The organism is Parabacteroides sp. MSK.9.14 (genome assembly GCF_019041495.1).
Lineage (GTDB): Bacteria > Bacteroidota > Bacteroidia > Bacteroidales > Tannerellaceae > Parabacteroides > Parabacteroides merdae.
On sequence record NZ_JAHPXO010000008.1, the window covers coordinates 57,672 to 145,452 of the forward strand.

The window sequence follows — 87,781 nt, forward strand, 5'->3', positions numbered from 1 at the left end:
AAACATATATATATAAAGCAGTTGCAGGGGTGTGCTCCCTGATGCTATTGATGAGTAGTTGCGAGTCTTTCTTGTCGGAAGAGCCGAAAGATTTCCTCTCGCCTGAAAACTTACCGAACACGGAGGCTGAATGCAATATGCTGCTGATGGGATCGCTGTCTTATTGGCGTAGCAACAACTTCGAACGTCATATTAACTTTATAGCCGAAGCAACGACTGATGCTGTTGTCAGTGCTACAGCCAATAATGTGGCTCGCGATGAAATGAACTCTTTGACTTGGCAAAGCGATAACGAGAGCCTTTATAAGCCCTGGCAGCAATTTTATGCTTGTATCAATGCTTCTAACATCATGATCGAGAAAGTTCCGAATGCTTCGAAAGTTTCGGATGAGGTCAAGACACGTTATGTCGCAGCTGCCCGTTATATGCGTGCGATGTCCTATTTCTATCTGGTGCGTATCTTTAATGATGTTATTTATCTGGACACGCCGGTGAATGACTTTACCAGTGCGAATAACATGACAAAGACACCGGCTAAAGAAATATATAATAAGATTGTTGAAGATTTGGAATATGCAGAAGCCAATCTTCCCGTAAAATGGGATTCTGGAACGGAACGTCCGACTGTCGCTGCCGCCAAGTCTTTGCTTTCATGGGTTTATATCACGATGGCCGGTGAACAAGTTAAAGACAATACCATGTGGGCGAAGGCGGCTTCCAAAGCGAAGGAAGTCATTGATAATGCCGCTACTTACGGTATTAAGCTGGAAGAAAATTATGCCGATCTTTGGCTGGTCAACAATCGGTATAACAAAGAATCGATCTTTGCCCTGAATTTTGCAGATGGGTTAGGAGATAACCAGTGTGGAGCCGAGTGGCGTCCGACCAGTATCGGGTCCGAATCAGGATGGGGATTCTTTTATACGAAACAATCCTATATCGATAAATTTGATGATAAGGATAAACGGAAAGCCGCTACCTTCTTGACCGAAATTGTCAGTACAGTTGATAATAAAACCTATACGACTGAGAATTTCGGTAGTCCGTATCCACATGGAAAGAAATGGTGTGATGGAGGTCGTGAAAATTTCTCACAGCGTAACAAGCGTACGGATATGTACATTCCTATCATCCGTTATGCCGATGTCTTGCTGATCTTTGCCGAAGCGGAAAACGAAGCCAATGGTCCGACGGCTGCAGCTTATGATGCCGTGAATCAACTGCGTGTACGTGCCGGTTTGGATAACTTGTCCGGTTTGTCTAAAGAGACTTTCCGTCAGGCAATCCAAAAAGAATGGACGTTAGAGACGACACACGAACGGATCTATCGTTTCAATTTGGTTCGCTGGGGCACTTATCTGACGGTAATGAAGGAATATTTCCAGAAAAATTTTCCTGAAAAGGTGAAGAATGTAACGGAAGAACGGTTGTATTTCCCTTGTCCGGAGCATGATTCATTGATCAATCCGAATTTGTAAGAAAATTTTTGAGTAGGTTTAAATAATCTTGGGGTATGGAATGACTGATGATTTCATACCCCTTCTTATAACACAAAATGGACAAAATGAAACTGAAAATTCTTTTTTTTGTTTTTCTGCTTGTCTGTAGTTCCTGTGCTTTGGACAAGAGGGATATTATCAGTTCGAATTTTGATTTTGCCGATATACAGTTGAAACATGCATTCGTGGAAATGGATTCGGTTTATAAAAGTACGGACAAGCTGCTTGCCAATCCTCGCAATATCGATCCGAACGGTTTCCTGCGCATGGTGGCATCCCATGATTGGACAAGCGGTTTTTTCCCAGGCGAACTTTGGTATATGTATGAATATACTAAAGATGATTTTTGGAAGGAGAAGGCCAGGAAACAGACTGAACTGCTTGAACAGGAGAAATGGAATGGGAGTACCCACGATATGGGCTTTAAAATGTATTGTAGCTATGGTAACGGTTATCGGTTAACTCAGGATTCTGGTTATAAGGATATTCTGTTGCAGTCTGCCTACACCCTGATCAGACGTTACAATCCAAAAGTGGGTTGTATCCGTTCCTGGGATCATAACAGGGATAAATGGCAATATCCCGTAATCATCGATAATATGATGAATCTGGAACTACTTTTCTGGGCTTTCCGTACGAATGGTGATTCCACTTTCTACCAGGTTGCAGTCGACCATGCCCGTACTACGATGAAGAATCATTTTCGTAAGGACTACAGTTCCTATCATGTTATCGACTATGATACGTTGACCGGCGCAGTCTTGCATAAAAACACCCACCAGGGGTATTCCGATGCTTCGGCTTGGTCGCGTGGACAAGCGTGGGGATTGTACGGCTATACGATGTGCTATCGAGAAACTGGATTGCCTGAATTTTTAGAACGTGCCAAACAAATTGCCTCTTATATTTTTTCCAATCCTACATTGCCGGACGATTTGATACCTTATTGGGATTATAATGCTCCAGGAATACCGGACGAGCCGCGTGATGTATCGGCGGCCACCGTTACGGCTTCTGCTCTTTACGAGTTGAGTATGTATGATGAAACGAATAGAACCGGATATGTGGATAGGGCTGATAGGATATTGGAAAACCTGACGAACCGTTATCGGGCAAGTGTAGGGAAAGACTGTGGTTTCCTGCTTTTGCATAGTACCGGTTCCAAGACTCATGGTTCGGAAGTGGATGTGCCGATCGTATATGCGGATTATTATTATCTGGAAGCCTTGTTGCGAAAAGCCAAATTGGAAAAAGAAGGAACTGCTCTCTTGTAAAAATAATTGAATTTTAAATTGAATATTAGAATATGAAGTACTTGTTTGTTGCATGCTTATTGTGTTTGTCCGTTCTGTCGGCTGTGGCGAAAGTGCCTGCTATGAATAAGATTCGGCTGACGAACAATTGGGAATATCTGAAAGGTGATTTGGGGGGAATCTGGGAGGCTGTACGTCCTGCCGCACCTGGCAGTTCGGAGGCGGTTCCTATCTGGCAGCCTGTTACGTTGCCTCATTGTTTTAATGCCGAAGATGCTGTTGATCCGGACGTGAATTATTATGAAGGTCCGGGATGGTATAAAACTTTGCTGGCGATAGACAATCCCTATCGGAACGGGCGGATCGTACTCGATTTCGACGGGGCGGGACAGAAGACGGATGTCTATGTCTATACGACTCATGTCGGTAGCCATGTTGGCGGTTATGACAGTTGGAATGTCGATATTACGGATGCGGTAAAAGCATTTCTCGGCAGTAAAGATGCGAAACGTTTCAAAGGGAAAGTACCTTTGTCGATCCGTTGCGATAATTCACGTGATCTGGAAATGATACCATCCGATCTGGCTGATTTCAATATTTATGGTGGTCTGTACCGGTATTTGAACTTGGTGTACCTGCCTGAAGTTTCTTTTGAACAGATTCGCTTGGAATCTTTCCTCTCTTCTAACTTGAAAGAGGGTATATTGAAGGTGAAAACTTCGTTTTATAATCCGGAAGATATAAGGAAGGCGGATGTGACCGTTTCCGTTTACGATGCGGACCGTAAACCAGTCTTCTCGAAAACACTGGAGGGAATACTTCCTTTGGGTGACCAGCTTTTAGCAGAGATGAAGATCAAGAATCCGGTATTATGGGACGTGGATGTGCCACAACTCTATACTTGCGAGTTGACTGTAAAGACACCGGATCAGACTTTCACGACGGAAGAACGCTTCGGTTTCCGCCATACGGAGTTTAAGGACAAAGGTCCATTCTTCCTGAACGGCAAACGTTTGCTGTTGCGAGGTACGCATCGCCATGAGGATCACGCTGGTGTGGCACAAGCCATGACGGAAGATATGATGCGTCGTGAAATGTGGATGATGAAAGATATGGGCGTGAACTTTATCCGTTTAGGACATTACCAACAATCTGAAATCATTCTGGACCTTTGCGACGAATTGGGCATTCTGGTATGGGAAGAAATTCCCTGGTGCCGAGGCGGCCTTGGAGGCGATGTCTACAAGGAACAGGCCCGCCGGATGCTGGCCAATATGATCGTCCAGCATCATAATCATCCGGCTGTCATCATCTGGGGGCTGGGAAATGAGAATGACTGGCCTAACGATTTCGACACGTTCGACAAGAGTGCGATCCGTGCTTTCATGAAAGAGTTGCACGACATGGCGCACCGTTTAGACGACACACGTATGACGGCGATCCGCCGGTGTGAATTTTGTAATGATATTGTTGATGTCTATTCACCTTCTATCTGGGCTGGTTGGTATCGGGGTGTCTTTACCGATTATAAATCGATCTCAGAACAGGAGATGCAGAAGGTAAAACACTTCCTGCATGTAGAGTGGGGAGGTGACAGCCATGCCCGTCGTCATTCGGAAGATGCTTTTTATAATCTGAAGAACATCGAGGCAGGAAAGGGCGGTGATGAACGTGCCGGCGATGCTTCCTTGTATGGTGGCGTTCCACGTGCTTCGCGCGATGGCGATTGGTCGGAAAGTTATGTGGTCCGTCTGATCGACTGGCATCTGAAAGAGCAGGAGACGATGCCGTGGCTGACCGGTACAGCCTACTGGCCTTTTAAAGATTTTTCGACTCCGGTCCGTCCCGACAATCCTGTCCCTTATGTCAATCAGAAGGGGGTGGTTGAACGCGATTTTACTCCGAAAGAAAGCTACTATGTGTTCCAGTCTTACTGGACGGAGAAGCCGATGATCCATATCTACGGTCATACCTGGCCGGTTCGCTGGGGTGGAAAAGATGACCGCAAGGAAATCTTGGTATATTCTAACTGCGACGAAGTGGAGCTTTTTGTCAATGGTGTGAGCCAGGGTGTGAAACGGCGTAATAGTCAGGATTATCCGGCTGCCGGGTTGCGCTGGAATTGTGTTTATCGGGAAGGCATGAACGAAATACGGGCTGTCGGTGTAAAGAAAAAGGAGAAGAAGGAGGTTTCTGATGTCATTCGTCAGGAATACCAGACTGCTAAATGGGATAAAGAAGCCGCTTGCCAAGTGAGCTTGCTTTCCGAAGAGGGAGATACGGCTTTGGTACAGGTACAACTGATCGATAAAAACGGTATCCGTTGTCTCAGCTCCAAAAAGCAGATTACGTTTGAGATTGCCGGAGATGGCAGCCTGATCTGCAATTTAGGAACTTCGACCGGTAGTCGTAAAGTACAGGCGTATAATGGTCGTGCCCTGATCCGTATCAAACGGAACGGGGGGAATAGCCTGGTTGCTGTTAAATCGGAAGGCCTGCCGACTGCATTCCTGGAATTGAAGAGTCCCAAGTAGGGGAAGGTCGTTTTTTGATTGTAAACTGGAAAAAAACGTAGAGACGTCCCGCCGTGTTTTAATTTACGGCGGGACTTTTTATCCGGGTTGCACTAAGTTAAAAGTAAGGGGTGGATTATAAACGGCTGCTTATTATAAAAAATAGGTGAGTGAATTGAATTGCTGGATGTCTGGATTATATTATATTTGCAAAAAGTAAATAAAGAACGAATGGATAATATGAAACCCCTGAACCCCATTCAGAAAACGGTTGTTGGCGTTCAGTTCCTTTTTGTGGCGTTTGGTGCGACTGTTCTCGTTCCTCTGCTGGTTGGCCTTGATCCTTCTACCGCCCTTTTTACTGCTGGTATCGGCACGTTGATCTTTCATTTGGTGACGAAAGGGAAAGTTCCTATTTTTCTGGGAAGCAGTTTCGCTTTTGTGGCGCCTATCATAAAGGCGACGGAATTGTATGGGTTGCCCGGTACGATGTCCGGCCTGGTGGCTGTGGGGACCGTCTATGGGTTGATGAGCTTGTTGGTCCGGTGGAGAGGAATCGGTTTTATCAAGCGGCTTTTTCCGCCGGTGGTGATCGGGCCGGTTATTATTCTGATCGGCCTCTCGCTGGCAGGCTCAGGTGTGAATATGGCAAAAGAGAACTGGCCGTTGGCACTGGTAGCCCTGCTTTCCGCCATTCTCGCCTCTATGTTGGGCCGAGGAATGTTGAGATTGATCCCTATCTTCTGTGGAATCATCGTCGGGTATCTGACTGCGAGTCTGTTCGGCTTGATCGACTTCAAGCCTGTGATAGAAGCTCCTTGGTTTGCATTTCCGCAATTTGTAAAGCCTTCATTGTCGTGGGAAGCGGTTATTTTTATGATTCCGGTGACGATTGCTCCGGTGATCGAACATATAGGCGATGTGTACGCAATCAACGAGGTGACGGGCAAGGATTTCGTAAAAGATCCGGGACTTCACCGCACGATGTTGGGAGACGGCCTGGCATGTATCGTCGCCGGATTGATCGGCGGTCCTCCCGTCACGACCTATTCGGAGGTGACAGGAGCTATTTCGCTGACAAAGATTACAGACCCGGCTGTTATCCGTATTGCTGCCGTAAGCGGTATCGTCTTTTCTGTGTTTGGGAAGGTCAGCGCGTTGCTTAAATCGATTCCTGCCGCCGTGTTGGGGGGCATCATGTTGCTGCTGTTCGGGACGATTGCTGCTGTCGGCATCAACAGCTTGATCCAGAATCGGACCAATCTGGGCGACACTCGCAACCTGATCATCGTCTCATTGATCCTGACTTTCGGGATTGGTGGTGCCGCCATTGAATTTGGTGGTTTCACGATGGCCGGTATCGGGCTTTCGGCTTTACTGGGAGTCTTTTTGAACCTGGTGTTGCCTAAGAGCAAGACTCTACCGTAATTTTCAATTTTCAACTCTCAATTATCAATTAATTGTTACCTTTGTGCCGCTTTTTACATGAAGAAGCGGAAATATGTTTAATCAGTATTGGTAAAGGGGAATCTGTCTATGCAAAAATCTGACTGCATCATTGGTGTGGAGCATGTGTCTAAATTCTTTGGAGACAAGGCCGTATTGAATGATGTGAATTTGTCTGTCCGTAAGGGCGAGTTTGTAACCATTCTGGGGCCGTCCGGTTGCGGGAAGACGACATTGTTGCGTCTGATTGCCGGATTCCAGACTGCTTCTGAGGGTATAATAACCATTGCGGGAAAAGAAATTACGCAAACACCCCCTCATAAACGTCCAGTTAATACTGTATTTCAGAAATACGCTCTTTTCCCTCATCTGAATGTCTTCAATAACATCGCTTTCGGCTTGAAGCTGAAAAAACTTCCGGCTGTCGTGATCGAGAAAAAGGTGAAGCAGGCCCTCAAGATGGTAGGAATGACCGATTATGAGTACCGTGATGTGGATTCCCTTTCCGGCGGACAGCAACAACGTGTCGCGATTGCCAGAGCTATCGTGAACGAACCGGAAGTGCTCCTGCTGGACGAACCGCTGGCGGCTCTTGACCTCAAGATGCGCAAGGATATGCAGATGGAGTTGAAGGAAATGCATAAGTCTCTCGGAATCACCTTTATCTATGTTACTCACGATCAGGAAGAAGCACTCACCCTGAGCGATACGATCGTCGTGATGAGCGAAGGAAAGATCCAGCAGATCGGGACGCCTATTGACATTTATAACGAACCGATCAACTCCTTTGTCGCCGACTTTATCGGCGAAAGCAATATTCTGAACGGACTGATGATCAAAGATAAGTTGGTATCCTTTGCCGGGCATGAGTTCGAATGCGTAGACGAAGGTTTCGGCGAACAGACCCCGGTAGATGTCGTGCTCCGCCCGGAAGACATTTATATTTTCGAGCCGTCTGAAGCCGCCATGCTGACCGGGACGGTTACCTCCTCCATTTTCAAGGGCGTTCACTACGAGATGATGGTGCAGACGCCGGAAGGCTATGAGTTCATGGTACAGGACTACCATTGTTTCGATGCCGGGCAGGAAGTCGGTTTGCTGGTCAAACCATTTGATATCCATGTGATGAAAAAGGAACGTATCTGCAATACGTTCGAAGGAAAGATGGTGGATGCCACGCATGTGGAATTTGTAGGCTGTACGTTCGAATGCCGAGAGGTATCCGGCATTGACTCGGAAGCACCCGTGCAGGTCGAAGTAGATTTTGACCGCGTCATTCTGGAAGACAACGAGGAAGACGGCCGTCTGACCGGCGAAGTGAAATTTATCCTCTACAAAGGCAACCATTATCATCTGACGGTGTTTACCGACTGGGACGAAGATATCTTTGTCGATACGAATGATGTTTGGGACGATGGCGACCGGGTCGGAATCACGATCGCTCCCGAAAATATACGGATTGTTCAATCAACTAAAAAGGAAGGAAGTGATAAGTAAGATTTCAGCTTTTTTTATGCGGCGTAAGAACTGGACGATTCTTTATGCCCTGTTTTTGGCTGTCTTTGTCGTAATGCCCTTGTTGTTGATCGTATTATATGCGTTTACAGATGCCGACGGAGCGTTCACTTTTGCTAATTTCCGTAAGTTCATGGTACATCCCGAAGCAATGAACACGTTCGTCTATTCGATCGGGATTGCTATTATCACCACACTTGCCTGTCTCATCCTTGGCTATCCGGCTGCTTATATTCTGAGCCAGGAGCGTTTTAACACTTCCCGGACGATGGTCGTGCTATTCATCCTGCCGATGTGGGTGAATATCCTGATCCGTACGCTGGCTACGGTAGCATTGTTCGATTTCCTGAACCTGCCGTTGGGAGAGGGGGCGTTGGTTTTCGGTATGGTGTATAACTTTCTCCCGTTCATGATCTATCCGATTTATAATACGTTGCAAAAGATGGACCGCAGCTTGATCGAGGCGGCCCAGGACTTGGGAGCCAATCCGTTTCAGGTCTTTATGAAAACGATTCTGCCTCTTTCGATGCCCGGCGTGATGAGCGGGATCGTCATGGTTTTCATGCCGACGGTTTCCACGTTTGCCATTGCCGAATTACTGACGATGAATAACATCAAACTGTTCGGTACGACCGTGCAAGAAAATATCTATAACGGTATGTGGAATTATGGAGCGGCGCTTTCTCTTATTATGCTGTTGCTGATTGGTGTTACCATCCTCTTTACGAATGAAGAGGACAGTGCTTCGAACGAAGGGGGAGGTGTGATATGATGACGAAATGGATGGCAAAAGGGTATTTGTGGCTACTGTTGGTGCTGCTATATTCCCCGATTCTGATTATTATGATTTTCTCGTTTACTGAAGCGAAAGTCTTGGGAAACTGGACGGGATTTTCAACCAAATTGTATAGTTCGCTGTTTACAGGAGGCGTGCAGCGTTCGTTGGTGAGTGCGTTGTGGAATACGTTCGCCATTGCGATGATCGCGGCGACCGTCTCCACGCTGTTGGGTAGTATTGCGGCTATCGGTATTTTCAACCTGCGATCACGGACCCGCCAGGTAATGAATTTTGCCAATGCGATCCCGATGATGAATGCTGATATTATTACGGGCGTATCCCTTTTCCTGCTGTTCGTGAGTTTTGGCGTTTCACAGGGATTCACGACGGTCGTGCTGGCGCATATCACATTCTGCACGCCCTATGTGGTGCTGAGTGTCATGCCACGCCTGAAAAAGATGAACCAGAATGTCTATGAGGCGGCGCTCGATTTGGGGGCGACTCCTTTCCAGGCGTTGCGCAAGGTGATCCTGCCGGAGATTCGTCCGGGCATGATCAGCGGCTTTATACTGGCTTTTACGCTTTCGATCGATGATTTTGCCGTTACCATCTTTACGATCGGCAACGAGGGACTGGAAACCCTATCGACCTTTATTTATGCGGATGCCCGCAAAGGGGGACTGACACCGGAGTTGCGTCCGCTGTCAACTATCATTTTCGTGACGGTGCTTGTCCTTTTGATTGTGATTAATAAACGGGCGGAGAAGTCCAAAAGCTAATGGAGAAAAGCAGGAAATGAATAAACTGATTACAATAATAGAGAGTTGCCTCTTTCTTTTGACTTTCATGTCTTCATGCAATCGTACGGATGAGGAGCGCAGTCATATTCTGAAAGTCTACAATTGGGCAGACTATATCGACGAGGATGTCTTGGCCGAATTTCCCGCTTGGTACAAGGAGCAGACCGGCGAAGATATCCGGATCATCTACCAGGTGTTCGATATCAATGAGATCATGCTTACCAAGATCGAACGCGGGCATGAAGATTTCGACCTGATCTGTCCGTCCGAATATATAATCGAACGGATGTTGAAGAAAAACCTTCTTGTCCCGATAGACCGCAATTTCGGAAAGACACCGGATTATCTGGATAATGTCTCTCCCTATATCCGTGGGCAACTGAACAAGCTAAGCCAGCCGGGACGGAAAACGACCGACTATGTCGTCCCTTATATGTGGGGAACGGCTGGGATTTTGTATAACAAGCAGTTCGTGGAGGAGAAAGAGGTCGAAAGCTGGGAGTGTCTTTGGGATTCGAAGTTCAGAAACAAGATATTGATGAAAGACAGCTATCGTGACTCCTATGGTACGGCCATTATCTACGCCCATGCGAAGGAACTGGAAGATGGGACCGTGACGGTCGAGCAACTGATGAACGACAATTCTCCCGAAGCGATCGCCATAGCCGAAGAACTTCTGAAAAAGATGAAACCCAACATTGCCGGTTGGGAAGCCGATTTCGGCAAGGAAATGATGACGAAAGGCAAAGCCTGGCTCAATTTTACCTGGAGCGGCGATGCGGTCTGGGCGATGGACGAAGCGGAGGCTGTCGGGGTGGAACTGGACTATGAAGTGCCCCGAGAAGGCAGCAATATCTGGTATGACGGCTGGGCGATCCCTAAATATGCCCGTAATGTAAAGGCGGCCAGTTATTTTATTGATTATCTTTGTCGTCCGGACGTCGCTTTGCGGAATATGGATGCCATCGGTTACGTCAGTGCCATTGCGACTCCCGAAATTATGGAAGCCAAGATCGATTCGACAATCGAGAAAGTTTCCGACTTGAGTTATTTCTTCGGTCCCGATGCGGATAGCATCCGGATCAATCCGGTACAATACCCCGACCGCAAGGTGGTAGAACGTTGTGCCATGATCCGCGATTTCGGAGATCGGACGGAACTGGTTTTGGAAATGTGGAGCCGCGTGAAAGGAGATAACTTGAATACAGGGATCGTCTTGCTGATCTTTGCCGTGTTCGGAGTGTTATTTGTCTGGCTGGTATATCGCAGGATACGTCAATATAAACAGCGGCAACGGCATCACCGACGTCGCCGCCGCTGGTAGTAAATAGTTAGAATCAAAATTGTCGATTATCAATTGTCAATTAAAAGAAGGTCATGGAAGGCATAAAAAATTTGGTTATAGATTTTGGCGGCGTGATTATCAATCTCACCCGTAATCGGTGCATCGAGGCATTCGAGAGTTTGGGGGTCGCGAATATACGCGAGCAGATTGTCAATAACTACCAGCATAAGGATCTGTTCATGAAGATCGAGCTCGGTTCCATTACGGTAGCAGAGTTTCGCGACGGTATCCGTCATCTGACCAGACAGCCTTTGACGGACGAACAGATAGATGCCGCCTGGATCGCCATGCTCGATGATGTTCCGGATTATAAGCTGGATCTTTTGCTCGACCTCCGCAAGCGTTACAATACGATGCTGCTCAGCAATACGAACGAGATTCATTGGGAGTGGTCGGAAAAGACCTGTTTTTCCTATAAAGGCCACCATGCTTCCGACTTTTTCAATCATATTTATCTTTCCTACCGCCTCCATCTGCTGAAACCCGATGCCGAAATTTTCGAATATGTCCTGCAAGATGCCGATATCCGTCCTGAAGAAACACTTTTCATAGATGATGCCGTCCCCAATTGCCGTACGGCGGAATCACTAGGATTCCATACCTATACGCCGCAACCTCGTGAAGACTGGTCGCATTTGTTTGGAATTATGAATCATAAATCATAAATCTCTCACATTTAATATATTGTATGATGTCCCTACGTCATACACATCGTTACCGTCCACCTTCTTGATATAGTTTACAACACGGATGGTAACGGGAAGGATGATTACTTCATAGAGGGATTTCAGAACCGCCTGTGTTCCGATCATAATGAAAAGTTCGCCTATCGGTATCAGTCCGGCGAAAGCGATCGGGAAAAAGATCATCGAATCGGCACTCTCGCCGACCAAAGTGGAGACGATGGCCCGTAAAGAGAAATTCTTTCCGGCTGAAGCAATCTTCATCTTACTCATCACGTAAGCATTCAGGAACGAACCGACAAGAAAAGCCATCAGGCTTGCTATGGCGATGCGCGGTGCCATTCCGAACACGAAGTTGAAACCTTCTTCGCCTTCCCAAAATGGGGCGGCAGGCAACATCACCGCCAATTGCGCAAATCCGATTACAAGGAAATTAGAAATGAACCCGCTCCAGATAATCAGGCGTGCCTTCTTGAATCCCCATACTTCGGCGATACAGTCATTGATGATATATGAGATCGGGAAAACGATCAGTCCGGCAGTCGCTGTGATGCCGAATACCTGGATAACTTTGGTTTCTAACAGGTTTGAAGCTACCAGGCAGATATTGAACAGGATGCCTAACAGCATGAATGGTACGGTTACAGTAGATGTTTTCTGCATATTTCTTGTTTTTAACGAGGTTTATCAAGCACTCGGTGAATAATATAAAGGAACGTTTTTGGATTCCGAGGGCAAAGATAGTGATATTTTTATTTATGCCTATTATATGTGACAGCCGAATGAGGCGATAAGCAGCCTTAAAACCGACAGAAAGAGAATCGCCATTTCTCTGTCACTCTATCACATTTTGTCTTGTATGTGTTGATATCCATGTTGTGCAAGGTGTGATACATACCGGATTCATGTATCACGCCTGTATCACACTGTGTCACACATCCGACTGGGATTTTAGCAATATATATATGATCTTTCTGCTAAGTATGTATCTTAATTACAAAGGATTAGTATGATATGGCTCCGAACACCCGGGTGTACCCTTTTCGGACATCCGGGTGTGGGGGGTGGTAACATCCGGGTGTAGAAAGCCGGAAGATGGGGGTGTTGCCAACCATTTCTGCTTGCTTTCCGCTCTTTTTCTGCTTGTCTTTAGTAAAAAAGTGCCTTAGGACGGTAAAATGGCTTCTGCATAAATGCATATCGGTACGTTTCCTTTCGTTTTGTGGATAGATGTCTTCCTGCCTGAATCAGAACCGGTTGCGCAGTTCCTCCGATGCCTTGTAGCGGACTAACGACATATAGCCGGCTCCCATCCGTAAGTTCGGCAAAATGCGATAATTGATTTCTCCTGTGGTAAGGAACCATCCGGCTTCCCTGAAATCGTCTCGCGGACGGATATTTTTACATAAATACCTGATAATTCTGGATTATAATTCCCCTGAGAGGCTGTTTGGTTTTTGTGTCCAATGATTTGAGATGGCCGGGAGGACGTTTAAAGTTGCCGGTCGGGATATTTTAGTAGATGTTGGCCATGCTAACCAGTGGCTCGTACAGTTTCTCTATATCTTGGGCGTCCAGTTCGATGGTGAGCTGGTCACCGGGGAGTATGGTTTGTCCGGTGGGGGAGATGTCTTTGCGGTCGCGGTGGATATTCATGATTACGCAATGGTTGGGAAGTTCGAGCGTATCGACCTCCTTGCGGTCGAAATAGGCTCCGGCCATCACTTCCACGTCCAAAGTCAGCCGCTTCTGCTCACGGAAGGCCGGTTTGTTGATCATCTCTTCATAGAACATTACGTTGAACGGCTTTATTCCCAACAGTTCCGTGAAATAATAAGTGAGTCCTCCTACGACGATGGAAGGATAGAAAACTTCGAAATGCCCTGTGATCTCCGTAATCAGGATAATGGCTGTGATAGGAGTGCGCACGACGGCGACCAGGAAGGCGCCCATTCCGATCAGCATGACATAGCTCACACTTTCCATCCTGACGATCCCGTGTTGCACCAGGATGAGGGCATAGAGCTTACCGGTCAGTCCGCCTGTCACCAGAGTCGGGATAAAGTTCCCTCCCGGCAATCCGGAGGAGAAGGAAAAAACGGTAAATACCATGTGCAGGAACATCATCCCTGCAATCCAATAGATATTGCTGTTGCCGCCTTCCGCCTGTTGCATCAGGAACTGCTCGCCTCCACCGGTCAGATCAGTGACCGTCAGCGAAATGATGTATGCCATGCCCAGAAGACCTAACAGCTTGATATATTCGGGTTGCCGGATGGCCGGGTACATCCGTTTGGCGTATAGCATCAGCAGTGAATAGAGTTTGCCGAAAACCGATACGATGACGGCAAACAGGATATACAGCTTGATATGCAGTCCCATCGACAGGTCGGGCACGATGGCCTGTATGTCGTGGTACGGGTTGATCGGGAAAATCGTACTGGCGATCGCTCCGGCGACGACACCGGCCAGGATCGTCGTGATAGCCGTTTTCGGAGCATCGAAGCGTTCGATCGATTCGATCACCAGCGTAGCGGCGGCAAGAGGAGCGGCAAAGGCAGCTGCCAGTCCTGCGCCTGCGCCTGCGGCAAGGAGCTGTTTGCGTTCGCCGCTCAGGATATGTCCCCATTTGCTGACCAGGTCACCTATGTAGGAACCCATTTGTACAGAAGGTCCCTCGCGTCCCATCGAGAGACCGCTGCTGAGTGTCAGCACACCACCCGCAAACTTAGCCAGCAGTTGGCGAAAGGAATGTGCATACTCGATGCGTCCATTGATAACGCCCCGTGTCTGCGAAATGCCTCCGCCTCCGATGTAAGGCCACCGTCTGGCCATCCGGGCGACGAAGCAGAGGATACCCCATAGGGCAAGGAATAAGACGATATGGTAATACCAGGGAGGCGAAGACTGGAAGAAGTTCTTCCGCATATTGAAGAATAGTTGCAGCAGATAGTGGTAAGGAACCGCCACCAATCCGGTCAGCAGTCCTACGATCAGACTCACGAAATAGAGTCTGGCATCTACCAGCTTCAGTTTTACTATCCGATTAATCTTCATCTTCCCTTAAACAGGGAGCGAAGGCCGTTGGTTTAGCTTTCAATTCTCAAAAGCATCTGATATATCCCAACGAATAAGTCTCGTACAGGTTATCCTTCATTCCGTGTGTATACCGGAAGGAGATTATGTTTTTCTTGATCTCGTATCTGAGGTTGTTGCGCCAATGTATGGGGCGGTCACCGTTGTTTTCGTATCCGTAAAACCCGGCCAGGTTGGTGGCGAGCGTGAAGCCTCTGTATTTACCGGTGAACCCGACTCCGTATGAGATGGCGTCGTTCTGGCGATGCACCATGTCGTTCGTCATCCAGCAATAGAACCCGGCGAGCGCCTGCATACGGATCGAGGCCTTCCCGTCGGCACTTTTCCACAGGTTACGCCCCACGTTTACGTCGAACCAGTAGGAGGCGGCATCGGTAAAACGGGCGTCGCACAGGCGGCCTCCGCTGGCTGTCTTGATATTGGCGCTAATGGTCGCATCTACCCATTTCTCGCTTTTCAGGACTTGGAAAAAGGAGCTGATAACGATGTCGCCGTTATATTTGATCGGGCTTTCCGTATCCACGGCAAAGCGTTCGTCACGCGTTTCCGGTGTCATCTTATATTTTTCCTTGAAGCACCAGTTCACTTCGATTCCCGCGCGCCCCCTGAAGAAGGGCAGCAGGGCACGCCCCACGATGTCCCAGGTCTTGTCACCCGTATAATAATGGTATTCGCCCCGTACTTCCACTTCGTACCGCTCGCTCACCTGTCCGTCCCTCATTTCCGGGATCGGAAAGGCGTTCGGACCGAAATAGCGCGGAGAATATATGAGCAGTTCTGTTTTGTCGCGCCAACTCTCGGCATGGCTATAAGTGGCTGAAAAAACAAATACGAATGTTATCAATAATATTCGGGATAAATATTTCATCATGGATGTATTTTTTCTTAAGGCCACAAAAGTACATATTTCATATTGATTTAGTACATTTGCCTCAAACAAATCTTTAAACCATAAAGTACCATGAGACATTTACATTTTGGGAAGCTGTTTTTTGTTGTCTTTTCCCTCTTGTTAGCCTGTACGGTTTCGGCGCGTAAACCGATTAAAACATTACTGATCACAGGACAAAACAACCATAACTGGCAGGTGAGCCATGTTGTGCTGAAACAAATCCTGGAAAATTCCGGTCGTTTTGATGTGGACTTTGCCATCTCTCCCGAACAGGGCAAGGATATGTCCGGTTTTGTGCTCGACTTTAGCCCTTACCAGTTGGTAGTGCTGGACTATAACGGAGATTCGTGGCCGGAGGAGACGAACCGCCGCTTCTTGGAATATGTGCAGAACGGCGGTGGTGTTGTCATTTATCATGCAGCCGACAATGCTTTCTCCAAATGGCCGGAGTTCAATAAGATCTGTGCTTTGGGTGGTTGGGAAGGACGTAATGAGAATTCCGGCCCTTATGTGTATTGGAAGGACGGAAAACTGGTCAAGGACAGTTCGGCGGGTCCGGGTGGTTCTCATGGACGCCAGCACGAATATGTGCTGAACGGGCGTGACAAGGTGCATCCGGTTGTGAAGGGCCTGCCTTTGAAATGGCGTCATGCCAAAGATGAACTTTACGACCGTATGCGGGGACCGGGCAATATCCGGGATATTTTGTACACGGCCTATTCGGATAAGGAAACAAACGGTTCCAGTCGTGAAGAACCGCTGGTATTTACGGTCGATTACGGGAATGCTCGCATCTTCCATACGATGCTTGGCCATGCCGGTGCTACTACGGAAGATAATATAGCAATGCAATGTACGGGCTTCCAGGTGCTTTTGCTTCGTGGCGCCGAATGGGCGGCAACCGGAAAAGTAACCCAGAAAGTCCCGAAAGATTTCCCGACGGAGACTACTTGTTCTTATCGGAAAGATTATAAGGAGAATTGACAATTATCAATTGTCAATTCTTAAAGCGGATATTCCTCGAACGCATACAATGCTGTAGACAAATATCTCTCGCCCGTATCTGGTAATAATGCTACAATCGTTTTCCCTTCGTTCTCCGGGAGCCGGGCCAGTTGCATGGCGGCATATACGGCTGCTCCGGAAGAAATGCCGACCAACAGGCCTTCCTTTTGTGCCAGTTCGCGTGATGTGCGGATGGCGTCGTCTCCTTCTACCTGGATGATTTCATCGACCACCGAGCTGTCGTAGGTTTTAGGGATAAAGCCCGCTCCGATCCCCTGTATCTTGTGCGGTCCGGGTTTACCGCCTGAGAGCACAGCCGAGTCGGTCGGTTCTACAGCTACGATTTTGACATCCGGATTGTGCGCTTTCAGTCCTTTGCCAACGCCGCTTACCGTACCGCCCGTTCCGACTCCTGCGACGAAGATATCGACTTTTCCGTCCGTATCGCGCCAGATTTCCTGTGCGGTTGTTTTAGCATGCCGGGCAGGGTTTGCCGGGTTTTCAAACTGTTGCAGGATAATGGAGCCGGGTGTTTCATCACGCAATGCTTCCGCTTTGGCGATGGCACCTTTCATCCCTTCCGTTCCGGGAGTGAGGATCAGGTTGGCTCCTAATGCTTTCAGTAGGTTACGACGTTCCAGGCTCATGGTTTCGGGCATTGTCAGTACCAATTTATAACCTTTGGCGGCCGAGACGAAAGCCAGTCCTACGCCGGTGTTCCCGCTGGTCGGCTCTATGATTGTTGCTCCCGGTTTCAGCAAGCCCTTTTCTTCCGCATCTTCGATCATTGCCAATGCAATGCGGTCTTTTACGCTACCTGCCGGGTTGAAATATTCCAGCTTTCCGATTACTTTCGCTTTCAGCCCTTTACTTGCGTTGAAGTTTGAGAACTCCAACAACGGTGTATTGCCTATGAGGTCAGTTAGTTTTTTTGCTATCATGGGTTATATTATTTATGATTTATGAATTCTCAATTGTCAGTTGAATTAATCAGTCGCTTCATGGTTTGCATTTTTGCTTCCGTTTCAAGCCATTCGCTTTCTATCTCCGAAGAAGCAAGAATGCCTCCACCTGCATATAAAACAAATGATCCGGGCAAGATGTTCATGCAGCGCAAGTTTACATACAGATCACTCTTTCCTTCGGGGGCCAACCAACCGATAAAGCCTGAATAATAACTCCGGTCGTAGCCTTCGTTCTCCCGGATAAAACGATACGTCTCTTCTTTGGGCAGTCCGCAGACGGCAGGCGTGGGATGGAGCCGTTTCAACAGTTCACCGAGTTTTTTATTATCAGGCAGTGGAAAGCTGAAGTCACTTCTCAAATGCGACAATTCGCCGGCGCGTACCGGGATCGGAGGAGTTTCTGTCGGTTTGATACCTAATGCTTGCAGTTGTTTGCGTATGTAAAAGGCTACATATTCCTGTTCTTCCCTGTTTTTGTCGTCCCATTCTATCGGTAGTTCCCCGTTTGGGAGAGGTTGGGTGCCGGCAAGGGCGACCGTATGCCATTTTCCTTTCTCGCCGGAGAGGATGATTTCAGGCGTACATCCGAGCCATGTACCTGTTTCGGGTGTATGGCAGAGATAAACATACGAATATTTGTACCGTCTGATTGCTTTATGGAAAGCGGCGGCAGGGGAGAAGTTGGCTCTGTCTGCCGGAATCGTCTGGCAGCGCGACAGCACGAGTTTCTCGAACTGCTTTCGGCGTAGCGGTTCGATGAAGGCATTGAAACGGCGGCTGTAGTCTTCCTTCGGGTTTTCGAGGAAGGAGACAAGCGTTTCACTATGATGGAATTCCTGTTCCGCAGGCATCAAGTATGAAACTTTTGTTTCCTCATCGGGCGGAAGTTTCTGGATGTCCGGCCGGATCAGTACGATTGGGTGCTGTTTGCTTACATGGAAGGGAGCAATGACGAAACCACTCTGTTCGTCCAGTTCCTCGATATGATAAAGAATACGTGCAGAACCGGAGGTCTGCATGGCGAAACGAGGCGATTCTCCTGGTATCCGCCAGAGTGCAAAACTCCGGTTCTTTCTGATCAATGTGTCGACTACGTTACAAATCCTTAATTCGTCTGGTGTCATTTCTTTTTTAATATGCTGTTGACTACACGGATGGATGATACCAATTTATCTGTGGATGTGAATACATCGACGTTCCAAACGTGCGAAGAGCGTCCTTTGTGAATGATGGTTCCGACGGCGCGAACGGTATCTCCTTCATGGGCAGATGACATATGGTTGCCACTGACTTGCATACCGACCACGATTTCGTCTGGTTTGGCCAGGATCATCGATCCTAACCCGGCAACCGTTTCGGCCAATGCGAGTGTCGCCCCGCCATGTAGGATGCCGAATGGCTGGCGGGTGCGTTCGTCTACCGGCATGGTCGCTTCTACACGGTCTTCGGATGCATATGTATATTGGATGCCGAGGTTTCCCATTAGAGCGTGTCTGGCACGCATATTCAACTGGTCGAGCGGTACTTCCGTCGGACGTATTTCAGCCAGGATTGTCCGTTCGACGGCTACGGCTACGCCTTCTTCTTCGTTGGTGAGTGTCGTCTTGTCCACACAAGCCTTCACCGAATCTTCCGCATTTCCCATCGCGATCCCGACACCGGCAAGTTGCAACATGGTCACGTCGCAAACGCCGTCGCCGATCGCGATCACTTCTTCCGGCGATACGGACAGTTTGGTCATCAGCACGCCCAAAGTGTTTCCCTTGTCGATGAACTGGGGAACGACTTCTAAGAAATAAGGTTCCGACCTGAATGCATCCAGCACACCGTCGAGGCGTTTTTTCCAATGATTCTCCAAACCGATGAGCGCTTCTTCGTCGTCACTTGCCAGCATACATTTGCAGGGCGGGAAGTCGACGGCTTCGGCAAAGTTGTCGACACCGACAATCTGCATCTTGTTCAGGTTGGCTTCTTGGATGACATACTTGTTATCCGGTTTGTCCGTCAGGATGAAGTCTTTGTGATAGGTGAAGATGGCAAAGTCGTTTTTCTTTGCTTTCTTTTCGAAATAGGGGATCCATTCCGGATCGATGCGCTTCTCGAATAATAGTTCACCGGTCTGCACGTTGATGATCTGACCGCCGTTGTAAGAAAGAATGTAACCTCCGTAATGATTCAGTTCTAGCTTTTCAGCGATGGGCATGACTCCATTAGTCGGTCTTCCTGATGCCAATACGATATGTACCCCCATTTGCTGTACCTTCAGAAGGGCAGCCAGGGTACGGGGGCTGATCTCTTTCTGATTGTTGAGCAGCGTCCCGTCTACGTCGAGAACTAATAATTTATACTTCATGGCCTCTCTGTATTTTTTGTTAATGATACAAATATACGGAATTTTTGCTTCCGCTCGCTTGACAGAAAGGACAACCGTGCTAAAAATAACCTTGTCCGCGCTTAGCCAAAGATCAAAAACCTCCTCTTATTTTTTCTTCATCAAGTCAAACCGTTGGAAGCTCCACACGTTTTCGTCATAATCTTCTCGCTTGTAATGGCTGTCGCAGATGTAAAGGCCGTCTTTCAGGACAACGATCGAACGGTTCTGATAGCGGTAGTCCGGCAACAGTGTCTCGCCGATGATGCGGAAGTTTTTGTTCAAAATCACAATCGAACAGGTCCGACGGCCGAAACTCCAAATGTCCTGTTGGTTCTCTTTTGGATCGACCTCCGATTCCGGGTAGGCAAGGCGGTAATAGACTTCGCGGTATTTGTCGTAGTAGATGTAATGATAAAATTGTTGCTGGTTGCTTTCTCTCAAATAATCATTTAAAGCAGCATAATGAGGTTTTGGAATATATTTGGCTGGTTTCAAGTACTTGCTTTTAGCATTATAACCTTTTACGTTTTTATGATCTGCTGTTGCAACATAAATAGAATCATTCTGGCCAAAAACATACACAAAGTTAGCTCCATCAAATAAACAAGACACATATTCATCACCAGCCCGTAATCTTCCTTTATACAAATCATCCATCGTCGGTTTTGAAGGATGATAAAAAGAAAATTGCTTGACAACTTTATGAACGGTATCCAACACCGCAGCCACAGATGTCTTTTCTTCTTGCTGATTATGATTATAATGGTACAATTGTATATGAACCAAAGAATCAATAAAAACAATAGACTCTATGGGCGGCAAAAAATTTCCAGCGTCATCCTTGCTACAATCATAACGTCCTTGAACCACTCCAGCATCATCTACTTTGAATAAACATTGTTGTGCAGAAGGTGGGAGCCAGTAAAACTCACTCCATCCTTTTACATAATATCGGTGAGCTTTTCCTATCGCATTGGGCCCTTCCATTTGAAAAGTGATCTTCCTTACGCATTCCATCTTATCCACGTCATAAAACAGAAGTTGAGGCATTCCACTATTTTTGATAATTATGTATTCTCGCTCGTCTTTTTCTATTACTGTCGGATACCATCCTATGTCCGTATCCTCATCTATCGGAAACTTCAACCATTTATCTGCAGGACGAAGTTCGACGATATCCAAAGGTTCCATATCGGAAGATGAATTCTTCGGGTGATCCGAACAGGACAGGGATATGCCGAATAAGGCTATGAATAATATCCATCTATAAATCATACTCATTGATTCGATAATTAATTAAACAAGGAGGTGTGTCAAAATCTCTTTGTCCCCGCACTTGATGCGGGGTCGCAAAAGGACAGGCCTTATCAATCAGGTTTTTATAGGGCCGGTTTTAATGCAATCCCGCGTCAAGCGCGGGAACAGGATAGTTTCGACACACCTCCTTTACGAATTTTACAAAAATCTTACATTAGTCAACTTCCTGGATTTGGAGGGTATGTTGGAGGAAATGGTCCGGGAGGTAACAAGTCATCACATGGAGCACATCCTATTTGCCCGTATTGAGCACAAGGTGTTTTTGTGCTTGTTAAATCCATCCAACATTGTTTTTTAGGATTCCCAGCAGTCAACGCTTTCAGATTTTCCGAAACGGAGGAGTTCAGTTCATTACCCATACTATCGGCCTTAGTGTCGGTAGTAAGCCCAATGCTCACAAATAGGAACAGGGCGAGCAGAGAAAACAGTTTCTGTTTCATAAGGCATTGTTTTTATAGTTTATAATTCCTGCTGTGCTGGTTTTATTTTCCCTTTCAATATTATTTTGATAGCTTTATTCGTATTACAACGTACAAGGACCGTTTCTGAAAAGAAACCTGAATGTTTCGGCGTGTAAATCAACGTAAAAATCAACTCTTTTCCAGAATCTACAGGTTTTTTATCATATTCGTATTGCATGCAACCGCATGTCGTTGCGACATCAGTGACAATTAAAGGCGATAATCCTGTGTTTCGGATTTTGAACGAGTGTCGGACAGGTTTATTCCCGGTAATTTCACCAACGTCCTTTATGGGATCATCTACTATAGCCGTCGTTTCCAGCTTCACCCAATCGGGCTGCATTCCTAATATATGTTTCAAATATAAATTACGGATTTCAAGGTTTCTCATCGGATCACCGACGACCAGCACGCGGAAGTTACGATCTAATAAAAAAGCATGAAACTGCTCGTCTTCCGGAAATTGGTTCAAATGATCCAATTCGTTTTTCTGGTCCAAACAAACCGGCCAGTCGAAATTTCCACTTCTCAAAATATTTCGTACATACTTTGGACGTTTGTTATGGATGAAAAACAAATACTGTACTTCTCCACCTGACGAATCGACCTCTTGCTTGAACTGTTTCCATTCGTTCAACTTCAATTTGCAATCCACACAACTATTAGAATCGACATAAAACAATATAGTATAGGGAGACGGATGGATATTGAAATCAACGGTATCTTTTCCATATCGTGTAAATACGGGATTCGTGGGAAAACTCACAACTTTGCCTTGCCATGTTTCCAATAACTCAGGCAAACTTTGCTTCTTTTCTGAACAGGAAAATAGCAACAACAATAATATGGCAGCTATCCTTTTCATATGAATGCCATAAATTTAAAAAACTTTTTTGAATAAACAAATCTTTTCTTGAAAAATATCAAATATTTTATTTCCTTTCTTTCTCAAGAAGAGTTTTGTCAAGATGTATTTTGTGCTGTTTTTGAGGATGGAAGAGATGAAGTAGACTTTACACAAAATACAATATCCCCTGAAAATGGCGATTTTGCTTAGTCAATTCATTTTCTGTAGTATATAAAATTAGTAGTTTGTTAAAAAATATTACCCTTGCGTGTAATTTGAATTAAACGGGGTATAAAATCGAAATAGATGCGGTAGTAGTTTCGATTCGGACCAATGGCTTTTTTATGAATATGACAATAAGGGGTCATGGCGGAGGAAGGGGGTGAACGTCAACCACCTGTCCGTTCTCCCGGATATATTCGTATAATTCTTTGTAGAAAACATGTCGTGTCAGTGTCGGTGCGTCTCCTAAAATCATCAATTTCATGCGGGCACGGGTGATGGCGACGTTCATGCGGCGCAGGTCGCCGAGGAAACCGATCCGGCCTTTGTCGTTGGCACGTACGAGGCTGATCATGATCACATCTCGCTCCTGCCCTTGGAAGCCATCTACCGTGTGGACGGTTATCAGACGGCGGAAAGGTTTGAAGGAAACATTGCGCTTGATCAGTCCGCGGATATACTGAACCTGCGATTTGTAAGGCGAAATCAGACCGAAGTCAATGCTTTCGTCCAATACCCGTTCCTTGCCGATCTTTTCGATATATTTCTGCAAGGTCGAGACAAGCAGGGTCGCTTCGTCTTTATTGATACGGCTCATGCTGTCGGTGAGTTGGTCTTCTTCGAAATGGCAATCCGCTGTGTCGAGCCAGACGACAGGGGTATCGAATTCCAAGATGCCGCGATGCTTGACTTCCGGTGCGGATTGCAGCTCATCCCGGTAGAACCAGCGAGAAGGAAAGCGCATGATGCTTTCGTTCATTCGGTACTGCGTTTTCAGAAGTGAGACAGTTTCAGGCTTCCGGTCGGTTATTTTTTGCATCAAGGTGTGGTCTAAGCCGCCGCGTGCCGCTTCTATACATTTGATGGTAGGAGGGAGCTGGTGATGGTCGCCCGCTAAGATGACCCGGTCCGCTTTGCCGATCGCAATCCAGCAGGCGGCTTCAAGTGCCTGGGCGGCTTCGTCGATAAAGAGAGTTGTGAAGTTACGGTTGGTCAATACCCGGTTCGCCGATCCGACCAGCGTGCAGGCTACGACACGCGCCTCGTCGAACAATTCCGTGTCGATCTTCACTTCCAGTTCCGTCGCCCGGAAACGGAGACGGGAGAGACGGTTGCGTGCTGTTTCTTTTTCACCGTGGCTCTTTTTGCGGAGATTGGATTGTATCTCGCGGATCGCCTTGCGGATTCCCCATAGTTCGGCATAGTCGGGATGCGATTCGAAATGCCGTTCATAGGTGAAGGAAAGCATCTTGTCGTTTACGCGTGTCGGGTTGCCGATGCGTAGGACATGAATGCCACGATCGACTAGTTTTTCGGATATCCAGTCTACGGCCGTATTGCTTTGGGCACAGACCATTACCTGATTTTCCCGGTGCAAAGTCTCATAGATCGCTTCAACCAAAGTGGTCGTTTTGCCAGTTCCGGGAGGACCGTGCACGATTGACACATCCTTTGCCGCCAATACATGGTTGACCGCCTCTTCCTGCGACAGGTTCAGCCAGGGAAAACGCATGGGGAAAAGTATGCGCCGGCCGGCGGGTGTTTTGCCTAACAGGACGTCCCGCAGATAAGCTAACCGGTTCCCTTTCGCTTGGATAACGGTGGACAGGGCGTTGAACATCGTCTTGTAGCTGGTCTCGTCGAAATAAAGCTGGACGCCGATTTCACCAGCCTTTTGTATTTCCGTAAGTGCGTTAGGAGAGGGTAATATTACGACCATCCGGTCGTCTTGCACATAACTGATGACAGCCGAGAAGTTCAGGTATTCAGGTTTCCCGCCTCCTTTTGTTGTGAAGAAGCAGACCGGACGGCCATATTCAAAATTGTGTTCGGTCTCTTTGTCCTCCAGCTGCCCTATTTCTACGACAAGTTGGTTCAGGGAGTTATAATAGCTCTTTCCCGGTACGACAGGATACCAGCATAGTCCTTGTTGGATGCGGCGGTGTATGCCGGCCCGTTCGGTTTGTTCCCGATACATCTCTTTTTCATATTCGAATTCTTTCTGCAGAAGATCGTACTGATGTTGCAGGTCTGCGGTCGGAGTCTTGAATTGAGTTGTCATCATTCTTTGTTTAATCGGGCGCAAACTTACATAAAAAAACGCAATCGGATAGGGGTTTTTCTCCTTTCCGATGTCATTAAATCAAATGGATGGTTATCTTTGTTTGTTAATTGGAAGGGTTAAAATAACTGAGTATGAAAAATAAAGTCCTATATGCGATAGTGTCTTTGTTGGCTCTGACAGGATGCGGATCGATGAAGAATATGAGCCGGGAAGACCGGGCTGGCGTAGGGGCCCAGATAGGCGCTTTTGTCGGATGGCTTTTCGGCGGAGCGGTCGGAAATTCCATAGACGATGATATCGGAGGTGACATAGGAGCGTTTGTCGGGACGGCGGTCGGAGGAATCGCCGGTGCGCAGATCGCAGCAAATACAGGTGACGTGGTAAGAGTGGAGAAGAGGAATCCGGGAAATTATACGCCGTCTTCGCATGTTCTCCTTCCCGATTTGCAGATCGAAGACATCTTATTGGAAGAGGACAGTATCACTCGCGACGATAAGATCAATGCGGGTGAGACCTGCCATATCTCCCTTGTGATCGTGAATAACAGCTTTCAGGATGCTTTGGACGTGGAACCAATAGTAAAAGTTGAGAAGGGCAAACATCTGAAACTGTCCGAACCTGTCAAGATCACCAAAATCACCCGCGATGACCGTATCACCTATAATGTCATGGTGCAGGCCTCCCCGAAGTTGTGTACAGGTGAAGCTGTGTTCAGCGTCCGTCTGAAAGAAGGGCGTGGCAACGGCACGGAAGAGGAAATCTTTACGGTCAAAACTGCCGGTGGTGACAAATGAGATCTTATCTGATGAGAGAATAAAACAGCCATACTGAAAGGAGGACGAATAAGACAAATATGGCTAAAAGTAATTTTATTTTGGATAGATGGTTGGCATCTGCTTTTTCTTTCTCTATAGTCTTTTTTCGAATTTCTTTCATTTCTTCAATGGATGTATCGGGTAGTTTGGTACTGCTCCCGATTTTCATGAGCCTGTTTCGGGTTTCCTTTAGGCGTTCTTTGCTTAATTTCCTGAGCTCGCGGTTTTCTTTGTCCCGTTGTAACATATCATTTATGCAGCCTAAAGTTCCCATAATTTATTAATTATTTATTAGATGAAACAAATGTACATTTTTCTGTCGGGTATTCCTTTATTTAATAAAGAAATAGTTCAAATTATCTATGTTCCGCAATCGAAATACCTATGTTTTGAAAAGGATGTCTTATCTTTGCCCCATTAAAGTCAAAGAAGTCTATATTCATGGATAAAACAACTCAAACACAAATCATCAAACTAATACATCAGGAAGTGATTCCCGCTATCGGTTGTACGGAACCGGTTGCGGTCGCATTGGCTGCCGCTAAGGCTGCCGAGGTTTTAGGCTGTAAACCGGAGAAAACGGAAGTATTTCTGAGCGCCAACATCCTGAAGAATGCGATGGGTGTCGGAATTCCTGGAACCGGAATGGTCGGGTTGCCTATAGCGATTGCTTTGGGTACGTTGATCGGCAAGTCTGCTTATGGCCTCGAAGTATTGCGTGACCTGACACCTGAAGCGCTTGCTGAAGGAAAGCAGGTGATCGAAGATAAACGAATTCATATCGCTTTAAAGGATAATGTCGACAAGCTCTATATCGAAGTGATTTGTTCAGCCGGAGATGAAACTTCGCGGGTGATAATCTGCCATGAACATACGAATGTCGTGTATGTGGAGAAGAATGGTGTGGTATTGACAGACCGGAGGAAAGAAGGTGTTTCCTGTGATGCTTCGGGCGATGAAGACGAATTGAGACTCTCTTTCTCTACTGTGTATGAGTTTGCGATGGAAATGCCGCTCGATGAGATCCGCTTTATTCTGGAAACTGCCGATCTGAACCGGAAAGCAGCCGAGGCTTCCCTGAAGGGAAATTTCGGACATACGGTCAGCAAGACCGTTTCCGGTGTATACGGACGTAAATATATGGGCGACTCTGCCTATACCCATATGCTGGCAATGACGGCTGCCGCCTGCGACGCCCGTATGGATGGCGCCATGATCCCGGTGATGAGTAACTCCGGTAGTGGAAACCAGGGGATTGCAGCGACACTTCCCGTCCTTTCTTTTGCCGAAGACATCGAATGTTCGGAAGAACAGTTAATCCGTGCTCTGATGTTAAGCCATCTGATGGTCATCTATATCAAGCAAAGCCTGGGGCGCTTGTCCGCCCTTTGTGGTTGTGTGGTGGCCGCCACGGGAGCCAGTTGCGGCATTACCTATCTGATGGGAGGCGATAAAGTGCAGATTTCCTATGCAATCAAGAATATGATCGGCAATATTACCGGTATGATATGCGACGGAGCAAAGCCCAGTTGTGCCATGAAAGTTTCCAGCGGTGTTTCGACTGCTATGCTGTCTGCGTTGATGGCAATGGAAAACAAGGTGGTGACTCCGGTCGAGGGCATTATTGATGAGAATGTCGACAAGTCGATCATTAACCTGACTTCTATCGGTTCCAAAGGAATGGAAGCCACCGATAAGCTGGTATTGGATATTATGACCGGAAAATCCTGCTAATGGTAAGAATATGTTGACCGATATTCGTCTGTTGAGCCATCAATTGGCAAAGCCCCGGTTTAGGAGTCCGAAGGAATTGGTTGCCTGGATGGGAGCTGTCCAGGCACAGGAATATACGATGGCGAAATGGGCGGTCGGGACTCGCTTGAAGTCTTCTTCGTTGCGGGTGGTGGACGATGCGCTTGCAAAGGGGGAAATCCTGCGTACCCATATATTACGACCGACCTGGCATTTCATCGCAGCAGAGGATATTCGCTGGATGCTGCAATTGTCGGGAGGTCGTATACGGACAGCCTTCGATTCTTATGCAAGAAGCCGGAAGATGGAGATAACCGAAAGCTTCTATACGAAAGGTTGTAGATTGCTGGAACAATTGTTGGGTGGAAACAAGAGTTTGACAAAACAGGAGTTGATGGATGGGTTCGGTCGGGCAGGGGTCGAGACAGACAATCACTTGATACATTATTTTCTGGTCCGTGCTGAAACGGATGGCCTTGTGTGCAGCGGGGTAGATAAAAACAAGAAGCCGACCTATGCTCTGTTGGAAGAACGTGTGCCTCCGATGAAAGAACTCAGCCGCGAAGAGGCGCTCGCCCGATTGGCTACCCTATATTTTCAAAGCCATTCCCCGGCTACATTGTCTGATTTTGTCTGGTGGTCCGGCTTGACGGCAACTGAGGCTCGACATGCGGTTGCATTGATCGAAACCGATCTGCTAACCGAAAAGTTTGATTCGGAAACTTTTTACCTGCATGTTACCTGTGACTTGAAGGCCCGTTGCCGGAAAGTGTTGCATTTGTTACCCTCGTATGATGAATATCTGATCAGCTATAAAGACCGGACGACCGTTATGCTACGCGAACATCATCCTAAGGCATTCAATACTTTCGGTATCTTTTACCCCGTGATCCTGTATGAGGGCCGGATCGTTGGCAATTGGAAAAAAGATTCGAAGAAGAAAGCTCTTGCTGTCGAAACTTCTTTGTTCGATGAATCTTTCGATCTCCCGGAAGATTTGCTGAAAAAGGCAGTCGATTATTATTGCTCTTTCCACGCCCAAAAGTCGGGATTCCACACTTGATTGTGGAAATTTTACACACTTTCCCCAATCCACTCCACACTTCCCCAATTTCTTTTGTATTATATATATTATTTTTATTGGTTTGTATATCAGTGGTTTGTTTTAAAATATATCTTTATTTCTATTTCTGGCACGTCCTTTGCTATTTATTTGTCAGAATTAGATATTATCCTTCCCGAGATATTGTTTTCTGATTAGATATTTGATTAGAAAAAGCTTATCGATTTTAAATCCGCTTCGCCTGTGAAGGTAAAGCGGATTTTTTAATTTAGAACCATTTGATCTTTCTGAAAATGAAAAATGATAAAGCTGATAGTGTGATGGAGATCATGACGATGATGGCAAAGCCATGCGGCATATTTTCTCCGTAGATCGGGACGTTCATACCGTAGAAGCTGGCGATGAGGGTGGGAACCATCAGGATGATGGAGATGGAGGTCATGCGCTTCATGATGGTGTTCACGTTGTTGGAGATGATGGAGGCGAATGCGTCCATCGTGCCGGTCAGGATATCGCTATAAATATTGACTGTGAGGTGCGCCTGCTTTAACTCTGTTTCCACATCTTCCACCAGTTCGTTGTCCATATAAACTGGTTCCTGGAAGATGCTTTGCAGTTTGGTGAGCATCACTTCATTACCACGGATGGATGTGTTGAAGTAAACCATGCTCTTTTCCAGCTTCATCAGACGAAGCAAGTCTTCATTACGGATACTTTTTTCCAGTGCCTTTTCGGCATGCGCCACCTCGTTGTTGATTTGTTTCAGGTATTTCAGGAACCATACGGCGGATGAATGGATCAGACGCAGAATCAGGTCATATTTGTGACGTACGACAACCTCTTTGCGGCGGGTGTACCGGATAAAGTCCGGTATCAGTTCCGTCTTATAATAGCAAACGGATATGATGATTTCATTGTTCGTCATAATCCCCAGGGGGATAGTCGTGAAAGGGATTCCTTGTTCCTGGCTCTGTACCGGGATTCGAATGATGGTCAATAGCCAATTCCCTTCATATTCGATACGCGGGCGTTCGTCTGTATCGGCAATGTCGCTTAAGAAAGATTCGGGAACATTGAATTGGTTTGTCAGGTAATGGATATCTTCCGGTGTAGGGCATTCTACATTGACCCAGCTGTTTGGAAGCCACTGGTCTTTTTCCACAAAGCCGGCTTCACAATAAAGAAAAGTTCTCATTATTGCCTCCTTTCGTTTTTGTCAACGTACAGAGGCCTTGCTGTTTACCCCTGCGCGTTATTTGTTACTTACTGTTTTTATTTCTCGCGGAATACTGTCGTCCATAATTTATCATTACTTTTTACGGCTGCAAAGATAGAAAAATCCGGTAATAAATGTATATCGGAGGCGGATTTTTGTCAAGTCCGTGAGACTGCATATTTGCGATAACGGTAATAGGCAATGCCGGCTAAGTCTGCTAGAAACCAACCGATAGGAATAGACCACCAAATACCGGTGACCCCAATAGTGGGAATGGATGCCAGCCAATAAGAAAGGACGACACGTGTACCTAAAGACAGAATGGTAAGCACGACAGACATTCCCGGCATACGGATGGCCCGGTAATAACCATAAAGGAGGAATAAGATTCCGATGCCTAAATAAAAAGCTCCTTCGATACGCAGGTATTCTGTTCCGATGCGAAGTATCTCAGCCTCATCCGGACGGACGAAAATAAGCATCAACGGCTTGGCAAAAAAGAAAACTAACAGCGAGATGATAAGGGAAAAGACGATCGTTATAAGAAATGCGCTACGTACTCCCCGGCGGATGCGATCCCCTTTCCGCGCTCCGAAATTCTGGGCAATGAAGGTGGAAAAAGCATTCCCGAACTCCTGAACGGGCATATAGGCGAAAGAGTCGATCTTGACTGCTGCGGCGAATGCGGCCATGACAACCGTACCAAAACTATTTACCAACCCTTGCACCATCAATATTCCGAAGTTCATCACAGATTGTTGGACGCAAGTCAGTGTGGAGAAAGAAGTGATTTCTCTCAGGCTGGAACGGTCGAAGCACATATCTTCCCGGTGTAATCGTAGCTCGGGGCGGGTTTTATAGGTATACAGCAAGATACCGGATGCCGCCGTTCCCTGTGCGATGACCGTTGCGACTGCCGCTCCTTCGATGCCTTGATCCAGGACAAGAATAAGAAACAAATCAAGCCCGATATTCAAAACGACCGATACAGCCAGAAACCATAAAGGTGTTACAGAATCGCCTACAGCCCGAAGCAACGCTGCATAAAAATTATACAGGAAAGTGAAGACTATTCCCCAGAAAATGATCCACAGATAGTTACGCATCAACGAATAAATATCATAGGGAACTTGTAACCATCGTAAAATCGGATCGAGCCATAGGAACACGGCAACATTCAGCAAGATGGTTACCGTGCCGATCAGCAGGAGAGAAACGTAGATGCTACGTCGCAGGGCGGACAGGTCTCCGGCTCCGTATTGCAGTGAGAAAACCGTGCCGCTTCCCATCGATAACCCCAGCAGGATAGAGATCAGGAAAACCATCAAGGTATAGGCGGAACCGACCGCTGCCAACGCATTTGCACCGATACATTGTCCTACGATCAGTGTATCGGCTATGTTATAGCATTGTTGTAAAAGCGATCCTGCCAGCATCGGCAATGTGAATTGTAGCAGGGTGGTGATTATACCTCCTTGTGTAAGGTCTCCTTTCCGTAACATTGTCAGCTCTTTTTATTCGTATAGTTTTGTATGAATCTGCAAAAATACGAATTAATCGGATAATCGTTCCTTCGGATCTCCGTAACCTGTCGGAGTGGTGCTGAGCTTTTGTTTTTGGGTAAAATGAACGCTAATCAAGCATCAAACTCATATAAGCTTCCCGGCTCTGATAGTTGAGCAACAAGCGGGTGAGCGATTGGGTGTCCATCTTTTTTAGTTCGCCGATGTTAAGAACGGAGTTTGCGTGGGTGAAGGCCCAGTGATGGATGAGGCGGTCGCGGTCCAAGACACGTGCCATGCCTAAAGGGAAAGTTCCCGGTCCGGTGAAAGGAGTACGGCAGACGGCCTTTTCCACCTTGCTCTGTGTTGTAGCTTCCTGTAAGAGCAGGTTCTTGATGTTGTCGTTGTCATACATCAATTCTTTGACATAGATATAGTCGCCGACAGGATAGAAAAAGATCATTCCGATCGGTTCTTCTTGAATGTTTAAGGCGGTCAGCATTTGTCCTCCGGACATCTGTAATTCGCGCAGGATAGTAACGAAATCGTCATAACCGTGCAGCACATAGCAAATACGTTCTCTCTGCTTCTTATTAAAAAAATTGTAGAGAGACTCCATCGAAGGTACTTCGGGCGGTACAACCAAAACACCCTGTTCCAGTGCTATTTCAGAAGGGCAGATATACGTTTCTTCTGAATAGTCGAAAGCTTCCGTATATCCTAAATCGCGGTAATAGTCGAACAGCCATGGATCGGCCGGGATAATGACTGTTAAGGCCACTTTCCGGCTTTCCATCACTTCGAATGCTTTCTGTATCAGTTGGCGCATAAGTCCCTGACCTCGTTCGGAGGGAAGAGTGCAGGCTCCATATATATAGTTTACGGATATCTCCTTTCCGTAGTAAGTCATGACATACGGAAGCATTTGAAGGGCGGAAACGATTTTTCCGTTTTTCTCTATAAACAGGGCGTTTTCTTTTTTGTAAACCCGATCGAAGAATAGTTTGATAAATTCTTCGCTGTCGTTGAAAGAAGTACGCCACAGGTCGATCAATTGAGATTTGTTGTTATCCATCGTTCAATATTATTTTGCAGGTTTCTTTATTGCCGCGGATTTTTCCAATAGGATGAACGGGTTATACGAAAGTTTAGCCTGGCGCAGACCGGGAATACCCAAGTCTTCCTCTCGGTTCACATAGGTGTATTTTTCCGGAAGGTGAGAGGCGAATTCTTTGTTGATAACAGCATAAGCCCCCTCATAGTTCACATTTGCCTTTTCTACGTGGACGCCGAAAGTATTATGGTTGATCGGGGCACCAAAAGTGAAAGCGACAATCTGATGGTCTACGCAAATGGCTCCTCCAATAAGTCCCAATTCGTCATAATGGTTCAAGGCGTAGATTATAGAACGGCGTTCGTCGTTCAGATCCTCCTCGTCATTATCTTCCCGGTTGGCTTTGTACCATTTACATTCGAGCTGAAGGCATTCGGGAACCAGTTCTGGTGTGATAGGAATATATTCGTAGGCAAACTTCTTATTGAATTTGTTGATATGATTGCGTTTTGCCTGGTATTTTTTCCCTTTTAGGGTTGCCAGGTCTTCACGCAAGTAGATGTAATCGAAATAATTCCGTTCGGGGATGTAGAAAAATCCGCCGGGAATTACCTTTTCGAGTTCTTCTTTGGCATCTGGCGTTACGCCTAACATACAGAGCGGATGACCCTGTTCGAGCGAATCGGCTTCTAACAGATCGATGGCCTGTTTCAGGTCGCCTTGACCTGTAGGAGTCATATAAGCGACTCTCGTTTTGTTTTCGATCCAGAAACGGATCAGCAAGCTGCCGTTGACAATGGCGAACTCGCTATCGTAGAGAAACCGCCAACTGCAGATGTTGGCAAATGAATAATCGCAATTTTTATAATTGCTCGGTATCGTAAAGGATGTTATAATATCTCTATCTTCGATTTCAATTGGTTTAAACGGTATCTTCATCTTTTTCTTTTTTGATGTGCAAATATAAAACTAATAAAAATGGCTGAATGTTTTATCTTTAATAAAAACAATCGATTTTGTTTATTGCGTGATAAACCCTATAAATGCTATTAATAGCAATTTAACTAAATATAAAAATGATAGTGTATATTAAACTAACATCTATCTTTAAATGTTCGAAGTGAAATGGTTTTTATTTAAAAGTGAGAAGGAAATGAATGCTGATAAAATATTACCGATCGACCTCTATCATGCCGTGTCGATTGCAAATTTGACATTGGAAAGTGCTTTAAAGGTCATTCACGTCGAAGCTGGGCAGGATCATGAACTGTTGCCTTTGGAACCGGGAACTCTTGCTGTGATCTGCCGGGGAGGAAAGTTCGAATGCAAAGCACTTGGAAAGGAAATCTCCATAGTTGCCGGACAGGTGTTCCTGGCGTCTGTGGAAGATGTGAGTGAGATATCCCGTTTTTCGGAGACAGGTTTTGAAGGGATCGTGATCTATGCCGGTAGCGATCTGCTGATCAATCGGCAACGTCTGATGTTCCGGACGATTACACCGGACGAACTGAAGGAGTCCGGGCTTTATATCCAGCTGATGCAGTCACAAATCGAGCGAATGAGCGATGTCCGTGTCAAAGTGGTGGAATCGCTTTTGCGCGCCCTTATTTTCTTCCTCCAGCAGGAAGGGCATCTGGCGGACGACCGGGATAGCGAGGTTCCGCCTTTCTTCCACGATTTCGCTTTGCTGATTAGGCGTTATCATCATTATCCGGTTTATTATTTTGCTGAGAAGTTGGGAATGACTTCGGCGGAACTGAATAACAAATGTAAATTGCATTCCGGTATTTCGGCTGCGGAATGGATCAGCCAGTATGTATTGCTTGAGGCGAAAGACTTACTGATTAAAACTCGACTGAGATCTTCCCGCATTGCTATGATGCTTAATTTCTCTAATTATGATACCTTTGCGCGTTGGTTCAGGCGGCATACGGGAGAGTTGCCAGGGAACTGGAGGTAGTGGAATTTGAAAATTGAAAATTAAGATACCATGAAATGGACATTTGAGAATGCGAAAATAAAGGGGCGGATCGTCTTGACCGATTCGCTCCATGAAGACCCGGATCTTCTGAAAGACAAAACGCTGTATAAATTTATATGGGTGGATTCCGGCGAAGTGGAGTTGGATATCGATCATCAGCATGTTGTTTTGAAGAAGGAACAGCTCGTTCCGCTTTCCCATTTGCATCATTTGGAGTTTCTGCGCATCGAAGGCAAATGCTATGCTTTGATGTTCAACGGCAATTTCTACTGTATACATGGCAACGATCATGAGGTCTCGTGCAACGGGTTGCTGTTTCACGGTTCATCGCATGTGCTGACTTTTGTCCTTTCGGAAGATGAACGGCGGAAGATCGACACGCTGACGAGGATCATGCAAGAGGAGTTTCTCAGTACCGATCACCTGCAAGACGAGATGCTCCGGGTATTGTTGAAACGGTTTATCATATTATGTACGCGAATAGCGGAAGATCGGCAGGGAGCTGTTCGGGAGAACAGCCTCCAGTTCGAGACGATCCGCAAATTCTATGTCCTGGTCGATACCTATTTTAAGGAGAAAAAACAGGTGCAGGAATATGCGGACATGCTGAACAAATCCCCGAAGACACTGGCAAATATCCTTTCCGCCTATCAGCAGCCTTCCGCCATCCGTATCATCCATAACCGCATTCAGGCAGAAGCCCGGCGTTTACTGCTTTATACGGCTAAAAGCTCTAAAGAGATCGCTTTGATGCTAGGATTCGAAGACCAGGCTGCGTTCAGCCGTTTCTTTAAGAACGCAGCCGGACTAAGCGCGACCGAATATCGCCACCAATATAAAAAATGATAATAGTGGCGATGACGGGCTGGTCGCTTGTCCGGGTTGTAGTATCCGCTTATTGCCGGTATTTGCAACAACCCGGCAGTTGGTCGTAGACGTTTGATCCGCTTTATAAGTATCTGTGTCGTGCCCCGCTTTGGCAATAGCTTTGCTAATAGCGTCCACAGATGTTTTGGACGGATTGTATTGTAGATGTATCATCTGTTTTTCCTTATCCCAATGAACCGACGAAACGCCGTTTACACTTTTGGCTGCTGTTTCGATGCGTTGTTTACACATGTCGCAGGAACCTTTTACCCCGAACATGGCATGCTCGCCTGCCGGTTCCGGTTGTGCTGCGGATGTACCGTGCGCGGCATGCCCTTCGTGACCGCTCATCGTATGCCCTACATGGCCGCTCATCGGTTGTGCTTCGCCGTCATTGTTCATCATCGACTGTTTCCCTTCCTGTTGGGCACTGGCATCTATCGAGAAAACACCGTTCGTTACGACTTCTTCTCCTTCGGATAATCCTTTTAATATCACGTATGCGTTGCCGAGGGAAGGACCAAGTTCTACTTCACGCATCAGGAAGGTCGGAGTGGAGGTGTCCGGTTGCTTGACATAAACGATGGAACGTTTGCCGGTCCAGAGAACAGCAGTTTGCGGCACGGTGATCCGGTCTTTATATCCTTGAAGCGGGGCGCTGACCTCGGCGGTCGCATACATCTCCGGCTTCAGTTCCATATGGCTGTTGGGGACTTCTACCCGGACACGTGCCGTACGGGTGGACGGGTTGATGATCGGATCGATAAACGCGATCCGGCCCGTATAGGTCTTGCCGGGAAGAGCCTGCAAGGTGAAATGAACCTGGTCGCCTCTGTTCAGGAAAGGCAGGTCAACTTCGAAAGTGTCGAACATCGCCCATACGCTCGACAGGTTCGCTATGTCGAACAGGACAGCTCCGGAGGCGACATAATCGCCCTGGTTTACGCGTTTGGTCATGACGATTCCGCTTACGTTCGCTTTGATCTCGACGAGTGGGGAAACGCTACCGGACTGTTCGATCGCTTCTATCTGGGCGTTCGTCATTTTCCAGAGACGGAGTTTCTCGCGGGCTGCCTGGATCAGGGCGGGCTGCTTCATCTTGATGGCTTCCAACAGTTCCTGCTGGGCGGTGAACAGTTCGGGTGAATAAAGGACGGCAAGTGTTTGTCCGGCTCGTACGCTCTCACCGGTAAAATTGATGTTGAGTTGTTCGATACGTCCGCCTACATGCGCTGTCTGTGACTGTAAGCTTTGTTCGTTCGGGGCGATCTTGCCATACAGGCGGACTGTCTTGACCGGGTTTTTCCTGCTGACCTTTGAAGTCTGCACGTCTGCCAGGGCGGCCGCCTCTTCCGATAACTGGATTGCTTTCGGGTCGGAGTTCTCTCCGCCGCCGCTTCCTTTACGGACCGGGATCAAGTCCATCGCGCAGATCGGGCATTTGCCGGGTTTATCCTGGCGTATCTGGGGGTGCATGGAGCAGGTCCAGACGCCCGTCTCGTCCTGTACGAGGTCGTGACTGTGTCCTTCGTGCATCTCATGCCCCTCATGGGTAGCCGGAGCGGGGCTTTCAGACGAGCTGAACAACAACCTGCCGACTAATAAGCCGGCACAGGCTACTATTATATATTGAACCGATTTGCTTTTTATTATTTCATTTATCTTTTTCATCTTGTTATTCATTTACGGAGGTTGATACTAATTTCTCTAAACTCGCGATCAGCGTGTTGTATCCGGCAACCGCTTCGCTCTTTTTAAGGCTGTAATTCAGTAACTGGCGTTCCAGTTGGATGATGTCCGTGAGGGAAGTCGTCCCTGCCGAAAATTCGCGGATCATCAACTGGTAGGTCGACCGGGACAAGTCTTGCTGTTTGGCGTACAGGTCTATTTTGCGCGAGGCATTGGCCAGTTGTTTCCTCTTTCTTCAGCAGCCCTTCCCGCCACCAGCATTGGAATACGGGGACGACAAACATGGTCATCGACTGGATCAGCATGCCGCCGAAAGTCGGGATTGCCATCGGAACCATAATATCGGCTCCCTTTCCGGTCGAGGTGAGGACGGGGAGCAGGGCGATCAGGGTGGTCGCGGTTGTCATGGCTGCGGGACGTACACGTTTGAGTCCTGCTGTCACGACGGCTTCACGTATGGCGTGCCTGGTCTGCGGGTCCTTTTCCAGGAAGACGTGATGGATGTAAGTTCCCATCAGCACACCGTCGTCTGTCGCCACTCCGAAAAGGGCGATGAAGCCGACCCATACGGCTACGCTCAGGTTAATGGTATGCATCTGGAACAGGTCCCGCATATTGACTCCCGCCAGCGAAAAGTTCATGAACCAGTCCTGACCGTACAGCCAGAGCAGGATAAAGCCGCCGGCAAAAGCCACGAAGACACCGGAGAAATGAATCAACGAGGCCGTAAGGGTCTTGAACTGGAAATACAGAACCAGGAGGACGATCAGCAAGGCCAGGGGAACGACGATCATCAGCCGGGCAGTGGCACGTTCCTGTTGTTCGTAGTTTCCGGCAAACTTGTAGGAAACGCCTTTTGTTAGTTTCAACTCTCCGTTTTGTATCTTTCCTTCGATCACTTTTGTCGCTTCTTTCACAACGTCCACTTCGGCTTTTCCCTGTTTCTTGTCGAAGATCACGTAGCCGACCAGGAAGGTGTTCTCACTCTGGATCAATCTGGGCGCCTCGGGCATATTCGATATCGGCGAGTTCTTTCAATGGGATCTGGGCGCCGGTGGCTGTCGGAACCAGGAGCATGGACAATGCTTCCGGATTATCACGCAGTTCGCGGGCATAGCGGAGGCGCACGGGGAAACGCTCGCGGCCTTCGACCGTCTTCGTCAGGATCATGCCGCCGACGGCTGCACTTAGTATCTCCTGTAAATCTTCGACGTTCACTCCGTACCGGGCCATGTTATCCCGGTTCAGCTTAATCTCCAGATAAGGTGCTCCGACCGCCCGGTCATAGAATACGGACGAAGGGATCACGGAAGGAACGTCTTTGAGCGCCTGTTCGATCGCCTTTCCGCTCTGCTCGATCGTTTCCAGATCCGGCCCGTATATCTTCAATCCCATTGGAGCGCGCATACCGGTCGAGAGCATGACAAGGCGTGCCTCTATCGGTTACAGTTTCGGGGCGGATGTGAGTCCTGGCAGGTGGGTGACGTTGACAATTTGCTGCCAGATATCGTCGGTGTTCTTGATTTCGGGACGCCATTGCCGGAAATAGTCTCCTTTGCGGTCCGGTATCAGGCTATCTGCCGGAATCAGGCGGAAGCCGTCTGCCGGATTGTAAGTGCCTCCGTTTCTCAGAAGATATTTTCCTTTCCGGTTCACTTTGAAACGTTCCCGCTTTCCGTCTTCGTTCAGGATATATTCGGGACGATAGTTGATCGTATTCTCGAACATCTGGGCGGGAGCCGGATCGAGTGCCGAGTTTACCCGTCCCCATTTGCCGATTGCCGTTTCCACTTCGGGGATGGCTGCCAGGCGTTTGTCCAGTGCTTCGATATAATTCAGGTTTTGCTCGATTCCAGTATGGGGCATGCTGGTCGGCATCAACAGGAATGAACCTTCGTTGAGGCTGGGCATGAACTCTTGCCCGATCCGTTTCCAGATCAGGATGCCGCATAGGATAGTCGCGATCGGTAGCAGCATGAACTTCCACCGGTTATTCAGACACCAGCGAAGGATACGTTCGTAGTAGATCACCAGTAACCAGAGCAGTGCAAGAATGATGGCGATACATCCTGTTACGAAAAGAAGATTGACGATAATGCCTTTCTGGGGGCCCATCGGCAACCATTCTTCTGCCAAGAAGTAGGTGGCGACGACAAGTGCGATACCGATATTGATATAGTTACTTATTCCGGGTTTCTTCCAACGGTGGGCAAGCAGGTTGTTAAGTCCGACGGCTGTAAGTCCGAGTGCCGGAATATTACTGTACAGGACAGACAAGAGGACACCTGCTGCAATCAGTATGTAGTTGAGCACTTTCCGTATCCGCTTTGAGTCGATCCGTACCGAAAACAATATATAGGATAAGGTCGGCAGCAAGATCAATCCCAATACGAAAGCAGAGGCCAGCGCATAGGTTTTCGTGTAGGCGAGGGGAGAGAACATTTTTCCTTCCTGTGCCTCCATTGCAAAAACGGGCAGGAAACTGACGATAGTCGTGATCATCGCCGTGGCAATGGCCCCCGACACTTCACTGACCGCCTTATAAATAAGGTTTACCATCGCTTTCCCTTTGCGGACGCCTCTGTTCTCCGGCATCTCCATATACCGGATGATGCTTTCGACAAACACGACGCCGACGTCCACCATCACGCCGATAGCGATGGCGATACCCGAAAGGGCAACTATATTGGCGGCTATTCCTGTGTAGCGCATGATGATGAAGGTAGACAACACGGCGATAGGGAGCATGCTGGCTATCACGACGGATGCCCGGAGGTTGAGGACCAGCACGATGATAACGATGATACAGATCAGTATTTCGTGGGATAAAGATGTTTCGAGCGTGCCGATTGTCTCTTTGATCAAGCCTGTCCGGTCGTAAAAAGGTACGACGGTGATTTTGGAGACAGTCCCGTCGGGCAAGGTTTTCTGGGGAAGTCCGGGCGCCATCTCCTTGATTTTGTCTTTTACATTATTAATGACTTCCAAAGGGTTGGAACCATACCGGGCGATCACGACACCGCCGACTGCTTCGACACCTTCTTTATCCAGCCCGCCGCGCCGCGTACCCGGACCGATATTTACAAACGCTACATCGGAGATGCGTACCGGTACACCGTCACGACGGCCTTTTCCAGGTCGGATACATCTTTGATATAGCCCAGGCCGCGGATCAGATATTCGACCTTATTGATCTCCATTGTCTCGGCGCCGATATCGAGATTGCTTTTCTTGATCGCCCCCATAATATCCATAACGGAAACATTAAAGGCGCGCATGGCATCCGGATTCAGCTCGACCTGGTACTCTTTCACGAAACCTCCGGCTGATGCCACTTCCGACACGCCTTCGGCGGCCGAAAGGCTGTATTTGACATAGTAGTCCTGTATGGTACGCAGCTCTTCCGCATTCCATCCGCCTGTCGGTTTTCCGGTTGCCGGATCGCGTCCTTCCAACGTGTACCAGTAGATTTGTCCTAAAGCGGTTGCATCCGGACCCAACGCCGGTTGTACGCCTTCGGGCAGCGTGCCGGGGGGAAGGGAGTTGAGCTTTTCGAGAATCCGCGAACGGCTCCAGTAGAATTCGATATTATCATCAAAAATAATATAGATGAAGGACATGCCGAACATGGAAGAGCTACGGATCGATTTGACTCCGGGAATCCCCAACAGGGAAGTGGTCAGCGGATAGGTGATCTGATCCTGGATATCTTTGGGCGAACGTCCCATCCATTCGGTCGCTACGATCTGTTGATTATCGCCGATGTCGGGAATCGCGTCTACCGGAATCGGATTGCGGGGAATGATCCCTCCGTGCCAGTTAAATGGAGAAGTCGAGATGCCCCATACGACTACCAGCACTAAGATCAATATGGTTATCACCCTGTTCTCAAGGAAATAACGGATTATTTTATTTAGCATAAGAAGTATTTATATGTATAGATAATAGATCGTCCGGCTATTGAATACAATACGCCGGTTTCCTTCTGTACACACAGAGGAAACAGATTTTTTTCTTTTTTTGTTGTCTGGGATGAAGACAAAAGAATGACGGACCCTTTTATAAGACTATAAAGGGAAAAAGGGCCTGAAAAGATCTACTATCAGCTAAATAAGGAAAGTACAATGATGAATGAGCCGGTCTGTCCCACTCCATTCAGGTGGGGTGTTGGAATGAACAGGGATATTGGCTTCCTGTTCTGTTTCCGGTAAGTTATAAAGATCCCGTAAATCGAACAAAAGTGCGATTGCCATCGGTACATATTTAATAACCTGTAGCTGGTCGACATTCTGATCGTCTGATATCTTTATAAATTGAGTTTCGGTGGAGCAGCAGGATTTATGGGCATGCTTGGCTCCGCAAGTGTTGCAGGTTTCATCCTGCCATATGCCGACTTCGACCAGCTTGCCCATGCAGTGGTGAATCGTCAGCGTGATACCGGAAGACAATCCGATATACAGCAAAGCGAATATGACAATCAGAAACCTTTTCATTCGTTTTGCAAATATAGTAAGTGTTTGGTAGACCGGAAAGCAAAAAAAACGATAAACATGTTCAAAATACTTATATTCAGGGTTTGCTACGAGGGAAAGGTAAATGTTTAAAGAGGTCGCAAATCCCCGGTTATTGGGTAAATTGTTAGCTATTTCATTCTTAGTCTGATAGCTGTTTTCATACGATTTAATTTATTGTGTTAAAGAGAAAAATACTAACATTTTCTTTAAATAAAATGGAAAGTTTAGCTATTGTGCTATAATTACTTTTCGTATCTTCACCGAGAAATAAATTTTGGTTCTACGTTTTTTTAATTATTAAGTTGCTGGAAATATGGTAATAGCTTATTTAAGAGTAGGAACTTCAAACAAAGAACTTCTAGAAGAACAGAAAGATGAGATTGAACGTTATGCTTCGAATCATGATATGAATGTCGATAAGTGGATTACGGATGTCACTGTCGACAAAGGGAGGGAAGATGAACGTAATCTTGCTAGGGTACTGGATCGTATGCAAAAAGGCGATAGTCTGATCTTTTCGGATATTTCTCGCTTGGGACGAACTTTGTCGGAAGTTATGGATATTATGGGACGCTGCATGGAAAAAGGCGTTCAGATCTATAGTATAAGAGATCGGTATATCCTAGACCAGGCATTGGATCTGCCAGTTATGGGAAACGTGTTCAAGTTGGTGACGGAGATCGAACACAGTTTGATGTCAATCCGTACCAAAGAGGCATTGAATCATAAGAAGAGCACGGGAGGCCCGTTAGGCCGTCCGAAAGGATCGGCTGCAAAACAGTCTTTCCTGGATGCGAATAAAGAAGAGGTGATCAGCATGCTTGAACGCGGAGACACTGTTTTCGAAATTTGTAAACGTTTTAATGTTTCCAGAAATACCTATTATATGTTCAAACGGAACTACGGACTCTAAAACCAATCCTTTTTCCGCATGTATAGCCAGGTCGAGATTGCTGTCAGTAGCATGAGTGACCAGGCTATGCCATACCCGTATTGCCAGTCCAATTCTGGCATCATCTTGAAGTTCATCCCCCATATACCAGCCAGGAATGTCAGTGGGATGAAGATCGTGGATACGATTGTCAGGCGTTTCATGATCGCATTCATGCGCAGGTCGTTATTGGATATGTAGAGATCGACCAGGGAAGATATGATTTCCCGGCAGCTTTCGGTTGTCTGGATGATGAACTGCAACTGGTCGGATAAGTCGTTATAGATGGGAAGGATGTCGGAGCTTATGATTCCGTTTTCGGTGCGCAGCAGTTTGGCAAATTGCTCTTTCAGCGGTTGGCTGTTCTTGCGGATAACCATATATTCTTTCCGACGTTGCTGGATAAGCAGCCCCATATTACCTTGGTCGTTTTTGATATCGAGCAGGGTCTCTTCTATATCCTCAAGCATTTCCTCCACTTTGGAGGCCGATTCCACTAAATTGGCAATGATCGTATTTAAAAGGAATGCCAGGAGTAGTCCGCTGTTTTTTCGGCGAATATTCAACATATTGGATTCGATGGCTTTGTAGGCATTTTCGAATACAGGATTGTTGCTTTCCGTGAAGCTGATGACTACGTTTCCCGTGATTAGGATGCTGATATGTTCGGAGTTGATCTCCATATTGGTGTCGTAGTAGGAAGAATTGAGTACGATAAGCATGTGTTTGTCATACTCTTCTATCTTGACTACGTGTTGGGGAGTCAGAATGTCTTTGGCGTCCAGGTTATGCATCCCGAATTCATTGACGATACGCGTGACCGCCTCCGAATCAGTCAGACCGCTAACCTGGAACCAGTTGATACTATTTCCGTCGACAAATTTTTTGAACGACGTTTCGTTTGTCTTGATCTCCCGTGTGTGCAGAGTGTCAGCATTGTACTGTGTGAGGCTGATCCGGGTAACGGTATCATGCTCGCCGGCATAGAAATATCGGTCGGCAAGATGTCGGTTGGAAATATGCTTGCGCTTGTGTGGATGTACATATTCTCTTCGCCTCATATCTGTTTGTTCTTATTCGAGTTCTACAACCGTAATACCCGCACCTCCGAATTGGACATGTTCGTCGTGATACTGGCGGACGCCCGGAACAGTGTGCAGGTAATCGCGTATCAGCTGCCGAAGTATGCCTGTCCCTGTCCCGTGCAGGATACGGATGCGAGCGGCACCAACCTGTATGGCATCGTCCACAAAGTAAGTAACGGCCTGTAAGGCTTCGTCCCCTCTCATACCTCTAACATCTATCTCCTGCTTGAAGTTCAATTTCTTTTCATGCATATCGTCCGCTGTCTGGACACTGACAAAAGTACTTTTTTGGATCTCTTTCTTGATTTGTCCTTTACTGACCTTCTCCAGTTGTTCCAACTTGACTGTGCTCTTGATCATGCCGAATGCTACAACTGCCTGCTTTCCTTGAACTTCCATAACGGTTCCGGCAGAGACTTGTCCTTTGAGGCGGACGTTGTCGCCAGCTTCTATGACATCACGGTTGAAGACCTGCTTGGAGGCCGGCGCGTTTTGTTTCTGCTTTTTACGTTCTTTGCGTTCCTGTAATTTTGCCATTTTGCGGGCGATCTTGTCGTCCTCTTCTTCGGCTGCTATCACAGAAGCCTTGAATTCTTCCAAGGCTTTGCGGGCAAGCTTGGTCTGTTCCTTTTCCGCCTGTGCCTCTTTGATTTCGCGGATCGTGTTTTCGATCTTTGCGTTGGCTTCGGAAAGGATACGCTGTGCCTCTTCCTTGGCGTTACGCATGATCTCTTTCCGTTGTTTGTTTACGGCTTCCAAATCCTGCTCGTAGCGGGCGGTAATATCTTCCAGCTTCTTTTCTTGTTGGCGGATATTCTGTCGCTTGCTTTCCCAATAGCGTTTGTCACGAACGATATCCTGTAGATATTTATCCATATTGATATAGTCGGAGCCGACATTAGCAGATGCATCCGCAATGACATCTTCCGGCAGGCCGATCTTCCGGGCGATCTCGATGGCGAAAGAACTTCCTGGATTACCGATCGACAGCTTAAAGAGCGGTTGCATCAGGTGGCGGTCATAGAGCATGGCACCGTTAACGATCCCTTCCGTGTCTTCAGCGAAATGCTTCAAGTTCTGGTAGTGAGTCGTGATAACGCCGTAGCTGTGATTCCGGTTGAAACGGTCCAACAGGGCTTCGGCAATCGCACCTCCGATCTGGGGCTCCGTGCCACTACCGAACTCGTCAATCAAGATTAGAGTTTTGCTGTTACAGTTCTTGACGAAAAATTTCATGTTCGTCAAGTGTGAACTGTAGGTACTCAAGTCGTTTTCAATACTTTGTTCATCTCCGATGTCAATGAACAGGTTTTCGAACAATCCCGTTTTCGAGCTTTCATATACGGGGATCAACAGGCCGCATTGCAACATATATTGCAGCAATCCGACCGTTTTCAGGCAAACGGATTTACCACCTGCGTTCGGCCCGGAGATAATCAGCAGGCGTTTTTTCTCTTCCAGGAGAATATCCAACGGGACAATCTGCTTGTTTTGTTTCTGTAACGAGAGGAAAAGCAGGGGATGCGCAGCGTGTATCCAGTCGATCTGCTGTTTGTCCTCGATGACCGGCTTGATTCCGTTTATCTGCTCGGCAAACAATGCTTTGGCGCGGATGAAGTCAATCTCGGCCAAGAACTCATAGGATTGCAGGATATCGGGGATTAACGGACGGATGAAGTTTGTAAATTCCGTCAGGATCTTCATGATCTCCCTGCGTTCGTCGCCTTCCAGCTCGCGGATGCGGTTATTTGCCTCCACGACGACTTCCGGCTCGATGAAAACAGTCTTGCCGCTAGCCGATTCATCGTGCACGATCCCTTTGATCTTCCGTTTGAAAGCCGGAGCGACCGGGATCATCAGGCGCCCATCGCGCATGGTGGGAGTAATATCTTTATCTACTACACCTTCCGATTGTGCGGCGCGTAATATCGACTGCAAGCTGCGGGAGATACCGCTCATGGTAGCCGTGATCTCTTTTCGTATCTGCGCCAGTGAAGGAGAGGCATTGTCCTTCACTCGTCCGAATTTGTCGAGTATCGCGTCGATCTTTCCGATTAACTGCGGGAATACCTGAATATCGCCGGCAAGGGCGGTCAATGCCGGGTATTTGATCTCTTCTCCCTCTTCCAGGGAAGGGCGAAAGAAGCGGATAATATCGTTGATTGTCTGGAGCGAACGTTTCAGGTCGAATAGCTCTTTTTCATCTAGCCAGGTTCCTTCGGGGCGTATCCGCTTCAACGAATAACGCACATCAAAAAAATAACTGGCGGGAAACTCGTCTTCTCCATGCAGGATACGAACAAACTCGTCAGTTTGTTCCAGGCGTCGGGTTACGGTTTGATAATCGGCAGAGAATTCCATCTCTGCCACCTGTTCTTCTCCGAGCGGGCTTAAACATTTCTCTGAAATTAAACGACGGACTTTATCGAAGCCCGTTTTTTGTTCGAAATTTTGCGGATATATCACGTTCTTGTAAATGCTTTATTTTACTTCGACCGTCACGGACCGGCGAATGGTCGGGCGGACGATGATTTCCATTTTGTTTTTACCCCTTTTGATATCGAACGTACAGGCATTGTTTCCGGATGGGTTGATATACGGGGCGTAATAATATAAATATGAGTAGGCGGTCTTGTTACCGGGTTTCTGGATCGCATCGGCTACTTGTGGGTATTTGAATGTGTCCCAGAACATACAACGTTTGAAACCGTTGGCATCCGTAAACTGGGTTTTCGGATCGCGGTATTTCATCGTGTTGGTAATAAATCCTTTGTAAGCAGCGGAGAATTCTTCTGCCGTGTGATTCATTTTCTGGTCGTTGATTTTCTCTACAATATCACGGGGGCGTAATCCAGCTGCATAGGCAGGAGAGTTCTTATCGACGTCGGCGATCTGTTCCATATGGTCGATGTCGTAACTTAGCCCTGTATAGTTGTAGGTTTTCTGATTGACCTTGAATGGCACGTTGCGCTGATATTTGACATATGGATATTGCATACACATCAACGGTGCATGAATGCGGGCGTATTCATCTAGACGATATGAGTCTTCCAGCAGTTCGTTTGCCTCGCATTCCCACAGGATACGGCCCGGTACATCACGTTGGTCAATCAGGCGAAAACCGAACTGGAGGAGATACTCCGCTTCCGCTTCTGCAGACATCGAGTTCAAGAACGGGAATGTCTCCATCTTACTGTGATTGAAGTTGTAGCGATAGATCGGCTCTTTTTCAATCAGAATCTTGTTCGCCCCTTTATAGTTCGGATTCTTATCGAAGAAATAGAAGGTCTGTACTATAATGTCGGGACGGTTTGTGTCGACAGTCATCCCTTTTTTGGTCAACTCCTTTTCGATACTTTCGTTGATGGCCGTTTCCAGTTTGCTGTTATTCTCGTCTATGGCAGAGAAGGCGAACGTCTTGAACTTTCCGAAATCTACAGGGTCGGCTGTCACGGTTGTCTTGAATGGACAGACAAATTCCCGTTCGCTGGTCGTTTCGAGGCTGTACATAGAAAAAGCGGTGGCCAATTGTTCTTCGGTAATCGCATTCCCTTTTTTGCATTCTTTTTTGACAAGCACCTGTTTAGCAGGGTTTGCCAGATTGCCGATCGTCAGTAATACCTCGTTTTTCCCGGCGGGATTCAGCATTTCACCGATCTCTTCCGACGAAATATCTGTCGTTTGCACACCGTCGATAGCTATAATGATATCATTGGTTTTAACTCCTGCGAGTTCTGCCGGCGAATAAGGAATGACACTGGTTATGACCGGTTTGTTTTTCCCCCAGTGGTCGCTTTGACTGATATCGTATGTAATTCCTAATCGGCATATATTCCGGTTTTGGGCAAAACCGGTAAGAAATGCAAATAGCAGTAAAACTGACAAAATCGCTCTCTTCATAATTAATTTCTTAATTGTTTTATTAATCTTATTATTTGTACTATGACAATAAATCATCTTTTACTACACAAAGGTAAAGATATTTTCGTTCTATAAGAACAGTTGGCAGTATATTTGATGTTATATTGGTGATTGATATCGACAAGAATAATGCCGACAGGCAGGTCGTATGACCGATATAGGTATGATATCTTACTGACAATTAGATAGTAATGAAAATATATAATTGATTATGAACAAGATGAATTTTAATAGCAAGAAGGAAACAGCTGACAAAAAAGAACGCCAAGGTGCTGATGAAGCGACAAAATTGCAGGATGAACAGGTAAATGCGTCAGAAGAAAATTCCGTATCTGACAATGTGACGGATGAAGGTCCGGAGCAGAAGGAGCTGGAAGAACTTAAGAAGAAATATGACGAACTGAATGATTCCCACCTGCGCTTGATGGCTGAGTTCGATAACTACCGTAAACGTACATTGCGCGAAAAGTCCGAGCTGATCAAGAACGGTGGCGAAAGTGCTTTGACTCACCTGCTTCCTGTTGTCGACGATTTCGAACGTGCTTTGCAGAATATCCGTTCGGCTGAAGATATAAAGGCTGTTACGGAAGGAGTGGAACTTATCTATTCGAAATTCATGTCTTACCTGTCTCATCAGAATGTAAAACCGATCGAAACTGTCGGTGAACCGTTCGATGCTGAAACGTCTGAAGCAGTCGCCATGATTCCTGCACCGGAACCCGATATGAAGGGCAAGGTTCTGGATTGTGTGCAGACCGGTTATACTTTGAACGATAAGGTGATTCGCCACGCTAAAGTAGTGGTAGGCGAATAATACGACAGGATAATGAGCAAATAACAACAGACAGATACGAAGATGGCTAAAAGAGATTATTATGAAGTGCTGGGCGTCGAGAAGACTGCCTCGGTAGAAGAAATAAAGAAAGCTTACCGTAAAAAGGCGATTCAGTACCACCCTGACAAGAATCCGGGTGACAAGCAGGCTGAAGAGAACTTCAAAGAGGCTGCAGAAGCGTACGATGTACTGAGTGATCCTCAGAAGCGTCAGCGTTATGATCAGTTCGGTCATGCCGGAGTAGGAGGTGCTTCGCAGGGCGGTGGCTTTGGCGGAGGAATGTCTATGGATGATATTTTCTCTCAGTTTGGAGACATCTTTGGCGGACATTTCGGTGGCTTTGGCGGGTTCAGCGGCTTTGGTGGCGGTTCACGTGGCGGTCGCCGGGTGAATCGTGGTTCGGATCTGCGTGTGAAAGTAAAGTTGAACCTGAAAGAGATCGCTACCGGAGTCGAAAAGAAGATCAAAGTTAAGAAATATGTAACCTGTTCCAAATGCCACGGTAGTGGGGCGGAGGACGATCACAGTTCCAAGACTTGTGAAACCTGTCATGGCAGCGGTGTTGTCACCCGTGTGGCCAATACGATCTTAGGACAGATGCAGACACAGACAACCTGTCCGACCTGTGGAGGCGAAGGGAAGATTATCACCAAGAAATGTAGCGAGTGCAATGGTGAAGGAATCGTGCGCGACGACGAGGTGATCACGATCAATATCCCGGCCGGTGTGGCGGAAGGCATGCAGCTCTCCATGAGTGGGAAGGGGAATGCAGCCCGTCATGGAGGTATTAACGGTGATTTGCTGATCTTGGTCGAAGAAGAGCCGCATCCGGAACTGATACGTGACGAGAACGACATTCTGTATAACCTGTTACTGAGTGTGCCTCAAGCGGCTTTGGGTGGCACAGTTGAAGTTCCGACCATCGATGGTAAGGCTAAAGTCAAGATCGAGCCAGGGACTCAACCGGGGAAAGTGCTCCGTTTGCGAAACAAAGGGCTTCCCTCTGTTAACAGTTATGGAACGGGAGACCTGCTTGTAAACGTAAGTGTTTATATTCCGGAAACGTTGTCTGCGTCAGAGAAGGATATCATGAACGGCTTGGAGAATTCTCCTAATTTCCAACCGAAGAAATCTGTCAAGGAGAAGATTTTCGATAAGTTCAGACATATGTTCGATTAACATTTTGTGGCGTTTGGGAATAAAAAGGCTGTGTCAAGAATTGCGACACAGCCTTTTTATTTCCGCCATACTGATTGGCTTCCGGTCGTAAATGGAAAAGGCCTTGTTTCAAAACATGTATGTTTTGAACTCGATATCTTCTGGATGTGAAAAGAAGTATTATCCATTTATAGAAAGATAGTTGTTTTGTGGAATAAACACTGGTGCTTTGAAACAGCTGGTCAAATCTATTTTATGAATTATGTGATAATACTTGGTAAAAAGATTATCTTTGTAACCGAATTATATAAATACTCCGATGAAAATATTCAAGTAAGCCGGTTTCTATATATCGTAAATATCTTTCTGATGTAATTGCCAATTGTTCATTTTCGATTGTCGATTCTTTATTCCGGCCTTATCCTGTGCCATCCTTCGGCACGTTTGTGATTTTATCTTTTTTAGTTTATAATCTTTTAATTCAAAGAAAACTATGTGTATATCCGTACATCAGCTATGCTATGTTCATGCTGACAAAGAACCTCTTTTTCAAAACATAAACCTGATAGTCAATACAGGACAGCGTCTTGCGCTGGTGGGGAATAACGGTACGGGCAAATCGACTTTGTTGCGTATCATTGAAGGGAACCTGAAACCTTCATCGGGGGAGGTAGTGTGTTCTTCACGCCCTTATTATATTCCACAACATTTCGGACAGTTCGACAACCTGACTGTGGCGGAAGCTCTGCGGGTGGACGATCGGATAAAGGCGCTCCATGCCATTCTTGAAGGTGACGCCTCGGCAGAAAACTTTACCTGTCTGAATGACGACTGGAATGTGGAAGAACGTTGTCTTTCCGCACTTGCCTCTTGGAATCTGGAGCATCTGCAACTGTCCCAGCCGATGTGCTCGTTGAGCGGAGGAGAAAAGACGAAAGTGTTCCTTTCTGGTATCCTTGTTCATGCACCGGAAATTATTTTGATGGATGAACCGACGAATCATCTGGATGTTTCCGGCCGGGAAAAGCTATATGAGATGATCCGGAGCGGACGTTCGACCTTGTTGATTGTCAGTCATGACCGGACGTTGCTAAACCTGCTACCTTGCATTTGTGAGCTTGAGAAAAGTGAGGTCACACTTTATGGTGGCAATTATGAGTTCTATAAAGAACAGAAAGAGTTGGCGTTGACAGCTTTGCAGAATCAGTTGAGTGAGAAGGAGAAAGAACTTCGTCTGGCCCGTAAAACGGCGCGTGAAGTGATGGAACGGAAGAATAAGTCGAATGTCCGCAGTGATAAGTCGAGTTTCAAGAAAGGGATCTCACGCATGGCAGTCAATACGCTGAAAGATAAAGCCGAGAAAAGTACAGTCCGGCTGAATGATGTCCATGAGGAGAAAATGGCTTCCCTGCAAAGTTCGATTGCCAGCCTTCAGGATGTGATTCCCGATTTGCGGGCACTTCAGACAAATTTCAATTCTTCCGATCTGCACACCGGCAAGATTCTGATCACTGCGGATCAGATCAATTTCGGTTACACTTCTTCCTGCCTATGGAAGTCACCTCTGAGTATTCAGGTCAGGAGTGGCGACCGTATTCATATCACAGGAAATAATGGGAGCGGAAAAACGACCCTGGTCAAATTGTTGTTAGGGGAACTGAAACCGGCGGCCGGGACGATTACACGGGCTGATTTCAGTTATCTTTATATTGATCAGGAATGTTCCGTGCTTGATCCCGGATTGACCGTGTTCGAGCAGACGGAACGTTTTAACGCCTCGCATTTGGCTGAACATGAATTGAAATCCATTTTGAACCGTTGTTTGTTTCCTTACGAGACATGGGACAAGCCGTGTTTTTGCTTGAGTGGAGGTGAAAAGATCCGGTTGCTCTTTTGCTGCCTTATGATCGGAAATAATGCGCCGGATGTATTTATTTTAGACGAACCGACGAACAATCTGGATATACAAAGTGTTGAAATAATAACAGCGGCTATAAAGAGTTATAGAGGAACGGTGTTGTTGATCTCGCATGATCATTATTTTGTGAAAGAAATAAAAATAAACCGTTCTATTAAACTTTTCGATACCGGTTCTGTTATTAAGATATAGTGTTTTTCATGGTATTAGAATTAAGTTAGATTAGGTTATCCGTCCAGTTCGCGAGAATAGGACGGTTTTCTTTTTTTATATCCCCCGTAGGCTTTATGGCTTGTATTTCGAATCGGTCAGAATAGCTTGGCTATCGTTGTTTTGCATCAAGGCTTCTGGGGTCGAATTCGTTTCTCGCATATATTTGTCGATAATCTGCCAGCCGAGCCAACTGCCGAGATTTCCGGGAGCGTCGCTTGCCAGGAATATGCTGGGGACGTTATCGAAGTATTTATTTGTCGTCATCAGGTCTGGCGTATAAAGATGCTTGCGTTCTATGATAGCCTTCCACAGGTTGGATTCATTCTCTTTGCACCAGTTATAGGAAGTTTCCGTGTAGCCCATGAGTACTTCTGGCTTCAGTTCAGGAAATGCTTGATGGATCAGATATTTTATTTTGCCTTCATAGATCATCCGGTCGAGCAGTACATTTTCTTTTCCTTCAAACGGATACTCGGACATCAGCCAACCGGCAAGGTAATCGGGGACGATATGCTCAGGCGTCATTAACCGGCGCTGGAAATCATAGAAGAAGTCCTGGTATAACGGATATTCCTCGCCTAAATATTTATCTATCGAGATGGACAACAGGCTGTCGCCGACCAGTACATTTTGATTGAAGCCGGAAACGTGCATATAGATGGCCGGAATCTGCATCGAAGGAAAACAGGTCTTCAACCATGTGAAACCGTTACCGAGAGCTTGCTCGATCTGGGAAACATTGTCATATTGACGGACAGCATCGGTATATAACCCCTTCAAAGTCGGTTCGGAATAGTAGTTGGCCAATTTGTCGAAGAAGCCGGGCATTGCCGGAGACTTCATGTTTAGGATACCTTTTCCCAATATGTCGAGCATTTGCGGGTATTCGCGAACAAGCCTGGCTTGCATGGAGGAGTCGTTCGTTTCGACCAGCTTTAAAAGCTCCTTGTCGAAACGATTGATCTTGACTGGAGCGGCCGAAGTGACAGCTGCCGGGATATGGGAATTCTGTCCGTTACAACTGAAAAGGTAAAATGACAGAGAGAATATCAGCAATAATTTCGCTTTCATAGGAATATCATTAATAAATTATACGCACCATCATACCGGTTCATTTTTATAAAAACGAATGTCTCCCGGTTATATTGTGCAATCCATTCTTATTATTATCTTTGCATCCCTTTTTATCAGACAATATGCAATTTACGAACAAACAAATTCTGCAAATAACATTCCCCGTTTTGATGAGTCTATTGATGGAACACATGATCGGGTTGACCGATACGGCCTATTTGGGGCGGGTAGGAGAAGTCGAGTTGGGAGCGTCGGCATTGGCGGGAGTCTATTACCTTGTGATTTATATGCTTGGCTTCGGTTTCAGTATAGGCGCGCAGGTATTGATAGCTCGGCGAAACGGCGCACAAGAATATAAACGGATTGGGCCGGTCTTCCTGCAGGGGACGTTTTTCCTGTTGCTGCTTGCCTCGTTGCTGTTTACGGCTTCACATCTGTATTCGCCTTTCTTTCTGCGCAAACTGATCGGTTCCGATGATGTCTACCAGGCTACGATGAAGTATGTGGACTGGCGTGTCTATGGCTTTTTCTTCTCCTTTGTCGCCGTTATGTTCAGGGCTTTTTATGTCGGTATTACAAAGACAAAGATCCTGACGATAAATTCGGTCGTGATGGTGTTAGCCAATGTAATGCTGAACTATGTCCTGATATTCGGGAAGTTCGGATTTCCGGCGTTGGGGATTGCCGGAGCGGCGATCGCTTCATTGATCTCGGAAGCTGTTTCGGTGCTGTTCTTCATTCTTTATACGTGGAAGAAAGTCGATTATAAGAAATACGGGTTGTTTGAGTATTCGGGTATAGATTTCCGGATGTTGAGGCAGATATTGGGTGTTTCTATCTGGATTATGATTCAGCACGGGATTGCTTTTTTAGGCTGGTTCGTGTTCTTTGTCGTGATGGAGCATCAGGGAGAGCGGCCGTTGGCGATTACGAATGTGGTGCGAAGCATTTCTTCGTTTCTGTTTATGTTTGTCAATGCCTTTGCTTCGACCTCCAGTTCGCTGGTCAGCAATCTGATTGGTGCTGGAAAGCCGGAACAGGTGATGGGATTGTGCGGGCGTATGATACGGATTTGCTATTACTTCGTTTTGCCGCTCGGTATTCTGATTGCCCTATTCCCGGAACTGGTATTGCGCATTTACACGGATAATCTGGATCTGATTGCCGGTTCTGTATCATCCCTTTGGGTGATGCTTTCCTCTTATCTAATTGTGGTTCCGGCCTTTATCTTCTTTTTCAGTGTGTCGGGAACGGGAAATACGCAGACGGCATTGCTGATTGATATGGCAAGTATCTTTGTCTATGTTCTCTATGCACTGTGGGTCGGTATCCGGATGCATGCGGATGTGGCGGTCTGCTGGACAACGGAGCATGTCTACGATTTGATGATCCTGTCCGCTTTCTTCTATCTCTGGAAAGGAAACTGGCAGAATAAAAAACTGTGACAACTTATCTGGAATTACCGTTTTATCAATACGGTAAGCCGTAGGGAAAGATCGAAAAAGACCATCTTTGCGTTCACATTTTGCGTCACATGCCGTTCCGCTTTTGCCAACTCGTCCATGATGTCGATCACATTCCGTTCATTGATGAAAGGAGCGAACTTCACGGCAAATCCAGCTTCGTCCGTATTCATATAATTGAGTTCCGGCGACTGGAACCGGTACATGAAGTTCTCGCGTATCAGATGCTGGCAATAAGAAAGAAAGTTCTTCTGCCGTTCACGCCCGATACTTGCCAACACGTCTGCCATGTCTTTCATGCCTCTGACATTACGCGCCCAGGAGTTGCGCATCATGCCTTTGAATTGTTCCAGGTAGAACTTGTTCTCTTCCCCCAGGCTGATTGCCTCGACCGCTTTCAGGTAACTGCCGTTTGCCAGATGGGCGACATGCTTGGCATCTTCGGGAGTCAGGTTGAACCGGGAAATCATGGAGGCGGCGATATCTTCCGGATGAATGCCACGTACGTTGATACGTTGCGCACGGGACAGGATGGTTCCTAAAACCAGGTCGGGAAGTTCCGATACCATCAGGATCACCGTGTTCCGGGGAGGTTCCTCAATGATCTTCAGGAGTTTGTTGGCACAGGTCGGGTGGAGTTTTTCCGGTAGCCATACCAACAGGATGCGGTAAGTCGCTTCGTATATCTTAAGGCTCAGTTTCCGGATAATCTCGTCGCTCTCTTTCGAGTAGATCAGAGCTTGTGAGTTGCCGGCATCGATATAATCCAGCCAGCCGTCTATATCGAAATAGGGACGGTCTTTCAGGAAACCTCTCCATTCGGTGAGGTAATCGTCGCAGACATCTTTTTTCTTATCCTTCTTGGAAACGATCGGGAACACGAAATGAAGGTCCGGGTGGGCCAACTCGTTATACTTCAGGCATGACGGACAATGCCCGCATGAATCCGTTTCCGTCCGGTTCGTACAGTTCAGATAACGTGCGTAAGCCAGTGTGAGAGGAAAGGCGCCTGCACCCCCCTGTTCCGTGAATAGCTGGGCATGCGGGACGACACCTGTCTGTGCCGAATGTATAAGCCGTTTTTTTATTTCTTCCTGACCGATAATATCCTTGAAGTACATGTTGCTTCTTATTGAGTTGATAGAGCAAAGGTACGAATAATCGAGGAAATAAGAAACCTCATCTTAATGTGCGATCTGTATTTTCTCTTTAATGCATTTACCAATAAAAAGTACAAGCAAAAAAGGATATAAGGCCAAATCCATTGCGATAAACAGTATGTATTTCATCTTTGTAAAATTTATTATTTCGTCGATAAGACTAAGATGCTTGGAAAAACCCCTATCCGATAACAAACTTTTTTCATTTTGTTGTATTGCTTACTTCTATTGCCTGATCGATAAAAACTGAGACGGTGATTTGTGTTTTTTTGCGGTTGACAAAATGTAATATTTTTTCTTATGATTATTCTTGTGAAGATAGTTTTGAATATGTTTTAATTGTTTTGTTTCGGTATTTGATTTCAAAATGATAGTATTATCTTTGCATTGTAAAAAAAGAAAATTACATAAATACGGATTGTATTATGAATGTATGCAAAGATGACGCTTCTATTCTGATTATATATACGGGAGGTACTATCGGAATGATAGAAAATCCTGAGACGGGCTCTTTGGAGGCCTTTAATTTTGAACATTTGGAGGAGCATGTCCCCGAACTGAAAAATCTCGGATATAAAATATCGTCTATTCAATTTGATCCACCGATGGATTCATCGGAGATGGGACCGGATTCATGGATGAAAATCGTGCATGTCATTGCGGAACATTATCATGATTACGATGGCTTTGTCGTTCTGCATGGGACCGATACGATGGCCTTTACCGCTTCCGCTTTGAGCTTTATGCTGGAAAATCTAAGTAAGCCGGTGGTTCTGACCGGTTCACAGCTTCCGATCGGTATGCTTCGTACGGATGGAAAGGAAAACCTGATTACGGCGATAGAGATTGCCGCCGCCCGTGAAAACGATATGCCGCTGGTTCCTGAAGTCTGTATTTTCTTTGAGAACGACCTGTTGCGCGGGAATCGTACCAGCAAGACGAATGCGGATAATTTCAATGCGTTCCGTTCCTATAATTATCCTCCGCTGGCGCATGCCGGTATTTCTATTAAATATGATATTCCCCAGATCTACCACCCGGTATCCAGAAAACCGCTGAAACCTCATTACTTGTTGGACCGGAATATTGCAATCTTGAAAATATTTCCTGGAATTTCTCCGCAGGTTGTGGAAAGCATCTTGAATATTCCCGGCTTGAAAGGCGTCGTGATGGAAACATTCGGTAGCGGGAATGCGCCCGGATATGACTGGTTGCTGGAGATGTTGAAGGATGCGGTCGAACGGGGGATCGTCATTGTCAATGTCACCCAATGCCTTGCCGGGAGCGTGGAAATGCACCGCTATGAAACCGGTCGCAAATTGTTGCAGGCCGGCGTGGTGAGCGGTTACGACAGCACGACCGAATGTGCGGTTGCCAAGCTGATGTTCCTGTTCGGGCATGGTATGACGCCGGACGAAGTAAAGGAACATCTGAATTGTTCGCTGATCGGGGAGATTACGATTGCTTGAAAATATAGTTCCTTCGGCATGAAAACATCGTTTCATAGGCATGGAAATATAGTTTCGTGCTCATGAAACGATGTTTTCGTGCTTTCAATACACCTCTTTTGCCACCTTATAGACGCTATCCGATGCCATCATCGTATAGAAATGTAGGCTCGGAACGCCGTGTGCAATCAAGTCTTTGCATTGCTGGATGCACCATTCGACACCGACGGCTTTCGCTTCATCATCCGTTTTGCATTTACGAAGTTCTGTTGCAAACGGTTCGGGAATGTCCGAACGGAATATCTTAGGCAGCACGGTGAGCTGGTTCTTGAATACGATCGGCTTGATACCCGGAATGATGGGGACCGTAATGCCTTCCGCCCGGCATCGGTCTACGAATGCGTAATATTTTTCATTGTCGAAAAACATCTGTGTCACCAAGTAGTCCGCCCCGTTCTTTACTTTCTCTTTCAGATAGAAAATATCCGATTCCATATTGGGGGCTTCTTCATGCTTTTCCGGATAGCAAGCCATTCCGTAAGAGAACGGTGTTTCATTGGCTTCGAAAACAGATCCGTCGATGGCGATCCCTTTGTTGAAGTCGTTCACTTGCTGCTGGAGGTCGGTTGCATGTTCGTGGTATATGTCCGTTTTTTGTCCGGCTTCTAGTGTTTTTACATCTCCACGGAGCAACAACAGGTCATAAACACCTAAAAAGTTCAGGTCGATCAATGCATATTCCGTTTCATCTTTTGTAAATCCCTTGCATATAATATGAGGAACAGCCGTTATGCCATATTTATTCTGGATAGCCGAAGCGATGGCGACCGATCCGGGACGTTTGCGGATGTTGACTTTCTGAAAGCTACCATCTGGCAAAGTCTTGTAGATATATTCGCTGTGATGGGATGTTATATTAATGTATTTAGGATCGAACTCGATCAGTTTGTCTATGACATTATATACTTTCTGTATGCTGTTTCCTTTCAACGGAGGAAGTATTTCAAATGAGAAAGCAGTACTCTTGCTGCTATTGATCAGATCGATTACTTTCATGTTATTTATTTATTTGGGTGGACAAATGTACATAAAAAACAGTTATGTTTGTCTGCCCAATATGTTGATTGTTTATGTTGTTTGAATTTTCCACGTGTCGATATTCCGTGTTTCGTTGCTGAGTTTCCATCATGTCTTTTTGTTGCTTCTTCACAAAGATACGATATAATCTGCAATTTGCATCTATCGTTCTTGTTATTTTTGCCGTTTTTGAAGGGGTAAATGAGTGTTAAAATAGACAATATCTCTCTTTAAAATGCGATTTTGGGTTAAAATCTTGATTGATAGTGAGGTGTAGGAATCTTATATCTGTTAAAAAATATTACCCTTGTGTGTAATTTGAATTAAATGGGATATAAAATCGAATTAGATGCAGCAGTAGTTTCGATTTGGACCAATGAGATTTGAGGCAAGGTGTACAATAAGAGTGTAGCCGAATTTGCCTGTACGCATTGCGACAATTTGCGGGATTATTTTCCTGCGAGGATTAAATGAGTAACGGTTGCCGTTTTTCATTTTTTATTAATACCTTTGCCTGTCAATAATCTAATTACGATAAGATATGGAAAATATTAATTGGTCTGATCTGTCATTCGGTTATATGAAGACAGACTATAATGTACGGTGTTACTATCGGGATGGTAAATGGGGCGAGCTCGAAGTTAGTTCTTCCGAGATCATCAATATTCATATGGCTGCCACATGTTTGCATTATGGACAGGAGTCGTTTGAAGGATTGAAGGCGTTCAAAGGGAGAGACGGCAAGATCCGTGTGTTCCGTATGGATGAGAACGGCAAACGCATGCAATCTTCCAGCCGCGGTATCAAAATGGCCGAGTTGCCCGTTGAGAAGTTCGAGGAAGCTATCCGTAAGGTCGTAAAACTGAACGAACGTTTTGTCCCCCCTTATGAAAGCGGGGCTGCTTTATATATCCGTCCGTTGATGATCGGTTTGGGTGCCCAGGTGGGTGTGAAGCCGGCTCTCGAATATATGTTCATGGTGTTTGTGACGCCGGTGGGACCGTATTTTAAGGGTGGTTTCAAACCCTCCAAAGTATGTATCATGCGCGATTACGATCGTGCTGCCCCTCAGGGAACCGGTACGATCAAAGTCGGTGGTAATTACGCCGCCAGTCTCGTTGCGGGCGAAAAGGCTCATGAGCTGGGCTACGCCGCTGTTTTATATCTGGACCCGAAAGAAAAGAAATATTTGGACGAATGCGGCCCAGCCAACTTCTTCGGAATTCGTGGCAACAGCTACATCACTCCGCAGTCTCACTCTATCCTGCCTTCTATCACGAACAAGAGTTTGCAGCAGTTGGCAACCGATATGGGCCTGACGGTGGAACGCCGTCCGGTTCCGGTAGAAGAAATCGCTGCGTTCGATGAAGCTGCCGAATGTGGAACTGCTGCGGTTATTGCTCCGATTTCACAGATCGATGATTTGGATGTCAATAAGTCTTATGTGATTGCAAAAGACGGCAAACCGGGTCCTGTTTGTGAAAAACTATACAATAAACTGCGTGCTATCCAGTATGGCGATGAACCTGATACCTATGGGTGGATAACGATAATTGAATAATTAACAATAAAAAATGGATAATTGATAATTTGGAATAGATGTTTTTTATCAAAATTGCAAACTCTGCATTGCAATTCGGAAAAAATATCTATATTTGCCTCGTTTAACGGGATGGATAAATTGTCAATTGTCCATTGTTAATTGTCAATTGAAAAAGTGGAAGCATTCTTTAAAACACATAAATATCTGGTAGAACACTTGTATTCGCCGGTTCGCAGAGGGCTGATGGACGAGATCGACTGGAATGATCGGTTGATCGGTATTAAGGGGTCTCGCGGAGTGGGAAAGACGACTTTTCTGCTGGATTATGCCCGCGAGCATTTTGGCGCGGATAATAAAGAGTGTCTTTACATAAATCTGAATCATTTTTATTTTACGGAACGTACGTTGGTCGATTTTGCTTCTGAGTTCAGGGCAAAAGGGGGAAAAGTGCTGCTGATCGACCAAGTGTTCAAATATTCGGGATGGTCGAAAGAACTCCGCTATTGTTACGATAACTTCACTGATTTGAAGATCATTTTTTCCGGTTCTTCCGTCATGCGGTTGAAAGATGAAAATCCCGATCTGTCAGGTAAGGTGGTTTCGTATAACCTGCGAGGTTTCTCATTCCGGGAATTTTTTAATCTGATGTCCGGGAACAGTTTTCCAGCTTATACGTTTGGAGAAATATTGGTGGACCATCAGGAGATTGCGAAAGGCATCTGCTCGGTGGGAAAACCGATGGCATACTTTCAGGACTATCTGCATCATGGTTTCTACCCGTTCTTCTTGGAGAAGCGCAATTTCTCGGAGAATTTGCTAAAGACCATGAATATGATGCTGGAGGTAGATGTGTTATACATAAAACAAATCGAACAAAGCTATCTGCCGAAACTGCGTAAGCTGCTTTACCTGTTGGCGACAAGCGCTCCTTGTACGCCCAATGTGAGTCAGTTGAGCAAAGACATAGAGACTTCGCGGGCCACCGTGATGAACTATATCAAATATTTGGCCGATGCCCGTTTGATGAACATACTTTATCCGGTGGGAGAGTCCTTCCCCAAGAAACCCTCTAAAGTGTATATGTATAACTCCAATTTGATGTATCCCATCCGGCCGATGGAAGTGAATATGCAGTCTGTCCGCGAATCATTCTTTTATAACCAGCTTTTGAAGGATAATAAATTGAATGAGGGCGGGAAGAATGCACATTTCTTAGTCAATGGGATGCATAATTTCAGGATTGAAGAAAACATGAAGGTGAAGAATAATCCTGATCTGTATTATGCAATCGATAAGGTCGAAGTAGGAGAGGGCAACATGATCCCGCTTTGGCTTTTCGGCTTTTTATATTGAAATTTTTTTAAATACTAATAGTAAGAGTCTATGACAAAACAGAAGAAATTTTTAACCTGTGATGGTAACCAGGCTGCTGCACATATCTCCTATATGTTCAGTGAAGTTGCTGCGATTTACCCCATCACTCCGTCATCTACGATGGCAGAATATGTAGATGAATGGGCTGCTGCCGGACGTAAGAATATTTTCGGCGAAACTGTAATGGTGCAGGAAATGCAATCTGAAGGTGGTGCTGCCGGTGCAGTTCACGGTTCGTTGCAGGCTGGTGCACTGACTACGACTTATACGGCTTCTCAGGGTTTGTTGCTGATGATCCCGAACATGTACAAGATCGCAGGTGAATTGCTGCCTTGCGTATTCCATGTATCTGCTCGTACATTGGCTTCTCACGCACTGTGTATCTTCGGTGACCATCAAGACGTAATGTCTGCCCGTCAGACAGGCTTCGCCATGTTGGCCGAAGGTTCTGTACAGGAAGTGATGGATTTGGCAGGTGTTGCCCACTTGGCTACAATCAAATCCCGTGTTCCGTTCGTGAACTTCTTCGACGGTTTCCGTACATCTCACGAAATCCAGAAGATCGAAGCATTGGAAAATGAAGATTTGGCTCCGCTGATCGACCAGAAGGCGTTGGCTGAATTCCGCGCACGTGCCTTGAATCCGAAAACTCCGGTTGCACGCGGTATGGCTGAAAACCCTGACCACTTCTTCCAGCATAGAGAATCGAGCAACTCTTACTATGATGCAGTTCCTGCTATCGTAGAAGAATATATGAATGAAATCTCCAAGATCACAGGACGTAAATACGGTTTGTTCGATTACTACGGAGCTGAAGATGCAGAACGCGTAATCATTGCAATGGGTTCTGTTACGGAAGCTGCACGCGAAGCTATCGACTACCTGACAGCTAAGGGTGAAAAAGTAGGTTTGGTTTCCGTTCACTTGTATCGTCCGTTCTCGGCTAAACACTTCTTGGCAGCTGTTCCTAAGACTGCTAAGCGTATTGCTGTTTTGGACCGTACAAAAGAACCGGGTGCAGTAGGCGAACCTCTGTATCTGGATGTAAAAGACTGTTTCTATGGCCAGGAAGATGCTCCGGTTATCGTAGGCGGCCGTTATGGTTTGGGGTCTAAGGATACGACTCCTGCCCAGATCCTTTCCGTATATGAAAACCTGGCACTGCCGATGCCGAAGAACCAGTTCACGATCGGTATCGTAGATGACGTAACATTCACTTCCCTGCCTCAGAAAGAAGAGATCGCATTGGGTGGCGAAGGCATGTTCGAAGCTAAGTTCTACGGTTTGGGTGCAGACGGTACTGTCGGTGCCAACAAGAATTCAGTCAAGATCATCGGTGACAATACAAATAAATATTGCCAGGCTTATTTCTCTTACGACTCTAAGAAATCCGGCGGTTTCACTTGTTCTCACCTGCGTTTCGGTGATCATCCGATCCGCTCTACCTATTTGGTAAACACACCGAATTTTGTGGCTTGCCACGTTCAGGCTTACCTGCGTATGTACGATGTGACTCGCGGTTTGCGTGAGAACGGTACATTCTTGCTGAACACGGTATGGAATGGCGAAGAATTGGCAAAACACCTGCCTAACCGTGTAAAACGTTATTTCGCTCAGAAAAATATTACGGTTTATTATATCAATGCTACACAGATCGCATTGGAAATCGGTTTGGGTAACCGCACCAATACAATCCTGCAGTCTGCATTCTTCCGTATCACAGGTGTAATTCCTGTTGATCTGGCTATCGAACAGATGAAGAAGTTCATCGTGAAGTCTTATGGCAAGAAGGGTGAAGATGTTGTAAACAAAAACTATGCTGCTGTTGATCGTGGTGGCGAATACAACCAGTTGACTGTTGATCCTGCATGGGCTAACCTGCCGGATGATGAAGAGGTTGTAAACAACGATCCTGCATTTATCAACGAAGTGGTTCGTCCTATTAATGCACAGGATGGCGACCTACTGAAGGTTTCTGCTTTCAAGGGCATCGAAGACGGTACATGGCATCAGGGTACTGCAAAATATGAAAAACGTGGTGTAGCTGCATTTGTTCCGGTTTGGAATGAGGCAAACTGTATCCAGTGTAACCAGTGTGCTTACGTTTGTCCTCACGCTTCTATCCGTCCGTTCGTTTTGAATGACGAAGAACAGAAGGGTGCAAACTTCCCGATGTTGGATGTGAAAGCTCCGGCTACAATGAAGGGGATGAAGTTCCGTATGCAGGTAGATGTTATGGACTGCTTGGGTTGCGGAAACTGTGCCGATATCTGTCCGGGATTCAAGGGCAACAAGGCGTTGTCTATGGCTCCGCTGGAAGGTCAGTTGGCTGAAGCTGATAACTGGGCATACTGTGTGGCTAATGTAAGTTCTAAGCAGAGTTTGGTAGACATCAAGTCTAATGTGAAGAATTCTCAGTTCGCAACTCCGTTGTTCGAGTTCTCAGGCGCTTGCTCCGGTTGTGGTGAAACTCCGTACGTAAAACTGATTTCCCAGTTGTTCGGTGATCGTGAAATGGTTGCTAACGCTACGGGATGTTCTTCTATCTATTCGGGTTCTGTTCCATCTACTCCGTATACGACAAACGAAAAGGGTGAAGGTCCTGCATGGGCTAACTCTCTGTTCGAAGACTTCTGTGAATTCGGTTTGGGTATGGAATTGGCTAACGAAAAGATGCGTGCACGTATCCAGAATGCAATGGAAGCTGCCATTGCTTATGAAGGCACTCCGGCCGAATATAAGGAAGCATTCACTGCATGGATCGAAAATCAGAACGATGCCGATAAGACGAAAGAACTGGCAGCTCTGATCATTCCGATGGTTGAAGCAGCTAAGGATAAATGTCCGAATTGCGCTACTATCGCCGAATTGAGCCACTTCTTGGTAAAACGTTCACAGTGGATTATCGGTGGTGACGGTGCTTCTTACGATATCGGTTATGGTGGTTTGGACCACGTGATTGCTTCCGGTAAGAATGTGAATATCCTGGTTCTGGATACTGAAGTTTATTCAAATACAGGCGGTCAGTCTTCAAAGGCTACTCCGGTCGGTGCAATCGCCAAGTTTGCTGCAGCCGGTAAGAGAGTCCGCAAGAAAGACTTGGGTTTGATGGCTACTACTTACGGTTACGTTTATGTCGCTCAGATCGCTATGGGTGCTGATCAGGCTCAGACTTTGAAGGCTATCCGCGAAGCTGAAGCTTATGACGGTCCTTCTTTGATTATCGCTTATGCTCCTTGTATCAACCACGGTTTGAAGAAGGGTATGGGCAAATCTCAGGCTGAAGAAAAAGAAGCTGTTGCATGTGGTTACTGGCACTTGTGGCGCTACAATCCTGCTCTGGAAGCTGAAGGCAAGAACCCGTTCACATTGGATTCCAAAGAACCGGATTGGAGTAAATTCCAAGACTTCCTGAAAGGTGAAGTTCGTTTCGCATCTGTTGCAAAACAGTATCCAGCTGAAGCTGCTGAATTGTTTGCTGCCGCAGAAGAAAACGCTAAGTGGCGTCTGCGTAGCTACAAACGTATGGCTGCTGAAAACTGGAGTGTAGAAGAATAATTTGATTATGATCATCTAAGGGTGGAAATCCTTTTTTCACCCGAATAAAATAGAAAGCGGAGTCTCACCATGAGATTCCGCTTTTTTTATTATTCCAATAAAGACCGGTAAAAGGCTTTTGTAATATGAAATTCATGTCCTTCTGGTTCTTCGGCAGAACAAAATGGAATATTTCTGTGTTTAATTAACATATATAGTAAAGATAAAAATATGAATGTAACATATGAAGATGTCCGCAATTCCGAAGAGATCCGGACTTATATCAAACAAGCGGACGAGTCGTTGAAAGCAATCGGCTACACGGAGCATAGCTTTGCCCATTGCACGAAGGTTGCGAAAGTAGCAGGGGATTTATTGGAGAAGTTAGGATATGATGCGCATGAGGTGGAACTGGCTCGTATCGCCGGTTTCATGCACGATATAGGCAATGTGGTGAACCGCATCGACCACGCCCAAAGTGGGGCTATGATGGCTTTTCGTATTTTGGATAAGATGGGAATGCCGCCTGAAGATGTGGCGACCGTTATTACAGCTATCGGAAACCATGACGAACAGACGGCTGCTGCTGTAAATGCCGTTGCAGCTGCTCTGATAATCGCTGATAAGACGGATGTGCGTCGCAGCCGTGTCCGTAACCGTTCCACGATTAATTTCGATATCCATGATCGGGTAAATTATGCAGCCGAAAAATCGGATGTTATATTGGAGCCGGATTCGAAAACGATCACTCTCGATTTAAAGATCAATACTGAAATTTGTGCCGTGATGGACTATTTCGAGATTTTTACCGGACGGATGCTACTTTGCAGGAAAGCAGCTGAATTTCTTGGCCTGCAGTTCAAGCTGGATATAAATGATGTCTATTTATTGTAATATCATTTGTTTCATATATTTTGGAAAAAGTTTATCTTTATCGCGTTTTAACGAAATAAAGGTCTAACTAATCTAATGAATATGAAACATTTTTTATGCCTTCTTTTTTGCTTATCTTTCCTTCTTTTCCCTGTTTATGCACAGGAATCGTATGAAACGTATAGTGGAGATACATTCAAAACCGGTGATGTGCTTACTCTCGGAGATTTCTATCTGAGTTCGACTAAGTATAGCCATTTGAAATACGCGTATACGGATACCTATGGAAAGGTTCGGTATGAGGCGTTCAATGGAAAGGATTTGCCTTTCTCCAAGGTAACAATCCGTGAGATTATCCGGCCGGAAGATAAGAATATGTTCCTGAACGAAGCTGTCGTGTTTGCCTTGGAAAGTGAGAAAGCTCCCGATAAGAAACTGTTCGTGGAGATTGATCGTGCGATCGAACAAGGCGAGATCGTCGTGAATATGCCTGAACCTGTTATAAAATGCGAGGAGATGACGCTCGAACAAATGTTTATTTGCTGTGTTCGTGTCAATAAATTACCGATAGACGACAAGGTGGTCTTGAATTATATCAGTGTCGTCAATAAAGAATTGGGGCAGGAATGCCGGCGCGATCAGTTTAAATTCCGTAAACTGAAAGGCGAATATCAGGCTCGCTTGGAAAAGGGAATGGCCGATTTTGATTTTACAAAAACTTATTTCATAAAAGTGAACAATAACCATAACGGTTATGATTTTGACCATAAAGGCTATCCATTGTCCTATCCGACACGTTCGGGCAGTTCTCCCAAACAATGTATTCCTTTCAACGGTTTCAATTTTATGCCGGTTAATCCGGATCAGGCGTTCTTTATCCCTGTGAGCATGGATGATGCGGAAAAATACGAGAAACGGAGCAGAGGAACCGGTCAGAACGGCTATGTCAGCCCGTTGGTATATACGGTTGTCTATTTGCAGCCCTTAGATAAGTATATGGAACTGCCAAAAGGAAAATACAATGTTCTCAACGTGGAGAACCTATATCGCTCGACACTGATCGGTGTCAAGGTTAAAGGCTTGGAGGTCTATGATAATAAAAATTTCCGGTATAATTTGATTGGATCGGCTTTGTTTGAATGATCCCTTGTAAATCTGTTCCTAAAAGACCATGGCAAAGGTATTTTGACACCCTCATTGTGATTTCATTTCTGGGAATAGAGGGTGGCAAAACTGCCTTGAAAGAGAAAGTTTAGAATACCGGAATCGAATAGACCAGCCCTAACGAAATACGATGCGTGTCGGGATCGACTGCTCCCATATCCAAGGCTGCTTTTTCAAGTTTTACGCCGCGATATGTATAAAGGAGAAAGATGAAAAGATCACTGTTCTTGATCGGGAAAAATTCGAGACTGCTCTGTGCATTCCAGGAACGGCGGTACATGCCTTTGGCAAATGGTCCGTTCGCCTTGTACACTTTTCCGGTTTCATAAGCACCTTTCACATAGAGGTTCCAGCGCGGGTGAATCCGGTAGTCGATATCGGCGATGACCGATAGATACTCGGTATTGCAAGCTGTCTGGGCTGTCTCTGGCAGACGGCTGATAACGCCGTGCTGGTCCAATCCCTGCCGGGTGTACATGATGTCCAGATAAGTCAGCAGAGGTCCTTTCTCGATCGTGTTGCCGCAGGTGAAGTAATAAGAATAACGTTTCTGTGTCTGTTGTCCTACGGAAGCGGCATAACGGAGTTGCAGGATGCGGTCGAAATAGTAGCTGTTCCAGTTTACCGTATACATGAAAGGAACTTTTGCTTCTCGTGTGTTGTCGGGCAATCCGGTCGGGTAGATTTCGTTGTCCTGTCCGCTTCGGTTGTTCACGATCTGGAAGCAAAGTTCGTGGTCAGGATTGATCTGCCAGTTACCTGAAATACCAGCCTGATAGCAGGTCAGTAGGTTGTTGAACTCACTGAACTCACGGACTTTTATCGAATTGACAAAATATTCGTATCCTCCGAAATTGACAAACTGCTTACCGATCGTAAAGCCGAACTTGTCATGTACTTTCAGGTTGACATAAGCCAATTCGAGCGAGGACGAAAGGTTGTCCAGCGAATAAGGGTCCGAATATTTATTAAACGACTGCCGGTAATGATAGGAAAGGTTTTTCCATACATTCCCTTTTATTTCCAATCGGACACGATTCAGCTTGAAGTTCATGCCGTCGAAATCGGAACCGATGAAATTGGCGTTTGCCGAAGTAAAAAGCTGAAAATTCATTTCTGCGCTTTCAATCACCTTTTTCCCTCCTGTAAGTCGTTCGACCAAAGTTGGTTCTTGTCCAGGAACGGTTTCTTTCTCAATCTCTTGTGCAAAGACGGATGGAACGGATATGAATAGTATTGTCAATAAGTAGAGATGTGTTTTCATGTTTGCAAATAAAATGTTTCAGCGTTCAAATATAGTGATTTTATATGACCTTTGGAAATCCGTAATTATTCTTACCTTTGTTGAGGTTTAAAAGGTAATGAGTTTAGGTTATGATTAAAGCAGTATTTTTTGATATTGATGGGACATTGGTCAGCTTTAAAACACATGTAGTCCCGAAATCTACCCTTCATGCGATCGAATTGTTGAAGAAGAAGGGGATAAAAGTATTTATAGCAACTGGTCGTCATCGCCGTTCGATTAACAATCTGGGCGATCTTGAGTTCGATGGATATGTAACTTTGAATGGTGGCTATGTGTTTGCCGGAAAGGACGATGTGATTTATAAGCATAGCATTCCCGATAAGGATATCGAAGCCTTGGTTCGTTACCAGGAAAAAGAAGGCGAATTCCCTTGTGCCTTTGTGCAGGAAGACGAGATTTTTATGAACTATACGGATAAGGCGGTCAATGATGTGTTTCATCTGTTGAACTTCCCGGCTCCTCCAATCCGTCCGATCGAGGATATTTATGGAAAGACGGTCTACCAGTTGATCGCCTTTTTTACGGCAGAGCAGGAGAAACGTATTATGAAGGTCTTGTCGCATTGTGAATCCACGCGGTGGAACCCTCTTTTTACAGATATCGTACCGCTTGGAAGCAGTAAACGGGTCGGGATTGACAAAATGCTGGAACATTACCATATCGGTCTGGACGAATGTATGGCCTTTGGTGATGGTGGTAATGATATTCAGATGCTTAGCCATGTCGGGATTGGGGTTGCTATGGGAAATGCGGCCGAAGACGTGATGAGTGCAGCTGGTTATGTGACCACCTCTGTCGACGAGAATGGTGTATACAATGCGTTGAAACATTTCAACATTATTTGATTTTGAACTGTTACATATATATAAGATAGTTATGATAGACGAGTTATTGAAATTTAATCGTGAATTTGTAAAGAGTAAAGGATACGAGAGGTTTATCACCAATAAATATCCTGATAAGAAAATTGCGATAGTGTCTTGTATGGATACGCGTCTTACGGAACTGCTGCCGGCAGCTTTGGGAATAAAGAACGGGGATGTCAAGATCATCAAGAATGCTGGGGCGATTATTTCCCATCCTTTCGGAAGTGTGATCCGGAGTCTGTTGGTTGCCATTTATGAATTAGGTGTGAACGAAGTCATGATTGTCGGTCATACCGATTGCGGTGCCAAGCATATGGACAGCGAACAGATGATTGAGGTAATGAAGAAGCGTGGTATCCCTTCGGAGCATATCGATATGATGCGTTACTGCGGCATTGATTTCAAATCGTGGTTGCGTGGGTTCGACACCCCGGAAGGTTCCGTTCGTGAAACAGTGGCTCAAGTACAAAAACATCCGTTGATCCCAAAAGATATAACGGTCCGCGGATTTGTAATCGACTCGACTACAGGTGAATTGGCTACTGTCGTTTAGATAAATCGAGATGAAAAGTATTTAATCAAAACCTAAATATAGTTAAATAGTAGACATTGAATATGTTTTACAGCATAAATTCAAATAAAATACTTATCTTTGCACTGTAAACAAAAAGAAAAAGAAAGTTTAGGTTTAGTTATTATTAATCGTTCTCCAAGCGTGGAGAACTTAAATGAGTAAAATTATGATGATGAGAGAAAACGAAAAAAGTATGCGTACTTTAGCGATGTTGCGTTATCAGGCTGATCGTTATCAGTCAGTAGGAAATGGTTCAATGTGCCAGCGAGTAAATGCTGAGATTCGCAGATTGGTGAGCCAAATGAGCGAAAGCTCTAAAAATTGAGTATTAAACAGTAAATAATTTGTTAGATGTAGTCTCTTCACCGTAGTCTTTTGAAAGACTGGTGAGAGATAAAAGGGGGAGGTATTCGACGCTTATGAGATAGCGGAGTTTGGCCTTTTTTTATTTTAATGAAGTCAGTCCTGCTCTTGTCTACAACCACACTAAAATCATATTTGTGTTCTGTCATTATAGTTCGAATGTATACAAATATCCGTATATTTGCATAATGTAGAAAACTATAATCTGTAAAACACAATATCGAAATGAGAAAAACGGGATTGTTTTTAGCCTCTATTGCACTAAGTGCTACGCTATGGGCCGAGTTGCCTGAAAAGAAAGGGCTGGATGTCATTAACAGGGCAAATGCCGAGGCCTATATCGGTTTTCTGGCAAGCGATGCATTGGAAGGGCGTGAAGCTGGTTTCCGTGGTGGGCGTATTGCCGGTGAATATATTGTATCTAATTTGAAAACGATGGGGATCGAACCTCTGTTCGAATCCTATTACCAACCTTTTGAGGCTTATAACAAGGAACGGCAGAAGAAGGGCCGTTTCCAGGTTCATCCGGATTCGATCGCGAAGTTGAAACAAGGTGTTCATCAGAAGTTGTCGATGAACAACATCTTGGGGAAGATCGAGGGTAAGAACCCGAACGAATATGTGATTATTGGCGCCCATTACGATCATCTCGGCTTTGACCCGATGCTGGACGGTGACCGGGTCTATAACGGGGCCGACGATAATGCTTCGGGTGTTTCAGCTGTCCTGCAGGTCGCTAAGGCGTTTTTAGCGACGGGGGTTCAACCGGAGCGAACCGTTATTTTCGCCTTCTGGGATGGTGAAGAGAAAGGCTTGTTAGGCTCCAAATATTTCGTGCAGACATTCTTGGAGATGGATAAGGTGAAGGGGTATCTGAATTACGACATGATTGGCCGTAATAAAGACGAGTCCAAGCCGATGCATGTCGTTTATTTCTATACGGAAGCGCATCCTGTGTTTGGCGATTGGTTGAAAAACGATATCAAGAAATATGGCTTGAATCTGACTCCTGATTATCGTCCGTGGGATAAGCCGGTAGGGGGGAGCGATAACGCTTCGTTCGCTCTTTTGGATATTCCGGTCATCTGGTACCATACGGATGGTCATCCTGACTATCATATGCCAAGCGACCATGTGGAAAAGATAAACTGGAATAAGATTGTCGACATAACGAAAGCCTCTTTTCTGAATATGTGGAATCTGGCGAATGAGAAAGACTATTGATGTGATCGTTTATATTTCTTATTTCAAAACACCTATGTTTCGAATTCAAAACATAGGTGTTTCGTTTTTAAAACATATATGTTTTGAACTCGATATCTTCTGGCTGTGAAAAGAAGTATTATCCATTTATAGAAAGATAGTTGTTTTGTGGAATAAGGTATACATCTTCTCTCTGTAGGTCAGTGCCTTTTCCTCGATAGCCAATAAGCTGTATGTATTTTTTTTAATCATATTGTATGATTACTGTCTCATTTAATAGACTTATAAGAAGGTAGCACTTACCTCTTTCACTTTCTTTGTAACTGATTAGATAGTTGTTTTGAACTATGTGAATTGTGTAGTCTTAAATCACTTCATATTCTTGGTATTTCAGTATTTATAGGGAGTTGATATATATGAATTGTTTGCTGAAGTTGTGAAGATGGACCTTAAAATCAAAAGCTATTGAAATAATGTGGATTTTTCAAATACAAGAAGGTCCACCCTTCTGTTATGAAGAGCAGACCTTTTGAAAAAAAATTATCAAAATATTTCAATTAATCCCATCCCGGATTTTGTTTTAAATTGGGATTTAATCCGATTTGGTTTGTCGGAATAGAGAACAAATAGTTCTTGGGATCTATAAAGTTTGGAACAGGATTTGTCATTCGTTTTGTATAAACATCAATGGCACCGTCTACGAAACCTAATCCGGATTTAATGGATTCATAATCTTTTGTATTATATCCATTTAAATCATTCTCACTTGTTGCTTTGTCTGGAATGATACCCAATTTCGGTTGGTTCAGGCGAATACCGCAGGCCCAACGCATTAAGTCGTGGTAACGATAACCTTCTGCCATTAGTTCAACACGACGTTCACGGCGGATTTCGCGGATCAAGTTGGCGTTCGGGCCTTTGATTGTTGGATATTCGGCAACCAATTTCGGGTCTTCAATCGGATTTGTTGTCAAATGGTGATTAAAACCAACCCGATCACGCAAAGCGTTGATTGTTTTATCTAATTCGGGATCTTGGCCAAGTTCGGCTCCTGCTTCTGCACGTATCAGAAGAATCTCTGCATAACGGAAGATTGGAGCGTCTAATGTTCCAATATGATGAGATGATGTGTATTCTGACGGATTGTAATATTTGATAACACCATATCCCGTAGATGTACTAACACTTCCACTGGTATATTTACCGATATCCGGACGTTTCCCTTCTAGGTAATAGGTGTATTCACCAGCTTCGGGAGTCGGTACTGTTTGTAGTAAACGCGGATCTCGATTCTTTAGTTCGGCGATTAATGTAGTATGATGAGAGTGGCCTTCGCAGCCGCACATAGAGATTGGTTTTCCTGTTGTTGCACACAAATAATCTTCAACAGCGTCACGACTCAAACCGATAGGAGATTCACCGACTGCAATTTGGCGGCTTAAGTTATTTCCTTTGCCGACAGTCGGATCATATTCCTTCGACAGAATAATTTCAGGATTGGAGTTGTAATCTGCTTGGATAAATAATTCATAATAGGCTTTACCAGGTTTTGAACCTTGGAACAATGAATAGCCATATTCGGATTTCATCAGTTCGCCTGCTGCTTCATAAGCGGCTTTGAGCAATTCGGTATCACCTTCCATATTATGATAACGGCGGAAAGTTCCTTCAAATAAACATATACGTGCCTTTAATGCAAGTGCAGCGTCTTTGCTGATGCGGTAGACACCTGTCGTTTCTTTTTTGGGTAACCATTCAATCGCTTGATCAATGTCTTTTATCATGTTTGCTACAACGGTAATACGGGAATCGCGGCCTTTGTATAGGTCTTCGTCTCCAGGAACCAATACTTTGTCATACCAAGGTACATCGCCAAAGCGTTTTACTTTATTAAAGTAATCTAATGTCTTGAAGAATAAAATTTCACCAGCATAACGATGTTTTACGGCCTCGGTTTCCGGGGATAGTTCGTAATCTTGCATAAAAGCATTACAAGCACGAATATTTTCCCATTTCCAATTGTCATTGTCTGCTGTAGAAATGCTGTGTTGACTGAAAGCTACAGAGTTTGCGTCCCACGGAAGTAGGTCATCAGACTGGAAATCAGTTTCCATCATCCCAAAATTATATTCGTTCGGATTTCCATGTCCGGTGATTAATTTGGGATATAAATCATTACAATATTGCTCTAATGCCTGTGCATTGGCATTTGCAAAGTATTGTTGTGTACTGATAGAGTCTAATGGCTCTTTATCCAGTACATCACAACTTTGGGTTGTGAGGAACAATAAACCACCAAATAATATAATTGACTTTTTCATGTTACTTTGTCTGTTTTTAGAATGTTACGTTGATACCAAATGAATAAGAACGGGTGAACGGGTAAACACTACCGTTGTCGTCAACTTTCAAGTTACCGTTATTGTCACGTCTGCCTACAGCATCCGGATCGAGGTATTTGTACAATCCTGTAGCTTCCCAAAGATTCTGACCGCTTACGAACACTTTTAGCTGACCAATGCCGTATTTATTGATGAGCGCTTTAGGAATAGTGTAGCTTAATGTAACATCTTTCAGACGGATAAAAGCACCGTTTTGCAGATATTTTGTCTGTGTTTGTTTACTTCTATCACTCCAAGTCGGAATAGGATAGTAAGCGTTCGTATTGGTTTCACTCCAAGAGTTATCGATGATGTAATCATTTAAGTTAGCCCACCAAATACCTGTCTTGTATCCCCAAAATACAGGAGAGTCCAACCATACGTCGCGTTTCATTGTACCTTGGAAGAACAGACGTAAGTCAAAACCTTTCCATGAACCACTCAAGTTGAGGTTGAAATTGTAGCGGGGAGTTGTATTACCAATGACTTTTTTGTCGCCCGAATCACCAACACGATTATTTCCACGGTCAATTTTTCCATCACCGTTCAAATCTGCATAACGAATATCTCCTGGTTTCCAAGTTGTGCTGATGAAAGCCTGTTTATTGGCCATTTCTTGGGCTTCAGCTTCATCTTTAATGAAGCCATCTGTTACATATCCCCAAATTTCGCCGATTTTCTTTCCCTGGTAATGAGTTTCATCCAAACTTAATGTCGGATTATCATATTTCGTGATCTCAGAAGTGTTGTCTGAGATGCCGATGCTGATAGAGTAATCCAAAGGACTGCCGGCCACGTCTTTAATCTGATCGTTCCACGTTAAAGATAATTCCATACCTTTGGTTCTCATATCTGCCAAGTTCTCTTTACCACCTGTCGTCCCTAATACAGCCGGGTAAGTTTTGTTTACGACCATTCCTTTTGTATCGCGGATGTAATAGTCAAAAGATCCAGTGAAACGGCCGTTCAGCATAGTCCAGTCTAAACCGATATTGGTTGTGTAAACTTTTTCCCATGTGATGTTTGTACTAGCCAATGTCGGAGCTTTCAAGCCACTAATGATACCGCCGTTCATCAGATAGGCCAAAGATTCGCTTGTCAAGAAACTTAAATATTGGAAATTGCCATCTGTAACTTGATTGCCTAATGAGCCATATGAAGCTCTGACTTTTAGGTTGTCGAAAATATTACGAGCTGGTTCGAAGAAACTTTCTTCAGAGATACGCCAACCTGCTGATACCGAGGGAAAGAATCCCCAACGATCACCAGACATATATTTGGATGAACCGTCATAGCGACCATTTACCTCAAGTAAATATTTTTGCATGTAATCATAATTCAAACGGAAGAACGCACCCTGTACAGCCCAGATTGTTGCTTCTTCACTTGGCATGTTATAAGTACTGGCCAAATCGGTGACAGGGAAATTGTTATCAAATAGATTACTAGTGCTTACGCTTAATTTAGTCGTCTTTTTGCTTTCTTGGTTGTAACCGACCATTACACCTAAATTGTGCTTGTCATTGAATGACTTCTTGTAGTCAGCCCATAAGTTCAATGCTTGATAAGTATCTCCGTAATTAGCTTTTGTTACACCTCCAGGTGTACCAACGGATAGCGGAGATAACGTACTTTCTTCTGGCATTGTCTGATACAGTATCTTGCCGTGCTGGGTTTGATCTTGATAGAATTTGTTTCCGGTATAATCTCCCTTGATTGATAAACCGGCTAACGGTGTCAGATTAAAGGCGGCAGTGTACCAAAAGTCATCCGAGTTGGTTTTGTCTCGCCCAGCTCCATCTAATAAACCAGCAAAGTTATAGTTGAAGTTGCTACCTGCTATACCAGCAAAATTATTACCATCTGGCAGGTAAACAGGAATAGTTGGGAATCCACGATAGATTTCGTAAAAAATGTTTCCTAAATTAAAATTGCTGGTGTAGGGATAATCACTTGTATTGCGGTTATATTTTGTACGGAAAGTTACTTCCAACCATTTTGTAATCTGAGTGGAAAAGTTGAAAGACATATTAATACGTTTGTATTTATCCGTACCATATTGCAAAATACCATCTTGTCCTTTATAACCAATAGAGCCGTAGTAAGTCGTCTTGTCTGAACCACCGCTGATACTTGCATTATGTTGTTGCATGAATGACGGTTTGTACATTACGTCGAACCAATCGGTGTTCCCAGCATAAGCCCATTGTCCGGCAGCAGTTATTGAATTGTCTGTTGTATAAAATGCAGAAAGACCTCTCCCCGCAATGAAATCATCTACAGCCTGAACGTGCTCATCTTTGAAATACTGTCCGCTGCCATTGTTCACGTTTGCCTGATTCATGGCACGAATCCACTTATCGGAAGAAACACCATCCGGTAAGCGAGAGGCCATCGACCAAGAAAAGTTGTTATTGTAGTTGATTTGAACTTTTTGTTCTTTTTTCCCTTTTTTAGTTGTGATCAATACAACGCCAAAAGCGGCACGGGCACCATAAATAGAAGCAGAGGCAGCATCTTTTAATACTGATACGCTTTCGATATCTTGTGGGTTAAGCAAAGACAAGTCTGATGTTTCGACTCCGTCGACTAACAATAGTGCTTGTCCTCCATTCAGTGAAGTTGCACCACGTACATTAAATGTAGTAGCTGCATTTGGATTACCACTGGCGAAATCAATATTCAAGTTTGGAATAGCTCCTTGCAAACCTTGTGCAATGTTTCCGATCGGACGATCTTCCAGAATTTCGCTATCTGCAATCCCTACAGCGCCGGTCAGGTTTACCTTCTTTTGTACGCCATAGCCAACGACTACGACTTCTTCCAGTTTTTGAGTGTCTTCCGCTAATTTGATTTGAAGAGTGGATTGTCCTGTGTATTTGATTTCTTGAGTTGTGTAACCAATGAAAGAGATCTGAATGATGTCTCCATTTTTTACACCTTCCAATGTGAAATTACCATCCATGTCGGTAATGTTTCCATTGGTTGTTCCTTTCACTACGACCGATGCTCCGGCAACAGGCCCTAGATCATCTACCACAGTACCTGTAACTTTTCCGTTCTGCTGGGAAATGTTCATACCTTGCTTGGAGGGCATTGTTTCTGCAAATATACTTGCTGGGAAACAAGTGGCACCTGCCAGCAAGATTAAGCTGATAGGTTTGAAATTTTTCAACATAATTTGTGTCTTATATTTAATTGAAAGAATGCTCTTTTAATTAAAATGATGGCGCTTATTATCGCTTTTCTACATCATATATACAAAATGTTAGAGTTTTTAGCTTTTGCGTATAAAGTTTATCTGTGTTTGTAATTAGTTCTAAAAGAACTCTGCACATTTCATATCGGTGTCAAAGATATGAAAATTTTCCGTTGTACTGTTATTTTTCTAAAAAAAATACGTAGAAGTTTCTTTTTTAACATTTTACTCTTTTGGTATTACACAGGTATTATTCTGTTTATCAGAATAATGTATCCATTGGAAATATGTAACTATATAAAAATAGATAAATAAAAAACATGGTCGTACTTCTGCTAATTTGTTAACAGAAGTAATTTAAAGAGACTTGTGTATTTTAAGTAATTATTGCATAATATATTTTACTTATTTAATTTATTGAAAATCATATTGTTATGAAGTTGTGTCAAAATGTATTAAAGCTAAAAATACCATAGTTCTTTTAGAACTAATATCATTTTAAACATTGAAAACACAAAGATGTGTGAGCCTGCTTGTTTCATTGAATAAGAAGTTATTATGAAAATCAGAGTAATTCTTTCAATATCATGGAACACAAATTATGATTCAAAAGAATCAGATCTATTAGCCTAATCCTGTTGCCGGAGCCTCTGTGATTGTTAAAAGGAACCACTAACGGCATCATGACGAATATGGATGATAATCTTCGTTCAGTGGTAGTCCATTGGTTTTGAACGATGGCATGGAAGGTGGTATCAACGCTGTCAACCCGCAGGATATTGAGAATATTTCTGCTTTGAAAGATGCTGCCGTTTCTTCCATTTGCAGGGTTTGTGTTCCTTTGGTGTAATTATTACAAAAAGCGGTAGAACAGGAAAACCAGTTGTAAACAACAATAATAGCTTTCGATGGAATGATTCGGTAAGAACCCAAACCAAATGGATTCATATTCAAAAATACAGCATTCGTTCCGAATGGTCCGGGATGGCCGGGAAAAGAAAAAGGAGCCTGCTAACCCATATATGGATATGTTCTTGGCTGTGGATATATCGTCTTATAGCGAAGTGCTGTATAGTAAAGGTCTCGGCTAGGTACATTGTGTCGGTGTAGGAGCGTGGTTAGGCGATTATGGTGTCGGTGTGACCCGTGGTATGGTCGATGGTTTTTTAATGGCAAACGGTCAGCCGATCGATGTTATACAAGGTTGGATTGACCAGTTGCCCAGCGTAATAAGTCTCTCCTCTCCCCAGTCATTTTTGGCCTCTTCGCTCATAACAGTAGCAGCGATTGTCTTATTATAATCTGTATCGGGATGAGCACGTTCGCGAAAAGCTCTCCAATAGCTCTGTGCTTTGGCATCCAGATTTCCATTCTTTTCATAACATGCTTCCATATAGTTTAATAAGGCATCTGATGCACGATTCGCAATCGTTTCATCACTCAGATAACCATTTCCTGCCGCATCCTTTTTTATTTTTTGTTCCCGAATCGAAAAAAAAGTTTCTTGTATTTCTCCATTTGTCTTTTCTTCTTGTTTCTCTGTCCTTGTGAAACAATTTGTCAATATGTTTTCGGATTACTTTTTCAGCATGATCTGCTTTTACCCGAAAGGTTAAATACAAAACAACTTCTCTTTTTTTGTGTTACATATATCAAAAAAGACGTTGGTTTCAGCCAAGACATGTATCATAATTTAAACAAAAAACATTAGTTATGTTGAAAAGAATTAAGCCTGTCAGCATGGTTTTGCTTGCGAGCACGTTATGTTTCTCCGGGAATATATACTCGGCTTCAAGTGCAGGTAATCCAGACACTGACATTTCCCAACAAAATGCAAAAGTAACGGGAACCGTCGAAGATGCTTTGGGACCGGTTGCCGGCGCGTCTGTTGTTATAAAAGGAACCACCAACGGGACAATGACCGATATGGATGGCAACTTTACGTTGGATGGGGTAAAAAATGGGGATATTATCCAAATATCCTTTATCGGTTACGCCACACAGGAGATTCCTTATGCAGGACAAGCCTCTTTGTCTGTACATCTTGAAGAGGACACGCAAAAATTGGATGAAGTAGTCGTGACTGCTTTGGGTATGAAGCGTGATAAAAAAGCGTTAGGTTACGCCATGCAGGAATTGAAGGGAGACGAGTTGTTGTCTTCCCGCGAACCAAATTTGGCCAATTCGTTGTCTGGTAAAGTTTCCGGTTTACAGATTGTACGCTCCAGTAACGGGGTGGGAGGTTCTTCGAAGATCGTGCTCCGTGGTAACAGTTCGCTGACCGGTAGCAATCAGCCATTGATCGTGGTGGACGGTACGCCGATGGATAATTTTACAGGCGGTGTGGATGATGTTTGGGGTAATTCCGGAGCCGATATGGGTAACGGCCTTTCTGATATTAACCCTGAAGATATCGAATCGATGACGGTCCTGAAAGGAGCTTCGGCAGCTGCACTTTACGGTTCGAGGGCCGGTAACGGCGTGATCCTGATCACGACCAAATCGGGACGGAAAAACGAAGGGCTGGGGATTACGGTGAATGCTGGTATCACGGCTGAATCCATTTTCTTGAAACCGGATATGCAAAACAGCTTCGGACAAGGATCGGTCGGAGTTTATGACAACCAGTCCCGTTTGAGTTGGGGACCGAAAGCTGAAGGCCAGACTGTGACGGATTGGCTCGGACGCCAAGTGCCTCTCCAGACATATGATAATATCGATGCTTTCTTCCATACAGGAACCTCTTTTAACGAAGGCGTCAGTTTCCAGCAGAATATTAACGGAACTTCTGTCTTCGCATCTATTAACCGTTCGGATGATGCCGGTATCACACCGGAATCGAAACTGAATAAGACGAACGTTACGTTGCGTGCCACCACATTCCTCGATAAGACGGAGAAATGGAAGGTGGATGCCAAAGTGAACTATATAAATATGAATGCCCATAACCGCCCGATCCAAGGCGTGAACCCGTCAAATGCGTTCAACACGATATACGGTCTGCCTCGTTCCTTGAATGTTAAGGAATTTAAGAGCAGCGTGGATGAAGAAGGCAATATGATCTGGTGGGATGCCTCCAAGAACCCGCAGGAAAACCCGTACTGGGTGACCAAATACCGGCAGAACAATGATACCCGTAACCGTCTGTTGGGTAACGTATCGTTGAAGTATGCGCCGACCAACTGGTTCGATATCGAACTGCGTGGGGGTACCGACTATTATACGACGACCAAAAATGAGAAAGTATATGCCGGCGGTAACACCTCGCCCCGCGGCCTGTATAATGAAGGTTCTGAGACATTCTACGAAAATAACTACAGCTTCCTGGCTACCGCACGCAAAGACAACCTGCTGGACCGCTTGGGCGGTTTCGTGACATTCGGAGGTAACCTGATGATGCAGCAGCGAACCAAGATGAACGCTTCGGCTGGTGAATTGCTGGTTCCGGACCTTTTCTCCTTGAACAACGGCATTAATAAACCGACCGTTACCTCCGAGTTGATCCGCCGGAAGATGAATTCCCTTTATGGATCATTGCAACTGAACTGGGACGGCTATCTGTTTTTAGACGTGACAGCCCGTAACGACTGGTCATCTACTATGTCCAAAGACAATCGCTCTTATTTCTATCCTTCGGTCAGTCTTTCTGGTGTGATCTCGGATATGTTACCTAAGATCGGCGGAAACATGCCGGAGTGGTTCACCTTTGCAAAGGTGAGGGCTTCTTATGCGGAAGTCGGTAATGATCTTGATCCCTATCAGTTGTACAATAATTACACGGTAGGAAAAGACGAAAACGGGAATACGACGGCTGCTCCCGGCCAAATCTTGTTTGATTCGAGCGTACGAAGCGAGTTGATCAAATCATGGGAAGCCGGTCTCGACGTGCGTTTCCTGCAGAACCGCTTGGGTTTGGATTTCGCCTGGTATAAGACGAATGCGACCCGCCAGTTGCTGAACCTGCCGCTCGACCCGTTTGCCGGGTATAGTTCCCGCAAGGTGAACGCCGGTAATATCCAGAACGAAGGTCTGGAAATCTCGTTGAACGGTGCCATTTTCCAGAGCCCGGACGTGCAGGGATGCAACTGGAATGCGACAGCCCAGTTCTCCTTGAATCGCAATAAGATCATCGACCTGTATCCGGGCGTGACGCTTTATGACATCAAGACATTGGATGCGATCCAGATCGTGGCGGCACAAGGCAGTTATTATGGTGATATTTACGGACAGACCTTTCTGCGTGTGACGGACAAGGACAGTCCGCATTATGGCAAAGTGATTGTGGGAGACGACGGCCTACCTCTGATCTCTGCTGAAAAGAGCAAGGTGGGTAACCAAAGTCCGGACTGGATGCTGGGTTTGACGAACAGTTTTTCATATAAAGGGTTTAACTTGAGTTTCCTGGTCGATTTCCGTATCGGTGGCGACATCTATTCGGCAACAGCTTCCAACCTATTTGTCCGTGGTAATGCAGCCGGAACGGTTGTGAACGGTGAACGTCAGGATTTTGTCGTGCCTAACACGGTTGTCAGGAAAGACGGAGGATATGTGGAAAACAATGTTCCGGTCACTCACCAGAACTATTGGGAGCGGATCGGATCGACCGGTAATTACGGTTTGCCGGAGGTTTTCACATATGACGCAACCAATATTCGTCTACGTAACATCACTTTAGGATATACGTTCAACAGAGCGATGCTGAAAAAGACGCCGTTCCAGCGTTTGAATCTGTCTGCTACCTGCAACAATGTATGGATGATCCATTACAATTTGCCAGGTATTGACCCCGAATCCGTTTCGGCAACCAACACGAATGCGACTGGTTTCGAAAACGGGGCCGCTCCGACGAGCCGTTCGTTCACGTTTAACGTAACGGTCGGGTTTTAAAAAGCTTACAAAACCTTTCCGGAAGACCGGATGGTCGGTTTTTGATAATTTGCAATCATTTTGTAAAGGATATAAAAAGAAACAACATAATATGAACACAAAAAATAAAATATTAGCAGGCCTATTCTCTATGGCGGCATTGTTTTCTTCCTGTAACGATTTTCAGGAGATAAATGAAGATCCGGACCAGGTGGATGAAAGCAAGGTAAAGCCTGAATGGTTCTTGAATGCCTCGATCGTCGGTGACCAGATGAATCCGGAGATCGCCGAACGTATGTTTATCCTGACTTGGAACCGGGCGTCTCGTTTCAATCGGGGAAGCGGTTTCACGATCGGTACGGATAATAATGATTATATCACGCGCTACCTGAGCAACGACTACGCCGTGAAATGGTTGAATCAGGCGACTAAAGCCGTTCAACTGGGCGAGAAGAAAGTGGCTGATGGTGAAGCTGATCTCTATCCGTATTATAAGAATGTGATCCAGATGGCGCGTATCTGGCGGGCTTACCTGAACTCGGAGGTCTCTGACGGGTTCGGGCCGATTCCGGCGTTGGATGCTTTTTCGGGCGTTCCGGGCGAGTACGACAGTGTAGAAGCGATTTATACTTTTATTCTCAAAGAACTAAAGGAGGCGGAAGCCGCGCTCGACCCGTCAATTGATATGTCTCCGATGTCGGCTGAAGACGCTTTCTATGCCGGAAATGTGAATATGTGGAAGAAATATGCCAATTCTCTGCGTATGCGCTTGGCAATGCGTATCGTGAATGCAAACCCGCAGCTGGCTGAAAGAGAGTTTGAAGATGCCGCTTCCAAAGGATATATTTCTTCACTTTCCGAACTTGCCGGTGTACAGGAAAAGGACGGATGGAGCGACCTGACCAGCGTTATGTCCCGTACCTGGAATGCACAGGCGATGTCCGTTACATTCAAGAATCTCGTGGTCGGCTTGGGAAGTAACGAATTTCCACTACCTGATTCATTGAAAGCACATCTGAAGAACCCGCATACTTACATGGGCTTGTATTTGGATAGGCATTTTCCGTTGACGACGAACGATCCGTGTGCCGGATTTTATTTCGACGGCGTTCCACAATATGTCGATCCACGTGCACCGAAGTTATTTAGTGTAGTAGGATGGAACGATGGTGTGGTTTATTCCGATTATATCGGGGCGGCCAGCGAGGTGAAACCGGTCTCCCTGTTCGATCCGGATGATAACACGAAGCCGATGCTGACAATCGATCCTAGATATACTTGGGGGACATGGGTGGCCGGTGAATGGGATGTGAAAGGTAGTTTGGCTACCGAATTGACCGGAAAAAACTATAACTATCCGTCCATGTCGAAGCAATACCGCATGAGTACTCAGAAACGTGTCTATTTCGGTCCTTGGGAAAGTTATTTCTTGCTGGCTGAAGCCGGCGTGCGTGGTTGGGATGTTCCGGGCTCTCCCAAATCGAACTACGAGAACGGAGTGACTGCGAGCTTCGAGTACCACGGCTTGTTGAGTGAAGTCGGTGCTTATCTGTCTTCTACCGAATATAATCGGATCGGGACATCTGTCAGTTTCGACCATACAACGGAGGCAAAGCCTTATATCGTAAACTATGTTGATCCGTACACAAAAGAGAACAAGACGATGACTTATACATATCCGAAAAATTCCATCTATCGTGGCGGTGCATATAATAACGATGCGATGACGAAGATCTTCACACAGAAATATATTGCTCAGGTTCCCTGGTTGCCCGAGGAAGTTTGGAGCGACCATCGCCGTATCGGTTTGCCTTTTTTCGAGAATCAGGCTGTCGAAAAAGACTATAACCCGTTGAACCAGGTTCCCTTGACAGTTGCCACTTCAAAAGAATGCCGTTTGGAGTTTTATCCGAAGCGTTATCGCTATCCGGCCAATATCCAGACGAACAACCTGGAAGGTTATAATAAAGCCCTCGAACTGTTGGGCGGACCGGATGTGGTGGAGACTGCCTTGTGGTGGAATCTGAAGTAGTGATATGAGAAAAGGTTGGTAGGTGTTCGATGAAGAACTTTCCTACCAACCTTTTTATATGAATGAAGCAAACTGTTTATTGCATGCCTTCTGTCGTTACTTCTTTATTGATCTTTTTCACTAATCCTTGAAGTACAGCGCCCGGACCTAGTTCGATGAAATGATCGGCACCGTCGGCAATCATGTTCTGAACGCTCTGTGTCCAACGGACCGGGGCAGTCAGCTGGGCAATCAGGTTAGCCTTGATTGTTTCAGGACAGGTTTCGCCTTTCGTGCTTACGTTTTGGTAAACAGGGCAAGACGGTTTGTGGATCGGAGTCGCTTCGATAGCGGCAGCCAGTTCTGCACGAGCCGGTTCCATCAGAGGGGAGTGGAATGCACCGCCGACTTTCAGTTTCAGTGCACGTTTTGCACCGGCAGCCAGCATCTTTTCACATGCGGCATCGATACCGGATACGGAGCCGGAGATGACAAGCTGTCCCGGACAGTTGTAATTTGCACATACGACGACTTCACCTTCGATGCTTGCGCAGATCTCTTCTACTTTTTCGTCCGGCAATGCCAGAACGGCAGCCATTGTCGAGGGGGTGGCTTCGCAGGCTTTCTGCATCGCCATAGCACGTTTGGATACCAGAACAAGTCCGTCTTCGAAAGACAAGGCTCCGGCTGCAACAAGCGCGGAGAATTCTCCTAAAGAGTGTCCGGCTGTCATATCCGGTTTGAACTGGTCACCTAATGTTTTTGCAAGAATGACAGAGTGTAAGAAAATGGCAGGCTGTGTCACTTTTGTCTGGCGCAGATCTTCGTCTGTTCCGGCGAACATCAGATCCGTGATGCGGAAACCGAGGATTTCGTTAGCCTTTTCAAACATCTCTTTTGCAAGAGGATTGTTTTCATAAAGGTCTTTTCCCATTCCGACAAACTGGGCACCCTGACCGGGAAATACATACGCTTTCATTTTTTCTAATCTTTTTCTAATTTCAGTTTTTTAAGATGGCGCAAAGGTAATAAATTTAGAATAATTGGGGTACTATTCATTACAAATTGTATCTTTGCCCCATCGATAACAGGAATATTAACGACTAATTTATACAATATCATGGATCAATTATTATTTCTTGGAAATTTAGGAACTGGCGAGATTATCATCATTGCCATTATTGTTTTGTTACTTTTCGGTGGTAAAAAAATACCTGAACTGATGAAAGGTATCGGTAAAGGTGTGAAAAACTTCAAAGACGGTGTAAAAGGATTAGAAGACGACATTAAGATAGACGATACCGATAAAAAGTAAAAGATGGCAGAATTAGAACAAGAAGAAATGTCCTTCTGGGACCACCTGGAGGCACTTCGTTGGACTCTGTTCCGTTCTTTTTTAGCGCTCTTTATCTTTGCGATAGGCAGTTTCGCCTTTATGCGTGGTAGCGATGGTATATTTGACCGCGTAGTATTGGCACCCTGTTATTCCGATTTTATCTTTTACAGATGGTTGTGCGATTTGAACCAGTGGTTGGTCAATGTCAGTCCGTGGTTTGATGTTCTGCCTGATTTCTGTAATGATAATTTTCATGTGGATGTGTTTAATATCAGATTGGCATCTCAGTTCTTTACTCACATGACCACCTCGTTCTGGTTGGCACTTGTGCTTACTTTCCCTTATCTGATGTGGGAAATCTGGAAGTTCATTAGTCCGGCTTTGTATGAGAATGAGAAGAAAAATGTCAAATGGGTATTTCTTTTGGGAACAATCATGTTCTTTATCGGATGTGCTGTCGGATATTTTATGGTATTCCCGATGACGCTGCGCTTTTTGGCAACTTATCAGTTGAGTGCCAATATAACGGAACAGGTCTCTTTGGATTCGTATATGGATAATTTCCTGATGCTGATCTTTGTGATGGGAATCGTTTTTGAAATGCCGTTGGTTTCGTGGCTGTTGTCGAAGATCGGTTTGTTGAAACGTTCGTTCTTCCACAAATACAGACGGCATGCTATCGTGGGGTTGTTGGTTACTGCTGCATTTATCACCCCAAGTAGTGACCCGTTCACATTGGGTATCGTATTCTTCCCGCTGTATGGATTGTTCGAATTGAGTGCGTTCTTTGTGAAGAATGACACGAATGGAGATGCAGATGACGAGGATGAAGATAGTACGGAAATCGCACCGGCCTAAAACTACGGACATCGTAAAATAGTTATAGAAGAGACGTACAGTTTTTATTGTACGTCTCTTTTTTTATCTTTGTCAAGACTAAAACATAATGTAAACATGAGGCACATATCCTTATTGGCGGTCTCCTTGCTGGCTCTGGCAGCCTGCACGCCGGAAAAACAACAGGAGGCGGATGATTATACACAATATGTAAATCCTTTTATCGGGACAGACTTTACGGGTAATACCTATCCGGGAGCGCAAGTCCCTTTCGGAATGGTTCAGTTGAGTCCTGACAACGGGCTTCCCGGTTGGGACCGTATTTCCGGTTATTTTTATCCCGACACGACTATCGCCGGTTTCAGCCATACCCATTTGTCAGGGACAGGTGCGGGCGATTTGTACGATATCTCTTTCATGCCGGTGACTCGTCCGTATAAGGAGGCACCTGCTCCTTTGGGTGTCTATTCGACTTTTTCGCACAATGACGAGATGGCTTCGGCTGGCTATTACCGTGTGCTGCTGAAAGATTACAATATTAATGTCGAGTTGACCGCGACTGAACGTTGCGGTATTCAGCGTTATACGTTCCCCAAAGCAGAGGCATCCGTATTCTTGAACCTCAAAAAGGCGATGAACTGGGACTTCACGTTGGATTCGTATATAGAAGTGGTCGATTCGATGACGATCCGGGGATATCGTTTTTCGCAAGGCTGGTCTCCTTTGCAGCATGTTTATTTTGAGACTCGTTTCTCGAAACCTTTCATGGCTTGCCATATGGACACAACTTCTATCGTAACGAAAGATCGTGGCAGGATCGGTACGGCCTATATTGCCCGTTTCGATTTCAATACGGAGAAAGATGAGGAAATTTTAGTAACGACTGGTATATCCGGTGTCAGTATGGAAGGAGCAGGCAAGAACCTGCGTGCGGAGGTTTCGAAAGACGATTTCGATTATTATCAAGCGCAGGCTGCCAAAACATGGAACAAGCAGCTTTCTAAAATAGAGGTGAAAAGCTCGGATACTGATGACCTGGTGAAGTTCTATACTGCTTTGTACCATTCCATGATCGCTCCGACAATTTACAGTGATGTGGATGGTTCCTATTACGGCCCGGATCAGCAGATCCATAAAGCGGACGGATGGACGAACTATTCCACTTTCTCGTTGTGGGATACTTATCGCGCTTCTCATCCGCTATTTACCTATACCGAACCAGAACGTGCAAATGATATGATCAAAGGTTTCTTGAAATTCTATGAACAGAATGGGGCTTTGCCATTGTGGAATTTGTATGGCTGGGAAACCAATATGATGATCGGATATCATGCCGTTCCCGTAATTGTGGATGCGTATCTGAAAGGTATCGGCAATTTCGATCCGGAAAAAGCACTTGAGGCTTGTATTGCTACGGCCAACCGTGATGATTACCGGGGAATCGGTGATTACAAGAAGTTAGGGTATGTCCCGGCCTACGGCGATCCCAAGAAATGGGAGAACTGGTCGTTATCCAAGACATTGGAATATGCTTATGATGATTATTGTATTGCAACAATGGCAAAGAAGATGGGCAAGAAAGAGATCGCCGATGAATTCTACAAACGTGCTCAGAACTACCGGAATGTTTATAATCCGGCCACTTCTTTCATGCAGCCGCGTGACGAGAAAGGGAACTTCGCTGCAAACTTCAGCCCCGACGACTATACCGAAGATATCTGTGAAAGTAATGGCTGGCAATATTTCTGGTCTGTACCTCAGGATCTGGACGGTCTGGTCGGCCTGGTCGGAAGCAAGGAACGTTTCGCTGAGAAACTGGACAGTATGTTCACCTATGTTCCGAAATCGACAGAAGACCTGCCGATCTTCAGTACCGGTATGATCGGGCAATACGCACATGGCAACGAACCGAGCCATCATGTGATTTATTTATATAATAAAGTAGGACAGCCCTGGAAGACGCAGAAGTATGTGGCTGAGGTCCTGCACAACCTATATCAGAATGCTCCGGACGGTATTTGTGGGAATGAAGATTGCGGACAGATGTCGGCTTGGTTCGTATTCAGTTCGATGGGCTTCTATCCGGTTGATCCGATCAGTGGCAAGTATGAGATCGGAACTCCGATATTTCCAGAAGTGAAGATGCATTTGGCAAACGGCAAAACTTTTGTGGTCTTGGCTCCGGCTGTAAGCCGTGAAAATATCTATGTTCAATCTGTGAAGTTGAATGGCCGACCGTATGACAAGAGCTATATTACCCATGAGCAGATTATGAATGGTGACACATTGGAGTTTGAAATGGGTAACCGGCCGGGACCGGTATGGTATAATAATATGTAATTGCCATGACGAAGAATTCATGATGTTCATAAATCTCTATCACTCTATCACGCTTTTGCGTGTGTGCTTTGTTAATTAAAGCGTGAGATGTGTGATAGATGGCGTTTTCATCTATCACACATCTATCACAAAATCAAATAGTGTCTCGTCCTGATTTTGGTTGACTGTGTATTAAAAAAATCCTGTTATAGGTTGT

The 87,781-nt window shown here is 45.5% G+C and carries 64 protein-coding genes and 4 pseudogenes (1 of these 68 running past the window's edge); 38 read left to right on the forward strand and 30 right to left on the reverse strand.

Translation table 11 applies throughout. The annotated features are described in order from the left end of the window. The 9 genes from KTG12_RS06255 to KTG12_RS06295 form a co-directional block, all read left to right on the forward strand. Positions 1 to 1,478, forward strand: partial view of a RagB/SusD family nutrient uptake outer membrane protein gene (locus tag KTG12_RS06255; protein ID WP_005639102.1) — the 3' portion only. 4 nt of this gene lie to the left of the window's left edge; 1,478 of the gene's 1,482 nt are visible here — the last part of the coding sequence; the start codon falls outside the window, past its left edge; it ends in the stop codon at positions 1,476 to 1,478. 86 nt (positions 1,479 to 1,564) lie between these two features. Beyond that, positions 1,565 to 2,773: a glycoside hydrolase family 88 protein gene (locus KTG12_RS06260; RefSeq protein ID WP_122204214.1), complete on the forward strand. Its 1,209-nt coding sequence runs from the start codon at positions 1,565 to 1,567 to the stop codon at positions 2,771 to 2,773. Between the two features lie 32 nt (positions 2,774 to 2,805). Beyond that, positions 2,806 to 5,286, forward strand: a complete 2,481-nt coding sequence (locus KTG12_RS06265; protein ID WP_138272889.1) for a glycoside hydrolase family 2 TIM barrel-domain containing protein — start codon at positions 2,806 to 2,808, stop codon at positions 5,284 to 5,286. 210 nt (positions 5,287 to 5,496) lie between these two features. Beyond that, positions 5,497 to 6,693, forward strand: a complete 1,197-nt coding sequence (locus KTG12_RS06270; protein ID WP_022321672.1) for a uracil-xanthine permease family protein — start codon at positions 5,497 to 5,499, stop codon at positions 6,691 to 6,693. A gap of 108 nt (positions 6,694 to 6,801) precedes the next feature. Next, complete coding sequence (gene potA, locus KTG12_RS06275) at positions 6,802 to 8,208, forward strand: polyamine ABC transporter ATP-binding protein (RefSeq protein ID WP_138272888.1); 1,407 nt, start codon at positions 6,802 to 6,804, stop codon at positions 8,206 to 8,208. A gap of 16 nt (positions 8,209 to 8,224) precedes the next feature. Beyond that, positions 8,225 to 8,998, forward strand: a complete 774-nt coding sequence (locus tag KTG12_RS06280; protein ID WP_155143677.1) for an ABC transporter permease — start codon at positions 8,225 to 8,227, stop codon at positions 8,996 to 8,998. After that, positions 8,995 to 9,783: an ABC transporter permease gene (locus KTG12_RS06285; RefSeq protein ID WP_005639113.1), complete on the forward strand. Its 789-nt coding sequence runs from the start codon at positions 8,995 to 8,997 to the stop codon at positions 9,781 to 9,783. The genes KTG12_RS06280 and KTG12_RS06285 overlap by 4 nt, the downstream gene beginning before the upstream one ends. A 16-nt stretch (positions 9,784 to 9,799) precedes the next feature. Beyond that, positions 9,800 to 11,128: an ABC transporter substrate-binding protein gene (locus KTG12_RS06290; protein WP_138272887.1), complete on the forward strand. Its 1,329-nt coding sequence runs from the start codon at positions 9,800 to 9,802 to the stop codon at positions 11,126 to 11,128. Positions 11,129 to 11,181: 53 nt separating this feature from the next. Beyond that, on the forward strand, positions 11,182 to 11,814 hold the full coding sequence (locus tag KTG12_RS06295) for an HAD family phosphatase (protein ID WP_122204186.1): 633 nt from the start codon (positions 11,182 to 11,184) through the stop codon (positions 11,812 to 11,814). Here KTG12_RS06295 and KTG12_RS06300 read toward each other — a convergent pair. The 3 genes from KTG12_RS06300 to KTG12_RS06310 form a co-directional block, all read right to left on the reverse strand. After that, complete coding sequence (locus tag KTG12_RS06300) at positions 11,809 to 12,495, reverse strand: queuosine precursor transporter (RefSeq protein ID WP_005642680.1); 687 nt, start codon at positions 12,493 to 12,495, stop codon at positions 11,809 to 11,811. The genes KTG12_RS06295 and KTG12_RS06300 overlap by 6 nt on opposite strands. 852 nt (positions 12,496 to 13,347) lie before the next feature. Continuing rightward, positions 13,348 to 14,889: a ClC family H(+)/Cl(-) exchange transporter gene (locus KTG12_RS06305; RefSeq protein WP_138272886.1), complete on the reverse strand. Its 1,542-nt coding sequence runs from the start codon at positions 14,887 to 14,889 to the stop codon at positions 13,348 to 13,350. Positions 14,890 to 14,935: 46 nt separating this feature from the next. After that, a complete protein-coding gene (locus KTG12_RS06310) occupies positions 14,936 to 15,796 on the reverse strand; it encodes a hypothetical protein (RefSeq protein ID WP_122116111.1) in 861 nt (286 codons plus the stop codon). Positions 15,797 to 15,889: 93 nt separating this feature from the next. Between KTG12_RS06310 and KTG12_RS06315 the strand changes: the two genes are divergently transcribed. Next, the gene (locus KTG12_RS06315) at positions 15,890 to 16,804 is read left to right on the forward strand and encodes a ThuA domain-containing protein (RefSeq protein ID WP_155143666.1); all 915 of its coding nucleotides are present in this window, start codon (positions 15,890 to 15,892) and stop codon (positions 16,802 to 16,804) included. Positions 16,805 to 16,824: 20 nt separating this feature from the next. Here KTG12_RS06315 and cysK read toward each other — a convergent pair whose 3' ends face one another. The 6 genes from cysK to KTG12_RS06345 form a co-directional block, all read right to left on the reverse strand. Continuing rightward, the gene (gene cysK, locus KTG12_RS06320; RefSeq protein ID WP_005642693.1) at positions 16,825 to 17,766 is read right to left on the reverse strand and encodes a cysteine synthase A; all 942 of its coding nucleotides are present in this window, start codon (positions 17,764 to 17,766) and stop codon (positions 16,825 to 16,827) included. A 29-nt stretch (positions 17,767 to 17,795) separates the two neighbouring features. After that, a complete protein-coding gene (locus KTG12_RS06325; RefSeq protein ID WP_138272885.1) occupies positions 17,796 to 18,914 on the reverse strand; it encodes an isochorismate synthase in 1,119 nt (372 codons plus the stop codon). Further along, positions 18,911 to 20,143, reverse strand: a complete 1,233-nt coding sequence (locus KTG12_RS06330; protein WP_005639136.1) for a Cof-type HAD-IIB family hydrolase — start codon at positions 20,141 to 20,143, stop codon at positions 18,911 to 18,913. Before KTG12_RS06330 ends, KTG12_RS06325 begins: the two co-directional genes overlap by 4 nt. 126 nt (positions 20,144 to 20,269) lie before the next feature. Continuing rightward, positions 20,270 to 21,445: a DUF4221 family protein gene (locus KTG12_RS06335; protein WP_138272884.1), complete on the reverse strand. Its 1,176-nt coding sequence runs from the start codon at positions 21,443 to 21,445 to the stop codon at positions 20,270 to 20,272. Between the two features lie 194 nt (positions 21,446 to 21,639). After that, complete coding sequence (locus tag KTG12_RS06340; RefSeq protein ID WP_022322449.1) at positions 21,640 to 21,921, reverse strand: hypothetical protein; 282 nt, start codon at positions 21,919 to 21,921, stop codon at positions 21,640 to 21,642. 19 nt (positions 21,922 to 21,940) lie between these two features. Continuing rightward, positions 21,941 to 22,807 (reverse strand): DUF1573 domain-containing protein, encoded by an 867-nt coding sequence (locus tag KTG12_RS06345; protein ID WP_138272882.1) that lies wholly within the window; start codon positions 22,805 to 22,807, stop codon positions 21,941 to 21,943. Positions 22,808 to 22,855: 48 nt separating this feature from the next. On the opposite strand from KTG12_RS06345, the gene KTG12_RS06350 reads away from it, so the two are divergent. Then, entirely contained in the window at positions 22,856 to 22,999 is a 144-nt protein-coding gene (locus KTG12_RS06350) for a hypothetical protein (protein ID WP_155143664.1), read from the forward strand. A 154-nt stretch (positions 23,000 to 23,153) separates the two neighbouring features. Here KTG12_RS06350 and KTG12_RS06355 read toward each other — a convergent pair whose 3' ends face one another. Beyond that, positions 23,154 to 25,073: an AAA domain-containing protein gene (locus KTG12_RS06355; protein WP_138272904.1), complete on the reverse strand. Its 1,920-nt coding sequence runs from the start codon at positions 25,071 to 25,073 to the stop codon at positions 23,154 to 23,156. A gap of 134 nt (positions 25,074 to 25,207) precedes the next feature. On the opposite strand from KTG12_RS06355, the gene KTG12_RS06360 reads away from it, so the two are divergent. Beyond that, the gene (locus tag KTG12_RS06360) at positions 25,208 to 25,870 is read left to right on the forward strand and encodes a hypothetical protein (RefSeq protein ID WP_022322446.1); all 663 of its coding nucleotides are present in this window, start codon (positions 25,208 to 25,210) and stop codon (positions 25,868 to 25,870) included. A 4-nt stretch (positions 25,871 to 25,874) separates the two neighbouring features. On the opposite strand, the gene KTG12_RS06365 is transcribed toward KTG12_RS06360, so the two are convergent. Beyond that, positions 25,875 to 26,165 carry a hypothetical protein gene (locus KTG12_RS06365; protein WP_022322445.1) on the reverse strand — a complete coding sequence of 97 codons (291 nt, stop codon included), beginning with the start codon at positions 26,163 to 26,165 and terminating at the stop codon, positions 25,875 to 25,877. Between the two features lie 167 nt (positions 26,166 to 26,332). On the opposite strand from KTG12_RS06365, the gene KTG12_RS06370 reads away from it, so the two are divergent. Both KTG12_RS06370 and KTG12_RS06375 read left to right on the forward strand, forming a co-directional pair. Beyond that, positions 26,333 to 27,625 carry a serine dehydratase subunit alpha family protein gene (locus KTG12_RS06370; protein ID WP_022322444.1) on the forward strand — a complete coding sequence of 431 codons (1,293 nt, stop codon included), beginning with the start codon at positions 26,333 to 26,335 and terminating at the stop codon, positions 27,623 to 27,625. A gap of 10 nt (positions 27,626 to 27,635) precedes the next feature. Next, positions 27,636 to 28,706, forward strand: coding sequence for a winged helix DNA-binding domain-containing protein (locus KTG12_RS06375; protein WP_046452435.1), 1,071 nt, complete (start codon positions 27,636 to 27,638; stop codon positions 28,704 to 28,706). Positions 28,707 to 28,974: 268 nt separating this feature from the next. Here KTG12_RS06375 and KTG12_RS06380 read toward each other — a convergent pair whose 3' ends face one another. The 4 genes from KTG12_RS06380 to KTG12_RS06395 form a co-directional block, all read right to left on the reverse strand. Next, positions 28,975 to 29,901 (reverse strand): magnesium transporter CorA family protein, encoded by a 927-nt coding sequence (locus KTG12_RS06380; protein WP_005639150.1) that lies wholly within the window; start codon positions 29,899 to 29,901, stop codon positions 28,975 to 28,977. Between the two features lie 179 nt (positions 29,902 to 30,080). Continuing rightward, positions 30,081 to 31,424: an MATE family efflux transporter gene (locus tag KTG12_RS06385; RefSeq protein WP_022322442.1), complete on the reverse strand. Its 1,344-nt coding sequence runs from the start codon at positions 31,422 to 31,424 to the stop codon at positions 30,081 to 30,083. Between the two features lie 130 nt (positions 31,425 to 31,554). Further along, positions 31,555 to 32,499, reverse strand: coding sequence for a GNAT family N-acetyltransferase (locus KTG12_RS06390; RefSeq protein ID WP_022322441.1), 945 nt, complete (start codon positions 32,497 to 32,499; stop codon positions 31,555 to 31,557). Between the two features lie 9 nt (positions 32,500 to 32,508). Then, positions 32,509 to 33,417: a DUF2156 domain-containing protein gene (locus KTG12_RS06395; protein ID WP_155143662.1), complete on the reverse strand. Its 909-nt coding sequence runs from the start codon at positions 33,415 to 33,417 to the stop codon at positions 32,509 to 32,511. 214 nt (positions 33,418 to 33,631) lie between these two features. Between KTG12_RS06395 and KTG12_RS06400 the strand changes: the two genes are divergently transcribed. Together KTG12_RS06400 and KTG12_RS06405 are read left to right on the forward strand one after the other, a co-directional pair. Continuing rightward, complete coding sequence (locus KTG12_RS06400; RefSeq protein ID WP_081446992.1) at positions 33,632 to 34,438, forward strand: helix-turn-helix domain-containing protein; 807 nt, start codon at positions 33,632 to 33,634, stop codon at positions 34,436 to 34,438. A gap of 30 nt (positions 34,439 to 34,468) precedes the next feature. Then, positions 34,469 to 35,305: a helix-turn-helix domain-containing protein gene (locus KTG12_RS06405; RefSeq protein WP_005639161.1), complete on the forward strand. Its 837-nt coding sequence runs from the start codon at positions 34,469 to 34,471 to the stop codon at positions 35,303 to 35,305. A 49-nt stretch (positions 35,306 to 35,354) separates the two neighbouring features. On the opposite strand, the pseudogene KTG12_RS06410 reads toward KTG12_RS06405, so the two are convergent. The 4 genes and pseudogenes from KTG12_RS06410 to KTG12_RS06425 all read right to left on the reverse strand — a co-directional run bounded on the left by KTG12_RS06410 (position 35,355) and on the right by KTG12_RS06425 (position 41,508). Continuing rightward, a pseudogene (locus tag KTG12_RS06410) lies at positions 35,355 to 36,997 on the reverse strand (efflux RND transporter periplasmic adaptor subunit). Between the two features lie 4 nt (positions 36,998 to 37,001). Then, positions 37,002 to 37,244: pseudogene (locus KTG12_RS06415) on the reverse strand (TolC family protein); the annotation flags it as partial. Then, positions 37,240 to 40,935: pseudogene (locus KTG12_RS06420) on the reverse strand (efflux RND transporter permease subunit); the annotation flags it as partial. The pseudogenes KTG12_RS06420 and KTG12_RS06415, both read right to left, overlap by 5 nt. Positions 40,936 to 41,121: 186 nt before the next feature. Continuing rightward, complete coding sequence (locus tag KTG12_RS06425; protein ID WP_022322434.1) at positions 41,122 to 41,508, reverse strand: hypothetical protein; 387 nt, start codon at positions 41,506 to 41,508, stop codon at positions 41,122 to 41,124. 334 nt (positions 41,509 to 41,842) lie between these two features. On the opposite strand from KTG12_RS06425, the gene KTG12_RS06430 reads away from it, so the two are divergent. Continuing rightward, positions 41,843 to 42,442: a recombinase family protein gene (locus KTG12_RS06430; protein WP_005642723.1), complete on the forward strand. Its 600-nt coding sequence runs from the start codon at positions 41,843 to 41,845 to the stop codon at positions 42,440 to 42,442. Here KTG12_RS06430 and corA read toward each other — a convergent pair. From corA to KTG12_RS06445, 3 genes are read right to left on the reverse strand one after another with little or no spacing between them, the layout of a single operon-like run. After that, positions 42,439 to 43,521, reverse strand: a complete 1,083-nt coding sequence (corA, locus tag KTG12_RS06435; RefSeq protein WP_005642725.1) for a magnesium/cobalt transporter CorA — start codon at positions 43,519 to 43,521, stop codon at positions 42,439 to 42,441. The genes KTG12_RS06430 and corA overlap by 4 nt on opposite strands. 12 nt (positions 43,522 to 43,533) lie before the next feature. Then, complete coding sequence (locus KTG12_RS06440) at positions 43,534 to 46,011, reverse strand: Smr/MutS family protein (RefSeq protein WP_216945414.1); 2,478 nt, start codon at positions 46,009 to 46,011, stop codon at positions 43,534 to 43,536. Positions 46,012 to 46,026: 15 nt separating this feature from the next. Next, positions 46,027 to 47,445, reverse strand: a complete 1,419-nt coding sequence (locus KTG12_RS06445) for a PDZ domain-containing protein (protein WP_005642730.1) — start codon at positions 47,443 to 47,445, stop codon at positions 46,027 to 46,029. Positions 47,446 to 47,677: 232 nt separating this feature from the next. Here KTG12_RS06445 and KTG12_RS06450 point away from each other — a divergent pair, with 232 nt between their 5' ends. The 3 genes from KTG12_RS06450 to KTG12_RS06460 all read left to right on the forward strand — a co-directional run bounded on the left by KTG12_RS06450 (position 47,678) and on the right by KTG12_RS06460 (position 51,569). Next, positions 47,678 to 48,280, forward strand: a complete 603-nt coding sequence (locus KTG12_RS06450; RefSeq protein ID WP_036657326.1) for a nucleotide exchange factor GrpE — start codon at positions 47,678 to 47,680, stop codon at positions 48,278 to 48,280. Positions 48,281 to 48,322: 42 nt separating this feature from the next. Then, positions 48,323 to 49,480: a molecular chaperone DnaJ gene (gene dnaJ, locus KTG12_RS06455; protein WP_005642736.1), complete on the forward strand. Its 1,158-nt coding sequence runs from the start codon at positions 48,323 to 48,325 to the stop codon at positions 49,478 to 49,480. A gap of 472 nt (positions 49,481 to 49,952) precedes the next feature. Beyond that, positions 49,953 to 51,569 (forward strand): ABC-F family ATP-binding cassette domain-containing protein, encoded by a 1,617-nt coding sequence (locus KTG12_RS06460; RefSeq protein ID WP_138272876.1) that lies wholly within the window; start codon positions 49,953 to 49,955, stop codon positions 51,567 to 51,569. Positions 51,570 to 51,662: 93 nt separating this feature from the next. Here the strand turns inward: KTG12_RS06460 and KTG12_RS06465 are convergent, their stop codons facing one another. Beyond that, on the reverse strand, positions 51,663 to 52,661 hold the full coding sequence (locus tag KTG12_RS06465) for a gliding motility protein GldB (RefSeq protein ID WP_119216099.1): 999 nt from the start codon (positions 52,659 to 52,661) through the stop codon (positions 51,663 to 51,665). A 125-nt stretch (positions 52,662 to 52,786) separates the two neighbouring features. On the opposite strand from KTG12_RS06465, the gene KTG12_RS06470 reads away from it, so the two are divergent. Beyond that, positions 52,787 to 54,109 carry an MATE family efflux transporter gene (locus KTG12_RS06470; RefSeq protein WP_122116088.1) on the forward strand — a complete coding sequence of 441 codons (1,323 nt, stop codon included), beginning with the start codon at positions 52,787 to 52,789 and terminating at the stop codon, positions 54,107 to 54,109. 14 nt (positions 54,110 to 54,123) lie between these two features. Here KTG12_RS06470 and KTG12_RS06475 read toward each other — a convergent pair whose 3' ends face one another. Further along, a complete protein-coding gene (locus KTG12_RS06475) occupies positions 54,124 to 55,248 on the reverse strand; it encodes a DNA polymerase III subunit delta (RefSeq protein ID WP_005639228.1) in 1,125 nt (374 codons plus the stop codon). A 464-nt stretch (positions 55,249 to 55,712) separates the two neighbouring features. Between KTG12_RS06475 and KTG12_RS06480 the strand changes: the two genes are divergently transcribed. After that, positions 55,713 to 56,756 carry an asparaginase gene (locus KTG12_RS06480; protein WP_005643836.1) on the forward strand — a complete coding sequence of 348 codons (1,044 nt, stop codon included), beginning with the start codon at positions 55,713 to 55,715 and terminating at the stop codon, positions 56,754 to 56,756. An 84-nt stretch (positions 56,757 to 56,840) separates the two neighbouring features. Here KTG12_RS06480 and metF read toward each other — a convergent pair whose 3' ends face one another. Beyond that, positions 56,841 to 57,791, reverse strand: a complete 951-nt coding sequence (metF, locus tag KTG12_RS06485; RefSeq protein ID WP_005639238.1) for a methylenetetrahydrofolate reductase [NAD(P)H] — start codon at positions 57,789 to 57,791, stop codon at positions 56,841 to 56,843. 562 nt (positions 57,792 to 58,353) lie between these two features. Here metF and KTG12_RS06490 point away from each other — a divergent pair. The 5 genes from KTG12_RS06490 to KTG12_RS06510 all read left to right on the forward strand — a co-directional run bounded on the left by KTG12_RS06490 (position 58,354) and on the right by KTG12_RS06510 (position 66,282). Beyond that, positions 58,354 to 59,373 carry a branched-chain amino acid aminotransferase gene (locus KTG12_RS06490; RefSeq protein ID WP_022322429.1) on the forward strand — a complete coding sequence of 340 codons (1,020 nt, stop codon included), beginning with the start codon at positions 58,354 to 58,356 and terminating at the stop codon, positions 59,371 to 59,373. A 156-nt stretch (positions 59,374 to 59,529) separates the two neighbouring features. After that, complete coding sequence (locus tag KTG12_RS06495) at positions 59,530 to 60,708, forward strand: ATP-binding protein (RefSeq protein ID WP_022322428.1); 1,179 nt, start codon at positions 59,530 to 59,532, stop codon at positions 60,706 to 60,708. A 30-nt stretch (positions 60,709 to 60,738) separates the two neighbouring features. After that, positions 60,739 to 64,287, forward strand: coding sequence for a pyruvate:ferredoxin (flavodoxin) oxidoreductase (gene nifJ / locus KTG12_RS06500; RefSeq protein ID WP_005639248.1), 3,549 nt, complete (start codon positions 60,739 to 60,741; stop codon positions 64,285 to 64,287). A gap of 210 nt (positions 64,288 to 64,497) precedes the next feature. After that, positions 64,498 to 65,160, forward strand: coding sequence for an HD domain-containing protein (locus KTG12_RS06505; RefSeq protein ID WP_008157306.1), 663 nt, complete (start codon positions 64,498 to 64,500; stop codon positions 65,158 to 65,160). A gap of 81 nt (positions 65,161 to 65,241) precedes the next feature. Then, complete coding sequence (locus KTG12_RS06510; RefSeq protein ID WP_224204565.1) at positions 65,242 to 66,282, forward strand: DUF4852 domain-containing protein; 1,041 nt, start codon at positions 65,242 to 65,244, stop codon at positions 66,280 to 66,282. 109 nt (positions 66,283 to 66,391) lie between these two features. On the opposite strand, the gene KTG12_RS06515 is transcribed toward KTG12_RS06510, so the two are convergent. After that, positions 66,392 to 67,567: a porin gene (locus tag KTG12_RS06515; RefSeq protein ID WP_022322426.1), complete on the reverse strand. Its 1,176-nt coding sequence runs from the start codon at positions 67,565 to 67,567 to the stop codon at positions 66,392 to 66,394. Positions 67,568 to 67,677: 110 nt separating this feature from the next. Between KTG12_RS06515 and KTG12_RS06520 the strand changes: the two genes are divergently transcribed. The 4 genes from KTG12_RS06520 (at position 67,678) to KTG12_RS06535 (ending at position 70,636) form a co-directional block, all read left to right on the forward strand. Next, entirely contained in the window at positions 67,678 to 68,454 is a 777-nt protein-coding gene (locus tag KTG12_RS06520) for a Cof-type HAD-IIB family hydrolase (RefSeq protein ID WP_005639273.1), read from the forward strand. A 31-nt stretch (positions 68,455 to 68,485) separates the two neighbouring features. Further along, positions 68,486 to 69,028: a carbonic anhydrase gene (locus KTG12_RS06525; RefSeq protein ID WP_022322425.1), complete on the forward strand. Its 543-nt coding sequence runs from the start codon at positions 68,486 to 68,488 to the stop codon at positions 69,026 to 69,028. Positions 69,029 to 69,215: 187 nt separating this feature from the next. Further along, on the forward strand, positions 69,216 to 69,374 hold the full coding sequence (locus KTG12_RS06530; RefSeq protein ID WP_005643822.1) for a hypothetical protein: 159 nt from the start codon (positions 69,216 to 69,218) through the stop codon (positions 69,372 to 69,374). Positions 69,375 to 69,637: 263 nt separating this feature from the next. Then, positions 69,638 to 70,636 (forward strand): M28 family metallopeptidase, encoded by a 999-nt coding sequence (locus KTG12_RS06535; RefSeq protein WP_022322424.1) that lies wholly within the window; start codon positions 69,638 to 69,640, stop codon positions 70,634 to 70,636. A 536-nt stretch (positions 70,637 to 71,172) separates the two neighbouring features. Here KTG12_RS06535 and KTG12_RS06540 read toward each other — a convergent pair. Together KTG12_RS06540 and KTG12_RS06545 are read right to left on the reverse strand one after the other, a co-directional pair. After that, positions 71,173 to 72,936 carry a RagB/SusD family nutrient uptake outer membrane protein gene (locus KTG12_RS06540; protein WP_022322423.1) on the reverse strand — a complete coding sequence of 588 codons (1,764 nt, stop codon included), beginning with the start codon at positions 72,934 to 72,936 and terminating at the stop codon, positions 71,173 to 71,175. 16 nt (positions 72,937 to 72,952) lie between these two features. Continuing rightward, on the reverse strand, positions 72,953 to 76,174 hold the full coding sequence (locus tag KTG12_RS06545) for a TonB-dependent receptor (protein WP_022322422.1): 3,222 nt from the start codon (positions 76,172 to 76,174) through the stop codon (positions 72,953 to 72,955). A gap of 733 nt (positions 76,175 to 76,907) precedes the next feature. Between KTG12_RS06545 and KTG12_RS21685 the strand changes: the two are divergent. Further along, positions 76,908 to 77,148 (forward strand): annotated as a pseudogene (locus tag KTG12_RS21685) (hypothetical protein); the annotation flags it as partial. Continuing rightward, positions 77,134 to 77,286 (forward strand): hypothetical protein, encoded by a 153-nt coding sequence (locus tag KTG12_RS21690; RefSeq protein ID WP_005649970.1) that lies wholly within the window; start codon positions 77,134 to 77,136, stop codon positions 77,284 to 77,286. The pseudogene KTG12_RS21685 and the gene KTG12_RS21690, both read left to right, overlap by 15 nt. Before the next feature lie 89 nt (positions 77,287 to 77,375). Here the strand turns inward: KTG12_RS21690 and KTG12_RS06555 are convergent, their stop codons facing one another. After that, positions 77,376 to 77,759 (reverse strand): RagB/SusD family nutrient uptake outer membrane protein, encoded by a 384-nt coding sequence (locus tag KTG12_RS06555; RefSeq protein WP_046452441.1) that lies wholly within the window; start codon positions 77,757 to 77,759, stop codon positions 77,376 to 77,378. 149 nt (positions 77,760 to 77,908) lie between these two features. On the opposite strand from KTG12_RS06555, the gene KTG12_RS06560 reads away from it, so the two are divergent. Both KTG12_RS06560 and KTG12_RS06565 read left to right on the forward strand, forming a co-directional pair. After that, a complete protein-coding gene (locus KTG12_RS06560) occupies positions 77,909 to 81,082 on the forward strand; it encodes a SusC/RagA family TonB-linked outer membrane protein (RefSeq protein WP_216945415.1) in 3,174 nt (1,057 codons plus the stop codon). 91 nt (positions 81,083 to 81,173) lie between these two features. Next, on the forward strand, positions 81,174 to 83,093 hold the full coding sequence (locus tag KTG12_RS06565) for a SusD/RagB family nutrient-binding outer membrane lipoprotein (RefSeq protein WP_138272875.1): 1,920 nt from the start codon (positions 81,174 to 81,176) through the stop codon (positions 83,091 to 83,093). A gap of 76 nt (positions 83,094 to 83,169) precedes the next feature. On the opposite strand, the gene fabD is transcribed toward KTG12_RS06565, so the two are convergent. After that, the gene (fabD, locus tag KTG12_RS06570; RefSeq protein WP_122203628.1) at positions 83,170 to 84,051 is read right to left on the reverse strand and encodes an ACP S-malonyltransferase; all 882 of its coding nucleotides are present in this window, start codon (positions 84,049 to 84,051) and stop codon (positions 83,170 to 83,172) included. A 141-nt stretch (positions 84,052 to 84,192) separates the two neighbouring features. Between fabD and KTG12_RS06575 the strand changes: the two genes are divergently transcribed. The 3 genes from KTG12_RS06575 to KTG12_RS06585 all read left to right on the forward strand — a co-directional run bounded on the left by KTG12_RS06575 (position 84,193) and on the right by KTG12_RS06585 (position 87,585). Further along, entirely contained in the window at positions 84,193 to 84,387 is a 195-nt protein-coding gene (locus tag KTG12_RS06575; protein WP_005639296.1) for a twin-arginine translocase TatA/TatE family subunit, read from the forward strand. Between the two features lie 3 nt (positions 84,388 to 84,390). Beyond that, a complete protein-coding gene (gene tatC, locus KTG12_RS06580; protein WP_155143656.1) occupies positions 84,391 to 85,266 on the forward strand; it encodes a twin-arginine translocase subunit TatC in 876 nt (291 codons plus the stop codon). Positions 85,267 to 85,362: 96 nt separating this feature from the next. Next, positions 85,363 to 87,585, forward strand: a complete 2,223-nt coding sequence (locus tag KTG12_RS06585) for a GH92 family glycosyl hydrolase (RefSeq protein ID WP_022322271.1) — start codon at positions 85,363 to 85,365, stop codon at positions 87,583 to 87,585. Positions 87,586 to 87,781 lie beyond the last annotated feature (196 nt).

Excerpts from the sequence above, each read along its gene's own strand:
- KTG12_RS06565 (WP_138272875.1), top strand. The coding sequence starts at position 81,174 with ATGAACACAAAAAATAAAATATTAGCAGGCCTATTCTCTATGGCGGCA.
- KTG12_RS06540 (WP_022322423.1), bottom strand. The coding sequence starts at position 72,936 with ATGAAAAAGTCAATTATATTATTTGGTGGTTTATTGTTCCTCACAACC.
- KTG12_RS06285 (WP_005639113.1), top strand. The coding sequence starts at position 8,995 with ATGATGACGAAATGGATGGCAAAAGGGTATTTGTGGCTACTGTTGGTG.
- KTG12_RS06380 (WP_005639150.1), bottom strand. The coding sequence starts at position 29,901 with ATGAGAACTTTTCTTTATTGTGAAGCCGGCTTTGTGGAAAAAGACCAG.
- KTG12_RS06395 (WP_155143662.1), bottom strand. The coding sequence starts at position 33,417 with ATGAAGATACCGTTTAAACCAATTGAAATCGAAGATAGAGATATTATA.
- KTG12_RS06400 (WP_081446992.1), top strand. The coding sequence starts at position 33,632 with ATGAATGCTGATAAAATATTACCGATCGACCTCTATCATGCCGTGTCG.
- KTG12_RS06305 (WP_138272886.1), bottom strand. The coding sequence starts at position 14,889 with ATGAAGATTAATCGGATAGTAAAACTGAAGCTGGTAGATGCCAGACTC.
- KTG12_RS06575 (WP_005639296.1), top strand. The coding sequence starts at position 84,193 with ATGGATCAATTATTATTTCTTGGAAATTTAGGAACTGGCGAGATTATC.
- KTG12_RS06355 (WP_138272904.1), bottom strand. The coding sequence starts at position 25,073 with ATGACAACTCAATTCAAGACTCCGACCGCAGACCTGCAACATCAGTAC.
- KTG12_RS06480 (WP_005643836.1), top strand. The coding sequence starts at position 55,713 with ATGAATGTATGCAAAGATGACGCTTCTATTCTGATTATATATACGGGA.
- KTG12_RS06425 (WP_022322434.1), bottom strand. The coding sequence starts at position 41,508 with ATGAAAAGGTTTCTGATTGTCATATTCGCTTTGCTGTATATCGGATTG.
- KTG12_RS06505 (WP_008157306.1), top strand. The coding sequence starts at position 64,498 with ATGAATGTAACATATGAAGATGTCCGCAATTCCGAAGAGATCCGGACT.
- KTG12_RS06450 (WP_036657326.1), top strand. The coding sequence starts at position 47,678 with ATGAACAAGATGAATTTTAATAGCAAGAAGGAAACAGCTGACAAAAAA.
- KTG12_RS06460 (WP_138272876.1), top strand. The coding sequence starts at position 49,953 with ATGTGTATATCCGTACATCAGCTATGCTATGTTCATGCTGACAAAGAA.
- metF (WP_005639238.1), bottom strand. The coding sequence starts at position 57,791 with ATGAAAGTAATCGATCTGATCAATAGCAGCAAGAGTACTGCTTTCTCA.
- KTG12_RS06405 (WP_005639161.1), top strand. The coding sequence starts at position 34,469 with ATGAAATGGACATTTGAGAATGCGAAAATAAAGGGGCGGATCGTCTTG.
- KTG12_RS06585 (WP_022322271.1), top strand. The coding sequence starts at position 85,363 with ATGAGGCACATATCCTTATTGGCGGTCTCCTTGCTGGCTCTGGCAGCC.
- KTG12_RS06270 (WP_022321672.1), top strand. The coding sequence starts at position 5,497 with ATGGATAATATGAAACCCCTGAACCCCATTCAGAAAACGGTTGTTGGC.
- KTG12_RS06560 (WP_216945415.1), top strand. The coding sequence starts at position 77,909 with ATGTTGAAAAGAATTAAGCCTGTCAGCATGGTTTTGCTTGCGAGCACG.
- KTG12_RS06470 (WP_122116088.1), top strand. The coding sequence starts at position 52,787 with ATGCAATTTACGAACAAACAAATTCTGCAAATAACATTCCCCGTTTTG.
- KTG12_RS06465 (WP_119216099.1), bottom strand. The coding sequence starts at position 52,661 with ATGAAAGCGAAATTATTGCTGATATTCTCTCTGTCATTTTACCTTTTC.
- KTG12_RS06365 (WP_022322445.1), bottom strand. The coding sequence starts at position 26,165 with ATGGGAACTTTAGGCTGCATAAATGATATGTTACAACGGGACAAAGAA.
- KTG12_RS06265 (WP_138272889.1), top strand. The coding sequence starts at position 2,806 with ATGAAGTACTTGTTTGTTGCATGCTTATTGTGTTTGTCCGTTCTGTCG.
- KTG12_RS06345 (WP_138272882.1), bottom strand. The coding sequence starts at position 22,807 with ATGAAAAGGATAGCTGCCATATTATTGTTGTTGCTATTTTCCTGTTCA.
- KTG12_RS06260 (WP_122204214.1), top strand. The coding sequence starts at position 1,565 with ATGAAACTGAAAATTCTTTTTTTTGTTTTTCTGCTTGTCTGTAGTTCC.
- KTG12_RS06520 (WP_005639273.1), top strand. The coding sequence starts at position 67,678 with ATGATTAAAGCAGTATTTTTTGATATTGATGGGACATTGGTCAGCTTT.
- KTG12_RS06535 (WP_022322424.1), top strand. The coding sequence starts at position 69,638 with ATGAGAAAAACGGGATTGTTTTTAGCCTCTATTGCACTAAGTGCTACG.
- KTG12_RS06390 (WP_022322441.1), bottom strand. The coding sequence starts at position 32,499 with ATGGATAACAACAAATCTCAATTGATCGACCTGTGGCGTACTTCTTTC.
- nifJ (WP_005639248.1), top strand. The coding sequence starts at position 60,739 with ATGACAAAACAGAAGAAATTTTTAACCTGTGATGGTAACCAGGCTGCT.
- KTG12_RS06280 (WP_155143677.1), top strand. The coding sequence starts at position 8,225 with ATGCGGCGTAAGAACTGGACGATTCTTTATGCCCTGTTTTTGGCTGTC.
- KTG12_RS06430 (WP_005642723.1), top strand. The coding sequence starts at position 41,843 with ATGGTAATAGCTTATTTAAGAGTAGGAACTTCAAACAAAGAACTTCTA.
- KTG12_RS06525 (WP_022322425.1), top strand. The coding sequence starts at position 68,486 with ATGATAGACGAGTTATTGAAATTTAATCGTGAATTTGTAAAGAGTAAA.
- cysK (WP_005642693.1), bottom strand. The coding sequence starts at position 17,766 with ATGATAGCAAAAAAACTAACTGACCTCATAGGCAATACACCGTTGTTG.
- KTG12_RS06515 (WP_022322426.1), bottom strand. The coding sequence starts at position 67,567 with ATGAAAACACATCTCTACTTATTGACAATACTATTCATATCCGTTCCA.
- KTG12_RS06530 (WP_005643822.1), top strand. The coding sequence starts at position 69,216 with ATGATGATGAGAGAAAACGAAAAAAGTATGCGTACTTTAGCGATGTTG.
- KTG12_RS06300 (WP_005642680.1), bottom strand. The coding sequence starts at position 12,495 with ATGCAGAAAACATCTACTGTAACCGTACCATTCATGCTGTTAGGCATC.
- KTG12_RS06445 (WP_005642730.1), bottom strand. The coding sequence starts at position 47,445 with ATGAAGAGAGCGATTTTGTCAGTTTTACTGCTATTTGCATTTCTTACC.
- KTG12_RS06475 (WP_005639228.1), bottom strand. The coding sequence starts at position 55,248 with ATGTACTTCAAGGATATTATCGGTCAGGAAGAAATAAAAAAACGGCTT.
- potA (WP_138272888.1), top strand. The coding sequence starts at position 6,802 with ATGCAAAAATCTGACTGCATCATTGGTGTGGAGCATGTGTCTAAATTC.
- KTG12_RS06510 (WP_224204565.1), top strand. The coding sequence starts at position 65,242 with ATGAAACATTTTTTATGCCTTCTTTTTTGCTTATCTTTCCTTCTTTTC.
- KTG12_RS06490 (WP_022322429.1), top strand. The coding sequence starts at position 58,354 with ATGGAAAATATTAATTGGTCTGATCTGTCATTCGGTTATATGAAGACA.
- KTG12_RS21690 (WP_005649970.1), top strand. The coding sequence starts at position 77,134 with ATGGATTCATATTCAAAAATACAGCATTCGTTCCGAATGGTCCGGGAT.
- dnaJ (WP_005642736.1), top strand. The coding sequence starts at position 48,323 with ATGGCTAAAAGAGATTATTATGAAGTGCTGGGCGTCGAGAAGACTGCC.
- KTG12_RS06340 (WP_022322449.1), bottom strand. The coding sequence starts at position 21,921 with ATGAAACAGAAACTGTTTTCTCTGCTCGCCCTGTTCCTATTTGTGAGC.
- fabD (WP_122203628.1), bottom strand. The coding sequence starts at position 84,051 with ATGAAAGCGTATGTATTTCCCGGTCAGGGTGCCCAGTTTGTCGGAATG.
- KTG12_RS06290 (WP_138272887.1), top strand. The coding sequence starts at position 9,800 with ATGAATAAACTGATTACAATAATAGAGAGTTGCCTCTTTCTTTTGACT.
- KTG12_RS06545 (WP_022322422.1), bottom strand. The coding sequence starts at position 76,174 with ATGTTGAAAAATTTCAAACCTATCAGCTTAATCTTGCTGGCAGGTGCC.
- KTG12_RS06370 (WP_022322444.1), top strand. The coding sequence starts at position 26,333 with ATGGATAAAACAACTCAAACACAAATCATCAAACTAATACATCAGGAA.
- KTG12_RS06375 (WP_046452435.1), top strand. The coding sequence starts at position 27,636 with ATGTTGACCGATATTCGTCTGTTGAGCCATCAATTGGCAAAGCCCCGG.
- KTG12_RS06360 (WP_022322446.1), top strand. The coding sequence starts at position 25,208 with ATGAAAAATAAAGTCCTATATGCGATAGTGTCTTTGTTGGCTCTGACA.
- KTG12_RS06295 (WP_122204186.1), top strand. The coding sequence starts at position 11,182 with ATGGAAGGCATAAAAAATTTGGTTATAGATTTTGGCGGCGTGATTATC.
- KTG12_RS06315 (WP_155143666.1), top strand. The coding sequence starts at position 15,890 with ATGAGACATTTACATTTTGGGAAGCTGTTTTTTGTTGTCTTTTCCCTC.
- KTG12_RS06385 (WP_022322442.1), bottom strand. The coding sequence starts at position 31,424 with ATGTTACGGAAAGGAGACCTTACACAAGGAGGTATAATCACCACCCTG.
- KTG12_RS06310 (WP_122116111.1), bottom strand. The coding sequence starts at position 15,796 with ATGAAATATTTATCCCGAATATTATTGATAACATTCGTATTTGTTTTT.
- tatC (WP_155143656.1), top strand. The coding sequence starts at position 84,391 with ATGGCAGAATTAGAACAAGAAGAAATGTCCTTCTGGGACCACCTGGAG.
- KTG12_RS06330 (WP_005639136.1), bottom strand. The coding sequence starts at position 20,143 with ATGAAGTATAAATTATTAGTTCTCGACGTAGACGGGACGCTGCTCAAC.
- KTG12_RS06335 (WP_138272884.1), bottom strand. The coding sequence starts at position 21,445 with ATGAGTATGATTTATAGATGGATATTATTCATAGCCTTATTCGGCATA.
- KTG12_RS06325 (WP_138272885.1), bottom strand. The coding sequence starts at position 18,914 with ATGACACCAGACGAATTAAGGATTTGTAACGTAGTCGACACATTGATC.
- corA (WP_005642725.1), bottom strand. The coding sequence starts at position 43,521 with ATGAGGCGAAGAGAATATGTACATCCACACAAGCGCAAGCATATTTCC.